General features: G+C 58.8%; 100 protein-coding genes and 1 pseudogene (2 of these 101 only partly in view). 46 read left to right on the top strand and 55 right to left on the bottom strand.

The features are described from left to right. The 4 genes from GGD40_RS27810 to GGD40_RS27795 form a co-directional block, all read right to left on the bottom strand. A protein-coding gene (locus tag GGD40_RS27810; RefSeq protein ID WP_179745833.1) for a UbiX family flavin prenyltransferase crosses the window boundary here: on the bottom strand, positions 1–334 show its 5' portion. 257 nt of this gene lie to the left of the window's left edge; the window shows 334 of its 591 coding nt (coding positions 1–334); the start codon lies at positions 332–334; its stop codon lies beyond the left edge, outside the window. Then, positions 331–1,725 carry a UbiD family decarboxylase gene (locus GGD40_RS27805; RefSeq protein WP_179745832.1) on the bottom strand — a complete coding sequence of 465 codons (1,395 nt, stop codon included), beginning with the start codon at positions 1,723–1,725 and terminating at the stop codon, positions 331–333. The genes GGD40_RS27810 and GGD40_RS27805 overlap by 4 nt, the downstream gene beginning before the upstream one ends. A gap of 122 nt (positions 1,726–1,847) precedes the next feature. Beyond that, on the bottom strand, positions 1,848–2,774 hold the full coding sequence (locus GGD40_RS27800) for an amidohydrolase family protein (RefSeq protein WP_012428924.1): 927 nt from the start codon (positions 2,772–2,774) through the stop codon (positions 1,848–1,850). Then, positions 2,774–3,730 carry an amidohydrolase family protein gene (locus GGD40_RS27795; RefSeq protein WP_179713931.1) on the bottom strand — a complete coding sequence of 319 codons (957 nt, stop codon included), beginning with the start codon at positions 3,728–3,730 and terminating at the stop codon, positions 2,774–2,776. Before GGD40_RS27795 ends, GGD40_RS27800 begins: the two co-directional genes overlap by 1 nt. A gap of 239 nt (positions 3,731–3,969) precedes the next feature. Between GGD40_RS27795 and GGD40_RS27790 the strand changes: the two genes are divergently transcribed. Beyond that, positions 3,970–4,857 carry a LysR substrate-binding domain-containing protein gene (locus tag GGD40_RS27790; RefSeq protein ID WP_179745831.1) on the top strand — a complete coding sequence of 296 codons (888 nt, stop codon included), beginning with the start codon at positions 3,970–3,972 and terminating at the stop codon, positions 4,855–4,857. On the opposite strand, the gene GGD40_RS27785 is transcribed toward GGD40_RS27790, so the two are convergent. Beyond that, positions 4,844–5,740 carry a LysR substrate-binding domain-containing protein gene (locus GGD40_RS27785; protein WP_179745830.1) on the bottom strand — a complete coding sequence of 299 codons (897 nt, stop codon included), beginning with the start codon at positions 5,738–5,740 and terminating at the stop codon, positions 4,844–4,846. The two genes, GGD40_RS27790 and GGD40_RS27785, sit on opposite strands and share 14 nt — an antisense overlap. Before the next feature lie 139 nt (positions 5,741–5,879). On the opposite strand from GGD40_RS27785, the gene GGD40_RS27780 reads away from it, so the two are divergent. From GGD40_RS27780 to GGD40_RS27755, 6 genes are all read left to right on the top strand, one after another. Further along, on the top strand, positions 5,880–6,407 hold the full coding sequence (locus tag GGD40_RS27780; RefSeq protein ID WP_179745829.1) for a (2Fe-2S)-binding protein: 528 nt from the start codon (positions 5,880–5,882) through the stop codon (positions 6,405–6,407). Then, a complete protein-coding gene (locus tag GGD40_RS27775; protein WP_179745828.1) occupies positions 6,408–8,681 on the top strand; it encodes a xanthine dehydrogenase family protein molybdopterin-binding subunit in 2,274 nt (757 codons plus the stop codon). 97 nt (positions 8,682–8,778) lie between these two features. Next, positions 8,779–9,345: a TetR/AcrR family transcriptional regulator gene (locus GGD40_RS27770; RefSeq protein WP_179745827.1), complete on the top strand. Its 567-nt coding sequence runs from the start codon at positions 8,779–8,781 to the stop codon at positions 9,343–9,345. Positions 9,346–9,504: 159 nt separating this feature from the next. Further along, positions 9,505–9,930: an organic hydroperoxide resistance protein gene (locus GGD40_RS27765; protein ID WP_179745826.1), complete on the top strand. Its 426-nt coding sequence runs from the start codon at positions 9,505–9,507 to the stop codon at positions 9,928–9,930. Between the two features lie 60 nt (positions 9,931–9,990). After that, on the top strand, positions 9,991–11,013 hold the full coding sequence (locus GGD40_RS27760; RefSeq protein ID WP_179745825.1) for an alpha/beta hydrolase: 1,023 nt from the start codon (positions 9,991–9,993) through the stop codon (positions 11,011–11,013). Between the two features lie 102 nt (positions 11,014–11,115). Continuing rightward, the gene (locus GGD40_RS27755; protein WP_373565341.1) at positions 11,116–12,390 is read left to right on the top strand and encodes an IS256 family transposase; all 1,275 of its coding nucleotides are present in this window, start codon (positions 11,116–11,118) and stop codon (positions 12,388–12,390) included. An 84-nt stretch (positions 12,391–12,474) separates the two neighbouring features. On the opposite strand, the gene GGD40_RS27750 is transcribed toward GGD40_RS27755, so the two are convergent. Both GGD40_RS27750 and GGD40_RS27745 read right to left on the bottom strand, forming a co-directional pair. Next, positions 12,475–12,687, bottom strand: a complete 213-nt coding sequence (locus GGD40_RS27750) for a chemotaxis protein (RefSeq protein WP_257030609.1) — start codon at positions 12,685–12,687, stop codon at positions 12,475–12,477. Positions 12,688–12,873: 186 nt separating this feature from the next. Next, positions 12,874–13,248, bottom strand: a complete 375-nt coding sequence (locus tag GGD40_RS27745; protein WP_179745824.1) for a nuclear transport factor 2 family protein — start codon at positions 13,246–13,248, stop codon at positions 12,874–12,876. A gap of 156 nt (positions 13,249–13,404) precedes the next feature. On the opposite strand from GGD40_RS27745, the gene GGD40_RS27740 reads away from it, so the two are divergent. Further along, positions 13,405–14,100: an ArsR/SmtB family transcription factor gene (locus tag GGD40_RS27740; protein WP_179745823.1), complete on the top strand. Its 696-nt coding sequence runs from the start codon at positions 13,405–13,407 to the stop codon at positions 14,098–14,100. A 3-nt stretch (positions 14,101–14,103) separates the two neighbouring features. Here the strand turns inward: GGD40_RS27740 and GGD40_RS27735 are convergent, their stop codons facing one another. Continuing rightward, positions 14,104–15,009, bottom strand: a complete 906-nt coding sequence (locus GGD40_RS27735) for a LysR substrate-binding domain-containing protein (RefSeq protein WP_179745822.1) — start codon at positions 15,007–15,009, stop codon at positions 14,104–14,106. A 165-nt stretch (positions 15,010–15,174) separates the two neighbouring features. On the opposite strand from GGD40_RS27735, the gene GGD40_RS27730 reads away from it, so the two are divergent. Beyond that, a complete protein-coding gene (locus tag GGD40_RS27730) occupies positions 15,175–15,705 on the top strand; it encodes a sugar ABC transporter (protein ID WP_179745821.1) in 531 nt (176 codons plus the stop codon). 29 nt (positions 15,706–15,734) lie between these two features. Continuing rightward, positions 15,735–16,580 (top strand): MBL fold metallo-hydrolase, encoded by an 846-nt coding sequence (locus tag GGD40_RS27725; RefSeq protein ID WP_179745820.1) that lies wholly within the window; start codon positions 15,735–15,737, stop codon positions 16,578–16,580. 60 nt (positions 16,581–16,640) lie between these two features. Here the strand turns inward: GGD40_RS27725 and GGD40_RS37515 are convergent, their stop codons facing one another. From GGD40_RS37515 to GGD40_RS27710, 3 genes are all read right to left on the bottom strand, one after another. Continuing rightward, complete coding sequence (locus GGD40_RS37515) at positions 16,641–18,581, bottom strand: SMP-30/gluconolactonase/LRE family protein (protein WP_179745819.1); 1,941 nt, start codon at positions 18,579–18,581, stop codon at positions 16,641–16,643. 260 nt (positions 18,582–18,841) lie between these two features. Next, entirely contained in the window at positions 18,842–19,342 is a 501-nt protein-coding gene (locus GGD40_RS27715) for a GNAT family N-acetyltransferase (RefSeq protein ID WP_179745818.1), read from the bottom strand. Between the two features lie 55 nt (positions 19,343–19,397). Further along, positions 19,398–20,138 (bottom strand): DUF429 domain-containing protein, encoded by a 741-nt coding sequence (locus GGD40_RS27710; RefSeq protein WP_179745817.1) that lies wholly within the window; start codon positions 20,136–20,138, stop codon positions 19,398–19,400. Between the two features lie 91 nt (positions 20,139–20,229). Here GGD40_RS27710 and GGD40_RS27705 point away from each other — a divergent pair, with 91 nt between their 5' ends. Next, positions 20,230–22,395: an ATP-binding protein gene (locus GGD40_RS27705; protein WP_179745816.1), complete on the top strand. Its 2,166-nt coding sequence runs from the start codon at positions 20,230–20,232 to the stop codon at positions 22,393–22,395. A 19-nt stretch (positions 22,396–22,414) separates the two neighbouring features. On the opposite strand, the gene GGD40_RS27700 is transcribed toward GGD40_RS27705, so the two are convergent. The 3 genes from GGD40_RS27700 to GGD40_RS27690 form a co-directional block, all read right to left on the bottom strand. Then, the gene (locus GGD40_RS27700) at positions 22,415–23,005 is read right to left on the bottom strand and encodes a septal ring lytic transglycosylase RlpA family protein (protein ID WP_179745815.1); all 591 of its coding nucleotides are present in this window, start codon (positions 23,003–23,005) and stop codon (positions 22,415–22,417) included. Between the two features lie 68 nt (positions 23,006–23,073). Beyond that, a complete protein-coding gene (locus GGD40_RS27695) occupies positions 23,074–23,832 on the bottom strand; it encodes an SDR family oxidoreductase (RefSeq protein WP_179745814.1) in 759 nt (252 codons plus the stop codon). A 56-nt stretch (positions 23,833–23,888) separates the two neighbouring features. Next, a complete protein-coding gene (locus GGD40_RS27690) occupies positions 23,889–24,638 on the bottom strand; it encodes an SDR family oxidoreductase (RefSeq protein WP_179745813.1) in 750 nt (249 codons plus the stop codon). Between the two features lie 101 nt (positions 24,639–24,739). Here GGD40_RS27690 and GGD40_RS27685 point away from each other — a divergent pair, with 101 nt between their 5' ends. The 6 genes from GGD40_RS27685 (at position 24,740) to GGD40_RS27660 (ending at position 29,708) form a co-directional block, all read left to right on the top strand. After that, a complete protein-coding gene (locus GGD40_RS27685; protein WP_179745812.1) occupies positions 24,740–25,657 on the top strand; it encodes an AraC family transcriptional regulator in 918 nt (305 codons plus the stop codon). Between the two features lie 363 nt (positions 25,658–26,020). Continuing rightward, positions 26,021–27,136, top strand: a complete 1,116-nt coding sequence (locus GGD40_RS27680) for a SpoIIE family protein phosphatase (protein ID WP_257030608.1) — start codon at positions 26,021–26,023, stop codon at positions 27,134–27,136. A 14-nt stretch (positions 27,137–27,150) separates the two neighbouring features. After that, a complete protein-coding gene (locus GGD40_RS27675; protein WP_179713933.1) occupies positions 27,151–27,714 on the top strand; it encodes a SiaB family protein kinase in 564 nt (187 codons plus the stop codon). A 20-nt stretch (positions 27,715–27,734) separates the two neighbouring features. Next, positions 27,735–28,121 (top strand): DUF1987 domain-containing protein, encoded by a 387-nt coding sequence (locus GGD40_RS27670; RefSeq protein ID WP_179711465.1) that lies wholly within the window; start codon positions 27,735–27,737, stop codon positions 28,119–28,121. An 11-nt stretch (positions 28,122–28,132) separates the two neighbouring features. After that, on the top strand, positions 28,133–28,870 hold the full coding sequence (locus GGD40_RS27665; RefSeq protein WP_179745811.1) for a GGDEF domain-containing protein: 738 nt from the start codon (positions 28,133–28,135) through the stop codon (positions 28,868–28,870). Positions 28,871–28,943: 73 nt separating this feature from the next. Continuing rightward, positions 28,944–29,708 (top strand): ParA family protein, encoded by a 765-nt coding sequence (locus GGD40_RS27660; protein WP_179711469.1) that lies wholly within the window; start codon positions 28,944–28,946, stop codon positions 29,706–29,708. A gap of 26 nt (positions 29,709–29,734) precedes the next feature. Here GGD40_RS27660 and GGD40_RS27655 read toward each other — a convergent pair whose 3' ends face one another. The 13 genes from GGD40_RS27655 to GGD40_RS27595 all read right to left on the bottom strand — a co-directional run bounded on the left by GGD40_RS27655 (position 29,735) and on the right by GGD40_RS27595 (position 44,906). Further along, positions 29,735–30,628 (bottom strand): serine hydrolase domain-containing protein, encoded by an 894-nt coding sequence (locus GGD40_RS27655; RefSeq protein WP_257030727.1) that lies wholly within the window; start codon positions 30,626–30,628, stop codon positions 29,735–29,737. Positions 30,629–31,008: 380 nt separating this feature from the next. Next, positions 31,009–33,048, bottom strand: coding sequence for a M3 family metallopeptidase (locus GGD40_RS27650; protein ID WP_179745809.1), 2,040 nt, complete (start codon positions 33,046–33,048; stop codon positions 31,009–31,011). 109 nt (positions 33,049–33,157) lie between these two features. Next, positions 33,158–33,991, bottom strand: coding sequence for an AraC family transcriptional regulator (locus GGD40_RS27645; protein WP_179745808.1), 834 nt, complete (start codon positions 33,989–33,991; stop codon positions 33,158–33,160). A 95-nt stretch (positions 33,992–34,086) separates the two neighbouring features. After that, positions 34,087–35,580: a DHA2 family efflux MFS transporter permease subunit gene (locus tag GGD40_RS27640; protein WP_179745807.1), complete on the bottom strand. Its 1,494-nt coding sequence runs from the start codon at positions 35,578–35,580 to the stop codon at positions 34,087–34,089. Positions 35,581–35,766: 186 nt separating this feature from the next. After that, positions 35,767–36,444, bottom strand: a complete 678-nt coding sequence (locus tag GGD40_RS27635) for a glutathione S-transferase (protein WP_179711478.1) — start codon at positions 36,442–36,444, stop codon at positions 35,767–35,769. A 102-nt stretch (positions 36,445–36,546) separates the two neighbouring features. Next, positions 36,547–38,187 carry an AMP-binding protein gene (locus GGD40_RS27630; protein WP_179713934.1) on the bottom strand — a complete coding sequence of 547 codons (1,641 nt, stop codon included), beginning with the start codon at positions 38,185–38,187 and terminating at the stop codon, positions 36,547–36,549. 92 nt (positions 38,188–38,279) lie between these two features. Further along, positions 38,280–38,675, bottom strand: coding sequence for a RidA family protein (locus tag GGD40_RS27625; RefSeq protein WP_179711480.1), 396 nt, complete (start codon positions 38,673–38,675; stop codon positions 38,280–38,282). Next, positions 38,672–39,115, bottom strand: coding sequence for an acyl-CoA thioesterase (locus GGD40_RS27620; RefSeq protein ID WP_179711482.1), 444 nt, complete (start codon positions 39,113–39,115; stop codon positions 38,672–38,674). The genes GGD40_RS27625 and GGD40_RS27620 overlap by 4 nt, the downstream gene beginning before the upstream one ends. Continuing rightward, a complete protein-coding gene (locus GGD40_RS27615) occupies positions 39,112–40,320 on the bottom strand; it encodes an acyl-CoA dehydrogenase family protein (protein WP_179745806.1) in 1,209 nt (402 codons plus the stop codon). The genes GGD40_RS27620 and GGD40_RS27615 overlap by 4 nt, the downstream gene beginning before the upstream one ends. A 1-nt stretch (position 40,321) precedes the next feature. After that, positions 40,322–41,173 (bottom strand): enoyl-CoA hydratase family protein, encoded by an 852-nt coding sequence (locus GGD40_RS27610; RefSeq protein ID WP_179745805.1) that lies wholly within the window; start codon positions 41,171–41,173, stop codon positions 40,322–40,324. Positions 41,174–41,200: 27 nt separating this feature from the next. Beyond that, the gene (locus GGD40_RS27605; protein WP_179745804.1) at positions 41,201–41,758 is read right to left on the bottom strand and encodes a MarR family winged helix-turn-helix transcriptional regulator; all 558 of its coding nucleotides are present in this window, start codon (positions 41,756–41,758) and stop codon (positions 41,201–41,203) included. Then, positions 41,755–42,537, bottom strand: coding sequence for an SDR family NAD(P)-dependent oxidoreductase (locus tag GGD40_RS27600; RefSeq protein WP_179745803.1), 783 nt, complete (start codon positions 42,535–42,537; stop codon positions 41,755–41,757). Before GGD40_RS27600 ends, GGD40_RS27605 begins: the two co-directional genes overlap by 4 nt. Next, entirely contained in the window at positions 42,534–44,906 is a 2,373-nt protein-coding gene (locus tag GGD40_RS27595; RefSeq protein ID WP_179745802.1) for a bifunctional salicylyl-CoA 5-hydroxylase/oxidoreductase, read from the bottom strand. Before GGD40_RS27595 ends, GGD40_RS27600 begins: the two co-directional genes overlap by 4 nt. 1,198 nt (positions 44,907–46,104) lie before the next feature. Here GGD40_RS27595 and GGD40_RS27590 point away from each other — a divergent pair. Both GGD40_RS27590 and GGD40_RS27585 read left to right on the top strand, forming a co-directional pair. Further along, positions 46,105–46,314 carry a hypothetical protein gene (locus tag GGD40_RS27590; protein ID WP_179745801.1) on the top strand — a complete coding sequence of 70 codons (210 nt, stop codon included), beginning with the start codon at positions 46,105–46,107 and terminating at the stop codon, positions 46,312–46,314. Then, a complete protein-coding gene (locus tag GGD40_RS27585) occupies positions 46,305–47,582 on the top strand; it encodes a hypothetical protein (RefSeq protein ID WP_179745800.1) in 1,278 nt (425 codons plus the stop codon). The genes GGD40_RS27590 and GGD40_RS27585 overlap by 10 nt, the downstream gene beginning before the upstream one ends. 55 nt (positions 47,583–47,637) lie before the next feature. Here GGD40_RS27585 and GGD40_RS27580 read toward each other — a convergent pair whose 3' ends face one another. From GGD40_RS27580 to GGD40_RS27550, 7 genes are all read right to left on the bottom strand, one after another. Next, entirely contained in the window at positions 47,638–48,018 is a 381-nt protein-coding gene (locus GGD40_RS27580; RefSeq protein WP_179745799.1) for a hypothetical protein, read from the bottom strand. Beyond that, entirely contained in the window at positions 48,015–48,350 is a 336-nt protein-coding gene (locus tag GGD40_RS27575; RefSeq protein WP_179745798.1) for a hypothetical protein, read from the bottom strand. The genes GGD40_RS27580 and GGD40_RS27575 overlap by 4 nt, the downstream gene beginning before the upstream one ends. A 63-nt stretch (positions 48,351–48,413) precedes the next feature. Beyond that, complete coding sequence (locus tag GGD40_RS27570) at positions 48,414–50,276, bottom strand: AAA family ATPase (protein ID WP_179745797.1); 1,863 nt, start codon at positions 50,274–50,276, stop codon at positions 48,414–48,416. 2 nt (positions 50,277–50,278) lie between these two features. Further along, positions 50,279–50,743, bottom strand: coding sequence for an ABC-three component system middle component 2 (locus GGD40_RS27565; RefSeq protein ID WP_179745796.1), 465 nt, complete (start codon positions 50,741–50,743; stop codon positions 50,279–50,281). A 1-nt stretch (position 50,744) separates the two neighbouring features. Beyond that, the gene (locus GGD40_RS37455) at positions 50,745–51,830 is read right to left on the bottom strand and encodes an ABC-three component system protein (protein ID WP_179745795.1); all 1,086 of its coding nucleotides are present in this window, start codon (positions 51,828–51,830) and stop codon (positions 50,745–50,747) included. A 68-nt stretch (positions 51,831–51,898) separates the two neighbouring features. Next, the gene (locus tag GGD40_RS27555; protein ID WP_179745794.1) at positions 51,899–54,211 is read right to left on the bottom strand and encodes a UvrD-helicase domain-containing protein; all 2,313 of its coding nucleotides are present in this window, start codon (positions 54,209–54,211) and stop codon (positions 51,899–51,901) included. Positions 54,212–54,214: 3 nt separating this feature from the next. Next, complete coding sequence (locus GGD40_RS27550; RefSeq protein WP_179745793.1) at positions 54,215–55,063, bottom strand: hypothetical protein; 849 nt, start codon at positions 55,061–55,063, stop codon at positions 54,215–54,217. Between the two features lie 856 nt (positions 55,064–55,919). On the opposite strand from GGD40_RS27550, the gene GGD40_RS27545 reads away from it, so the two are divergent. The 5 genes from GGD40_RS27545 to GGD40_RS27525 all read left to right on the top strand — a co-directional run bounded on the left by GGD40_RS27545 (position 55,920) and on the right by GGD40_RS27525 (position 69,683). Next, a complete protein-coding gene (locus tag GGD40_RS27545; RefSeq protein ID WP_179745792.1) occupies positions 55,920–60,242 on the top strand; it encodes an NACHT domain-containing protein in 4,323 nt (1,440 codons plus the stop codon). A 600-nt stretch (positions 60,243–60,842) separates the two neighbouring features. Beyond that, positions 60,843–62,576: a hypothetical protein gene (locus GGD40_RS27540; protein WP_179745791.1), complete on the top strand. Its 1,734-nt coding sequence runs from the start codon at positions 60,843–60,845 to the stop codon at positions 62,574–62,576. Between the two features lie 448 nt (positions 62,577–63,024). Continuing rightward, entirely contained in the window at positions 63,025–67,572 is a 4,548-nt protein-coding gene (locus tag GGD40_RS27535; RefSeq protein WP_179745790.1) for an AAA domain-containing protein, read from the top strand. A gap of 1,074 nt (positions 67,573–68,646) precedes the next feature. Continuing rightward, positions 68,647–69,033, top strand: coding sequence for a hypothetical protein (locus GGD40_RS27530; protein ID WP_257030606.1), 387 nt, complete (start codon positions 68,647–68,649; stop codon positions 69,031–69,033). A gap of 83 nt (positions 69,034–69,116) precedes the next feature. Next, complete coding sequence (locus GGD40_RS27525; protein WP_179745789.1) at positions 69,117–69,683, top strand: hypothetical protein; 567 nt, start codon at positions 69,117–69,119, stop codon at positions 69,681–69,683. 150 nt (positions 69,684–69,833) lie between these two features. On the opposite strand, the gene GGD40_RS27520 is transcribed toward GGD40_RS27525, so the two are convergent. Next, positions 69,834–70,643 carry an H-NS family nucleoid-associated regulatory protein gene (locus GGD40_RS27520; RefSeq protein WP_179745788.1) on the bottom strand — a complete coding sequence of 270 codons (810 nt, stop codon included), beginning with the start codon at positions 70,641–70,643 and terminating at the stop codon, positions 69,834–69,836. A 320-nt stretch (positions 70,644–70,963) separates the two neighbouring features. Between GGD40_RS27520 and GGD40_RS27515 the strand changes: the two genes are divergently transcribed. After that, positions 70,964–71,998 carry a hypothetical protein gene (locus tag GGD40_RS27515; RefSeq protein WP_179745787.1) on the top strand — a complete coding sequence of 345 codons (1,035 nt, stop codon included), beginning with the start codon at positions 70,964–70,966 and terminating at the stop codon, positions 71,996–71,998. Between the two features lie 289 nt (positions 71,999–72,287). Here GGD40_RS27515 and GGD40_RS27510 read toward each other — a convergent pair whose 3' ends face one another. Further along, complete coding sequence (locus GGD40_RS27510; protein WP_218901325.1) at positions 72,288–73,196, bottom strand: hypothetical protein; 909 nt, start codon at positions 73,194–73,196, stop codon at positions 72,288–72,290. Between the two features lie 368 nt (positions 73,197–73,564). Here GGD40_RS27510 and GGD40_RS27505 point away from each other — a divergent pair, with 368 nt between their 5' ends. Genes GGD40_RS27505 through GGD40_RS27495 form a run of 3 tightly spaced genes read left to right on the top strand, consistent with a single transcriptional unit; the run spans position 73,565 to position 79,035 of the window. Further along, the gene (locus tag GGD40_RS27505) at positions 73,565–76,510 is read left to right on the top strand and encodes a type VI secretion system Vgr family protein (RefSeq protein ID WP_179745785.1); all 2,946 of its coding nucleotides are present in this window, start codon (positions 73,565–73,567) and stop codon (positions 76,508–76,510) included. After that, positions 76,507–78,006: a hypothetical protein gene (locus tag GGD40_RS27500; RefSeq protein ID WP_179745784.1), complete on the top strand. Its 1,500-nt coding sequence runs from the start codon at positions 76,507–76,509 to the stop codon at positions 78,004–78,006. The genes GGD40_RS27505 and GGD40_RS27500 overlap by 4 nt, the downstream gene beginning before the upstream one ends. Positions 78,007–78,030: 24 nt before the next feature. After that, positions 78,031–79,035 (top strand): PoNe immunity protein domain-containing protein, encoded by a 1,005-nt coding sequence (locus GGD40_RS27495; RefSeq protein WP_179745783.1) that lies wholly within the window; start codon positions 78,031–78,033, stop codon positions 79,033–79,035. On the opposite strand, the gene GGD40_RS27490 is transcribed toward GGD40_RS27495, so the two are convergent. Next, positions 79,032–79,325: a hypothetical protein gene (locus tag GGD40_RS27490; protein ID WP_179745782.1), complete on the bottom strand. Its 294-nt coding sequence runs from the start codon at positions 79,323–79,325 to the stop codon at positions 79,032–79,034. The genes GGD40_RS27495 and GGD40_RS27490 overlap by 4 nt on opposite strands. 324 nt (positions 79,326–79,649) lie before the next feature. Here GGD40_RS27490 and GGD40_RS27485 point away from each other — a divergent pair, with 324 nt between their 5' ends. Then, a complete protein-coding gene (locus GGD40_RS27485; protein ID WP_179745781.1) occupies positions 79,650–79,847 on the top strand; it encodes a hypothetical protein in 198 nt (65 codons plus the stop codon). A 676-nt stretch (positions 79,848–80,523) separates the two neighbouring features. Here GGD40_RS27485 and GGD40_RS27480 read toward each other — a convergent pair. The 3 genes from GGD40_RS27480 to GGD40_RS27470 form a co-directional block, all read right to left on the bottom strand. Next, positions 80,524–81,105, bottom strand: a complete 582-nt coding sequence (locus GGD40_RS27480; protein WP_179745780.1) for a hypothetical protein — start codon at positions 81,103–81,105, stop codon at positions 80,524–80,526. Continuing rightward, a complete protein-coding gene (locus GGD40_RS27475) occupies positions 81,102–81,725 on the bottom strand; it encodes a hypothetical protein (protein WP_218901323.1) in 624 nt (207 codons plus the stop codon). The genes GGD40_RS27480 and GGD40_RS27475 overlap by 4 nt, the downstream gene beginning before the upstream one ends. Positions 81,726–82,190: 465 nt before the next feature. Continuing rightward, positions 82,191–82,556: a hypothetical protein gene (locus GGD40_RS27470; RefSeq protein WP_179745778.1), complete on the bottom strand. Its 366-nt coding sequence runs from the start codon at positions 82,554–82,556 to the stop codon at positions 82,191–82,193. 424 nt (positions 82,557–82,980) lie between these two features. Here GGD40_RS27470 and GGD40_RS27465 point away from each other — a divergent pair, with 424 nt between their 5' ends. Continuing rightward, complete coding sequence (locus GGD40_RS27465) at positions 82,981–83,394, top strand: helix-turn-helix domain-containing protein (RefSeq protein WP_373565368.1); 414 nt, start codon at positions 82,981–82,983, stop codon at positions 83,392–83,394. Between the two features lie 142 nt (positions 83,395–83,536). Here GGD40_RS27465 and GGD40_RS27460 read toward each other — a convergent pair whose 3' ends face one another. From GGD40_RS27460 to imuA, 4 genes are all read right to left on the bottom strand, one after another. Then, the gene (locus tag GGD40_RS27460) at positions 83,537–84,499 is read right to left on the bottom strand and encodes an SOS response-associated peptidase family protein (RefSeq protein WP_179745777.1); all 963 of its coding nucleotides are present in this window, start codon (positions 84,497–84,499) and stop codon (positions 83,537–83,539) included. A 128-nt stretch (positions 84,500–84,627) separates the two neighbouring features. After that, positions 84,628–87,777, bottom strand: a complete 3,150-nt coding sequence (locus tag GGD40_RS27455) for an error-prone DNA polymerase (protein WP_179745776.1) — start codon at positions 87,775–87,777, stop codon at positions 84,628–84,630. A gap of 6 nt (positions 87,778–87,783) precedes the next feature. Further along, a complete protein-coding gene (locus GGD40_RS27450; protein WP_179745775.1) occupies positions 87,784–89,253 on the bottom strand; it encodes a Y-family DNA polymerase in 1,470 nt (489 codons plus the stop codon). After that, positions 89,183–89,890 carry a translesion DNA synthesis-associated protein ImuA gene (imuA, locus tag GGD40_RS27445; protein ID WP_179745774.1) on the bottom strand — a complete coding sequence of 236 codons (708 nt, stop codon included), beginning with the start codon at positions 89,888–89,890 and terminating at the stop codon, positions 89,183–89,185. The genes GGD40_RS27450 and imuA overlap by 71 nt, the downstream gene beginning before the upstream one ends. 182 nt (positions 89,891–90,072) lie before the next feature. Here imuA and GGD40_RS27440 point away from each other — a divergent pair, with 182 nt between their 5' ends. Further along, complete coding sequence (locus GGD40_RS27440; RefSeq protein ID WP_179745773.1) at positions 90,073–90,282, top strand: hypothetical protein; 210 nt, start codon at positions 90,073–90,075, stop codon at positions 90,280–90,282. A gap of 511 nt (positions 90,283–90,793) precedes the next feature. Further along, complete coding sequence (locus GGD40_RS27435; RefSeq protein WP_179745772.1) at positions 90,794–91,012, top strand: hypothetical protein; 219 nt, start codon at positions 90,794–90,796, stop codon at positions 91,010–91,012. A gap of 55 nt (positions 91,013–91,067) precedes the next feature. On the opposite strand, the pseudogene GGD40_RS27430 reads toward GGD40_RS27435, so the two are convergent. The 4 genes and pseudogenes from GGD40_RS27430 to GGD40_RS27415 form a co-directional block, all read right to left on the bottom strand. After that, a pseudogene (locus tag GGD40_RS27430) lies at positions 91,068–91,446 on the bottom strand (YciE/YciF ferroxidase family protein); the annotation flags it as partial. A gap of 245 nt (positions 91,447–91,691) precedes the next feature. Beyond that, on the bottom strand, positions 91,692–91,859 hold the full coding sequence (locus GGD40_RS27425; RefSeq protein WP_179745771.1) for a DUF2934 domain-containing protein: 168 nt from the start codon (positions 91,857–91,859) through the stop codon (positions 91,692–91,694). 67 nt (positions 91,860–91,926) lie between these two features. Then, positions 91,927–92,202: a GlsB/YeaQ/YmgE family stress response membrane protein gene (locus GGD40_RS27420; protein ID WP_179745770.1), complete on the bottom strand. Its 276-nt coding sequence runs from the start codon at positions 92,200–92,202 to the stop codon at positions 91,927–91,929. Positions 92,203–92,382: 180 nt separating this feature from the next. Beyond that, positions 92,383–92,766, bottom strand: coding sequence for a hypothetical protein (locus GGD40_RS27415; RefSeq protein ID WP_179745769.1), 384 nt, complete (start codon positions 92,764–92,766; stop codon positions 92,383–92,385). Positions 92,767–93,008: 242 nt separating this feature from the next. Between GGD40_RS27415 and GGD40_RS27410 the strand changes: the two genes are divergently transcribed. Together GGD40_RS27410 and GGD40_RS27405 are read left to right on the top strand one after the other, a co-directional pair. Continuing rightward, on the top strand, positions 93,009–93,449 hold the full coding sequence (locus GGD40_RS27410; protein ID WP_179745768.1) for an Hsp20/alpha crystallin family protein: 441 nt from the start codon (positions 93,009–93,011) through the stop codon (positions 93,447–93,449). Between the two features lie 13 nt (positions 93,450–93,462). Beyond that, positions 93,463–93,870 carry an Hsp20/alpha crystallin family protein gene (locus GGD40_RS27405; RefSeq protein ID WP_179745767.1) on the top strand — a complete coding sequence of 136 codons (408 nt, stop codon included), beginning with the start codon at positions 93,463–93,465 and terminating at the stop codon, positions 93,868–93,870. A 97-nt stretch (positions 93,871–93,967) separates the two neighbouring features. Here GGD40_RS27405 and GGD40_RS27400 read toward each other — a convergent pair whose 3' ends face one another. Then, positions 93,968–94,258, bottom strand: coding sequence for a hypothetical protein (locus GGD40_RS27400; protein WP_257030604.1), 291 nt, complete (start codon positions 94,256–94,258; stop codon positions 93,968–93,970). Between the two features lie 729 nt (positions 94,259–94,987). On the opposite strand from GGD40_RS27400, the gene GGD40_RS27395 reads away from it, so the two are divergent. From GGD40_RS27395 to GGD40_RS27375, 5 genes are all read left to right on the top strand, one after another. Further along, entirely contained in the window at positions 94,988–95,425 is a 438-nt protein-coding gene (locus tag GGD40_RS27395; protein ID WP_179745766.1) for a response regulator, read from the top strand. 1,013 nt (positions 95,426–96,438) lie between these two features. Next, the gene (locus GGD40_RS27390; protein WP_179745765.1) at positions 96,439–96,849 is read left to right on the top strand and encodes a response regulator; all 411 of its coding nucleotides are present in this window, start codon (positions 96,439–96,441) and stop codon (positions 96,847–96,849) included. A gap of 254 nt (positions 96,850–97,103) precedes the next feature. Beyond that, entirely contained in the window at positions 97,104–97,421 is a 318-nt protein-coding gene (locus tag GGD40_RS37450; RefSeq protein WP_218901321.1) for a transposase, read from the top strand. A 383-nt stretch (positions 97,422–97,804) separates the two neighbouring features. Then, positions 97,805–99,349 (top strand): ATP-binding response regulator, encoded by a 1,545-nt coding sequence (locus GGD40_RS27380; protein ID WP_179745764.1) that lies wholly within the window; start codon positions 97,805–97,807, stop codon positions 99,347–99,349. A 148-nt stretch (positions 99,350–99,497) separates the two neighbouring features. Then, positions 99,498–99,863 (top strand): response regulator, encoded by a 366-nt coding sequence (locus GGD40_RS27375; protein ID WP_179745763.1) that lies wholly within the window; start codon positions 99,498–99,500, stop codon positions 99,861–99,863. A gap of 828 nt (positions 99,864–100,691) precedes the next feature. On the opposite strand, the gene GGD40_RS27370 is transcribed toward GGD40_RS27375, so the two are convergent. From GGD40_RS27370 to GGD40_RS27350, 5 genes are all read right to left on the bottom strand, one after another. Beyond that, a complete protein-coding gene (locus GGD40_RS27370; RefSeq protein WP_179745762.1) occupies positions 100,692–100,895 on the bottom strand; it encodes a hypothetical protein in 204 nt (67 codons plus the stop codon). A 127-nt stretch (positions 100,896–101,022) separates the two neighbouring features. Continuing rightward, on the bottom strand, positions 101,023–101,175 hold the full coding sequence (locus GGD40_RS27365; protein WP_179745761.1) for a hypothetical protein: 153 nt from the start codon (positions 101,173–101,175) through the stop codon (positions 101,023–101,025). Between the two features lie 137 nt (positions 101,176–101,312). Beyond that, complete coding sequence (locus GGD40_RS27360) at positions 101,313–101,558, bottom strand: hypothetical protein (RefSeq protein ID WP_179745760.1); 246 nt, start codon at positions 101,556–101,558, stop codon at positions 101,313–101,315. Between the two features lie 264 nt (positions 101,559–101,822). Continuing rightward, the gene (locus GGD40_RS37065) at positions 101,823–102,140 is read right to left on the bottom strand and encodes a BPSL0761 family protein (protein ID WP_257030603.1); all 318 of its coding nucleotides are present in this window, start codon (positions 102,138–102,140) and stop codon (positions 101,823–101,825) included. A gap of 485 nt (positions 102,141–102,625) precedes the next feature. Continuing rightward, positions 102,626–103,243 carry a DUF6471 domain-containing protein gene (locus GGD40_RS27350; RefSeq protein ID WP_179745759.1) on the bottom strand — a complete coding sequence of 206 codons (618 nt, stop codon included), beginning with the start codon at positions 103,241–103,243 and terminating at the stop codon, positions 102,626–102,628. 1,081 nt (positions 103,244–104,324) lie between these two features. Between GGD40_RS27350 and GGD40_RS27345 the strand changes: the two genes are divergently transcribed. From GGD40_RS27345 to GGD40_RS27325, 5 genes are read left to right on the top strand one after another with little or no spacing between them, the layout of a single operon-like run. Continuing rightward, positions 104,325–105,587, top strand: coding sequence for a hypothetical protein (locus tag GGD40_RS27345; protein ID WP_179745758.1), 1,263 nt, complete (start codon positions 104,325–104,327; stop codon positions 105,585–105,587). Then, positions 105,562–107,337 carry a TnsD family Tn7-like transposition protein gene (locus GGD40_RS37445; RefSeq protein ID WP_373565367.1) on the top strand — a complete coding sequence of 592 codons (1,776 nt, stop codon included), beginning with the start codon at positions 105,562–105,564 and terminating at the stop codon, positions 107,335–107,337. The genes GGD40_RS27345 and GGD40_RS37445 overlap by 26 nt, the downstream gene beginning before the upstream one ends. Before the next feature lie 22 nt (positions 107,338–107,359). Next, the gene (locus GGD40_RS27335) at positions 107,360–108,871 is read left to right on the top strand and encodes a TniQ family protein (protein WP_179745756.1); all 1,512 of its coding nucleotides are present in this window, start codon (positions 107,360–107,362) and stop codon (positions 108,869–108,871) included. Next, positions 108,871–109,698 (top strand): hypothetical protein, encoded by an 828-nt coding sequence (locus GGD40_RS27330; RefSeq protein WP_179745755.1) that lies wholly within the window; start codon positions 108,871–108,873, stop codon positions 109,696–109,698. Before GGD40_RS27335 ends, GGD40_RS27330 begins: the two co-directional genes overlap by 1 nt. A 1-nt stretch (position 109,699) precedes the next feature. After that, positions 109,700–111,931 (top strand): hypothetical protein, encoded by a 2,232-nt coding sequence (locus tag GGD40_RS27325; RefSeq protein WP_179745754.1) that lies wholly within the window; start codon positions 109,700–109,702, stop codon positions 111,929–111,931. 540 nt (positions 111,932–112,471) lie between these two features. Here GGD40_RS27325 and GGD40_RS27320 read toward each other — a convergent pair. Next, positions 112,472–112,834, bottom strand: a complete 363-nt coding sequence (locus tag GGD40_RS27320) for a hypothetical protein (protein ID WP_179745753.1) — start codon at positions 112,832–112,834, stop codon at positions 112,472–112,474. Between the two features lie 350 nt (positions 112,835–113,184). Between GGD40_RS27320 and GGD40_RS27315 the strand changes: the two genes are divergently transcribed. After that, the gene (locus GGD40_RS27315) at positions 113,185–114,051 is read left to right on the top strand and encodes an HNH endonuclease (protein WP_179745752.1); all 867 of its coding nucleotides are present in this window, start codon (positions 113,185–113,187) and stop codon (positions 114,049–114,051) included. A gap of 660 nt (positions 114,052–114,711) precedes the next feature. Next, positions 114,712–115,343: the beginning of a reverse transcriptase domain-containing protein gene (locus GGD40_RS27310; RefSeq protein ID WP_179745751.1), read on the top strand. The gene runs 673 nt beyond the window's last position; only the first 632 of its 1,305 coding nucleotides appear in the window; it begins with the start codon at positions 114,712–114,714; its stop codon lies off the right edge, out of view.

The raw sequence follows: 115,343 nt of genomic DNA, 5'->3' as shown, positions 1-115,343 counted from the left end.
TGACGTCGGCGGCGCGCGAGATCAGTGTCGATGACATGCCGCTGGCGATTTCGGCGAGCGTCTTCATCGAACATGGCGCGACGATCATGCCCATTGAGCGGAATGAGCCGCTGGAGATGGCCGCGGCCATGTCGTCGCAACGGTAGGTGGCGCTGGCGAGTGCGCTCACGTCGGCGAGCTTGTAGTCGGTTTCGTGCGTCATGGTGAGTAACGCGCTACGCGAGACTGTCAGATGCGTTTCGATATCGAGTTCACGCAGCAATTGCAGCAGGCGCACGCCGTAGACAAACCCGGAGGCACCACTAATGCCGACTACCAGCCGCCGCGTGCTCATCGTTGTGCTCCGGCGGCGCGAGCCAGAATGTCGACGGCGCGTTGCGACGCGTGTTCGCTGATCTGCGCGCGGATGCCGTCGAACTGCGAGCCGCGCGTTGCGTCGATCCCCATGCGCGACGTCGTGCCCGCCGCCGACGACGAAGGGTCGAGCGGACTGCCCGGCAAGCCATCGACGATAAACACGTCCTGGTGCGGCTGGAAATGTGTCGCGACGGCCCACAGCACCTGCGAGTCGTTGGTGATGTCGATATCGCTGTCCACCGCGACGACGTTCTTCAGGTACGGGTCCCAGCCGAGCAGCGCGAGCATGATCTGACGCGCTTCGCCGTCGCGTGTTTGATTCAGTGCGACGTAGCAGTGAAAGTGCGTGCCCGAGTTCGGATAGTGCAGCGCGGTGACGGAGGGAAAGCGCGCTTTGAGCTTTTCGCTCATCTCCGCTTCGCGCGGAAGGCGGGCAAGCGTTAGATGCTCTGCGTAAGGGCCGCCGACGACATCGACGAGCCACGCGTCGTTGCGTCTCATCATCGTGTCGACGCGCAACACATTGTTGGTCGAGCGATCCGACGAATAGCCGGTGAATTCGCCGAACGGGCCTTCTTCGGCGTGTGCGTCGGGATCGATCGTGCCTTCCAGCACGAACTCGGCCGATGCAGGCACGCCGATGCCGTAGCGCGGCGTGCGCACCAGCTCCAGCGGTGCGCCGAACAGACCGCCTGCAATGGCACGCTCATCGGTGCCGAACGGAACGCGTGCGGCGGCGGCCAGCATGAACAGCGGATGCGCGCCGATCACCATCGCGACCTTCAACGTGTCGCCGCGTGCTTTGGCGGTTTGCAACATGCGCCAGAGGTGGCCGCGCGAATGCAGGCTGGTGGCGAGTGCATTGCGCGCGTGCCGCATTGAGCGGTGATAGCTGAGATTGGCCACGCCTGTTACTGGGTCTTCGGCGACGATCACCGCGTTGGTGATGTACGGGCCACGGTCGGTGTCGAAGTGACGGATCATCGGCAACTGCGCGAGATCGACTGCGTCGCCTTCTATGACCTGATCGAGAACGGGGCCGCTGGAAACAATCACCGGTGTAATCGGCGCATTCGCACGCTGCTGATACGCGTCGAACAAGCCGGCTGCGTCGACATCGAACAGCCGTCCAATACGTGTGCGTGAGGCGAAGAAATTGGTGACCAGTGGTGTTGCGATGCCATTGACGTGGTCGCAGATCAGCATCGGATGCTGTCCGCGCGCCGCGAGTTCCGCGACGACGGCGGTCACGTCCTGATCGGCCGAAAGCGGCTGCGTGAGCGTCAATACATCGTCGGGATAGTGCTCGCGATACGCAAGCGCAAAGCGATGGAAATCCTGCGTGGCGCGGAAGAGGTTATCCGCCATAGTGAACTCCGTCCAAAGCGAAAGCTAAAACTCAAGCGATAACGAAAGCGAAAGCGGACACGTTGTGCGAGGCAGGCGCGGCGTAAACCGCGCCTCGCCTCGCCTCGCAGCGTCGACGAGCCTTAAGCCGGCTGCGTGACGTCGTTCACATACGTCGCTTTCAAACGTTTTTCCGCTTCGGCGAGATCCTTCGGCGGCTTGGTCGGTTCGATGCCGACCAGACGGGCGATGTTGTTGCCCATGTAGTCTTCGAGACCGTCTTCATCCAGATTCATGCCTTGCGGCGCGGGACCGCACAGCATTTCCAGTTCGCGCAGCCACATGCCCGGCTCATTCGGCGGCGAGTCCGTACCGAACACGATCTTGTTACGCGGCAACTCGCGTGCAAACTCGACGATGCGCGACTGATAGCACCAGCCGGATTCGCAATACACGTTCGGCGTATCCATCGCCATCCAGAAGGCTTCGAACGAATAGTTGCCACCGGTCTGAATCCCGAAGTGACCGATGATGAAATTCACCATCGGGAATTCGCGGATGATCGGGTAGAACTGCGTCGGGATCGTGTACGGTCCGTCGCCGGTATGAATCAACACCACCACGCCGAGCTCCGCGCATTTCTTCATAGCCGGACGCAGCCAGTCGAGCGCGCGATCCGGCCGGTAGCCGTGCATGTTCGCGTGCAGCTTGAGCATCTTGAAGCCGTACTCCTTCACGTGGAATTCGAGTTCGGCCGCGCCGTTTTCCGGACCCCAACGCGGGTTGTACGTGAAGTTGCCGATAAAACGATCGGGGTACTTCTGCGTGAGTTCGGCGATATACGACATGTAGTCGCGAATGCCTTCGCGGCCGCGCCGATTGCCGTCGCGGTAGCCGGTGTTGCCCGGCGGCGGCTGAATGAAACCCATGTCGATACGGCGCGGCTTGCCGTTGATGATGTACGGACCGTCCATCATCTTCAGCAGACGTTCGCCGGTGAACGGCTCGCCGGTATGGCGCCATGCTTCGTCCACGAGATTGGTGGGGTGCAGATGGGTATCGATGATCATCAGCGGGCTCCTGCGTAGTCGGCCTGGCCGGCGTGTTGCTTCGCGGCGCCGGCATGTTGTTTCAGATAGGCTTGCGCTTCCTCGACGCTTCGCGGCGGCGCGCTCGGTTCAAGTCCGATCATGCGGGCGAGGTTGTTGCCGAGGTAATCCTCGAGCGTGTCTTCGTCGAGGTTGAGGCCTTGCGGCGGCTCGTGGCACAGCACTTCGAGCAGGCGCAACCACATGCCCGGCTCGTTCGGCGGCGTGTCGGAGCCGTAGAGAATCTTGTGCGTGGGCAGTACTTTCGCGAATTCGACGATTCGCGACTGCAGGCACCAACTCGATTCGCAATACACGTTCGGCGTATCGAGCGCCATCTGATACGGCTCGAAGCAATACACGCCGCCCGTCTGCACACCAAAGTGCGCCATGATGAAATTCACCGACGGGAATTCGCGAATCAGCGGATACCATTCGCTCGGAATGCTGTACGGGCCGTCGCCGGTATGCAGCTTCACCAGCAGGCCGAGATCCGCGCATTTACGCAGTGCAGGGCGCAACCAGTCGAGCGCGCGGTCGGGGCGGTATGCATGCATGTTGGCCTGCAACTGCACCATCTTGAAGCCGTGTTCTTTCGCGTAGAACTCGATCGCTTCCGCGCCGTTCTCGGGACCGCAACGCGGGTTGTAGACGAAACAACCAATAAGACGGTCCGGGTACTTCTGCGTCATTTCGACCGTGTACGCCATGTAGTCGTCGATCGACTCGCGGCCCGAGCGTTCGCCATCGGTCCACGTATAAATGGTGTTGCCTTGCGGCGGTTGAATGAAAGCCTTGTCGATGCGACGAGGTTTGCCGTTGATGAAGTACGGCCCGTCCATCACCTCGATCAGACGCTCGCCGGAAAATGGCTCGCCGTCATGGCGCCACGCGAGGTCGACCAGGTTGGTCGGATAACAGCTGGTGTCGATGATCATGTACTCGATCTCCTTGAGAGGAACTGGTGTATCCAGTTGCCGGATCGCGGGCAGGCGCATCGATGGACTCAGCCCATTGGGCTGACCCATGCGGCCCTTTGCAAGGCGCATTTTTGTGCGCCTTCCCCTCGCCGGCATCGAGTGTCACACTGACGTGCACTGCTGCTTGCGATGCAGTCTCACAAGAGAAAAACGCTCTGTACAATATTTTTTAACCACGATCTTGATACGTTTGCGATATGGACATCCGGCTGTTGCGTTACTTCGCGGTGCTTGCCGACGAACTGCATTTCGGCCGGGCAGCCGCACGCCTGCACATTTCGCAGCCGCCTCTCAGTCAGCAGATTCGCATCCTCGAAGAGGAGATGGGCACCGCGTTGTTTACGCGTTCGCAACACCGCGTTGAACTCACCGATGCAGGGAAAACACTTAAGGAGCAGGTGCCGTTGATCTTCGCGCAGTTCGAACGCGCGATCGATCTGACGCGTTGCGCGGGGCGTGGCGAAGTGGGCAGTCTCGAGATCGGCATCATCAGTTCGGCGATGGTCGAACCGATTCCGCGCGCGCTGCGGGTTTTCGCGGAGAAACATCCGCAAGTGCAATGGACGCTGCATGAGATGACGCCGGCCGCGCAGATTCTGGCGCTGAAGGAGCGGCGGCTCGACGTGTGTTTCTTCCGCGTCTCACATGAAGAGGCGGAGATTCGCAGCGAAGTGGTGATGCGCGAGACGGCAGTGGTGGCGCTGCCATTGGGTCACCGGCTCGCCACGCGTGACGAACTGGCGTTGCGCGAGTTGGAGGCGGAGCGCTTCGTGTCGTTCGGGTTGCGGCAGTCGCAGCTTGCGCGCTTCTTACAGGACTGCTGCGTCGAAGCAGGGTTTACGCCGCGGATCGAACAGGAGGTGGTCGAGGTGCATACGCTGTTGTGCCTCGTGCGCGAAGGGCTCGGCGTGGCATTGCTGCCTTCGTCCGCGCGGCAATTGTCCACCGGCGGTGTGGTGTTCGTGCCAGTGGCCGCACCGCGTCCGGAAGTGTCGCTGCATGCGCGTTATCGCGCCGAGGCGCCGTCGCCGGTGCTGGCGCTGTTTCTTGAGACGGTGCGGGAGGTGGCGGCTAGCGTGAGCTGACCGTTTGCGCGACCAACTCGCGTATCGCGTCGATCAACGGCGCGACCCGTTCCGCTTTGTCGCGCGGCCAGACGGCGTACAGGTTGTAGTGCGTCGGGATTTCCACTTGCGTGAGTTCGATCAGCGTGCCGTTGCGGATCGCGTCGGCGGCGAGCAGGCCGCGCGCGAGACCCGCGCCCACACCGGCGCTGGCCGCCGCGATCAATCCCGCAGCGTTATCGAAGACGGCGACCGCATCCGGCTCGACGGCGGGCATGCCGGCCGCGGCGAGCCAGGGAATCCATGAACGTTTCGTGTAGCCGAGCAACGGCAACTCCAGCAATTGCTCCGGCGTGAGCGGCGTGTCGAGGCCGCGCGCCGGCAGCAACGAAGGCGAGCCGACCGCCGTCAACCGGTCGGTGCAGATCAGCGCGTTTTCGAAACCGTCCCATTCTCCATACCCGTACCGCAGCGCGATATCCACACGCTCGAACGCACTGCGTTCGTGACGCGGTGTGGACAGCACCGTCAACGACGTGCCGCTCAGCGTGCCGAGCAAGGCGGGCAAACGCGCCACCAGCCAGCTTTGCGCGAGTTCGGGGTCGACGTCGAGCGTGATCGACTGCTTGACCGTGCGCTCCTTGACCGACGACAACGCGCGATCGATCTGCTCGAAGCCATCCGCCAGTTGATTCGCAAACAGCACACCCGCGTCTGTCAACACCACGCGGCCGCTTTCGCGCACGAACAGCGGTTGGCCGACGAACTCTTCGAGCGTGCGGATCTGCTGGCTGATCGCGCTATGCGTGAGCGACAACTGCCGCGCCGCGCTCGAAAAACTGCCGACGCGGGCGGCCTGCAGGAATGCCTGCATCGACTGAAGGGACGGGTAGCGCTTCAACATGGTGTTAGCCGGACTTACGGGTGATGGAAGAAATCGTCGCTGGCGCTGGGCTTAACGGCTTTCAATAATGACCGCAAGCACGCGGCCCGTGCGGCCCTCGCACGCACCGCGTCGCACAACGACATTCAGGAGACAGCGCATGATCGAGATCGTGGTCAACGATACGCGGCACTCGCTCGACAATGTACCGGAAGACATGCCCCTGTTGTGGGTGCTGCGCGACCGGCTCAAGTTGACCGGCACGAAGTTCGGCTGCGGTGGTGGCTTTTGTGGCGCGTGTACCGTGCATCTGGAAGGTGAGGCGGTGCGCTCGTGTTTGCTGCCGGCGGTCGCGGTGGCCGGCAAGAACATTACGACGATAGAGGGGTTGTCGAAGGACGGCCGGCATCCGCTGCAACTGGCCTGGGTCGCGGAAGATGTGCCGCAATGCGGCTACTGTCAGTCTGGCCAGTTGATGCAGGCGGCCGCGTTTCTCAAGGATAAGCCGACCGTCAACGACGAAACCATCTCGACGGCGATGTCGGGGAACATCTGTCGCTGCGGTACGTACTCGCGGATTCGCAAGGCGATCAAGCGGGCGGCGTCGGGCGATCCGGCGCTGGCCGAGGTGGTGATGCCTGCGTGTATAGCGGCGTGCGCGTCTCACGCATCGGCTGAGGAGGTTTGAATGCGCCACGATAACGAAGCGCTGACAAGCGCGCGCGGCGCAGCACGACGCCGGTTTATCAAGCAGAGTTCGGCGTTGCTGGCCTCGGGACTCGCGATTGGTTTTCAATTGCCCGAAGCGCTTGCTAAGGGCGAGAACGCAAGCGGCGACCCGCAGCCGTTACCTGGCGAATTCGAACCGAATGCGTGGGTCCGGGTTCTGTCCGACGATACGATCAAACTGGTGGTCCATAAGCATGACTCCGGCACCGGCACGCGCACCGCATTGGCTGCGGTGGTGGCGGAAGAATTGGATGTCGATCCGTTTCGTGTGGATGTGATCACGCCGGAGAATCCGTTTTTTGGTGAGTACATTCATCCGCTGTGGAAAGTGTTTTCGACGGGCGGTAGCACGAGCGTGTCGCTCGAATACGATCGCTTGCGACGTGCGGGCGCGACCGCGCGGGCGATGTTGATTGCGTCGGCCGCGAAACAGTGGAATGTGGCGCCGTCGGCGTTGACGACGGACAACGGCTTCGTGGTCGATCCGGCGAGCGGCAAGCGCGCGAGTTATGGTTCGCTGGCGAGTGTCGCGGCGCAATTGCCGGCGCCTAAAGACGTCGCGTTGAAAGATCCGTCCCAGTTCAAATACATCGGCAAATTGCAGAAGAAACGCGGCGCCGCGCAGAAGGCGATGGGCGCGTTTCCGTACAGCATCGACGTGTCGTTGCCGGGCTTGCTCGTGGCGACGGTCACGCGCGCGCCGGTGATCAATGCGCGTGTGCGAAGCGTGGATGCGAAAGACGCGCTGGCCGTGCCGGGCGTGCGGCAGATCGTGCAGATTCCTGGGCGGCCGGATATTCTCGGCGGTAATCAGGCGGGCGTTGCCGTGTTGGCCGATGACTACTGGTCGGCGCATAAGGGGCAAGCTGCGTTGCGGGTGGAGTGGGACGACAGTCCGCTCGAGACTTTCGACAGCAGTACGCTCGCCGCGCAGCAGGCCAGGTGGCTCGACGATCCCGCCGCGCGTGTTGTGCCGACTATTCAGCACGGCGACGCGGGGACCGCATGGCCGCATGGCGCGCACGTGATCGAGGCGGCGTATTCGATGCCGTATAAAGCGCAGAATCCTCTGGAACCGATCAATGTTACCGCGTGGGCGAAAGACGGTGGCATTGAGTACTGGGGAGGATTGCAAGTGCCGTCGACGGTGCAGGAGGCGGCTGAGGTGATCGGCTCTATTCCTGCGGATCGCGTTGTATTGCATGAGCTCGTGTCGGGCGGAAGCTTCGGGTCGCGCGAATCGAAGTACTGGCTCTTCGAAGTGACGTGGCTCGCGCTGAAGGTCGGTAAGCCGGTCAAGCTGATGAATAGCCGTGAAGATGAAATGCGCGCGCTTTACTATCACTCGGCGAGTTATCACCGTGGGAAAGCCGTGCTCGATACACACGGCAATCTGAGCACTCTGCAATTGCGCGCGGTGATGCCTGCTTCGCCGGAACAATGGGAGCCGGGTTATTTCGATCGTCCTGATCGGATGGATTACAGCACCACTGAAGCGATCAGCAAGTATGAGTTCGCCTATGACGCGCCGCATGTCGATATTGGTTGGGTGCGCCATGAAACTGGTGTGCCGACGGGGTGGTATCGCGCGGTGAGCTATATCCCGAACGTGTTCGCGGTTGAGTCGTTCATGGATGAGGCCGCTCATGCGGGCAAGCGCGATCCGGTTGATTTTCGGCTCGCGCATATGAAGGATCCGCGTCATCAGGCTGTTTTGCGTGAGGCCGCCGCGCGAGCGGGTTGGGGTAAGCCATTGCCGCCTGGTACAGCGCTCGGTGTTGCGACGAATCAGGCGTACAGCAGCTATGTGGCCGTGGTCGCGCGAGTGAGGCGTAACGGGGATGGCGTCGTGATCGACAAGCTCACCTGTATCGCGGATTGTGGGTTGGCGGTGTCGCCGGGTGGCGTCGAGGAACAGTTGTACGGCGGGCTGATGTGGGGCTTGGGACATGCTATTGGCGATCGCATCGATATTCGTCACGGGCAGGTCGAGCAGAAGAACTTCGATACCTATCGCGTGATGCGCATGACCGATATGCCGGAGATCGATATTCAGATCGTGCAGGGTGATCCGGCGAAACCGGGTGGGGTGGGAGAGTTGTCGAGTCCTTCGGTTGCGCCGGCGGTGGCGAATGCGGTGTTCAGGTTGACGGGGCAGCGGTTGAGGGACACGCCGTTTGATTTGGGCAAGGTGGGCGCCCACGCCGGGGCCAAAGTAAAAGTTAGCGCGTAGGTCGACCCAGACCGCGTCGAACCCACGAGCGCCCGTGTCACGCATGGGCGCAAAAAAATCCTTGACTATCTATCTACAGGTAGATAAAGTTAGATCCATGAACACGCCATCGCCCGTACGCTCGCAGATTCTGGACCACGCAGTCACGCTCATCATGCTGCGCGGCTACAACGGTTTCAGCTACCGTGACTTGTCCAACCTGGTTGGAATCAAGACGGCGAGCATCCACTACTACTTTCCGTCGAAAGACGATCTGGTATTGGAAGCGGTCAGTTCGTACAGCGACGAGGTGCTGAGTTCAATGAACGCGATTGGCGACACATTGCCCGCGGACGCCAAGCTCAGCAAGTACACCAAGCTGTTCGGCAAGACCTTGGGCGACGGCGATCAGATCTGCCTGTGCGGCATGCTCGCAGCGGACATCGAATCGCTGCCGGACGACATCAGGCAGGCAGTACAGGCTTTTTTCAAGGCTAACGAGCGGTGGCTCACCAAGGTGCTGATGCAAGGCGTTGAAGAAGGAACGCTGGCGATCAACGGTAAGCCCGAGAACGCCGCACGGGCGCTTTTCGCCGCCTATCAGGGCAGTGTGTTGGCGAGCCGGTTGTTCAAGACCAAGGCCCGGCTTGAAGACGTCGAGACCACGGTCAAAGTTGTCAGGTAATTGCAACGGAAGGAGGTGGCGAGCCACCTCTTTATCTGGCCCACTTGTCTATCTACATGTAGATAAGTGGTGTAAAAGAAGGGATAGATTTCGGGTTTTTGTGTCATCTCCAATCTATCTAGTAGTAGATTGATAAATCAAACTTTTAGGAGTCTCATCATGTCGATTGAAACCGTTCTCTACCGCGCTCACGCTCACGCCACCGGAGGCCGTGACGGCCGTGCGGTCGTCCCCGAAGGCAAGCTCGACTTCAAGCTCGTCACGCCCCGTGAACTGGGCGGTGCCGGCGGTGAGGGCGCAAATCCCGAGCAGTTGTTCGCCGCTGGTTACAGCGCGTGTTTTCTCGGCGCAATGAAGTTCGTCGCGGCACGCGACAAGATCGCCATTCCGAAGGATGTCGCGATCGACGGCAGCGTCGGCATCGGCGCGATTCCGAACGGCTTCGGTATCGAGGTCGAACTGAAGATTGCGTTGCCGGGCATGGAGCGAGACGCAGCTCAGACACTCGTCGACAAGGCCCATGTGGTCTGCCCGTACTCGAACGCTACCCGCGGAAATATCGACGTCACACTCACGCTCGTTTGAGTGGCTTCATCCCGTCTTTCCTTTAAACGAACTCAACTAATCAACTGGAAGTAGCGAACCATGAAGATCCTCAAGCCCCTCATTCTTGCCGCCGCCGTTCTCGCCGCCAACACGAGTTTCGCCGCTACAACGAGCCCGGCAACGCCCGACGCCGTCACCAGCCAGTTCCTCGCCGCGCTCAACAGCGGCAAGGGGCCGGCAATCAACACGCTCTCGCCGGCAAAAGCGCGTGAGGTACTGGTCGGTGCGCAGAGCGGCGTGAAAGTCGACCTCTCCGGTATCGACGTATCCAACAAGACGATCGAGCAGGACGGCATCAGCGTGCCCATTACCATCGTCAGGCCGCAGGGTGCGACGGGCACGCTGCCGGTCTTCATGTTTTTCCACGGCGGCGGCTGGATTCTCGGTGACTTCCCGACGCACGAGCGTCTGGTGCGTGATCTCGTGGTGCAGTCGGGCGCGGTCGCGGTCTTCGTGAACTACACGCCTTCGCCCGAGGCACGCTATCCGGTTGCAATTAACCAGGCCTACGCCGCTACGAAGTGGGTGGCGGCGCACGGCAGTGAAATTGGTGTGGACGGTAATCGGCTCGCGGTGGTCGGTAACAGCGTGGGCGGCAACATGGCGGCGGTGGTCAGCTTGATGGCGAAAGACAAGCACGGTCCGGACATTCGTTTCCAGGGATTGATGTGGCCCGTCACGGATAACAACTTCAACGATGGATCGTATAACGCCTTTCCGGAAGGGCACTTCCTGACGCGTCCGATGATGAAGTGGTTCTGGGACGCGTACACGAAGGATCAGAATCAGCGTAACGAAATCTATGCGTCGCCGTTGCGCGCGTCGGTCGATCAGTTGAAGGGACTGCCGCCCGCGCTGATTCAGGTTGCGCAGAACGATGTCTTGCGTGATGAGGGCGAGGCTTACGGTCGCAAACTCGATGCGGCCGGTGATGAAGCGACGACCGTGCGGTATGACGGCACGATTCATGATTTTGGTTTGCTGAATGCGCTGGCGAATGATGCGCCGACGAAGGCCGCTACTCGTCAGCTCGCGAATGAGTTGAAGGCGCGGTTGCAATAAGTGTGTGCCGCGGCCTGATGGGGGGATGCGATCGGGCCGCGGTTGGGGACCTATCCGTGATTTTGTGGGCGAGGCATATCATGAAGGATGAAAATCATGGATATGCCGATCATGAAAAAGAAACGTACTGTCGCCTCTCAGGCAGCGGCCCGAGGGCCGCTGCCTGCCCTGCCTGAAGGTCTGCTTGATGAACTGGTGAAGGGTCCGATGACGCCTGTCCAGGTCCAGGACCTGATGCTGGCGTTCAACAAGGCCATCATCGAGCGCGCGATGGGCGCCGAGATGAACATGCATCTGGGCTACCCGGCGGGCCAGCCCAAGCCCGACGGCCAGGCCAACGAACGCAACGGCGCGAGCGGCAAGACGATCATCACCGAGCGCGGCCCGGTGCGGCTCGATCTGCCGCGGGACCGTGAGGGCAGTTTCGCGCCGATCCTGATTCCCAAACACGAGCGCCGTTTCACGGGCTTCGATGAGCGCATCATCGCCATGTACGCACGCGGCATGAGCGTGCGCGAGATTCAGGCGTTTCTGGCTGAAAGCTATGGCACCGAGGTCTCACCCGACTTCATCAGTTCGGTCACCGATGAGGTGATGGCCGAAACGCTGGCCTGGCAAAACCGCCCGCTCGAGCCGATGTACCCGGTGGTGTTCTTCGACGCGCTACGCGTGAAGATCCGTGGCGACGGTGTGGTGAGCAACAAGGCCGTCTATCTGGCGCTGGGTATCCAGGCCGACGGCCAGCGCGATGTGCTCGGCCTGTGGATTGAACAGACCGAGGGCGCGAAGTTCTGGCTCAAGGTGTTCAATGACCTCAAGACCCGCGGTTGCCAGGACATCCTGATCGCGGTGGTGGACGGTCTGAAAGGACTGGCCGAGGCGATCGGGACGGCGTACCCCCGCACAGCGGTGCAGACCTGCATCGTGCATCTGATCCGAAACAGTCTGGAGTACGCCAGCCACAAGGACCGCAAGGCGGTCGCCACGGCGCTGCGTCCGATCTATGCAGCCGCGAGCGAACAGGCTGCACAGCAGGCCTTGCAGGACTTCACTGAAGGACCGTGGGGGACGAAGTATCCGACCATCGTGCAATCCTGGCAGCGCGCCTGGGAACACGTCACACCGTTCTTCGTGTTTCCCCCGGAGATACGCCGGGTCGTGTACACAACAAACGCCATTGAGAGTCTGAACATGCAACTGCGCAAGATCATCAAGACCCGCGGACACTTCCCCAACGACGAGGCCGCCATCAAGCTGCTGTGGCTGGCGCTACGCAACGTGCTGGCAAAGTCCGTGAGAGCGGCATTCGACTGGAAAGCGGCGATGAACCAGTTTGCTATTCTGTTTGGCGAGCGCTTCACGCTCGCACGTGGCTAGAAATCTTTAAACCGCCTCGCACACAAAAACGCGGACAGGTTCCTGGTTGGCTTTTTTTGGGGACCTACGGGTGGTTGATTGGGCCTATGCCGTTGCAGGCGACTGCACGATGACGCCATACCATCCGAGGCCACGATAGCTCTCGTAGCCGAGCGTCGCGGCAAACGAAACAGTGCGCTCGTCGGACATTTGATAGAAGCCGGCTGAACGTCCATCTGTATTCAGGCGGAACTGCTCGTCGAGCACACCTTTGTCGTCCGAACTGGCGATCACGCGATGCGACGCGTTGACGATCATGCAGCGTGTGCGTCGCCATTCTTCCTCGGTCAGACGCACGCCTTTGACAACCGCCGATGCTTGCGGCGCCCAATCGAAAAAGATTACGAACGCGCCGAGCGGCTTCCCAGTTCGACCCGAAGCCCACCTGCAAAAGCTCGTTCAACTCGTAGGCACTTACCTGCTGCCCACTCCCTCGTCCCATTCCTACGTCGCTATCGTCTCAGCATGGTGAAAAATCTTCGCGACAATCATCCAGCGCCCTTCGAACTTCAGCAGGTTGAGGTTATCCACAAAGATCTTCTCGAAGATGCGAACGCGAACCTGCGCAAACGCAATCTCGGGAGATAGCACACCGATCTGCAGAATTTCATCAACGCGCGGTTGTGACACGCTCTTCGGCGGTGTCCGGGTAGCAATCTCCGCGCGATATTGGGCAAATGGACGCAGGTTGAACCCACCGTTTTTCATCGTGAAGAGCGAACTGGTCGGGTGAAATACCCAATCAAATTTTTCCAGATCGCATTCGTACATGACGTCGAAGTAGATTTGCAAGGCTTTCTGAATGTTGTCAATTTCCATATCGCGTGCCTTCCTGCATGAGTAAAGTGTTGTTGTCGTCTGCTGCGACGAGCCCAATCCAGCGCCGGCTCGACTCAACCACAGGGCAATTCCGCATGGGGCGGCAGTGCTAGTATCGGCGAACAAACTCGAGAACGTTTCATCGGACGGTGAACTATGGTCGATATGCCAGATATTCCACGGGTTGCCAGGCTGCTGGCTGACGTGGCACGCACCAGGATCGTGTGGGCATTGATCGACGGATCGGCCCGGCCGGCAGGCGAGTTGGCTTTTCACGCGGGCATCTCGGCGCAATCGGCCAGTGCACATTTGATGAAGCTGGTCGGAGGCGGCTTGCTGGCCGCTGAGGCGCAGGGGCGCCATCGCTATTTTCGGATCGCCAACGCCGAGGTGGCCTGCATGATCGAGAGCATGGCCGCGCTCGCTTCGGGAATGGAGCTAGGCTTGCCACAGTGCCTTCCGTCAACGGGATCGTCGACCCAGGCATTCATGCACGCTAGAACCTGCTATGACCACCTGGCGGGGGAGATTGCGGTGAGCGTACTTGCCTCGATGATTAAGGCACGCTGGTTGCGACGGAAGGATACAGAACTGGTCGCCACCCGGCTCGGCGCGCAGCAGTTGCGTGCGCTTGGCATTGATCTGGATTCGGCGCAAGGTGAACGGCGCGTGTTCGCACGCCCATGTGCCGATCTGACGCAACGGCACCCGCATTTGGGCGGCGCACTCGGCACGCACATGCTCAAACTTTATATCGATCAAAGCTGGATCGAACGCATGCCCAAGTCTCGTCTCGTCAGCGTCACGCCGAAGGGGAACGAGATGTTTCGGAAGCTTCTGGCACTCGGATGATCGTTACGCGTCACGACAAATCGCAAAACCCCCGGCTTCCTGAAGAATCCAATTCGCAAACACCTGCAGTGGTTCTTCACTCAACTCAATCGCGTCAGGAAGAACGAGGCAAAAGGTTTTAGCAATCGTTTTGCTCTCCGGCCAAGGCGCGACCAAACGGCCCTGTTCAAGCTCTGCTCCGATGTAAAGACGCGGCACCAACGCAACACCCAAACCCGCTAGCGCTGCCTCTATGAGCATGGAATGAAGGTCGTAACGTGCGCCAACCGCCGAATTGGTCAGCACGATGCCGACCTCTTCTGCATAAAGCTGCCACGCGTCCGGATTTTGTCTTCTATGAAGGCGCGGTAATTCATCAAGCGAAACATTCGCATCGGTACCGGCGAGGAGTGCCGGACTACAGACGGGTACAAGCACCTCCTCCAGCAGATGATGCAACCGCATACCCGCCCATGCTGGATGCTCAAAATGAATTGCCGCGTCGAAACCGCTACCAGCAAGAATGAACGGTTCCATACGTTCCGCGATATGCACGGTAATGTTCGGATGCTGACTCTGAAAGCGTTTCAGACGAGGGATAAGCCAGCGGGTGGCAAAGGTCGGAATCGCGGCGATATCAATGCTCGCGCCGTCGATGGACTGACCCATCAGATAAAGGCTGTCCCGTTCCAACCGATCCAGCGACTCGCGAATCTGCACGGCGTATCGCGTGCCGTTGGGCGCAAGCCGCACGCGATTTCCGACGCGCTCGAACAGCGCGACACCTAGAAACGCCTCCAATCGAGCAATCTGACGACTGATAGCACCCTCGGTCAGCGCTAATTCCTCAGCCGCGCGCGCGAAGCTGCCATGTCGAGCCGCGGCCTCAAAAGCCAGGAGCGCGGAATTGCTTGGAATCTTACGTCGCATTGAATCTCGCCGGTGGGAATGCATTCAACGTCAGCTTGAGTGAATGTCACTGAAGGCTGACTTTATATCGCTATATACAGGGGAAAGCTCAGATTAGCATGACGTTACTGCAATGAACATAAACCGTTTGATGCAACACGCTCATCCGTCGCGAAGGACAATCTGATGATCTACACCGTGGAATGCAGTTTCTCCGATCCCACCAGCGAAGCCGAGTGGAACGACTTCTACAGCCTCGAAAAACTGCCCGCCCTCATTTCAGTGAGTGGCTTTCACACGTCGCAGCGCTTCAAGTCGTTAAGCGATGGTTGCCCGCTCTACCTGGCCGTCCACACGATAGACGGACTCGATGTTCTAACGGGAGAGGAATATCGTCAGAAAGGCGGCGGCAATTTTGCAAGGTGGCAGCAACACATCACCGACTGGCACCGGAATCTCTATAGCGATATCGGCCTTGCTCCGGCGGTAAATGCGGACGAACTTCTCGTGCTGTGCGCAAGCGGTCCCGAACCGCTAATCCAGATGGGTCTCACACCGTTGGCCATGCAAGCGGTTGCGTTGGAGAAGGCTCCGGAACGCCGCTGGCTCGCAAGACTACCTCGACGAAACGCTCAGCTTGCCGAGAGCCTGTCTGGACGCGTCGACCTCTATTCACCGATGACGGAACAACTGACAAGCTCCCGCAGGTTCACGTAAGAAATTAGAAAGTCTTCTGGAGAAGAACTGTGTCCACCTGTACCTTTCCAAGTCAGCGAGTCGGGGATTTCATGATCACCGCAATCAGCGACGGTTACCTCACCGCCAGCCTGGACTTCCTCTCGAACATTGACTCGTCCGAGGCCTCCAGAATACAAACTGATGCAGGGCAGAAGGAGCCTGCCTCCGTGCATATCAACTGCTACCTGGTACGCGGGGCGGGCCGCACAATTCTCATCGACGGTGGGGCGGGAGGCATCAAGCAATGGGGCGGCCGCCTGAGAACTAATCTATCGCTTGCTGGTGTCGAGCCATCCGAGATCGACACCATCCTGCTCACACACGCCCATCCCGACCATATTGGAGGACTGGTCGACACAGCCGGACACATTACCTTTCCGAATGCGGAGCTGGTTGCTCATCAACGAGAAGTCGAATTCTGGCAGGACGACGGCAATCTCAGTCGTGCCAGCGAACGTGCTCGCGGTAACTTTCTGATTGCGCGTCAAGTGTTCGACGGCTACCGCGACAAGCTTCGCACTTTCAATGAAGGAGAAGTACTTCCCGGAATCAGCGCGATGTCGCTACCGGGACACACAGAGGGACATTCCGGATATCTTCTCGAATCCCGAGATCAGGGTCTGCTTGTCTGGGGAGATATTGTTCATTTCCCTCACATCCAGATTAAACGGCCGGACGTATCGATTGCATTCGATCAAGACCCGACCCTGGCCGCCACCACACGATCACGGCTTCTGGACCGGGTCAGTTCGGAGGGACTGTTGATCGCAGGTATGCATTTGGGGGAACTCGGCTTCGCGCGAATCAAGCTAGCGAGCGGGAGCTACGGTCTGCTCTACGAGACCGTAGCCTGAAGCCGTGCGCAGAAGTAACGACGAACACCGCAATACCGTGACAATCAACGACTCTCCCGCTCAAGGGGTCCAGCGATACACCGTAATGCTGGACCCGTTGACGTTGTTCTTCGTGACCACATACTCGCCCGTCGATCGAAGATATGCCTTGACGCCATAGATCGAATCGATGGCGCTGCTGGCGTCGACGGTACCGGTACTGGTGTTGACCAGCGTGGTGTCCAGGTTGCCTGTACCAAGATTGAAGGCGTCGATGTTCGGCAAAGCTTCTCCGCTACCGAACCAGTAGCCGACAAATAGATAGCTGCCGGCTGCGTCAATCGACTTGGCGCCGACGTGGGGGAGGTTAATCACTGGATTGGGTTTCGTCGTGTTGCCCGCACTCCAGCCGTGATACACCTCGATTCGTGTGCCTATCGCTGTCCAGTCCGTGCCCCCCACAACACCTTGCCCGAGAATCATCGTGTCGCTGTCCGCGAGGTAGACCATGCGCGTCAACGGCTTGGCGCTCTCGGGAATAGGAATGGCGATACCGGGTCCCCACGTCGGCTTGCCGCTGGCGTCGAAGCCGATCAGCGGATAGTGGTAGATATTCCCAGTCTTATCGAGACCGGCCCACACGCCGCCCTTGCTGTCGATGCAGAACCCGTCCCTGACGGATGCCGTTGCCTTGAACACCGGACCGGGAAGCGTGGCATCCGGTATCGCAATGTAGCCATTCGCCGCATTGAAGTGGAAGAAGTAGTAGGTATCGGGATTCTGGCCGGTCGCCACGAGGATCCGGTTTGCGCCGACGCTGGCGAGCATACCGAAGTGCTCGTCCCGCGATCGATCGTTGATGTCGATACGCGGATCGGACGGATAGGCGATCGGATCGACCGTGTTCGCTACGAAGGTTCCTCCAGCCGTGCCGCTGTAGATGTTGGTGCCGCCATAGAAGTAGAGGCCGTCGGTACCCGGGTCCGGCGCGGCGATCCCTTCGAAGTTGAGAGACTGAAGCTTCCATTGCAGGCGGCCGGCACTGTTGTACGAGTGAATGTCGGTGCCGCCGTCGCGGCCGAGATCCCAGCTTCCGCCCCACGGGTTGTTGAGTACATAAAGGTTGCCGGCAGTGTCTTTGCCGATGCCGACTACGCGAGTGAAGCGCTTGTCGCCGACCTGTCCTTTGATTCCCGTCGTGGTGTCGAGATAGCCGCCCTGAATGCCGAATGTACTGGCCAGCACCGGCGTGCCTGAGAGGTTGTAGCGCTTGATGTTCATGTCAGGACCCTGGTCCCCGACCACGAGTTGCCCCGACGATGCATCGAAATACAGCGCTGAGGGCTGCGACCCGGCTGGCATCCGGATCGTGTTCAGCAGCGCGCCGGGTGAACTGAACTCGACGATCGAGCCTTCACTCTTCTGGGCGACCCAGACGTTGCCTGCGGCATCCACGGCGAGGGCGCCCGGCCCCGTGATGTTGATGTCCCGCTGCCAGACACCGGCAGTAGTGAAGATCCGAACGCGATTGCCGTAGAAGTCGCTGGCATAGAGGAGCGAGCCCGCCGTGGCCAGTCCGGTCACGACGTCGACTCGCGGCAGGTTGTTGAACGCGCTTACCTGAATCAACAGATCGCGAGCCTTGGTGGCGCGGTTGTATCGTCCCACCGCACCGGTTCCGTAAGTTCCGCCGGGCTGCAGTGCCACAAAGATCGACGTCGCATTACCCGTGATCGCGCTGCCCTGAAACTCGCCGTGCGCGCCGATCGAGCCGAGGCTCTTGCCGGCCTGGTAGAACGCGACGCCTCCCTCGTACTCGTCCCACATGGACGCCGTATAAATGATGCCTTCTGGCGCGACCCACATGGAGCGCGCGGTGTTACCCACGTGGGCAGCGAGAGTGCCGTAGGTGTTCGCCAGCCAGTCGGTGGTGTTCTCCGCCGCACACGCAGGTGCAATCGTGGCGATCGCTGCGGTCGCCACGATGAGGAACGCGGCATGAATCCGTTTTTTACCGACCATGATGGATGCTCTCCGGAATGTGGCGATCGTTCACGAGAATAGTCGGCCAACCAGATTTCAAATTCGTGATTGGCAACCCACGTAGGAACATAGGCAACTCGTTGTTCCTTTACAAGCTCGCATTTCGACTTCGCGTACGGACGACCGTTGCGGTCATGCGCGAAGCGCGATCGTTTCCTGTGGGGCGCCCATTGCGTCATGCATGAGGCATTGTTTCGCGTGGTGCCCAATGCGGTGATCGGCACTCACGTCCCAGACAATCAATTGTCCAGTGCCCGAGGCATAGCCGCCGTCGCAGTGCCAGCCGCCCGCCGAATAGCAGGTCGCTCGCCGAGTTTCGATACCGACGTGAAGAACTCGAAAGCCTTCTCGTTCTCACGCGTAATCTGAAAACCAAGTTTGCGATGGAAAGCGACGGACAGGCGGTTGGTCTTATAGACATGGCTTTTGAGCTCGGCGATTCCTCGTTCGTGTGCGAGCCTGGCGACTTTCGCAAGCAGCTCAGAGACAACCGCAGAGGTTCGGTGCAAAGGGTGGGTACTAAACGCGCCCACGAACCAGCAATTCTCCGACTCCGGTCGAAGCATTGCATAAGCGACCAACTCTCCTTCGCGTCGCACTGAGCACACCTCGCTGTCGTTCAAGGAAAGTTGCAAGCGCAAGCGTTGCTGATCCACATCGAAGATATCGCCAGCCAGTTCTGTGTGTTCACGTAGCGTGAGCAAATCAAGCGCAAGGAGTTCGTCGATGGTTGGCTGCATGTCAGGGTTCCAAGCCGTTAGATGGTGAGAGACGACTCAATAAAAGACACAATCGTTAGTAGTGGATGACCATAGGCAAACCCGTTGCGTCCATCACGCTTATTTCCGGCACCTTGCAAGCCTTCCCCTCGGCAATGCGTTTCGCGCTCCACAGCGCCGCGAATGCATCGACGATATCGTCCAGGCTTGCATCACGGGCTACGCGTGCGGCTAACGCTGCATTCAGCTCCACGCCAAATTCTGCATCGAGTAGCGCTTTTCGTATCTGATGACCTTCCGGCTTGCTCTTCGACTCGCTTATCCCACCCGGCGATCCACCTTGCTCCATGCGGAGTTGCATAAAGGTCAGCTCCGGATGTACCTCAAAGACCCGTGCAGCGTCGACGCTCGAATTTTGCAACTCGGTATCGACCTCCGAGATCTTTTTAAGGATGTGGAACGCCTGCTTTGAAATTCCCTGACCCGTAACCGCACGATGTCGCTGGCAAGCCTCTTCGTAGCAACCCGTGCCGAGCGTTTGCCGCACGGGCGTATGGAATACCGACGCACTACGCGGCCATTTCAGCGCCGCCTTGGCGGCCACGTCGCATTGCCGTTTGCCATCGGATGAGAGCCCGACGGGAATATCAATTGCTACGACCGCCGGAGCAGGTGCCCAGCTAAGCAGTTCTTTGAACGAGGCGCACACGCGAGTGTGAATCTTCCCCGTCTTGTGATCTCGCTTGGCGGCATACCACCCGCCCTTGCAACCGTCCACGCCGACTGTGTCCAGCGCCAGCCTATTGTCTCTTGTCATTCACCCATCCTGGTTGTGCGCAAAACGCGCAAGCAATCCCACCGCATAGCCGACCTATAATGCATCAACGAAACCAACGCCTCCAAGCCGAATGACGCCACTCCCAGGAATCGTAAAGCCGATCGAATCCCGGCTGCGCGGCGACCCAAGCGTACGCGACGATAACCGCGGCGACAACGACAACAACAGCGCCGAGCCGTTAGGCTCGTTGCCCGCCGATCTCAACGACAGCCGTCTGCTGCATGAACTCTCGCTTTCCCTGCTCGAACGTCACGATTTGCCGTCGCTCTACGCAAAGGTCGTCGAGACAGCCCGTGTGCTGATGAACGCGGACTTTGCCAGCCTCCAGATGCTCGACATGTCAGCGGGCGAGCACGAACCCCATCTGCATCTTCTCGCGCACAGCGGCTTTACCGCTCACGCGGCCGACCACTGGCGCACGGTCCTGATCGAATCGACGACCAGTTGCGGCGAGTCGTGGGCCTCCGGCGAACGCGTCGTGGTCTCCGACATTGAGCACCACGCGCCGTTTTGCGACACGGTCGACCTCGACGTGTTTCGCGAGACCGGCATCAAGGCCATGCAGTCTACGCCGCTGCGTTCTCGCGACGGCGCCTTCATCGGCATGATCTCCACCCACTGGAGCCGCTTTCACGAACCCGACGAACGACAGTTGAGCCTGATCGACATTATGGCGCGGCTGACCGCGGATCTGATCGAACGTGCGAGGTCGGAAGACGCCCTGCGCCTCAGCGAGGCACGTCTGCGTGCATTGGTCACCGCGACGTCGTACTCGCTTTACCGCATGAGTTCCGACTGGAAACTGATGCGTGCGCTAGACGGCCGTGGTTTTCTGCGCGATACGACCGACGTCAGCGAGGATTGGGTGCGCAACTACATTCACGCCGACGATCAACCCAAGCTGCTCGCCGCGATCCAGTTGGCGCTCGACTCACGCTCGATGTTCGAGCTCGAGCACCGCGTCGCGAAGGTCGATGGCACGTGGGGCTGGGCGCACTCGCGAGCGGTGCCGCTGTTCGATGCGGACGGCAAGATCGTCGAGTGGTTCGGCGCGGCCAGCGACGTCACCGCTCGCGTGGAAGCGGAGCACGCGCTCCGTGAGAGCCGTGAAAAGCTGCTCGACGCCGACCGTATGAAAGATCAGTTTCTCGCCACGCTCGCGCATGAGTTGCGCAATCCGCTCGCGCCGGTTCGACACGGCCTGCAGATCCTGCGATGTGCGGACGCGCCCGAAGCATCTTTGCCGATCCTGGACATGCTCGACCGGCAAGTCGATCACATGGTTCGACTGGTCGATGATCTGATGGAAGTGGCGCGCATCAGCAGTGGCGCGTTGCAGTTGTCGCGAACGGAGATCGACGTCGAAGACACGGTGCGATCGGCGCTCGATCTGAGCCGGCCGTTGCTCGATCGAGGCGGCCATGCATTGCATGTGCGTTATCCGCCGGAGCGGTTGTACGTCCACGCCGATCAGGTGCGGCTCACGCAGGTGCTGTCGAATCTGCTGAACAACGCCGCGCGGTACACGCCGTCGGGCGGTCGCATCGAACTGGAAATCGGCCGCGACGAGAACCGTGTGGTGATTCGCGTATCCGACAACGGCAACGGACTCGCGGCGACAGACTTGCCGAAGTTGTTCCGATTGTTCGAGCGACTGGACGCGCCTCAAGCTAGCGGCGAGGGATTGGGCGTCGGCCTGGCGCTCGCGAAACGATTGATGGAACTACAGGGCGGCGATATTGCCGTCGAAAGCCCCGGCCGAGGTCTGGGGAGCACATTCACCGTTCATCTGCCGATTGTGGAGAAACCCGTACACGTGAAATCGTCCGCCCGAGTGACGGAGCCGATGCGCTTCGATGGTCTTCGCGTTCTTATCGTCGACGACAACGTCGATTCCGCGATGAGCCTCGGCATGCTGCTCGACATAAGCGGCTGCACGACCCGCGTGGTTCATAGCGGCGCTGAAGCGCTCGAGGCAGTGAAGCTTTTCGAACCACGCGTCGCGGTGTTGGACATCGGCATGCCGGATATGGACGGAATAGAGCTCGCTCGCGAGTTGCGCGCACGCACGCAGCTCGCACAAACGTCATTGGTTGCGCTGACGGGGTGGGGCCAGGCGGACGACCGCGTTAAAACGCGTGAGGCGGGATTCGAGTGTCATCTGGTGAAACCCGTTTCTTTCGAGCAGCTTTGCGAGGTGCTGCAGCAGTGTGTCGGCAACCAGCCGGCTCAGTGAGTTCCAAACAGCCGGGCGTCTACTTCCCGCCCGGCGTTTGCACTGCGCCCACGCCCGGCTTCACGCTACCGTCCGACTGCGGCACTTCAACCGGCTTCACTTCGACGGGCGCGGTGCCGTTCTCTTTCAGGCCGAGCTTATCGGCGGTCTTGGGCGATACATCGACGATCCGGTCTTTGACATAGGGGCCGCGATCCTTGATCACCACCACCGCGCTGGCGCCGGTGGCCAGATTCGTGACCTTGGCCTGGGTGCCGATCGGCAGCGTCTTGCTCGCGGCGACATTGGACTGAGGATTCATCCGCGTGCCGTCGGCCATTTCTTTCTTGTAAAACTTCTTTCCGTAGTAAGAGGCTGTGCCTTTGCGGGCTTTGCCGGACCGATCGAGCGGGGCGTTGTTGGCGGCCTTATGGTTCGCATGCGTGGTGTCGATGGGGGCCGCCTGTTGCTGCGCAAGCGCGGTATTTAATCCATAGAAGAGCGCAAGAATCAGAAACAGCAACAGAAGCGCGCGAATCTTTGCTCGTCTGCTGTGTTGTAGACGATTTAAGTCGGCGTCGACGAAAGGCGTCGATAGCCGCCTCGCAGTGGTATGAAGATTCGTTTCCATTGCTACTCCTCCTCTGCCAGACGAAAGCAGCCATTACCTGAGTAGCAAAAGTGACGCCTGAAGCCTGCTCACCACGGAATCGTCTGGTTCTCCCATCGCGTGAATGTCCCCGTTGGACCGTCCGCGCCCAGCAGCGCGACGCGCACCGCTTCGCGAGCGCCTTCCTCGACCGTCTCCGTACCCGCATAGCCATTGAGGTTCGTTTTGGTGAAACCCGGAGAGACGGCGTTGACCTTGATCCCTTCCGGCTCCAGTTCGAGCGCCATGGCTAAGGTCAACGCGTTGAGCGCTGTCTTGGACGCCGGATAGACCGGCCCAAAAATCGCGCGGTACGGGAAGGCGGGGTCCGAGTTCGTCGTCAGCGAGCCGACGCCGCTCGACACGTTGACGATCCGTGCAGCCGACGCCCGCCGCAGAAGCGGCAGCATCGCCTGATAGACAGCCAGAACACCGAATACATTGGTGTCCCACACCGCGCGCATTTCATCGAGCGATACGTTGCTCGGGCGGGTCGTCTTCGCGTACTCCTCGACGGACTGACCGGGCTGCTTGTTCGTATTCGAAATGGCGGCGTTGTTGATGAGCACGTCGAGCCGGCCCAACTCCGTACGAATACGTTCCGCCGCAGCCGTAATCGAAGCCTGATCCGTCACGTCGAGTTGAAGCGCTCGAGCGTCCGCGCCGACTTCCCTGGCTGCTACTGCGCCGCGCTCGACATCGCGCGATCCGACCAGCACCGTGAAGCCGTGCGCCGCGAGATCCTTGGCGATCTGAAGACCGATGCCTTGATTAGCCCCGGTAACGAGGGCGATAGGTTTGTCCTGCATGAGAATCTCCTTGTCGTTTTGCGCGTCTCGAAGCCGCCGAGCCGCGCGTCATTCGGTTAGCGAGCCTCAGCCGCCCACTGTTCGGCATCCGCGCCGGCCGGAATACGCATTGGCGAAGACGGATCGGTCGCCGCGCGCCACACTGCTTCCGCGACGTCCTGGGCGTGGGTGATCGGAGCGGACGCATCTTGCAGTTGTGCGAAGACGCTCTTGACGAGTCCCGCATAAGCCTCATGGTCGAAACCATGCATATGGGCACGCGCGTTGTCGCCGAAACGTGTGTCGGGCGCACGTCCCGGCAATACCAGTCGAACCCGCACGCCGAACTGTTCGAGTTCCAGCGCCATCGACTCGGTGAAAGCGTTCACCGCCACCTTGCTCGCGCGATACGCGCCGAGCAGCGGCAGCGCCTTCAGCGTCACGCTCGACGTGACATTCACGACAACGCCCGCCCGGCGTTCGCGAAACTGAGGCAGCACCGCTTGCGTCAACGCAATCGTGCCGAAGGTGTTGGTCTCGAAGACCTCGCGCACCGTCGCGAGCGGGACGAGTTCGGCCGGGGACGCCGCGCCGAAACCCGCGTTGTTGACCAGCACGTCGATCGGACCCGCGGCCTCGACCGCCTCGCGAATACTGTCCGGGTTCGTGACGTCGAGCGCCAGCACGCGCAGGCGCTCCGAAGGCGGCAGCACGTCGGCGCGCGGCGTGCGCATCGTGGCGATGACTTGCCAGTCGCGCGCCAGAAAGTAGCGGGCGATCTCGAGCCCGAAGCCGGAAGAGCAGCCGGTAATCAGCACGGTTTTCATGAAAACTCCGATGAATGGGTTGGGGTGTGCTCATACGATAGATCGCCAGCGTCGTACTCGCTACAATCAAGAATCCGAATTTCATTTGCAGGAGTCCGGCGATGATCGATCCCTTGGCCGAAGTCGTGACGTTGCTGCAGCCCAGTGCACGGTTCTCCAAACTCGTCCACAGCGCGAGCCCCTGGCGCATCAGTCGTTCGGATGCGGGCCAGCCGTTCTACTGCGCGATTCTCGAAGGCGGTTGCCGTATTACGATCGACGGACACGCGCCGCTCGAACTGCTATCCGGCGATTTCGTGCTGATTCCCGCGGCGTATGGCGTCGCGATCTCCAGCCTCGAGGCGCCGCCGCCGGGCGTCGAGACGTCGGACCCGGTCGCGCTCGGCAACGGCGAATACCGAATCGGCGCGCCGGACCGCCCGATCGACACGCGCATGATGGCGGGCCACTGCCGCTTCGGCTCACCGGATGCGTCGTTGCTAGTTTCGCTGCTGCCGCAAATCGTGCATGTCCGCGGCGAACATCGGCTGGCCACGCTGGTGCAACTGGTGCGCGAGGAATCGCACGAGCAGCGGCCCGCGCGCGAGGTCGTGCTGTCGCGGCTGCTGGAAGTGCTGTTGATCGAGGCGCTGCGTTCAACGGCGGGAACGAATGCGTCGCCGGGCCTGGTGCGCGGACTCGCCGACAGCCGACTCGCGGCAGCGATCCGTGGAATGCACGAACGCCCCACTCACGCGTGGACGGTGGCGGAACTCGCGAAAGAAGCCGCGCTGTCGCGGTCGACTTTTTTCGAACGCTTCAGCCGCGCGGTCGGCGTCGCGCCGATGGAATATCTGCTCGCGTGGCGCATGGCGCTCGCGAAAGACCTGCTGCGTCGCAACGAAGGCCGCGTCGCCGAAGTGGCGCAGCGCGTCGGCTACAGCTCGGCCAGCACCTTCAGCGTTGCGTTCACGCGGCATGTCGGCCGGCCGCCTGCGCAGTACGCGCGTGAGGAACAGGCGGTCGCGAACGGCGCATAAGCGGGCGGCTGGCTCGGCTCGACCGCAACTTGCGAAGCCCCGCCGGCCAGTAGTCGTCGAGACGCAACGCACGCTCAAATAATCGAAAAAAGTTAATAACAAAGAGGAAAACGTTTGCAACAGGCCTTTCAGCGGATCGGCCTCCCGTTTCATTTTCGAGGATGCTTTCTTTAATGATTGGCCGTAACGAAACTGACATATAGACGCATTAGCGTGCTCATTTCTTGTTCAACGGGTAGTCTCGAAATGCATCCCGCGCTTGCGCAGTTTCGTCGCCCCGGAGTCACCGCAAGCCCGCGTTGCGCCGGCGATTTGTGTCAGGAATTTCCCGCTGTCGATGCCGCCGATTCAAATTCCCTCGCCATGGAGATTTTCTATGCACGGCGTGACATGGGGAGTTTGGCCGTCGTGGAAGGCGATCGTCCGATCGGACTGATTAACCGCGATATTTTCCTGTCGCAAATGAGCAAGCCGTTTCACCGCGAGCTCTACGACAAGAAAAGCTGTATCGCGTTCATGGACAAGGAGCCGCTCATCGTCGACGCCGACATGAGCATCGAGGCGCTGACGTTCAAGACGGTCGAGGCGGGCAACAAGGCGTTGTCCGACGGCTTCATCGTGACGCGGCAGGGCCGCTTCGTTGGACTGGCGAGCGGCTTCCAGCTATTGGGCGCCGTGGCCGAAGTGCAGGCGGAAAAGAATCGCCAGATCATGCAGAGCATCGAATATGCGAGCGTGATCCAGCAAGCCATGCTGCGTGCTTCGCGCGACGCGCTGTCGTCCATGCTGGCGGACGCCGCGCTGGTATGGGAGCCGCGCGACGTGGTGGGCGGCGACTTCTATCACTTCGCGTCGTTTCCCGATGGATGGTTTTGCGCCGTCGCCGACTGCACCGGCCACGGCGTGCCCGGCGCTTTCATGACGCTGCTTGCATCGGCTTCGCTGTCGCAGGCGCTCGAACGGATCGGGCCGCGCGACCCGGCCGCGCTGCTGGCGGCGGTCAACCGCAACGTCAAGGGCCTGCTTGGCCAGGAACATGGGGCGGGCGAGTCGCCGCAGTCGAACGACGGCCTCGACGCCGCGTTCTTCTGGTTCGACGCGCAATCGCGGCAACTGCATTTTTCCGGCGCACGCATTGCGTTGCATGTTTTGCGGCCGGATGCGGAGGCGTTCGACAGCATGGCCGGCGAACGGATGGGCGTGGGTTACGTTGACAGTCAGGCGGACTACGCGTGGGCGCTGCACACCGTTGAGCTTCCGCCAGGCAGCCTGCTGTTCGTATCAACCGACGGACTGATCGATCAGATCGGCGGTCCGCGAAAAATCGCTTTTGGGAAGCGTCGGGCACTCGGCCTCATTGTCGAGAACCGTGTTCAACCGTTATCCGCCATCTGCGAAGGTCTGCAGCGCGCTTTGGCCGACTGGCAGGGCGCCCAGGCGCGCCGCGATGACGTCACGCTATTTTTTGCTCGCGTTTAGGGTAGTCCATGAACATGTTTGAACTCCTGGAACAGGATGCCGCATTCTTCGAACTCGCTCAGCGGCGCAACCTGATTTTTTATCATAAAGGCTACTTCTCTCACAGCATCGTCGCGGCGATGAGTGAGGTCGTAAAACTGCAACTGGAAGTGGCGGGGGTCAGCGGACCGACCCGGCGCAAATTGTTTTCGTCGTTTATCGAACTTGCGCAGAATATCGTCCACTATTCGTCGGACTCGCTCGTCGAGGGCGGCGTCGAAGGTGGTGCAATTCGCGAGGGCGCGGTGTGCATCAGCACCGAGGGCGAGCGTCATCTCATGCTGTGCATGAATCCGATCGCGACGTCGGCGGTGAGTAATCTGCGCGAAAGGCTCGAGCCGTTGCGCAACATGTCGCTTGAAGAAATCAAGCAGGCTTATAAGCTGACGCTGCGCGCGGATACGCCGGAAGAAAGCAAAGGCGCGGGGCTGGGGTTCCTGACCATGGCGCGCGACGCGAGCGCGCCGCTGGAGTTTGCTTTTTATCCGCGTGGGGATGCCCCGGAAACCACGCTGTTTTGCCTCAAGACCATCATCTGACCCAGTGACGAGTACGCGCCATGGATAATCTTTATATTGCGGCCACGACGACGTCGCCGGAAGTCGATTTTCAATTCGATCAGAACAGGCTGACGTTTCGGGGCGAGTCGTATCCCGAGAATGCGGCCGCGTTTTATGCCCCGATCATCGAGCAGCTTCGCGCCTACCTGGCGGGTTGTCACGACGCCGTGATCACGGTCGAGGTCACGCTCACGTACTTCAACAGTTCGAGCACGAAAATGCTGTTCAGCGTGTTCGATGCGCTGGATCAGGCGGCTTCGGCGGGCAATCAGGTACTCGTGCGGTGGTTCCGCGACGCCGAAGACGAAACCATTCTCGAATTCGGTGAAGAATTGCAGGCCGATTTCACGGCGATCCAGTTTACCGATTGCCCGGTTGCGACATAAGGACGGTTACGGTGGTGTCAACTTCCTCTTCGGACACACCTTCGAACGACGCTCCGGACCTGTTCCGGAACGAGAGCGAGGCGCTGGAGAAGGCCCGCGCGATTCATGCGAATGCCGACGCGGACGCCGTGCAGTCGCGCCTGGCGCTGGCTGAATTGATCGGGCATTTCGAGCGCCTGATGCGCGAAACGCGCCGCCTGATTGGACGCAGCGACCGCGCCGAGCGCGAGATGCACGCGCTGACCCAGCAACTGCAATATCGCGCGACTCACGACGCGTTGACCGATGTGCTGAACCGCAGCGCGGTGATCGAACGGACCATCAAGGCGTTGCGAGTGGATCGCGCCGTGATGATCCTGCTCGACATCGACGAGTTCAAGAAGGTCAACGACGATTTCGGACACCCGGTTGGCGACGCGGTGATTCTTGGTATCGTCGATTGCTTGCGGCGTATTGTCGGTGATCGCGGGGTGATCGGCCGTGTCGGCGGCGAAGAGTTTACCGTGCTGTTGCCGGGGCACAATCTCGCCGACGCCCTGCAATTAGCCGAGAAAATGCGTGCGGCGATCGGGAATCATGTGTTCGCGGCGCCCGTGAATCGTCGCATTACGGCCAGCTTTGGCGTCAGCGCCAATGCGGCGCGGACTGATTTCGACACCGCATACGGCTTAGCGGATTCCGCTTTGTATAAAGCGAAACGCGGAGGGCGCAATTGCGTGGAGTTTGCCGATCAGCAACTGGCCTGCTGACAGTGCCGCGTCCGGAGACACACGACTCAGGTATGCTGGGGTCTTCGGGTTAGCTTCCGTGCAAGGGGAGAATATGCGGCGCGTCGTATTCAATCAGAAAGGTGGCGTAGGTAAATCGACGATCGTGTGCAACCTGGCGGCCATCAGCGCCAGCGAAGGTTTGCGTACGCTGGTGATCGACCTCGATGCGCAGGCGAATTCAAGTCAATACCTGCTCGGCGCCAAGACCAGCGAGGCGCATCCCACCGTTGCCGGCTTCTTTGAAACCGCGCTGACGTTCAGCTTCAAACCCGTGGAAATCACGTCGTTCATTCATCCGACGCCATTCGAGAATCTGGACATCATGCCCGCTCATGCGGACCTGGACGCGTTGCACGGCAAGCTGGAATCGCGCTACAAGATCTACAAGCTGCGCGATGCGCTCAACGAGCTCGATAGGTACGACGCGGTTTATATCGACACGCCGCCGGCGCTGAACTTCTATACCCGCTCCGCGCTGATCGCCGTCGAGCGGTGTCTGATTCCGTTCGACTGTGACGACTTCTCCCGTCGCGCGCTGTACACGTTGCTGGAAAACGTGAAGGAGATCCAGCAGGATCACAACGACGCGCTGGAGGTGGAAGGCATCGTCATCAACCAGTTTCAACCGCGCGCGAGCCTGCCGCAGCAACTGGTCGACGAGCTCGTCGCCGAGGGCCTGCCGGTGCTGGCTTCGCGGCTGTCTTCGTCGGTGAAGATTCGCGAATCGCATCAGCAGGCGAAGCCCGTCATTCACCTCGATCCGGGGCATAAGCTTTCGCAGGAATATCGCGCGTTGCATCGTGAGCTGAGCGAATAGCGGGACGCTTTCGCTTTACTTGAGGTTTAGTTGGCGGGCTCAGGTCCGATCCCGCTCGCGTTTTGCGCGGACTCGGCCAACCACACCAGCTTCTCCATTTTCAGTTGCCCCATGCGCTTCGACGTGAGCCGCGCATCGATCCGGTTCACCACCACCAGATCGAGCGACGGCACGACGACGGCATATTGACCCAAGTGACCATCGGCCCAGAAAGTAGGCCTCAGCAGCGCCGCTTTCGGGCCGCGAGGCCGGCTTGCCGGTACGCTGGTCCACCACATGTAGCCGTAACCGCCGGTCGTCGTGTCCGAATACGATTGCGTCGATTCGGCGACCCATTCAGCCGGCACGATCTGCCGGTCGCGCCAACGGCCATCGTGCAGATACAGCAGCGCGAAACGGGCAAGATCGCGGGCGCTCATGTCGATCAGATAGGCGGGATACCGCGTGGCGAGGCCGCCGGACACATAGTGGCCGTCCGACGGCCGGTAATCCTGCATGCCGATGGGGTTCGCGATCTCCGTCTGAAGCGCCTGGAAAATGTCCTGGCCGGTGGCCTTTGCGTAGATCGCGCCGACTGTGTTGAAGTCCCAGTTGTTGTAATACCAGAACGTACCCGGCGGATGGCTGTAGCGCGGCGGCTTGGTAGCTTGCATCTCCGCCGTTTCGTACACGGACGGGTGATAGACGCCGGAGCGCGCCTCTAGCAGCATGCGCACGGTTGCCTGCTTTTCGGTCGGCGAAAGCGCGGGTTCGTTGTCGTCGACGCCGAGCTGCGCGAGCGTATCGTCGAGGTGCATCTGACCACGTCCGACCGCGATGCCGATTAGTGCGCTTATGAAGCTCTTGCGCGCAGAATAGAGATTGGATCTTCTCGATACGTCACCCCATTCGGCAACGACTACGCCGCTGTGGACGATCATGCCGGACGTCGAACCTTGCTGCTTCGCGTAGGAGACAGCGCGGTCGATACCCTCTTGCGAGAAACCCTGCGTGGCTGGCGGCGCTTGCGTCCAGTCGGCGCTGGGAAATGTGGATTGCGGGTTGGACGCGTCGGGTGAAGGCGCGGATGCTGATACCGACGCCGATGGTTGCTCCGATGCACATGCGCCGAGCATCGATACGAATCCCGCGGTGACAAGCACGCGAGGGATTCCCCATTGCCGAGTCGTTTTGCGCAGGGCTGACGTATTCCCCATCTCTGACATGGTTTGGCTCGCTGTCGGTTCTATGCCTTTTCTTCAACGTCGCCCGATTAAAAATCCGTCGCGGACTAGCGACGGATTTCACCTGGTAGCTTGAACTAACAAGCCAGCAATCCCCGTTTGCGCAACATCGGCGCGGCCTTCGGATCGCGGCCAAGGAACGCGCGGAACGCAGCACGCTGTTCGCGGCTATCCCCGGCGCTATAGACATAACGTTGCAGCTTGTCGGCTAACACCGGTTCAAAGGCGTCGCCGGCTTCTTCGAATGCGTCGAACGCCTCGGCTTCCAGCACTTCCGCCCACATGTAGACGTAGTAGCCCGCGGCATAGTACGCACCGCCAAAAACATGGCCGAAGTGAGGTAAGCGGTGACGCATCCCCACTTCGGGCGGCACGCCGAGACGCTCGCACTCGCGCGCTTCGAAATCGGCAATGTCGATACTCGCGGGGTCTTCGTGCAGATGCAGCGCCATATCGACCAGAGCCGACGACGTATAGGCCACCGTCGTAAACCCCTGATTGAAAGTCTGCGAAGCACGAATGCGCTCGATCAGCGCGGCGGGAATCGGCGCACCGGTCGTCGCGTGGCGTGCGTGCTTTGCCAGCACTTCCGGCACCGTGGCCCAGTTTTCCATGAGCTGCGACGGCAGTTCGACATAGTCTCGTGGCACGCTAGTGCAGGCCAGACGTCCATAAGTCACATCGGACAACAAGCCATGCAGACCATGACCGAATTCATGGAACAGCGTACGGACATCGTCGAAACTGAGCAGCGTGGGGCCGTTGCCCCCGCGCGCGAAATTGTTGTTGTTCACCACGAGCGGAATCGCCTTGCCGCCGTTGCGCGTCTGAGTCCGATAGACGCTCATCCATGCACCGCCCTGCTTGTTCGGCCGCGCAAAGTTATCGCCGAGGAATACGCCGACCAGCTCGTCGCCGCGCCGCACTTCCCACAGGCGTATGTCCGGGTGATACAGCGGCACGCCGGTCTGCTCGACGAAGCGAACCCCGAACAGGCGGCTGGCGCAATCGAACATGGCGTTCAGCATGGCATCGAGGCTGAAGTACGGCTTTACTTCCGCGTCGTCCAGCGCGTAGCGGGCCACGCGCACTTTCTCGGCCAGGTAGTACCAGTCCCACGGTTCGATGTCGGTGGGTTCGCCGAGCGCGGCGGCCTGCGCGACCAGCGCCTGCCGTTCCTGCTCGGCGCTCGCTTTGGCCGGTTCCCAGACCTGGCTGAACAGGTCGTACACGGCGGCGGGTTCGCCGGCCATGCGGTCGGTCAGCGCGTACGTCGCGTAGTTGTCGTAGCCGAGCAGACGTGCCTGTTCCGCGCGCAATATCAGGATTTCGCGTGCCAGCGGGCGGTTGTCCCGCTCGGGCGTTTCGCCACGGCCGGTCCATGCGCGCCATGCGGCTTCGCGCAAATCGCGACGCGTGGACCACGTGAGAAACGGCTGCACCAGTGAACGCGAAAGCGTGATGACGTAGCCTTCGACGCCGCGTTCCTGAGCCGCACTCCGCGCCGACTGGCGAAGAAAATCGGGCAGACCGGCGAGGTCGGCTTCGGTAGTCAGCGGCAATTGGTAACTGGATTCATCGGCTAGGACGTTTTGCGCGAAGTGGGTGTATAGCTCGGCCAGCCGCTCCGCGATTGCAGCGAAGCGCTCACGGGCGGCGCCTTCCAGCGTAGCGCCCGTGCGGACGAAATCGGTATGCAGTCGTTGCAGCAGGCGTTGCTGTTCTTCGTTCAATTCCAGCGTTGCGGCTTGCTGGTGCACCGCGTTCAGTCTGGCAAAGAAGCCGGCATGCATCGAGACCTGGCTGTCATGCGCGGCGAGCAGCGGCGCCATGTCGCGCTCTACTGCCTGCAACGCGGGCGACGATTCCGACGAGCACAGATTTTCAAAGGCCAGACGCACGCGATTCAGCCCTGCGCCGGCGGCGTCGAACGCGACTGCGGTGTTGTCGAATGTCGGGGCGGCCGGATGGGTGGCCAGCGCGTCGATTTCCGCGAGATGCGCCGCGAATACGACGGCGAAAGCCGGCGCAAAATGCTCCGGCTTGATCTGCGCGAAGGGCGGCAGTTGGTAAGGGGTTTGCCAGTCTTGCAACAGCGGGTTGCTGTGGTCGGTCATCGCGATCTGCCTTGTGGGCGTCAGGGTCCAGGAGCTGACATGATAAGACATTGCCGTCGACGGTGAGCGCAAGGAAAGCGATGCTGAAGTGTTTCACTACCGCTACGAATCAGCCCTTCAACGGCAACCAGATTTCCAACCCACCCATGCCGCTGATTGGATCGAATTTCTCGTCATAGCGCTCGAAATGCGGCGCATCCGCCGGTGTGTGTCCCGACGCCGGCAGCCATTGATTCCAGATCGTATTCATGGTTCGACGAATCGTCGACACATGCTCGCGATGGCTAAACACCGCATACCGTTGCGCGGGAATCCGCACGCGGCTGAACTCCGCCGGCAAGGCCGAAAAGTCACTGACCTCGACGCCGCACAGGTAGTCGAAATTGCCGGCTTCGTCGGCGTTGTAGCCGACGCCGTAGGCGACGCCGCCCACCTGTCCCGGCACCTTGCCGAAATAAGCGTTGAAGCGCTGCCACTGCGACGGAATCGCGGTGCTGGTATCGCACGTATAGCGCTCGCCCAAACCGGCGACGAGTAGCGGCTCGCCGTCCACAAAGCGCGGCGGTTCCAGATGCGTGAGAAGAGTTTCGTCCATTTTGATCGGCTCCACGAGTGCAAGGTTGTCGAGATGACCTCGCGCGCGCAACGCTTCGGGCGCGAGCCCGAATTGCTCGCGAAACGCACGCGTGAATGCTTCGTGGGAGCCGTAACCGGCGTCGATCGCGACCGCCAGTATCTCGGGCGCTCCGCCGGCAAGACGCCGTGCGGCTTCGCTCAGACGACGTGCGCGAACGTAGCGCATGACCGAAAGCCCGGTGGCCGCTTCGAAAGCGCGCGCCATGTGAAAGCGCGATACGCAGCCGCAGTCGGCAATGTCGTCGAGCGTCAACGCGTCGGCAAAGTGACTTTCGATAAACCAGAGCGCTTTTCCAACCGGGTCCATATCGGCTCTCACATCAGCATGAAGCCAGCTTAGCTAACCGCGGACGGATCCATTTGATCGGGATTGCGCTTTTGCAACCGTTCAGACGATAGAACTCACGAGTTCTGCGCCGCCGCTTTGCTCTCCGGGACAGATGAATGCGCCGACGGCGCGGCATCGTGTCCCGGTGTTGCGTTCGCGGCAGCTTGCTGCCCCGGACGCAGCAGCAAACCACCCAGCACGCCCGCCGACGCCGCGAAAATCGCGCCGAATAGAAACGCCAGGTGATAGCCGCTGTTGAGCGCCGCCACGGCACCCTGTGATGCCTGCATCGCGTCGCTGCGCGCGGCGGCGAGACTCGCCAGCACCGCGAGACCGAGCGCGCCGCCCATCATGAACGACGTATTGACGATACCGGACGCGAGACCCGAATCGCTCGGGTCGACGTCGCTCATGGCAGCGAGCAGCATGGGATTGAACGCGATGCCGGCGCCGAAGCCGAGCAGGATCATGCCCGGCATCACGTCGACTACGAAACTGCCGCCCACCGGCGCGCGCGCGAACAACGCAAGGCCGCACGCGGCGACCAGCAGGCCGACGGCTAGCGGAATACGCAGACCGAAGCGCATCACCACCCGCGCCGACAGGCCCAGCGAAAAGAAGGCCATGATCAGATTGGCGGGCAGAAAGGCGAGCCCGACCTGCAACGGCCGATAGCCGAGCACACGTTGCAGATACAGCGCCGAGATGAAGAACCACGCGAACATCGCGGCAGCCCACAACACGCCGACAACGTTCGCGGTCGCGACATTGCGCAAGCGGAACAGTCCGAGCGGCATCAACGGATGCTGGACTCGCGCCTCAATCACGAGGAACACGGCGAGCAACGCCAGCGCCGCGAACAGCAACCCGAGCGTCTGCAGGGAGGTCCAGCCGGCCTCGTTGCCGTTCACCACGGCATAGACGGCGAGCATTAGCGACGCCGTAACAGACACGGCGCCCGCCACGTCGAGCCGTTCGCCGTGAGCATGACCGCGCGCGGACGGCAGCAACGCGACGCACAGCGCGTAAACGGCAATGCCGATCGGCAGATTGACGAGAAAGATCCAGTGCCAACTCAGCAGATTGGTCAGCAGTCCGCCGAGCAACACGCCGATACTGCCGCCGCCCGCGCACACGAAGCCGTACACGCCCATGGCTTTGGCGCGCTCGCCGGGTTCGGTGAACAGATTCATGATGAGCGACAGCGACACCGCCGACACGATCGCGCCACCCAAACCCTGCACGGCACGCGCGCAGACCAGCAGCCCCTGCGAGTTCGCCAGGCCGCAAGCGAGCGACGCCAGCGTGAACAGCGTAATGCCGCCGAGAAACAGCTTGCGATGGCCGTATAGATCGCCGAGCCGCCCGCCGAGCAGCAGGCAACCGCCGAAGGTCAGCATGTACGCATTGACCACCCAGACGAGCGACGTTTCGGTAAAGCCGAGATCCGCCGCGATGGACGGCAACGCGACGTTCACGATCGTCGTGTCGAGTACGATCATCAGCACGCCGAGGCACAGAACGATCAGCGCCAGCCAGCGTTGCCTGCCGTGGAGGGAATGGGTCATGCGGGGAACTCCTGTGCCGCTCTCGACCGACTTTTCGGGGGATGCAACCCGGCCGGTTCGCGCGGATAACGGATCGGCCGCCGCTTAACGCAAGAAACGCCGGCAACCCGTTGATGGCAATAGGAATTTCAGTCTAGCACCGGCCACTTTCGCGCCACAACTACGAGTTTCTGGGTGCTGCGCGGATCAGTCGCCGCCGATGATTTCGTACTTGCCGCCGCGTTCCAGCGCACGCTGATAAGCCGGCCGCGCGTGAATGCGCTTGAGGAAGCCGGTGATCGCGGGAATCTGGCCTTCCATGCCGCCGCGCGCGGTGGCAGCTTCGAGCGGAAAGCTCATCTGCACGTCGGCGGCGGTGAAGTCGTTGCCGACGAACCAGCCGGTCGCGCTCAACTCCTTATCGATGTAGCCGAGATGTAACTTCAACTGCGGGTCGATAAAGGTCGATTGCAGCGTCGCGGCGATCTTGCGGGCAATCGGCTTCGCGAAGAATGGCATCGGCGCACCGGCAATGCGCAGCGCCACCAGCTTCAACAGCAGCGGCGGCATGACCGAGCCTTCCGCATAGTGCAGCCAGTACGTGTAGCGCAGATGCTCGGGCGTACCCGGCGCCGGCGCAAAGCGGCCCTGGCCATATTTGCCGATCAGATATTCGATGATCGCGCCCGATTCGGCGACGGTCTGGCCGTCGTCGGTAATAACGGGCGACTTGCCGAGCGGATGCACCGCGCGCAACTCCGGCGGCGCCAGCATGGTTTTCGGGTCGCGCTGGTACCGCTTGATCTCGTACGGAACGCCGAGTTCTTCGAGCAGCCACAACACGCGTTGCGAGCGGGAGTTGTTCAGATGATGGACAGTCAGCATGGGTCGAGGGACGGTAGCCAGTGGAGTGTCACATCATAGGGGTGTTGCGCAGAGGCGGGGCTCTAGTTACGCCTCTGGGTTCGACGACTTGCTGCGTGAGACTTAGGCCATCGAGCGCAACTCGAAGCGTTTGAGCTTGCCGGTTTCGGTGCGCGGCAGCGCGCCGACGAAACTGATCACGCGCGGATATTTATACGGCGCCACGCTGTTTTTCACGAAATCCTGTAACAGAGCGACCAGCTTGTCGTCCGGCTCATAGCCGGAATTGAGCACCACGAACGCCTTGACGATCTGCCCGCGCGTTTCATCGGGCACGCCGATCACGCCGCATTCCGCCACGGCTTCGTGTTGCAACAGCACGCTCTCCACTTCAGGACCGGAGATGTTGTAACCGGCGGAGACGATCATGTCGTCGGCGCGCGCCTGGTAGAACACGTAGCCGTCTTCGTCGAGATAGACCGAATCGCCCGGCAGATTCCAGCCGTCGCGCACGAACTTCTGTTGCCGGTCGTCGGCGAGATAGCGGCAGCCGGTCGGGCCGCGCACCGCGAGTTTGCCGATCGTGCCGGGCGCGACCGGCTGCATGTCGTCGTCGACGGCTTGCACGACGTAACCCGGCACCGCGCGGCCGATCGCATGCGGGCGGATCGTGTCGCCCTGCGCGGAAATGAAAATGTGGATCAGTTCGGTGCCGCCAATGCCGTCGATCATCTCGATGCCGGTCGCGTCGTGCCACAGGCGCCGCGTCGAATCGGGCAAGGCCTCACCCGCCGACACGGTTTTCTTGAGCGTTGAAATGTCGTGATGCGCGACGAGCGGCGCCATCTGCCGATAGAACGTCGGCGCGGTGAACATCACGGTCGCATGAAAACGTTCGACGGTTTGCAGCAGCGTTTCCGGCGTCAGCTTCTCGATCAGCACCGTGGATGCACCCACGCGCAGCGGAAAGCACAACAGCCCGCCGAGCCCGAATGTGAACGCCAGCGGCGGCGTGCCGCAGAAGATATCGCTCGACGTCGGCTTGAGCACATGACGCGGAAACAGATCGCACATGGCCACGACGTCGCGATGAAAGTGCATGCAGCCCTTCGGCGCGCCAGTCGTGCCGCTGGTGAAGGCGATCAGGCAGACGTCGTCGGCGGCGGTATCGCAGGCGGTGAAATCGTCGGGCTTGTTGACCGCCAGCGTGTCGAGCGAATCGGCGGCGTCGTCGTGAAAGAGGCGCGTTTGCTTCAGTCCTGCGCAGTAGAACTCGTCCTGCGGATCGGTGCAGCGCGCCAGTTCCTGGGTGAGGCGCGCGTCGCACAACGCCGCGCCGACCTGCGCTTTCTCGATGATCTGCTTCAGTTCCTTGGCACGCAGCAGCGGCATGGTCGGCACCACGACCAGCCCGGCCTTCAGCGCCGCGAGCGCGGTGACCGCCATATGCAACGTGTTGGGGCCGCGTAGCAGCACCCGGTTGCCGGGCTGCAAACCCATTTCATCGACCAGCACGTGTGCGCTGCGATTCACCAGCGCCAGCAATTCGCCGTACGTCGTGGCGTGCGGCTTGCCGTCCACCTCCGACCAGATTGCCGGATGGTCGGCATGGCCCGCTTCGATGCTTCGGTCGAGCAACTCGGTCGCGCAGTTCAGCCGCGCGGGGTAGGCCACGTCCGGGTTGTCCAGCAGAAAGACAGGCCATTGATCCTGCGGCGGAAGATTGTCGCGCGCGAAGGTGTCGATGTGTGCTGACGGTTCCATCATGGTCTCCGGGGCGGTGTGCCGGCTGAATGCGCTTCGGTGGGCTTTCTCGTGCTGCGTTTGCGTGTTGCTTCCGTATGCGGCGTACGGCGTTACTGCGGAATCACCGCGGTCGCTTCAATCTCGACCTTGGCTTCGTCTTCGATCAGCGCGACGACCTGCACCGCGCTCATCGCGATGTCGTAGTCGCCGATCAGCTCGCGAAACGCACGGCCAATGTCTTTCAGCGCCGCGAGATACTCGCGTTTGTCCGTGACGTACCACGTCATTCGCACCAGGTGCGCCGGTGTGCCGCCCGCTTCGTGCAGCACGGCCACCACGTTCTTGAGCGCCTGGATGGCTTGCGCCGCGAAGTCGCTGGTCTGGAAACGCGCCTGTTCGTCCCAGCCGATCTGGCCGGCAATGAACACCTGCGTGCCGGTGGCCGCGACGCCGTTCGCGTAGCCACGCGGTTTGATCCAACCGGCGGGGAGAAGAGCTTTTTTCATGAGCGATGCGCCTCGATGGAGTCGGGCTGAGGGGCGAACGCCGCGAGCGCGCTCGCGATGTCCGGGGGAATGTCGATAGAGACGCCGCGGTCGAGCGAGGTCGTCACCAGCACCTGTTTCGCGCGGAAACGGGTTTCACCGTTGCAATGGCCGACAATCTCGATGGAGATCGAACGCTGGCCGATTGCCGCGACGTTCAGCGTGAGCGTGATTGTTTCGCCCATCTGGCTCGGCCGCGAAAACTCGCAGTCGAGTTTGACGATGGGCAGACCGACGCGCCGCTGACTGATCATCTGCGCGTAGTCGACGTGCAAGCCTTCGTTGAACCAGTCCTCGACCAGCGCGTTGGTCATCACCAGGTACTGCGGAAAGAACACGATGCCCGCCGGGTCGCAGTGCGAGAAGCGGATACGCACGGGCCTTTCGAAGGACGCGTTCATTTCGTGTCGCCCCGGCCGGCTTCAGCGGCATGCGCTTTCAACAGATCGCGGCCGATAATCAACTGCTGCACCTCGGTCGCGCCTTCGTAAATGCGCAGCGCACGAATCTCGCGATACAGCATCTCGACCGCGGTGCCGCTCTGCACGCCCATGCCGCCGAACAGTTGCACGGCCGCGTCGATCACCTGCTGCGCGCCTTCGCTTGCCTGCCACTTCGCCATGGCGGCTTCGCGCGTGACGTTTGCGCCCTGATCGCGCAACCAGGCGGCGCGGTAGACGAGCAGCGCGCTGCTGTCGATCGTCAACGCCATCTGCGCGAGCTTGGCTTGCGTCAGCTGAAAATCGCCGAGCGTCTGCCCGAACATCTTGCGCGACGAAGCGCGAGCGAGGCCTTCCGCCATGGCATGACGCGCGAATCCCAGCGACGCGGCCGCCACCGACGTGCGGAAAATATCCAGCGTGCGCATCGCGAGTTTGAAACCCTCGCCAGGCGCGCCGAGCATCTGGCTGCGCGGCACGCGTGCACCCGCGAAATGCAGACGCGCGAGCGGATGCGGCGCGATCACGTCGATACGTTCGGCGATTTCAAGCCCCGGCGTGTCCGCGTCGACGATAAACGCGGTGATGCCGCGCGCGCCCGGCGCTTCGCCGGTTCTGGCGAACACCACGTAGAAATTGGCGATGCCGCCGTTCGAGATCCACGTCTTGTCGCCGTCGAGCACGTAAGCGTCGCCGTCTTCGCGAGCGGAGAGCGCCATTGCGGCGACGTCCGAGCCGGCCTCGGGCTCCGACAACGCGAACGCGGCGAGCGCCGTGCCGTTGGCTACGCGCGGCAAGTAGCGGGTTTTTTGTTCATGCGTGCCGCCAAGCGAAATGGCGCCCGAACCGAGGCCTTGCATTGCCAACGCGAAGTCCGCGAGACCCGAATGTTTGGCGAGCGTTTCGCGCAGCAGACAGACGGCGCGCGTGTCGATCGTATCGCCGTGGCCGCCGTAGGCCACGCCGCCCACGCCGTATTTCAGCCAGCCGGCCGCGCCGAGTTCACGCACCAGGTGGCGGCAGGTGGCGTCGACGTCGTCGTGCGATTCATGGCCGAGATTCGCCCGGCACCATGTTTCGATACCCGTGGCCAATTCGCGGTGACGCGGCTCGAAGAACGGCCACGCCAACGCGCTATGCAGATCCGTATGGTTATCGGCGCTCAATTCAATCTCCTTCGAACACCGGACGCGATTTCGCGGCAAACGCGCTGTACGCGCGTTCGAAGTCGCGCGTGCTCATGCAGATCGCCTGCGCTTGCGCTTCCGATTCGATTGCTTCGTCGATGCTCATGCTCCATTCCTGGTGCAGCATCTTCTTCGTGATGCCGTGCGCGAAGGTTGGGCCGGCGACCAGATCGGCGGCGAGCTTCTGCGCGTCTTCAAGCAGCGCGGCGGGTTCGCACAGGCGGTTGTAGAAACCCCATGCGTGACCTTCGTCACCGCTTGCCGAGCGACCGGTGAACAGCAATTCGGCGGCGCGGCCTTGACCGATGATGCGCGGCAGCATCGCGCAAGCGCCCATATCGCAGCCGGCCAGGCCGACGCGCGAGAACAGAAACGCGAGCTTGCTGCGCGCGGTGCCCAGGCGCATATCGGACGACATCGCGAGGATCGCGCCCGCGCCGGCGCAGATACCATCGACGGCGGCGATGATCGGTTGCGGGCAATGGCGCATGGCTTTGACGAGGTCGCCGGTCATGCGCGTGAAGAGCAGCAATTCCGGCATCGGCAGATCGATCAGCGGCGCGATGATGTCGTGTACGTCGCCACCGGAGCAGAAATTGTCGCCTGCGCCGTGAATCACCACGGCCTTGATGTCGGTCGCGTAGCTCAGTTGGCGGAACAGGTCGCGCAACTCCGCATACGACTCGAAGGTCAGCGGGTTCTTGCGTTCGGGACGGTTCAGCGTGATCGTCGCGACCTTATCGGCGACGTGCCAGCCGAAGTGCTGAGCTTCGTAACCGGCGAGCGTCAAACGGTTGCCGGCTAGCAGCGCGTCGGCGTTGGATCGTGTCATGGGTGTCTCCAGGGTCGGCGGTGCGGTTCAGTCTTTCAGCGTGTCGAGCAAATGTTGCTTGAGCTTGCCGAGACGTTCATGGGTCCGCGATTTTTCGTCGAGGCTCAGGCCGCCGAACAGTTCGACCACCCACTGTTCGTGCGCGACCGCCATCCGGTCGAACGCTTTTCGGCCGGCGGGCGTCAGGCACACGCTGATCGAACGGCGATCGTTCGGATCGTTGTCGCGCGAAACGAGCCCTTCTTTTTCGAGCTGGTCCGTAATGCCGGTGACGTTGCCGCCCGTCACCATCAAACGGCGCGACAGCTCGGTCATCTTCAGGCCTTCGGGATGACGCTCGAGTTGCGCCATCAGATCGAAACGCGGCAACGTGGTGTCGAATTCGGTACGCAAGCGCTTGCGCAGTTCGGCCTGCACGAGGTTGGTGGTGGTCAGCATGCGCAGCCACAAACGCAAACCCATGTGGCTATCGGCGCCCGTACTCATTTCGAGGTCCACGACGTTCTCCGCGGGTTTGGCGACGCCTTTGCGCGGCGGTTTCGACTCGCTCGCCGCGGTTTTCTTGAGGTTCGTTGACTTGGTCACATGACTTCTCCACCGGAGATGGACAGGGATTGCCCCGTGATCGCGTCCGAGCCCGGCTGACACAGCCAGAGCACGGCGTCGGCGACTTGTTGCGGACTCACGAAGCGACGTTGCGGATTCGAACGCAGCAAGGTGTCGCGCGCCTGCTGTTCGGTGCGCGAGGTCTTGCTGGTGATCTGTTCGAGCGATGCGTGCAGCAGTTCGGTTTCCGTGTAGCCGGGGCAGACGGCGTTGACGGTGATGCCTTTGGTCGCGACTTCGAGCGCGAGCGAGCGGGTCAGGCCGATCACGCCGTGTTTGGCGGCGCAATACGCGGCCACGTAGGCGTAGCCGATTTGTCCCGCCGTACTCGCGACGTTGACGATGCGCCCATGGCCACGTTCGAGCATGCCGGGCAGCACCGCGCGCGTGCCGAGAAACACGCCGGTGAGGTTCACGTCGAGCATGCGCTGCCACAGCGCCATGTCGGTATGCGTGAACGGCGCGGCTTGTGCCTGACCGGCGTTGTTGACGAGGATGTCCACCGCGCCCGCTTGAGCGAACGCATTCGCGACAGACTCTTCCTGCGTGACATCCACGCTGATGCAGGTCACGTCGCCGAGCGCCTGGCATTGTTCCCGCTGTGCCGCTAGCCGTTCCGCGTTGCGGCCCATCAGGGTGACACGCGCACCGGCGCGCAGCAGCGTTTGCGCTACAGCCGCGCCGATGCCGCTGCCGCCGCCGGTCACCACCGCATGTTGTCCTGCGAGCGTTGTCGAGTTGTGAGTTGCCGTATTCACGTGGTGCCCTCCGCGCGTTGCGCGCGTTCTTGCGGCGAAAGACCGGCGTTCGCCGCCGCTTGAGCGCGCTCGCGTTCCAGATTGCGTTCGAGTTGGGACTTCGCCGCCGTGTAGGGCTTCGGCCACATCACATCGAAATAGCCTATTTTTGCGGCCTCGTTCAGCGTCCACGCCGGATTCGCCAAGTGCGGGCGCGCTATCGCGCACAGATCCGCACGGCCCGCCGCGATGATGCTGTTGACGTGATCCGCTTCGGAGATCGCGCCGACCGCGATCGTCGCGATGCCGGCTTCGTTACGCACGCGGTCGGCGAACGGCGTCTGGAACATGCGGCCGTAGACCGGCTTTTCCGCTTTGCTGACCTGACCCGACGAGACGTCGATCATGTCGGCGCCGGCGGCTTTGAAGGCGCGGGCGATTTGCACGGCGTCGTCGGGTGTCGTGCCGCCTTCGACCCAGTCGTTCGCGGAAATCCGTACGGAAATCGGCTTGTCTTGCGGCCACACCGCGCGGATCGCTTTGAAGATTTGCAGCGGATAGCGCAGGCGGTTTTCAAGCGAGCCGCCGTATTCGTCGGTACGCTGGTTGGTGAGCGGCGACAGGAAGCTCGACAGGAAATAGCCGTGCGCGCAGTGCAATTCGAGCCAATCGAAACCGGCTTCGGCGGACATTTGCGTAGCGCGGACGAATTGCGCTTCGATCTCGCGCAGTTCGTCAGGTGTGGCTTCGTGCGAATGCTGGCTGACTCCCGGCAGATACTGTTGCGGCGACGCCGAGACCAGCGGCCAGTTGCCGTCGGCAAGCGGTTGATCGATGCCTTCCCACGCAATACGTGTCGAGCCTTTCGCGCCGGAATGGCCGAGCTGAATGCCGATCTTCGCATCCGACTGACCATGCACAAGGTCGACAATGCGCTTCCACGCGCTCAGATGTTCCTGCGCATACATGCCGGGACAGGCGGGCGTGATACGCGCTTCGGGCGACACGCAGGTCATTTCCGTCATGACGAGCGCAGCGCCGCCCATGGCGCGCGCGCCGAGGTGCATCAGGTGATAGTCGCCGGCAATACCGTCGACGGCCGAGTATTGCGCCATCGGCGATACGACAACACGGTTCTTCAGCGTCACGCCGCGCAGTCTGAAAGGCGTGAACATCGGCGGAACGGAATGTTTTTCGGGCGCGCGTTGAACGCCGGAACGCTCGGCGAGCCAGTCTTCGAATCCCGACAGATAGCTCGCGTCGCGTTCGCGCAGATTTTCGTGCGAGATGCGCTGCGAGCGCGTGAGCAGCGAATACGCGAACTGTTCCGGCTCGAACGCCGTGTAACGGTCGACGTGCTCGAACCATTCGGTCGAATTGCGCGCGGCGTTCTGAATCCGCAGGACGTCGATGCTGCGTACGTCGGTGTAGTGCTGCAACGCGGCGGGCAAGTCACCCGGATGTGCGCCGATGCTGTTGGCGAGTTCGATCGAATCTTCAAGCGCGAGCTTGGTGCCCGAGCCGATCGAGAAATGCGCAGTGTGCGCGGCGTCGCCCATCAGCACGACCGGCGTTTGCGAGCCGTCTGCGTTGTCGCGCCAGTGAACCCATTCTTCGTTGACGACGCGCGGAAAGCGGATCCATTGCGACGACCCGCGCAAATGCGCGGCGTTCGACAGCAGCGGGTTGCCGTCCAGATACTTGGCGAACAGTTTTTCGCAGAAGACGATGCTGTCTTCCTTGCTCATTTCGTCGAGACCGGCGGCGCGCCACACGCGCTCCGGCGTTTCGACAATGAACGTGGAGGTCTCATCGTCGAAGCGATACGCGTGGGCCTGGAACCAGCCGAATTCGGTTTCTTCGAACGCGAAGGTGAAGGCGTCGAACAGCTTTTTGGTGCCGAGCCAGACGAAGCGGCAATCGCGCGTGTCGATGGTGGGCTGGTAGGTGGTGGTGTACTTCTGGCGGACCGCGCTGTTGGCGCCGTCGCAGGCGACGATCAGGTCGGCTTCGTAGACGGTGTCGTCCGTGACCTGGGTTTCGAACACCAGTTTGACGCCGAGCGCTTCACAGCGCGCCTGCAGGATATTCAACAGACGCTTACGGCCGATACCGCAGAAGCCGTGGCCCGACGAGCGGACCTGCTCGCCGCGGAAATTGATCTCGATGTCGTCCCAGTGGTTGAACGCGTCGAGGATCGCGTCGGCGCTGGGCGCGTCTGCCGCGCGCAGGTTGCCGAGCGTCTGGTCGGAGAACACCACGCCCCAGCCGAAGGTGTCGTACGGGCGGTTGCGCTCCACGACGGTGACTTCGTACGCCGGGTTCCGGCCCTTCATCAACAGGCCAAAGTACAACCCGGCCGGGCCGCCGCCAATACAGACGATGCGCATGCTTGTTCTCCAAGAAGGATTCCGCTTGGAGATAATTTAGGCCTAGATAGTTTAGATGTCAAGTAAATGTCGGTGGGCGAGGCTCGTGGTCTGAACTTTGTTGATCGGAAGAAATAAAGTCGGTCGGGGTGAAATATAGACGGTCGAAGTGATCCGAGAGAACGAAGTCAGGCATGGCAGCCTCGCTGCCCGACGCGGAAGGGGGACGCTGACTGGATGAAGTGGAGAATCGGCGGAATCTGGCGAAGTCGGTGACGGTGGAGGTTATCGAGCACCTAACGGTCTGCGTGTTGGGGAGCACTATTAGTTTTGATTAATGTGCGCTATCAGTTTCGGTTAGCGGTCACAGAAATTCACCCCGAAACGCCCGCGTGGCAACGGTTAACCGAAACTAATAGGTCGAGAAATCGTGGAATCTGGCGAAGTCGGTGACGGTGGACGTTGCCGAGCACTTGGCAGTCTGATTTGCAAAGGTGGATTAGTTTTATTTACGCTGCCGTGAAAAAGTTTTATTTACGGGGTAGCTGAACCCTTGGAAGCCTTAGCCGGCGGGGCGTATAACAAACTAATCGACGAAAGGCGCTGGAGCGATTCCAGCGCCTTTTTCTTTGCTAGGAGCACATCAAAAACCGTCGGCGTTGTTGTATTCGGTGCCCGAGGTGAGGCCCACTGTTACATTCGGCTAGGGGGAACTTTCAGTTTCAGTTAGTAGTGGCTCCCTGCAGTCTCTAAGCCCTTGATGGGGAGGGTTAGCCGGAAGAAGTGACCTATTCCCATGATGGCTCACTAAAGCGCTCGCTTGACTCCACAAGGCTGCAGCAACAGCCACTCCACCGCCCCGGCCGGATAATCCTCCGGCCACCCCCCCTTGCCAGCAATTCGACCGCCGCTCGCATCTCCGCGACGGCATCCACAGCATCCCGCATCGCCGTCTGTCTCATTCCCGGCCCGTCGCCTTTCGGCCCGACACCGCTCGTCCTTACGCTCTCCACTCTCATTGTTTCCAGCACCGACTGCGCGCAAGAAAGCCGGTCAAGCGCGCGCTGAATCCATTAGACCATCTCGTCGCTAAGCCCAAGTTCACGGCGGACGACGTTGACGTCGGTGACCATATCGGCTAGCAACTACCGGGCGAGTTCTCCAAGGTTTATGCGGAAAAGACTCTTTAGTGAACAGAGTTTGGGCCGTTATCTAGGACATGGCTGATTCTTTTCTGCCGCCGAATTTTGGTTCCAAAGCTAAAAAAACGAACCTCGCGTATCTTATTGCCGCGCTTGCAACGGCTGAATATGTCTGCCAGTTATTGTCGCGCGGTCAGGGCACGCCGCTGGATGATGTCGCAGGCGGCACGAGTCAGATAGGAAGCCACTTCGCACTGAACGTTACTGGGAAGAAACGATGGCAGTAGAACATCCTTGGGCATATGTGAACAAAACGGGTCCAGCCTACGTGAGCGCCACTCATGAACGCACCGCGCGCATTCCCCACGGAGGCAAGTCGCTCGAGAAGACCTACTGGAGCGCACATAAGTCGGGCTCAAGGTGGCCAATGGAGCATGTGGTCCTCAAGACCGGCACGACCTTCTTTAAGTACAAGAACAAAGCTGACGCAACAAAGGGCGGCCCGGGGGAGTCGCTGTCACACCGCCTGTTTAAGGAAGCGATTTCGAGAATAACTGGGACCCAACTAAAGCTCAAAAACTTCGGGGAACATCAAATCCAAATACAGGCCGGTGCAACCGAAAAGGAAATTGTGTTTGACGATGGCAAGTACTTCGCGGACGCATACCTTCGTTTCACGTCAGCGACGAACCTCGCACTTCGGTGGGAGGGTGAGGTGTACGTTGAGGTTCACCACAAGCACGCGGTACCCGTCGAAAAGCAACGGCAACTGCGGGAGCTTGGCATACCCGTCGTTGAGGTCAAGCTGCCCGAATTTTTCGAATATCGCCATGAAAGTGACAGCACGGCGAAGCACGAAGAGGAGCATGTGGCTTGGATTTGCAGAACGCTACAGCAAGGGGGCTTCTTGGCAGGAACAGTCATCAGTGACAGGCGTTCAAAAGAGCTTCTCGAGGAGATGGTTCGAGAGCTTGAACAGCAGCTGCTCGCGGCAAACGCCGACCGAAAAGAAATGCAAGATGCCTATAAAAAGCGTCTTGAGAAAGCCGAGGAGGAGGTCGCGCGTTTGACGCAGGACACTGTCAACCAACGAACAAGAGCGAATCAGTTGGTGACAAGAGTTGCTAACCAGGAGGGCGAGCTGACCGATGCGCGCGAAAGCCTGAAGGCGACGAAGGACAATTTGGCGGCAGCAAAGTCTGGAGCGGCTAAAGCGAGCGAGCTCGCGGCGGCCGCCAGCGCTGAGCTTACGGCGTTGCGAAAGAAGCTGAGGTTTCGCCTGCTGGTAGGGGGCGTAGTTTTCGCTGGCGTAGCGTGTGCATTCATCGCATTCTATTTTTTTGGTAGCGGTTCTTCCCAAGCGCAAGCAACGACGCCTCCCCAAGCGGCCGCGCCCACGCTGGCTCCGGTGCCATCGTCGCCTCGAGTTGCTCTAGTCAAGTCCCAAAAGAGGCCCGCGCGTCACACGGCGAGGCGCGCCACAAACGAGCAAAGTCTCGGCGGCCAATCGTTCGACGGTTCATCTGAATCACACGGTTCGGACGACGGGGAGTGAAGTCCTCATGGGCGGGACACCATCATCTTTAAGAATGGGCGAGAGTCTGTAGCCCTCAGTAAATCGGTCGTAGCATACTATAGGCCTCATCGAAGGAGAGGCCATTCGTTGTGAGAAGGTCCAGCGCCTGGTGGCGCTTGGCCCGCTCTTCAACATGTTCCTTCAAAAATTTAGTGACGAGTCGGCGCCGGATGGTCATCTCGTCGACGACTTGAACTCTGTCCATGTTGACGAGAACAATCTTTTCATCGTGCAACGCCTGGAGAAAGGCCTCGACGATGCGCTCCCATCGCTTGAATTGCGGGAGGTCTCGAACGTTGATGTCGTCTTCTTCGCACCCTGACCATGTGTTGAATGTCTTGAAGACGTGATTGTCGCTGGTTGTCCAGTGCTGGTGGCGGCCCACTTCGCAGGCCAAGATGGGCTTGTGAGTCATGTTGTCGATGTTTTGTCGTCAAAGATGCGACATATAGCGACACCTGCAATTGCCACTTCATTCGATTCCCGCGTCGCTTCCGCGCCGTCCTCCGCACCCGTGCTCTCCGCCCTCAGTGTTTCCAAAATCGGTTGCGCGCAAGAAAGCCGGTCCATTGCCCGCCGCAACCGGACGAAGTTGGGGTCCGAAATCTGCAGGTCTCGTGCTGCCACTTCGATGTCGGTGACCACGTCAGCAAGAACGCAGCCGAGCAGGCCTACGAGACATTTCCCGATGTGAGGGAGCGCCAACTTTCGGCCGAATTCATCGTCGTTAGTATTGAATGTTTCCATGGCCCATACAGCGATGTCGTTTATCTCCCTTCCCGCTAGCGTAAATCTTGCGCCTGACGACCGTCAGGGGAAAAAGCCGCGGCGCCCGACGCCTTGCATTTTTGTGAACTCCAGTGGCAGCAAGACTGGCTTGAGTTCGGCCGGTGGTTCTTCGTTTTCGAGAACGACAACCTGTCCGGGGCCGGCCCAGTCTGCGAGCCAGCTGTAGAACCGCATGTTTACAGTGGTCATAGGCACGTCCGGGTCTCCCTGCTTCCTGTCTGAGAAAGGTTTCAAGGGCGAGTCGATGACCACAAAGCCGGGATGGGGATGTCCAACCTTTTCGGCATACCGCAGCAGTGCGACATAGTAGGCGGCTAGGAACAAGGCCCGTACTCCCTGTCCAAACGAAGTACGTCTCCTGCCGTCAACCTTTATGTCAAATGCTGTGGCATCAAACGTAACCTGCCTAATCGACTCGAAGCCCCAAGCATGAATGAGCTGTAGCACGAGGTCGCATAGCTCTAATCCATCTTGCGTCAACTGTCGCTCGATGCGCGAGTTTTTTCCGACGCTGACCGCCTCCAGCTTTGCGGCCTCGACCGTCAAACGAGCAATTTCCTCGAAAGCACGTGCCTGCGTATAGAGTTCAGTCCGTCGTCTGGCGAGTTCGGTTGCCGACACCTTAAATTCGTCAATGCCAGAGTCAATCATGCGCCGCTCGCGAGCGCTCTGCGATTGCAAGGCAGCCTGTAGTTCTTCGCGTTTTGCCACAAAAGAACGGAGTTGCTCTGTCTCGTAGCTCAATGCGGCGGCGAGCCCGCTTCGCTGCTTATCGATTTTGGCTGCTTCGGCAGCAATGGCACGTCGTTGCTTGTCCGCAACGTCTGGGGAAGCTAACGACGTTTTCGTCTGGTTCGGTAGAGTTGTGCCGCATAGTGGGCATGGCACGTCATCAAGCAGGAAATAGACGGCGGAACCTTCATCGAGCGATACCAGCCGTTCAAAGTCGCTATCGTATTTCTGCTGAAGGAGCTTGAAACGGTTAACAAGGCCGGCGCTCTGTGCCAGCCCTGTCTCGCAGCTGCGCAGTTCCGCGCTCGTTTGCGCCAACTCGCCACGGACCGTTTCGAGAGCTTGAGCCCGAGATTTTTGCTGCTGGGACAAGGCTTGGAGCGTTTCGTCGACTCGCGCCAACGCTTCCTCAACGTCCTTTTTCGGGGTATCGGGCGGTAAGTCTGCGCGCAGCGATTCAATCATTCCACGCATCGCGTCTGCTCCGCCTCCTGCTGCACGCCGGGCATCGGTGCTGATTCCAATCTCAATAGCTGTATCGTCGACGCCGCTAAGCATCAGCGCGAGGGCCGCGCTTCTCTCCATACGAGCATTAGAGTCTCCGAGGACGCTCTCCTTGGCGACGATAGATGTCTGCGAGAGCATTGACCAATGTCGCAAGGGTCCCGCGGAAATCACACCTTTCTTTCCTGCCTTTTTCAAGACAACGCTCTCGCTGACGCCAATCAGGCGCTTCAAAAGCTCGTTGCAGTCAATCTTGAGCTTTCGAGCGGTTGCGATGCCCTCGATACGTGTCCGATAGACTGCTTCGGCGCCTCCCTCTACGCCGCGCACGATGGTGAATATGTCGCCGTCCTGTGGTTTCGGCGGCAAGTCACCTAGGTCTAGGGCTGCTTGATGTTCCGTCTCATCGAGGAAGCTCTCAGAGCCACGACCAGCTTCAATCTCGAGATAAACGGATTGGTACCCCTTCGCCTCTGGAATCTCCTCCGGCGCTGTGTCGCCGCCAAGGCAGTAACCAATGCACTGAAAAACGTAGGACTTGCCGGTCTCGCTGGGCCCATAGATTGTTGTGGTTGGCCGCGACAGGTCGAAGGTAGCTGGTTCCTTCGCGGGTCCGGTGACCACAAGCCGTAGTAGTTTGAAAGCCATGGTCAGTTCAGCAGGTCGCCAATTTCTGCGCCCCAAAACCGCCCCTCAGTGTCGAACCGTTGAGCCAAGGAGTCCGACGACACGTCTCCGAACGTGCCGGCGACCCAGCCGGCGCGCAACTCAAGCTCGCGTGCATACCGGGAGGTGAAGGCGTTTACGAGCTGTCGGCAGCGTGGGCCTGCCAGATAGATGATGCCGTCGTCGTTGAAGTCGGCAGTCACAACGCCCTTCGCGCTCATTAGATAAAGTCCCTCTTCAATGCGGTCTCTCCGGGCGTAAACCTCGCTGCTCCGTTGCGGCACCGGCGTGTGGAGACTCGGCGGCCCCTTCAGGTCGGCAGAATAGACGAGCGCGTAGTCTAGAAGGACGAGCTTCTGGAGGTCGGCGACGCGCGGCCGCAGCGCGTGCAGGATAAACGCCATCCTGATGCCGAGTTCAAATGCTGAATTGAATGGAGCCGGGTTCATATTATTTGACCCACTTAAGTTTGCCAGCATTAGCCAGGTGATGGCATGCCCCTGGCATATCGGGGGACCGTAAACTCTCGCTGAGTGGACTGTCAGCCATTTTCAACCGGTAAGAACGCTCCGTGGCCGCGCAAAGTCGCTCAAGCCCGGTTTTATGGGTCGGCAAGCTTACTGTGCTCTTTACCGTCGTTAGCATTGTCGCGAGGAACGCATCGAATTCGCCGGGGAAGATGTCCCGGCTGAATCGCTTTAGACCTTCCGCACTGTAGAACTCTGAGCGGCACGCCGAAAAATGCTCTTCATAGTCACTGCCGGTCAGTCCGTTGTGGTCGACAGAATGTGCAGCGTGCTCGCTATACACGGCGAGAAGAGCCTCGACGAACTTCTGTTCACGCTTTGTCGGCGACTTCGGGACCACTGGGTCATCGAGACGCTTCGGCTTGATTCCGAATCGCCTGAAATGCGCAGACTGGTTCTTCGCATGCATCTCAACCAAAGTCCGCGCGGACATTTCTTTAAAGCGTGAAAAATCGAAGGATTCAACCACAGCCTTGATTTCGGGTGTCAGGTTCTTTTTCAATCCTCGATTGCCGTTAACCCATGCCTGCAAGAAAACCGCTTTGAAGTCCTCGGGCTCGGAAACCAGCAGGTCATAAAGGTCGACACCGCAGTCATGCGGAGCACATATAAAGTATGTGCTGGGCTCGGGATAGCTCTTGCGCGCGAGGTGGCTGAAGAAACCGGCCATCTCGGGAAAGAAGTCGGACGGTGCCACCGGGCTCTTGTAGTATTTACACTGGTAAAGGTCCCAGCCGTGTTGCCTTCGCGGAAGCGTAACGATTGCCTCCACGTCTCGCCCCTTGTCACCGGGCATCCCCAGCCGCTTCACGGTTTGATACGTGTTGCCCACCAGCGGCAGGCAACATTCCTCGACGAATATCTCCCACGACGTAGAGTCCATCAACCTTAGCTGGGCGACGGGAGCGTGGGCTCCAGCTTGAATCACATAGCCTGCCGCTCTGGTGTCGGTCGAAGCTTTCCGCCTTTTAGGAGCAACATTGCCAACATCAGGTTTGTTCTCTGCCACGGCAGTCTGCCCCCGAGTAGGTTTTGTCGTCGTTTGTATGAACTAACGTCCGCTCGGCCTCCACCCTCTCAGGCGTCGCGGACTGTCAGTAACTCTGCCTGCACTGCGTTGATAAGAATGGAGCTTATCCCGCGAGCCTTTTCCCCAAGAAGCTCGACACGAAAGCGCGCCCTCGTCAGAGCTACGTAAACGCGTTGATGGGAGGAGTAACTCAAATAGTTTTGACTGTCTTCGTAAGAACTCCCGCCCTTCGGTGGCACCCGGCCGCCGTCAACGCCCACCAGTATCGCCGCGGAAAATTCCAGTCCTCCCACAAACTCGGGCGCGGTTAGGACAAAGCGTCCAGACTGCCGTGCCCGGTTGACAGCCTCAAGGTCTCCACGGCTCTTAATTACCTCGACCGGCTTTTTCGACGCCTGCGCACGCAGTTGAAGTTCTTTAAAGATGTCGTCACCAAAGGCAATGATTACGACGTCCGCCTTCGAGCCGTCCATCTCCCTCGCGAGCAAGTCCGCACGTGTGAACGCGCCGTTCAGCATTGCTTCGCTCGAAGCATATTGCAGCATCAGAGGAGGCTCGGTTTTACGCTCCTCCTCGGAAGTGAAAACACTCACGGCCGCAGTCAATGGGTCATGAAAGTTGGTAAAAAGCGTAGCACCCGAGGACGTGACGGAGAACGCCAGATTCACGATATCAGGCGAACACCTAAATATCGACTTTACCGGCGTTCGAGCCGAGTTTTCGACATTTTCCGCAGGGTCGAAAACCAGGTCAAACGCGTCATCGGTCCAACCCCGGTCGCCCAGTGCCTGGGAGCGGTCAACTGAGTAAGCGATTGGCTGTGCCGCGTCGTCGCGCGTCAATCGATGGAACACCGACAGTTCATTCAGATTGAACAGGTGCGTTTCATCGATGAAGATGCTGTCGTATCCCTCGCGACTGCGTCTGCGCCGCCAAATGGGTGTGTTGAGCTGCGAAATTGCGCTCAGAACGACATCGTCAGTATCGAACTGGGCTGACGAGACAAGTTCACGTTGATACCTGTCGTACATTAGAAATGTGAAGGACCTGTCACCCTCCGATGCAACAGGCATCCCCACCTTCAAACGCTGAAGCTTCTTATACTTGTCGAGGTCTTGGTCAGCTCGCCCCTTTATCTGAACGCTGATTTCATGTCGCAGCATGTCCGCAAGAACCCACCGGTCTGTCTGCAGCAGAAATTCAATAAATTCCGTCGTCATAAAAGGACGGTGAGACTCAAGTTCTTCGCCAAGCACACTGTCCACGGCCTCCCGCGCATACAACATTTGCACCTGTTTGGACTCGTAAGCGTCGCGGTCGACCAGCTCGGATTCGGAAATCTCCTGATGCAATAAGTCCGCGCAGAGGGCTTGAAGCGTGGTGACCCGGAGCGTCTGCGCTGCGCCTAGAACAGGTTTTTCCGACGTGTAGAACCCGTCGAGGTCGTTGATAGCGAACAGACTTTCAATGGCCCGCTTTGTCGCCTCGCTGTGTGCAATGAATAATGCTCGATGGTCCGTTTGCCCGAGTTTCGAGTCGTTTAGCGTTTTCAAGCATTTCAGAACGAGACAAAGGGTCTTGCCAGTTCCAGCAGGTCCCTCGATTCGGTGGGGAACGTCTAGGTGCCTGTTCACGAATTCCAACTGCCCGGTGGTCAATATCGTGCGCCATCCGTCCAATCCAGCCTGAAATGCAGGTCGTTCGTGATTGGACGCATCCAGCTGCGTCACAGCGAGCACTTGGTTACCCGGCCGCATCTGCGGGTTCAAACGTGTAATCACTTCGCCAGCAGCAGCGATGGCGTCCGTCTTTCCCTCGACTGCCTTGCGGAAGTTCGTGACACGAGGAACCTCGGCAACCCCTTCCCCTTCTTCACTTGAGAATTTATAAACTAACAGTGCCGAACCTGCTTCGCGCCTGCTTCGCCTTCTTTCGTCAGGTTGCCTTTCTATTACAGCTCGCAAGTCGGTCTGCATTCCAATCGGATATGGAAAGACCACGGCCTTTCCGTTTTGCAGAACACGCTCGTGTGAGCTTGGTTTTAAGTCATTCCAGAGCTTGATGCCAAAACGCAATGTCTTCTGGATGACAAGGAGCAAGCCGTTGTCGTCAAGGCTGAGAAGCCTAGGCGCTTCCTCGAGGTCAAAGACGATATAGTTGAGACACTTCGATTGCGGTGCGAGGATGTATGCCCCCTCTCCGGAGGCCACCGCCGCAATCTTCGTGCTAAGCGCCATCGACTTCACCTCCGAACGGATGAAGCTGGCGAAAATTTTCCCCGTCTCAAATTCAGCAGATTGGAGCATCCGCTCCGCGACTAACTCCTGAGCGGCATCTTGGCATATGTATAGATATTTCACGCACTAAGCTCCAATACCGATGGTCTGCAATGACTTCCTGACGTCCGCCACATCGTTGTCGCGCACGCCGATGCGTGAGAACAGCAAAGCGAAGTTTTGCATCAGATGCTCTATCCAGGGGGAAGTTAATTTGGCCATTGGAAGAGCATAGTCATCAGTTCCGGTGAATTTTGGACAAACAACGTTCTTATTCTGCGCTACGTCCCACTGGTCTTTGGATATGCCATTAGTGATGCTTTTGGCAACGCTACTTGGTATGTGGTGGACCTCGCGCAGCAATGCTACAAAGTCCTGCGCCTCACCAGAGTCGAGCGCCTCCAACCCTCTAAGAAGGTAATAGCCTGAAAGCCTATGTCCTGCCAGTTCTTTTACCACCGAGTCGACATGTGACTTGCAAACTGTCAAATGCGCCCTTAGTCGCTCTCGATTAGTTTTGTCTATCTGAAGTGTCCGCGTTTCCGCAACTTGAGCGATGACATTTCTAAGCTTTTCGCACTGAGACTTTCTGGCCTTCTCGTTCTCAATTTTTTTGTAGTGTGCGTCGTAGATTGCGGCTAGCGAGTGGGTCGAGAGCAGCGATTCTGATAGACCATCCTTCTCTAGTCGGTCAGAGATTGTGTTCATGTAGTCGGCTTCGGCGCGGTCAAGAACCGTAGAAGCGCCGTCAACGTAAATCCACGAACTTAACGGAATCACAGGTACGTATGTAAACGCCGATACTTTCGCCTGCGCGGCGTCGCAGCGCGCCGTAATAATCAGGCCGTAGACCGATTCATCCTGGTAATTTTCCGCGTAGGCGCAAGAAAACACTGTTCCCTGCGTAAATTCATTCGCGCGAGGTGCGTCGAACATCTTGTTCCCCGGAAGTTTCTTATATTTTGTGCCAGATTATCATACAGCACCCGAAGTATCGTGCGACTGGTCCCCAAATAATTTTATGCCACCGTCCGCTTCGCCAACCGCGGACGCGCGAGTGGGTGCGTGGCGCTAGCAAAAAACTAAAGATTTTCAACAACTGACCGTTATGCCCTTTATCCCGGAGACAACGCCAATGTAAGTGGGCGCTAACGTTGTGCCGGGCATTTGCCGGTCGATGTGCGTGATTTCCATTGCCCGTAAAGCGATGTGACTTATACGCGCACGTCGTGCGGCGCATCGCGCCGTACGAGCAACCGCGGCGGCCCCGTGCCGCGCGGGACCCGATTGATTTATCCGATGACTCTTTGACTGCAACGCGCCGATGACCTTAGATGTACCTCAGGCCGCCGCTATCTCGGAGGCCCATGGGTATTGCACACGGAGGTGGATATGAGCAAAGGAAGCGGCAGCAAAGGTGGGCAGGGTGCGGGCGGCCAGTCCGCAGCTCGACGGCGGGTCGCGGTCGAGACCGCGCAGCCAACGGGTTCGTCGACGGTAATTGGCTGAGCACCACCGGAGCGAAGTCTGGCGGCAATCGCTAGAACGCCGCAGCGCCTGCTGGCAAAAAGTAACAATCCACGGGGGAAGACGTCGACGCGCAAGAGGACTCGCCCTTGAAAGAGCTAAGACAGCGGCGAACACTGCTCGCTCGCGCGATATCGGAGTCAGTGGTCCGCCAGAGTCACTTGCTTTGCGTTTCGCGCCTGTCCCAGGACGCAAGCGCGGTTGATTGGGACGCTCTGTATCATCGTAAAATCACAGGAAACAACCGAAATCGCCGAGGGCAACTTTGGACGCAAAGGCAACTTTTAGTTCAGCAGATATGGATTTACCGGAGCCCGCTCAGAAGCACACTGGTGGCTTTGTTGAACTCGGTCGAAGATTTCAGCGTTATCGCGATGAGGAGTCGATTGATGATATTACGACTCAGAGCTATGTTTCGGAATACGTTAGCCACTATTCGGCGCTCGACTGGCAGGGACTTCTTGGCCACCGCTTAGTCGTCCTGCTGGGTGAACCGGGCAGTGGGAAATCGGAAGAGCTGCGCGCTCAGCAGCGCTGTCGTCCCGATAGTTTCTTCTTGCGTCTCGAACAATTAGTCACCGAAGACATCAAGGCTATTCTGTCTGACGACGAGTTAGACCGATTCGAGTGCTGGAAGAAATCAGCCACCACTGCGCTGTTCTTGCTCGATGCAGTCGATGAGTCAAAGTTGAAGCGTGACGATGATTTCATTACCGCGCTTGACCGGCTTGGCAGAGCGCTCGGACCGGCTCGATTTCGGGCACAGCTGGTAGTCAGTTCAAGAATTAGCGAGTGGCGCCCGCAGACAGACCGCGCGGCCATAAGAGAGCGGTTTGTAGCTCCGCCTGAAAAGCCAGAAACGACGCCGGAAGAAGTTCTCGTTACCACAATCCTTCCACTCACACCGAATCAAGTTCGCATTTTTGCCCAGAGCAAAGGCATTCTGGACGCAGAGAATTTTCTCGAAGCGTTGAGTGAGCACAACGCTTGGCCTTTTGCTGGTCGTCCGCTCGATGTCGCCAGCCTGTACAGCTATTGGAAGGAAAATCGGGAGTTGAGCGGTCTGACGGCATTGACGGAGTACATGGTTCGCAAGCTGCTCGCCGAGGTATCCAACAAAGAGCGGGGTGACCCGTTGACGCCGGAACGTGCGAGGACCGGCGTTGAATATCTCGCGGCGGCGGCGCTGCTTTGCAAGAATCTTAAGTTTGCTGTCCCTGACGGCGCTCATATTTCTGACCAAAGGCACATCGCGGTCGACCTTGTCCTACCGAGCGATTGGACTTCACAGCAAAGACGAGCGTTGCTCGACCGCGCGCTATTCGATTCGGAAAGCCGTGGTGCACTTTCTTTCCACCATCGGTCACACGTAGAGTACCTCGCTGCGTCTTGGATTGAACGTTTGATGGAGCACAACTGCGCGTTTGAATCCCTGCGGGAAATATTGTTCGCTCGGTCCAATGGTGCAACAACGCTACGCGCTTCGATGAAGCCCGTTGCTGCTTGGCTGGTGAAGCCTGATGCATCTGCATGGCGTGGTCGGCTGGAGACCTTATTGCTAGAGACGGCACCGGAAATTCACCTTCAATGGGGAGACCCAGCGGCGCTGCCGATTCACTATCGCAAACGCGTCCTGGCGGCCATCGTGAAAAAGTACCGCAGCCGCGAGTACGTTCCAATCGAAGTAGACCTCGAATCTCTTGCTCGAATTGCAGACTCCGAGCTTGCAGCAGATATTTCGACCCACCTTGTTGACAACGAAATCTCAGATGGTTTGAAGGCCCGGTTGCTGATGATAGTCATGGAGGGCAAGCTCACGGAGTGCGTCGAGAGCGTCGTCACACTGTTCGAGGACTCCGCAACTTCAGAAGATATACGTCGCTACGCGGTTCTTACTATTCGCGATGCAGGGACGGCAACGCATAAACTGAGGTTGGCGAATAGTTATCGGCTTGTCGCGAACATCGATAATAAGACTCTTGGTTATCTCTTTGAGACGCTTTTCCCGACGAGCATCTCCGTCGATGACGCTCTCGAGCTTCTTCAAAGAGCTACATCCGTCAGCCGTTACGAAATAGAGTTCCTGAATTCAGTCAAATCTAAACTGGCAGAGTCTCTCGATGACACCAATGCGATGCCGTTTCTGAAAGGTATCGTCGCTATGTTGGCGCGTGAGCCAATCAGCCCGTCGCGCCGCGTGTCCGAACATTATTACTGGGTCTCAGAGCTAATCGTGCCAGCACTGGCCGCTGCTCTGGAAAAATATGCATACTCCGATACAGAAATTGACGCGATATTCGAGGCTGTCTTGCAACTCGAACATAGGATTATGTTCGAAGGCGCAGGTGACTCTGACGAGAAGCCGCACCTGGAGAAGATACGGGACGCACTGGAAAAGAATCATGGGCTGCGTCGTGCCATTTTTTGGCGACGTGTTGCTCACTTTCGCGCAACTGAGAAAAAGGAGCCACCAACGCATAGGCTCGACCCTTATCACAGCGTGCTCCCATGGAGCCGCGCCGATTTGGAGTGGATGATTTCTGACAGTCTCAATTGCACAGACGCAGATGACAGACGAGTCGCTATCGAGGCGGCGCTCTTACTGTCGTGGAGGACACATAAGCCGCTACCAGCTATTGCATGGAAGCTACGTCGGACGTTGACGCACGAGGACCTTCGTCCATTTGTATTTTCACATCTTAAGAACAGAGTGATAGCGCCATTTCATAAGCGATATGACAAGTATGTGCGTCAACGCTTTCTCGATGCTCACTGGTGGACAATGCGGGAAATGACATGGCGGCGTTGGCGAGACGAAATCCGGTGGAAGCGTTGGCTGTGGACTCATCTCTCTGGTATTCGTTCGGGAAAGTATCCAGTTGCTATCCGGAACCTGCTCGTAGTAATGCACGATAGCAGTGCGACGAGATACGGAGTGGTGGCATGGGAAAAAGTCCGCGCCAAATGGGGGGGCGCGCCTGCCGCGGCTGCTGAAGCAGGGTGCCTCAATTTCTGGCTAACCTATTCTCCAGAACTGCCATCCGAGCGGAAGGAAAAGGATTCTGTCGATATTCGGTCGACTTTCGGTCTGATTGCGCTTCAATCGGAATGGGAAGCCGCCCGTCTAACGTTTAGCGAGTTTGGGCCAGCCGATGTGACGCGCGCGGTGAGGTTTGCTTGCTGTGAACTCAACGGCCTGCCGGAATGGTTTGAAGCCCTCGCGCTAGCGTTTCCAGACGAGGTGGCTGACGCGCTGTCTCCTGCTATAGATGCCGAATTCAAATATGCTGCTGACCTGCCGCACATCCATGAGGTGACCGCCAAGCTGGCGGCAGCGAAGTTGCCAACTAGCGCGTCAGCTATTGCCGTCTGGCGTACCTTGTCGAGTGTTGACCCACTGCACAATGACGTTCTCAAGCAGGCTACAACGACACTGTTGCGAACGAGTGATTCATACTATGACGACCTTGCGAGTCTCGCGCCGACCCGAGTGCAGCAATATGTACCCTCCCACAGCCACTGGCTGACATGGATGAGTATGTGGCTCAAATTGGACGCGTTGCCGGCGATTGCACATCTCGAATCCGTTGTCGCGGGCTGTACCGCTCAGGACGAAGCCGACGACTTGGTCATTTCGCTCTGTGCGAGTCTAGGTGGACGCTTCGGCGGAGAGTTACCGGTGGGACGCGCTTCGTATCTCTCTCCAGCGTCCTTGACCCGCCTGCTTCCTTTGGTCTGCCGGCATGTTCGTCGAGAAGATGATATTGACCGGACAAACCAGGGAGCGTATTCACCTGTCGCTCGAGACGACGCACAGGACTTCCGAGCGAGGCTCTGGGAAGTGCTTCGCACATCGGATTCGCCGGAATGCGACTCAGTATTGCGAGGCTTTCTTGAGAACAAAACTTTGCCTGGCGACATTGAATGGATTTTGAGCATACAGGACGAGAGAAACGGCAAACAAACTGACCCGACGGCATGGTTCCCAGAAGACGTAGAGTCGTTCGGAACCCACTATCGGCACAAGCCTCGCTCCAACTACCAGCTATACGAGCTGGCGACCCGTCTCCTCGCGGATATTAAGGCCAATGTAGAAATTTCTGAGAATGCGACTGACCGACTGCAGGTACGCGCCGACGACAAAGAAGTGCATTTCCAGGGGTTCCTCGCGCGGCAACTCCACGACCGGTCCCTGAGCTGGTTTGCGGTTACGCAGGAATCCACGATTGACCTGAACCAGCGGCCAGACCTTCGCATCGAGATTCCTGGGCTGAGTGCTGTTCCAGTTGAAGTGAAGCTAGCAAACCTTGGTTGGACGGTCGAGCAGCTTCTGGAACGCCTGCAGGTCCAGCTTGTTGGGCAGTATTTGCGGGCCGAAGGTGTCAACTACGGTATCTACGCTGTTGGCAACACGCAACCGAGGCGCCAATGGCAACGACCGGGCGACAACAAGCTTATCGAGTTTCCAGAAGTCATCTCGCTTCTTCAGGCAAGGGCGAGCGAGTTGATTTCACTGTTTCCGGACAACATCTACGGATTGTCGGTCGTCGGTATCGACTTCTCTGACCCGCGACAAAGACGAGGATAAGTTACGTAATGAACGGCCGGTTTTCGTGCTGATGGCGGCGGTGCGTGTGTTTTTTTGCTGACGCGGTTGTGGGTTTCGTGTTCAGAAGGGGACGGGCTAGCTGTCTGGGCGGCCTATTCGGGTAACACGACTGGCGGCAACATGGCCTGGTTCGACTTTCGGGCGGGCAACGTTGTGGTCAAGAACCCGGACACAGCGATTCTGCTCAAGATGTGGCTAATTGCCCAGAAACTCGGCGCTCGAGTGCAGGGTGACGATTGCGAGATATATGGCGTCGACGGAAACATCGTTGAGTCATAGGTTACCCGTGGAAGACGTGCAGAAATTCGCAGCTGGCGTCCGAGTAAAGGTTACGTTTGACTTCTCCGAGGTCAACTACGAGTTCGTGCCCGAAGCCCGTGCAGCGATAGCCGGCGAATCGCAGTGGAGCGAAAAGGAGCTTGAGGCCCTTTGTCTTGGAGTACCGCCAACCCAGTATGACGACGACTGCGTCCCGGAGGCTGAACGGGCGCCACTCCGACAAGCCATTCTCTCAGCATGCAAGAGCGGAAAGTTAGACGCACATGAAACTGGCGCCGGTAATGCGGTGTACGGAGGGAAATGGAGCATCGAGCGGGTAAGCGCCGTGCGGTGGGCCATCACAAACCACTTCAACAGATTTCCGGAATGGCTGGCCAGGAGCTGCCACGCCGAAATCTGGAAAAGCAGGATGAGGAGCGCCGTACTGCGGGGCGTTACAGGCTTCAAGAAGCCGCCGACGCGCTAGAGCAGCACACGGGCACTTCCGCAAAGGATTGGGTGGTCAAACTCGAGCAGGCAGTGCTCAATGACCATTTGCTGGTGTACCGCCGCGGCGAGCAGGCGCGTTACCGTCCGAAAACCGTGAGGGCTTACTCTGACGAAGCCTATTGGGATGACTTGAACATGTGGTTAAAAACGAACGAACCCCGCGTTAAGTTCCAATTCGCCGAGCCCGCCACTACTGCCACATCGTCGCAGCCCGTGGCAGCGCCGGGAACGGCAAACGGACCAGCATCCGCACTGAGCACCGGCCACGTCAATTGGACAGAAGAAGCACACACGTTGAAACAGATTCAGGAACAGGCCGATTTGTGGGCACTTCGCCAGCCTGCACGCCTCTTCGGGGATGGATTCAGCGAGGAAATGCAGAAGCAGACGACCCTGAGCCGGTATTTGGACTTCGATACCTGGTCGCCCGAAGCGGCTGCAATGCTCGTCTGCGGTCTGCAAGCCCCCATCATCGACGGCCAGCTTTGCACGGAAATTCCTGAAAAAGGCGCGATGGGACTCGATAACAGTCTCATCATCGGCAACCAAGACCCGTTTCACGAGGCAAAGCGCGTGCTCGGCATCTGGCGCAGCCAGGAGAACCCGCCTCCCAAGGTACGTCCGCTTGACTTCATCCGGTGGTGTCAGGTCAGGGGCTTCGATACTGCCTGGTTGCGAAGCATCGAAGAAGACGCCTTGAACTCGGAAAGGAAGGACATGAAGGCCGCCGGTCGGCCGGAATTTCTAGAACATGGCGCTACACCCGAAGCGCATGAACTGTTGAACGAACCTGGCGACTTCACCCTGTACTGGCTCAATCGCAAGATTGAAGAAGACCCATCATTTGCTGAGCAGGCGATGGTGGCGCTCCAACGGAGGAATGAGCAGCGGCCGAAAGTTTTGCACGACACAACAACGCTGGCTTCGGCGGCCAGCGCACTGGTCAACGAGTGGCTGGTCAACCGGGAATTGCCTTGCTACATGCGAGGCCGGCCGGTTGACGACTTTGCCGCGCTGACGCTCGAGCCCGGAAGCTGTAGCCTGTCCGACACGATGGACATCCTGGAGGATTCCATCCGCCTCCGCCGGGATGACGTGGTAAGGCTCCTGGAGCGAGAAGGCATGTCCGTGCCGCACTTCTTAAGATGTGAAAATCCGCCCGAGGGTCCAGCAAAGCATCCCGCCACAGTGATTGTTGCGCCCTTGGCAGGCGACGTGACCGAATTACCGGCGCTTGAAGCAGGGAATGGCGCGGCAGCCATCGCCGCTCCACTTCGCGTGACCTCGCATACCCTGAAGGGTCGTCGCGACAACCTGCTGACGCCGGTGATACAACAGGTTGTCACAGCCACGGGGAGCTACAACAGCAACATTGTCTTTCCGGCCCTTCGAGAAATTGCCATACGCGAGGACGTACCATTCAATGGCATGGCCGACGACGGTGCGCTGTTGTGGACCGATGCGAGCGGTTCAAAGAAGAAGCTGAACAAGAAGGCACTGGGGGAACGCCTGCGCACGATGCGCACGCGGGGGAAGGCTGGCTAAGGCCACCGGGTGAAGAGCACCGTGAAGCGTGGCCCCGCGTCGCTGTCGTTAACAGCGCTGGGTCGACGACCGTCGATAGGACGTCAAGGCACTGTAACCCGCTCGAAATGCTTCTGAAGGGCCGTCGCTCGCAGAATGCCCCGGCCGGATTCTTCGGCCTATGGAGCACGCGCGACCTGCGCTTCAGGTGGCAATCGCGATTGCCGTAAACCAAGTGATTGTGTAACGTAGTCTGCGTTACAAAATTGCCGGGGAAATTATGCCCGCGGGTAAAACCGAGACCATCAATGTGCGCGTTCGGCCGGACCTAAAACGACTGCTCCAAGAAGCCGCGGAATACGAAAACCGCAGTCAGACGAACCTGCTCGAGACGCTTATCCTCGACCACTGTCGAAAGCTCGGGCTCGTCGTGCAGGCGCGCGTGACCCGCACCGAATCCGAGGGATAAATGAGTTCTTCCAGCTTGCTTACCAAGTTGCTTGACTACGTCGTCGAGCAATCAAAGGATATCGACCCGCGGGGGTTCAGGCTTTCTGGCACCGACGGGTTCCTTCGCACGAGTGGCGACCTGCGAGGGCTGCCGGGCGTAGACCTTGACATCAAGGTCGAAGGCGACCATATCTGGCTCCGTGTTGAGCGACTTGAGGCCCAGAATCCGCCAGCGGTTCCGCCCGAACAGAAGGAACTGTTTGTCGTCGACTCCAACCCGACTGGAAAGCTTCCACGTATCAATGAAGCGGCGCTGGAGCGGCGCATTGCCGCCTTGACCGAAGGCAAGCCTGAGCTGGAGTCGCAGCAGCTTGCAGACAGCGAGAAAGGGGCTGTTCAGGCGGAGCTGGAGCGTTACACCAGACTCTGGCAGACGTGGGCCGAAGTGGAAAAGCCGCGGTGGCAGGCTATCCGACTTTACGGTGAGTTGTTCTCGCTCAAGCAGCAGCTGGAGCTTGAAGACACGGCCAAGCCGCAGGAGCTCGTGTGCGGCATTGGTGTCGCGTCCTGGAAGATGAGCTTCGAGGAACGCACGAAGAAGGTCGACTTCGACTACCAGTATCCGGTGCTCACGCAGTCGCTCGAACTGGCCATCGACGACCGTACCCTCGCCATTGAGGTCCGGCCACGCGCGGTCAGCCCGCGCATCGAGTTCGACGCGTTTTCCGCTTGTCAGCTGCAAAGTGCCGCAGCAGTCGAGCGTGCGGTCAAGGAGGAACTCGAGCGGTCGGCGGAGCGCCCGCCCAATCCGTTCGACCCGGGTACCTACGAGCATGCCCTGAGAAGCGTTGCAGGCAACATCGACCGCAACGGCAAATACATTGAAGGGCAGGTGGGGCTCCCTCCTGCTGGTCCGTCGCTGCTCGTCACGGACCTGTGGGTGCTCCACTCGAGGCCCCGTTCGAACAACTTCCTGCACGAGGACATCGAGCGGCTCAAGGCGCGCCTGAAAGAAGGTGCAGAGATTCCGGAAGGCCCGCTCGCGCTGGTCACACTGCCCGCCGATGAGAAGCTCAGCTATGAGGCCGTCTCGTTCCGCGGCCTCGCGGGTACGCCATCCAGTGATTCGGGCAAGACGCGAGAACTGTATTTTCCGCTGCCCTACAACCACGAGCAGGTCACCATCGTCGAGCAACTCGAGCGCTCCGACGGCGTGGCGGTGCAGGGCCCGCCCGGGACCGGGAAGACACACACCATCGCCAATATCATCTGCCACTACCTGGCGAACGGAAAGAAGATTCTGGTGACGTCGAAGGGCGAGAAAGCCCTCGAACTTCTGCAGGAGAAGATTCCCGAGGAAGTGCGACCGCTGACCGTGGCATTGCTTTCGGGCGACCGGCAGGGCATGCAGCAGTTTCAGGCCAGTATCGAGGCCATCATCCACCAGGTTAGCCAGATGAACCCGGACGTGGTCGCCACCCAGATTCAGGCGGACCTCTCCGCCATCGACCGCGCGCATACCACCATGCAGCGCATCGACCGCCGCATCGATGAAATCGCGATGACGCAACTATCTGACGTGGAGGTGGATGGCGTCGTGATGCGTGCTCAGAAGATGGCCGAGTTCGCCATCGAAGGCGGGAAGACGTTCTCCTGGTTTGACGATTCGCTCTCGCTTGCTCCCGAGAATGCGCCGCCGCTGGTCGCCGAGGAAGTCAGTGCGTTGCGCGAGGCGCGGCGCAACATCGGCTCCGACATTGGATACGTTTCGTCGCATCTGCCGTCGAGTGCCGCGCTCCTGACCGTGGATGATGTCCGCCGGCTGCATACGGTCATGGTGAATATCGTGAGCCTCAAGGAGGCGGAGGCCAAGGGCACGCTCATTCCGTTGAGGGCGACAACTGACGATGTTTACGAGCATGCGCGCGACATGCTCGCCAAGGTCGACGCGGCCGTAACACTCGCCATCGAGATTGAAGAAACCGAAGAGACATGGCCGTTTGACCTACGGCGCAAATGCCGCCGCGCCGACCACGCGACTGAACGCATGGCGCTGGAAGCGCTTTTTGGGGAATCCGACCAGCTGATGGAGGCGCGCTCGGCATTCATGCAGCGCCCGGTAAAAATCGACGAGGCCGCGCTTGGCTCACCGAAGATGAAAGAGGCGCTTGAGCGCGCGGCAAAGACCGGCAAGCCCTTCGGCATGTTCGCAATGGGCGCGGGCGATGCCAAGGAAATGGTGGCAGCAATTCGTATCGCCGAAATCGCGCCGAAGAACGAAGCCGACTGGCAGCATGTGCTCTCATATGTGAACCTTCACGAGAAGGTTGCATCCTTTTGCGCGCGCTGGAACGAGTTCGCCGATGTCCTGGTCGTCCCGAGACTCACACCGAGCGTCACGCAGTTGCGTCATATTGAGCGGGTCACCATCGCTGCGCGCAAGGCACATGCTTTCGCGACGAACCACGACGTCCATCTGACCGCGGTCGCCGACAAGGTGTTTGCAGTGCCGCCCGTGGACGACCTTCGGGGTGGTTCACAGCAGCTTTCGCGCGTTCGGGAGTATCTGCGCCAGCACCTGAGCCGCGTTGACCTGGCGCAGGCGATGACGAACCTAAGCATCCTGCGCGAGAAGCTCGCGGGCACCCGCGGTCCGGTGGCGGAGCGACTGCGCGATTTTGCGGGGAACCGTCTGGGTGAGCCAGCGTTGCCGGCCGAGAAAGCGGCGGCCGACTACGCCGAGCTGGTTGCAGAACTGCGGCGCATCGAAGGACTCTTCAACGAGCTGGAAGCGGTCCGCACGCTCAGCAAGAAGATTGAGACTGCTGGTGCAGTGCGCCTTGCCGCGCGTCTCCGCGGCGTCCCGGTGCCTGCCGCGGGTGAAGACGTCACGTGGCCCGCAAGCTGGCGCGAAGCGTGGAACTGGGCGCGTGTGCGCGACTACCTGGAAAGCATCGAAGCGCGGCAGGAACTGCTTGAACTCGCGGCCCAGCGCCGGGATGTCGAGTCGGGGCTCTCCCGCCTGTACTCGAGCATGGTGTCAAAGTCGGCATGGCTGTCCACCAAAATGAACGCGACGCCCAAGGTGCTGTCGGCGCTCGAGACATACCGTACTGCAATTCGCCGCATCGGCGCCGGCACTGGCCCCAATGCAGTCCGGCACCGCCGCGACGCGCAGAAGGCGATGCACGACGCACAAGACGCCGTGCCGTGCTGGGTGATGAGCCACGCCAAGGTGTCGGAAACGCTCCCGGCCAACCTCGGCGCTTTCGACCTCGTCATCGTCGACGAGGCGTCGCAGTCTGACCTGTGGGCGTTGCCGGCAGTCTTGCGCGGCAAGAAGATTCTGGTGGTTGGCGACGACCGGCAGGTGTCGCCGGATGGCAGCTTCATCTCTGCCGTGCGAATTCAGGAGCTGAAGGACCGATTCCTCGCTGACCAGCCCCATGCGCCCGTGCTGACGCCGGAAAAGTCGCTCTACGATATCGCGTCGACGGTGTTCGCCGCGCAGAAGGTCATGCTGCGTGAGCACTTCCGGTGCGTTCCGCCCATCATCGCGTACAGCAACAAGCACTTCTACAAGGATTTCATCCAGCCACTGCGCATTCCCAAGATGTCACAGAGGATTGACCCGCCGCTGGTCGACATCTACGTGCCGCATGGCTTGCGCGACAAGAGGGATATCAACCGCGCGGAGGCAGAGGCGATTGCGGCCGAAATTCAGGCCATCATCGCCAACCCGCAGTTCGAGCATCGCACGCTGGGCGTGGTCACGCTGCTCGGGCCAGAGCAAGGGAAGTACATCGACACGCTCGTGCGCGAGCGTTGCGACGCGGGTGAACTGCACCGGCGCAAGTTCGCCTGCGGCGATGCCCGGACATTCCAGGGTGCCGAGCGCCATATCATCTTCCTGTCGCTTGTCATCGACTCATCCGGTACGCGCGCGCTTTCGGACCAGTCGTCAGAGCAGAGGTTCAACGTAGCGGCGAGTCGCGCGCAGGACCGCATGTATCTCGTGCGCTCGGTGAAACTCTCGGAGCTATCGGCATCAGGGAAGGACCTGCGTGCAGGCCTGTTACAGCATTTCTCGATGCCAATCGACCAGCAGGGCAACGGCGAGGAGGAAAAAAGCCTCATCGACTTATGCGAGTCGGGCTTTGAGCGGCAGGTGTACACGGAGCTGGTGAACCGGGGCTACCGTGTCATTCCACAGGTGAAGGCGGGCGCGTTTCGCATCGACATGGTGGTTGAGGGCGCGAACGACGCGCGGCTTGCCATCGAACTGGATGGCGATGAGTTTCATGGCCCCGACCGATGGCAAGCGGATATGAATCGGCAGCGGGTGCTTGAGCGCGCCGGTTGGGTCTTCTGGCGCTGCTTTGCTTCGACCTGGTCGATGCGCAGGGAGGAAGTGTTCAACGACCTGCTGGCCCGCATGTATGCGCTTGGCATTGAGCCCTTGGGAGCTATTGAGCGGGTGCCGGCGCTAGTTGAGTACCGGGAATGGAAGGGAGACCGCGAAGACTTGGTCGACGAAGAGCCGTCGCTTGCACAGTCAGTGGCCTGAATCTGAGCCGTCGGTTTCTGGAATACCGTCGGATGGAAACGCATCGATGTCTGTGCTGAGGCTGCTCCTGGGAGCGAGGACGGCCAGCAAAATCCACGCAACAATTCTGACGGAGGGACCGATGAAAGAGCGTTGTGAGAGATGCGGCTGCACTCCCCATTCGCCTCGGCACCGCTGTTCACTTTGCGGGAAACTGGTGTGCAAAACAAATTGCTGGTCGGCATCGGCGAAAACCTGCAATCACTGCGCACCGCAACCGCAACCGCAACCGCAACCGCAACCGCAACCGCAACCGCAAAATAAGGCTAGTCAAGCTGCACCGGTCAACGCATCCCGACCAACGCTGACCGGGCGTATATCGTTTGAGGGCGACCCCGTCTACACGTGCAGCTTCTGCAATGGCTCCCTCGAACGAAGTGCCTCGCACTGCTCTACGTGCGGGAAACCTGTCCGTTGGGCGTAGCTTCGACGATTTCGCTCGCGTTACTCCAGACACCATACCCTGAGAATCTGTCATCACCATGCGCCCTAAGGCAGGCTAAGGCAGGGCTGCGCCGGACAAGGCAGGGTAAGGCGGGCGTCTATCGGAAAACGCCGCGGCCTGTAAAAGAATCCGTACACCTTCAATGAGCGCCGAACGGCGGGATGGTGATACGAGATGAGCGAGCAGCAACCGACGGGTGGTTCAGTAAAAGCGGTACAGCGCGCGCGGCCGGCACGACGGCGGACAGTAGGGGTCGTAGGATGCGCCGCGCTCATCGACGCGTGTAGCAACTTCGTTGAGCGGCTCGATGCGCACCCGGCCGGCGCCGCTATCGTCTTCGGCATCATCGCCCTGGCGGCCGTCTGCGTGGCAGTCGTTGCATTAGCGGTGACTCTGCACGCCGCGCTGACTTCGCGCGCGTGCTAGTCGACCGGAAGCACGCGTGGTCGGCGCGTCGGCCATGGCTGTCAAAAAGTTTCCGCGGGAACGCGCCGCGGGCGACAGTAGACTGGCATCTCCACATCCGTCCCGGGAGCTGCATATGACCGCGCAAACCTGCAACCGCGTCGACCTCGCGCGAGCAGCTGGAGATGGCCCTCGTCGCGTTCCTGGAGCGCCAGCGCTTCGCCTCGGCCATCACTCTGGCCAGCGCCGCCGAACTGGTGCTCGGCCAAGCATTACGACGCGCCGGCAAGCAGGCGGTCCTTGACTGGCAGTTTGAGGCGACCGACCTGGTGCACACTCAACTGCACGGCCGGTCGCTGAACTACAAAACCTTCCATGACACGGAGAACCGGGTGGGTAGGGCGCTGCGGCACTTTGACAAAACCGATGCTCCGGACTTCGACGCCGACCTCGAGGAAGCTGCGTGCTGGATGCTGGTGCGGGCCTGCGAGAATGCGCATCGGCTCGGGCTGACCGTACAGGGCTTCGATGCGTTCAACGACTGGTTCTACGAGCACGTCGTCGGCGTCTGAGCGCGCGGACTGCAGGGTGACGAACGACGCGCAACGCGCGTGCCGGACCCAACCGGGCGTCGCACAATGAGAAGAGGACCGAGATGCTCGCGAACCCCGCCTTACAAGCCTTCTCGATGTTCTTGGTTGGCACGGCGCTGACACTAGGCGACGTGCACAGCCACGTTTGGGCCCGGGCCTGCTGGTGTCTGACAGACGTGCTCTTCCTTATGGCCTTTGTCCAGTGGCTGCGCTGGCCGGGCAGCTACGGTCGCAAGTTGGAAAGTATCTGGTACCTGCGCTGGGGAGGGCGCGTATCGCTGCGAAAAGCCGCCGAAATCGTCTACAGCGAGGCTCGTGCGCAAGAGTCGGTTTGGGCGCACGCGGCTGAGCGCATGAGCTTGGATAAGTCGCCTGACGGCATCCTTTGTTACATCGCTGAGGTGATTAAGCAGGACACCACCATCTATGGCAAACGTCCGCCGTCAACGCACGTCGAGAAGCTGGACCCATTGCAGTTGAAGTACGGTACGGTGACAAATGGCGCACGCGAGGTGCGCATGCGCGATAACGCGAAAACTGTTTTTACGGACCTCCAAGTCGACGCGAAAGAGCTCCGCCGCGCCTTGCACGAAGTACGGGAGAGCCTGAGGACGACGATGCCCATCTGACGAGAGAGCAGCGCAGACGTTGTATGCGAGAGCACGTGTGGGAGCTCGCAGACGACGAATTCCGCAGTTTGGCGGCGTCCGTATCCCCGCGAGGCAATCCTGTCTCGCGGTCCTTCATCTGCAGCGAATTTCGTCGACGCACGAACTCAGTTAAGCGCTCGTTTCCGCGACCGTAGTTTCCGGTGCAACAACGACGGCATCAACTTTCGCAACAACCTTCTTGGAAGCAACTGCCTTTTTCACCGGAGCTTTCTTTGCCGGTGCCTTCTTGTTGGCGACTACCTTCTTCGCTGCCGGAGCTTTCTTAGCGTCCACCTCCTTCGCTACGGCTTTCTTCGCGGCGGCTTTCGGCTTGCTCGTCTTGGCCACCGCAACCTCAGCGCTCGCGCCATCAATCAGAAACCGTGTCCGGTCCTTGGCACCAGCCAGCCACGCCGGCGCCGGACCACGACCGCTCCAAGTCGCACCGGACTTGGGGTCACGGTAAAGCGCCGGCTGCGGACCTTTCGGCTGACCCTTGGTAGACGCCGTACCAACTCCCTTCGAGGCCTTCTTCACCGCAGTTTTCGCCTTGCTCACGGCACCCGCGGGCGTCGCGACAGTCGCTTTAGCGCCGCCTGCAATCAGGAACTTGTTCCTGTCTTTGGCTTCAACAATCCACGTCGGCGCGCGACCGTGGCCGGTCCATGTGGCTCCCGTTTTGGGGTGCTGATACTTCGGCGCAGCTTTGGCTTTTATACCACGGGCAATTCTCGTTTTGCCAGCGGCGGCGGCGCCCTTCTGTCCATTCGCTACTCGCGCTGCCGTCGCGTTGCTTTCAATGTCTGTCGTCGTTAAACCGTGCTTCAGCATCAACGCACGAATCTGGTCGACTGCTGCCTGAGCTTTCTTTGCCAGTAGGGCGTCCGCCTGCGCCTGTAGTCGTTTCAGTTTTGCCTGAATTTGCTCTAATGTTGCCATTGCGTTCCTTTGTAGAGTTGATAACTGTTCGCACTATGCCATAGGCATCGCCGTAAGCGCATAACATAAGAGAGCAAACACAGCTCTTTTCCATGGTGGCTATACTGAGGGAAATGCCACCGGGGCGCACGGGTGTCTGGTTGCGACGATTTCGAGGTGCGCTACCTCGGCGTGAATGTGGTTGCTCGCCTGAGCGCATGACCGGAGACACTGTAAATGCCGCGCAATCCAGTTCAGTTTGCGGTTTAACGTAGTTAAGATGTCTCACGCGGAAGCTTGTTAGCATGTGAGACATACACCGCTAGTTCTCTAGACCCAAGATGCGAAACAACGCGCTTTACTTTCCCTATATCTCGGTTCCCAACGAGCGCTGGACAATCAAGACCCTGCTCTATTGGGATAAGTTGTCGTCTATTGTGCCAATGGAGTACATCGACCGCCCGGAGTCGCTCGACGACTTTATGCGCCGCTTAGTCCAGGCGGGGATGGTCGAGCAGCTATTTCCGGCACAGTACCTACGACATCTTGATGAGTTTGAGAAGCTGTTTGTGGAACTCTTGGACCGGCAGATGAGGGGAAAGCATGCGTTGCATGGGAAACGTGACGTGCGACGCATGCGTATACATGTCGAAAAGCTGGGAAATATTCCAGAGTATCTGCTCGACCGGGGGCTGGCCACACGGGTGAATTATGCGTGGTACGACGTCGACGAACCCGTTGCCAATCTTTTCATGGCATACCTCGCATCGTGCCTAGGCAGCATCCCGGAAATTGATGCTGCGCCTGTGACAAACAGATTGGCGTTTGCGAATTTGTTCGGCGTACGCAATCGACCACAAACCGATAAACGCATGCTGCACCGTCAGAAAGCTCGGGAGGTCATACTGACTGCGCTACTACCGTTTCCCGACGAGCCGGTCACCTTGGACCAGTTGGTCGCGTTTAAGCAGCGTCACGGTCACTTGCTCCCAGCAGTGCGCCAGCTCGTGGAGGCGCGATGTGCATTCATTGCCGAATTGGACGATGTCGAGCATCGACTCATCGCCACTCAGCAGTTAATCCACGAGTCACGACAACAGGTAGACGAGCTAGTCGATGCCATGAGGCCGAACTGGACGAAGATAGCGTTTGGGTCGCTAATGCCATTGCTTGCAACCGGTTTAGCAATTAAGTCGGGAGATGTTGCGAGCGCCTCAGCAGCCACTGCTGCTGGCCTGCAATACGCAGCGACGGCGTACCAGTCACTGACCGCCGTACGCGGGTTGAATGGCAGCCAGCAACTACAGCCTTTGGCCTTTATCGCACACGCTCGGGCAGAACTGCATCTACCGTCGGGGCGCCAAAGCACAGAGTAATGTCGCTATCCGATAGCACCTCCGCGAGGCGCGATGCGGTACGTGACATCCAGAGACATTCGAAGGTGAGTGAGTGCTCGTGACGTTTTCTCTTTTGTAGTAATGGGACTACCACTTTCCGCATAGACCTAAAAGACGTCCGACGAGGACGCGCGAACAGGAAAATCATTGTTTTCTGTCTTGGCTTCTAATTGCGGCGCACGGCAGGTAATGGGTTGTGGCTAACTCTCAGCATTTCGAAGGCATCTTCGCTGCGCCAGCTCCATTGGAGCTGGTGGTCACCTGCGCGTCAATGAGCCGCAGACGCGGGCCTTACCTCCGAGCTTCCTGCAACGTGCGGGGCTGGGCTCGTCTTGTGACTCGAATCAATGCGCGTGCTGGCGGGTACGTTTTCCCACTCTATCTTTGACCACGTTTTGATGTCAGTCAGCGGAACCATGTGTGTGTGGACGGGGCCACCCGATGAATAGATTCCACAGAACTTTTCCGTGCACGAGATAATGACTCCTGTCACGGGGTCAGCTTTGTCCCGCGTAATCTCTACGAAGTTCAGCTTGTGCTTCTTGAGCTCATCGATGCGCCACTCACGGATGGCTGTCATCTCCGTTTGGGCGACCTTTTCTCCTCGGCTGCGCGCTGGATTGAACAGGGCCATCGGAAGGACGCTGAAATACATGAGAGAGAAAAACACGATAGCTGTCACACAAAAGAATATGATTTCCTGCGTTACGAAATTTTCTGACTTTTTCAGGGTCGTCCTAATACCCTTTTGCTCCCGGCGCTTCGACATGTGGTGGTTCATCCAGTTGCCAGCGTAGAGCACTGCGGCTATAAAGAGCATGAGGCCGACAAATAGCCCAAGCAAGTCGACCAGTAGGTCCTCCTGTGCGTAGTAACCCAGATACGCAAGGTCATCGCTACTCCACGGCATAGCGTCCGGTTGCAAGCCGAATGCGAGGAGGTACCCGCTTCTGTATGACATCCCGGCATTTTTGAGCATCCAGAGAAATATCGTCCCTGCAAGAGCGGCTCCACTGATGATGACTGCAGCGAGCGAAATCGCGGAGAAATGGACTGTAGTTGCGTCCTGTTTTTTTGTAGTGGCCCGACGAAGGGATGAGCGGGTGGGTCGGTGATTCGGTAAGCTCATAGGAGATTTGGCAAGATTGAAGTTATTTAGCAGATAGGAGTCGGCCAATCTCATCCGACAGATAGATGAGAGGGCCGAGTCCCAGTCACACGTAAAGGTGAACGAGGGAAAACCTGTGTCCACCCGTGTTGGCTGATGGCGCGTCCTGAACAGCAGTCATTCGTGAGAGCGCCATTCGTTTTATCGTTGCCCATGGCGAGCTCAGCTCAGTCGCGATGAATTTCGCCGGTAATACGTTGTCAGCGAAGACAGCCTGTCTGATTGCCGCGATTATCGACTATGCACCACGCATCATAATTTTTCATTTAGAGCAACTGCCGGCAGTGATTTAACAGTTTCCTGATAGCTAATTAAAATAGCGTTTTGTAAAATCCGTGCGCGACTTAATGCTCGAGTGACGGAAAGAGGCACGTGCAATGGAAGTACAGGAGTTTATCGGCAGGATGACCGGAGGGCTGGCGCAGCAGGACCGGCTTCTGAAATTCGACACGCCGCTGGCCGCAAATACGTTGCTGCCACAGCGTGTTTTCGGTCGTTCACGCATTGGCCGTAACTTCGACTTCACGGTCGACCTCGTTTCCACATCCGGTGACATTGAACTCAAGTCACTGATTGCACAACCGGTCACCCTCTGGATTCAACAGGCCGACCGCTCCTACGCGGCCCATCATGGCTATGTGAATACTGCACGGCGACTTGGTTCAAACGGCTCGACGACAAGCTATCAGCTCGCGTTTTCTTCCTGGATGCATTTCCTGCGCTTTCGCAAAGACGCGCGAATCTGGCAGGACAAACCCGCTGACGAGATTCTTACCGACGTATTCAATCAGCATCCGCAGGCTCAGGGCGCGTTCCGGTTTGCCCTGAAAGCGCCTTTGCCGCAGCGCTCGTTTTGCGTGCAATACGAAGACGACTGGAACTTCTGCCATCGCATCATGGAGAGCGAGGGGCTCTTTTTCTGGTTCGAGCAGGCCGACAATGGCAAGGCTCACACCCTTATTGTTACGGATGATTTGGCGTCATTGTCGCAACTCACGAGACTTGGCGGACAGCCTGTGGAGTTCTACCGTGCCGGTACAGGCAGTGAGACGAACGCGCTAGTGCAGTGGTCTGGCACGCGTACGCTTCACAGTACCTCGCTTGCCACCCGGACCTTTGACTACAAGTCGCCATCTGCCGCACATCCCAGGTCGACTAGCATTCCGACGCTCGCGACGCACGGCGACCTCCCGCCGCAGGCCGAAGTGTACGAATACACAGGTGCCTATTCCTGGAAAGAGCAGACGCGCGGCGACCGGCTTTCCACCATCCGGATGGAAGAATGGGAATCGCGCGCAAAGCGGTTTCATGGCTCTGGCGCCGTCCGTGGCATGGACGTAGGCGGCTGGTTCACGCTCGCCAATCATCCGGTGCACGACCAGGGCGACGCGCCGAGCCGCGAGTTCGCCGTGATAGAGACGACATGGTTCATTGAGAACAACCTGCCGGTTTCCAACAATGCTCCCGACTTTCCACACAGCCTGAAGTCGCAAATCGACGAAATCAGGCAGGCCAATGTCAGCACCGGCGCCGCGGACGGTCAGGTAACAAGAAGCAACGTCCAACGAGCGATGACGGCTGCGCGAAACGTGTTTTTTGTCCCGCACGCCGATGGCAGCGAAGGATTCTTCCTGGTTCAACTCGAGGCGCAGCGCCGCTCGGTGCCGTTTCGTAGCCCGTTCGAACATGCCAAACCCACGATGCACCTGCAGACCGGGACGGTAGCGGGTCCTGCCAACGAAGAGGTGTACACCGATGCCCTGAACCGTATCAAGGTCCGCATGCACTGGGACCGCCTGAATCAGGGCGACGAGCGGGCGTCCTGCTGGATGCGCGTTGCACAGTCCGACACCGGTGGCGGATACGGTGCCGTGCATGTCCCCAGGATTGGTGAGGAGGTCGTCGTCGACTGGGTGGGCGGTGATTGCGACCGGCCGATTGTCACTGGGCGCGTATACAACGGTGCGAACGCTCCGCAGTGGCATTCGAATGGCTTGCTTTCCGGATTCCGGTCCAAAGAGTACGGCGGAGGCGGATTCAACCACCTCGTGATGGACGACTCGACCGGCCAGAATCGTGTTCATCTTTATTCCTCGACTACCGGCGCGCATATTCACCTGGGCTATCTCATCGCGCAAACGGGCAACACTCGCGGCAATTACCTGGGCAGCGGCTTCGACCTGAAGAGCGATGCGTATGGTGCCGTGCGCGCCGCTCGCGGGTTGATGCTCACCACGCAGCCCGCTGCACGTGAGCCGCTGGACGCAGCATCTGCCAGCCAGCAGCTTGCAAGTGCCGAAAGCGTCCTGGATTCGCTCTCGACGGCAAGCGAGACGCATCAGGCAGCCAGTCTGAACGACGGCAGGGACGCGCTCAAGGCGTTCAACGATGCCACCCGGTCCAGCGTCGATGGAGCGCATCTGAGCCTGGAACCGGATGCGGGTGCCGAAGGCTCCGGAGGTGCGGCAAGCACCGGTTCGGGTGGTCGTACTGCTGGCGGCGGTACCGGAAAGGCGAACACATTCAAGGAACCGGTGATGCTTCTGACGAGTCCGGCTGGTATCGCGCTCTCGACGCAGAAGTCGGTGCACTTTGGAGCCGATGAGCAACTCAATATCGTGAGCGGGCAGAACACCCACGTCGCCGCGGGCAAGTCGCTTATCGCGAGCGTCGCGCAAAGCCTTAGCCTGTTTGTGCAGAACGCGGGCATGAAGCTCTTCGCTGCGAAGGGCAAGGTTGAAGTGCGCGCTCACTCAGACAATATCGAGGTAACCGCGCAGAAGACCCTCAAGCTTCTTTCTGCCACGCAAAACATTGAGGCCGCGGCCAAACAGGAGGTTCTTCTAACCTCCGGTGGCGCCTATATCCGCATCTCCGGCGGCAATATCGAGATTCATGCGCCGGGCATGATTGACATCAAGGGTAGCCAGCATTCGTTCAATGGCCCAACACAGGGCAACTACGACCTGCCTGCGCTGCCTGCCGGTGAGCTACACAACAAGCTTGAACTGAATCTCGCCGATGATTCGCTGAAACCCGTACCGAATGCGCCGTACAAGGTGATGTTTGAAAACGGTGGGGTGATGTCCGGCAAGCTCGATACGAACGGCTATGCGGTGCTGCATGATGTACCGCCCGGCCCCGTGAAAGCATTCTTCGGCGAAGATGCACGTCCCTTCACCCAGGCACCGCTTCCTGCTGCACAAGACCTTGCACCGGACGACGTTCTGAAAGAACTCCACGCGGCGGGCCATGGTGAAATTACTCAGGACAATCTCGCAAGTCTTTTTAACCGCTTCTCAGGCCGGCCGGACGTGCAATGAGCGACAACGACCAACAGGCGATTGAGGACGCGGTTGAGCAGATTGGCCTTTCGATGGCTTCGAACGCCTTTCCGCTCTTCTACGTCGCGCAGAACGTGTACGACACAAGCGAGAGTGTCTGGACGGTGTGGAATAGTCGGGACAGCACCGACGAAATGGTCAAAGTCGAGGCAGGCATTGACCTTGTGTTCGCCGTGGTTGGATGGGTGCCGGTAGTCGGCGCCGGCGTGAAGCGCACGTTTCGGCTGGTCAATCATAAGTCCGACATTTACGGCCCGCTTCTCTTCGATATTCTCCGGCTGGTACTGCAGCGCGCCGGGGTCCAGACAAGTCCCGAAGAACTCGTTGACAAGCTATTCGACGCCTCTGGCCTGAAAACCGTACTGACCGGTGCGCGCGAGCACATCGAGAAATCGTGGTTGTTCAGGGAAATGCCTACGGCGGCGCAGGCGACATTCAGACAGGCACTTATCTGGGTCGAGACCAATCTGCCCTACTGGCTTGCCCAGTTCCTGGAGCGCAAGCTTCTCCATTGGAAGAAGAAGCAACCAAACTCTTCGGCAGAGACGACGCTCGAGCGGCGGAAAGAGACGGAAAAGCCCGGCAAGGTAGGTGTCGAGGCCGAGGAGGGTCATAACCGTCCGTCCAGGTCGTCCAGTCAGGGCGTGGTCAACGCGAAGCTCGCGGTTGCCGACATCACAAACGGAATCACCGGCATCCTCGGCGAGCACATCGCCGACTACTATTGCTACGAGACGCTCGGCTGGGGAAAAGGGTGGGAAGCCCACGACCAGGGGCTGCTCGGGAAATGGTCGCATGAGCCGGGCGCTGAGGTGCCGGGGAAGCTGAATGACCACGGTAAGCTGAACAAGCTCTTCGATTTGCGACCGCGAGGTCACGGCATTGATGGCGTCTGGCGCGCGAACCCGGGAACGAACGAAGGGAAGGCGTTTGCAATCGTGGAGGCGAAGTCGTCGAAGGTCGACAAACCGATGAAGAACCCGGAGGGAAAGCGGAATATGTCGCCGAAGCTTGGCCTGGCGTCGCGCATAAAGGATACCGTTCGCCCGTCTGCGGACGAACTGCTTGAGCCGCCAGCTGCCGTGCCGGGTACTGGTCCGGCACCCGTAAACACAAGTGGTGGGAAATTAGGCGGGGGCCGACGGCAGCCCGCCAAGAGCACGCAATCGGACGCTTCCTCGGCGCAAACCGCCACTGGGCCATCGGGTAAAGTTGTGCAAATGAGCGACGAATGGATTCGCCAGAACCTGCAAGATGCGGTCGGAGCAAAAATACTGCAGAGCATCCGACGGGAAGGCTATTCGAGGCATATCTTGTACGTGCCGTTCTATCTGCCGTCGGCGGTTGAGCACGAGGCTGCGCTTATGAAGGGAGATGAGCACGGGCACAAGGACCATCAGCTTCCTCCGACACACCACTATCATGACGCGGAAGTCGAGCAAGCTGTGCAGCGAAAGAAAGCCCGGCTGCAATAGTCTGTGTACGAAGGAAAAACGCGAATGTCAGATTTCGATAGCAAAAGACGTCAACGCTTTTTGAGCGAAGAGTACCTCACGTGGCTCTCATCCATCATCAGGGAAGAGATAGAGCACTGGACCCACAACGTCCCCCCCACCGGAAATGGGGAGGACGCCAGGAAAGCGATGGGGGCATGGTACGTCGCAAATGAGACGTACCGACAGTTTCTCCTGCAATACACGGCCGGTGCAGACCTGCGTCTGTTGCGTACCGAATTGGATGCCGTGGTCACGAGTCTCGAGGCGTATACATTCGCGCAGCGAAAGGCGGAAAAGAACGACTCCTATCCGCCGTTTATGTTCGGCGAAATTCAAGATTACGAGTCTGCGGTTCAGCTCATCGGCCTGTGCCATCTGCTTCACAGGCGTGAACTGCTTCCCAGGGTGGTGGCCATGCTCGACCCGTTCTATCGGGCGAGGGACACTCTTTATGAAGATTTGCTGGCTTACGGGATGGATGGCCGGGTTGATGTCGACGTGTGGTTTCACGAACTTTATCGTGACCTTATCAATAGCATGTACAGCGACACGGATGAGCTTGGTATCTCGCTGGTGCGTTCGTATCTGGATAAATGGTATCCGGCCATGAGGGCAGCTTCGTGGCACGACAGTCACTTGAAAGCCAATATCACAGATGGAGGGGCCTACGTAGGTTATTGGGCCATTGAAGCGGCGGCCGCCGCATACCTCATCGAACTCGACGATACCTCGTTTCGTGACCATCTTCTGTATCCGAAGGATTTGGTAGACTTCGCGCGTGAATTCGACGCACGCCAGCACTCTCAGTCGGCGAAGCTGGATACCGGGTCTATGTCTGTACATACCGGACAGGTTTGCCCCGAAACCGGTATCTGGAAGGCACGCGGCCACAATGTTCCGGGTGTGCTAGTGCAGAAGGGGGACCGCATGCCTGAGGTCTTCGCGCCTGATACACGCGGCGCGCTACGACCGCAGCCTGCTCTCTGGGAATTCGAGCGGAAGGCTTAAACAACGGCCATGTCGGCGTCTAGCGATATCGTGAGATGACCGGCGATGTCGGCGTGCACGTTCGTCCAGAGACTCTGGAAATCCAGAGCGGGAGCGAGAGCACTTATGTTCTTGTCGCGGAGCAAGACGGCAATGTTGTCGACCCGCTCCTTCTGAACATATGCCACGACGTTATGTACGGTGAGCAGCCATTCGCAGTCGTCGAGAACGTCATCGTTGCGCAATCGCATCGTCGTCTTGGAGCGGAATACGTGATGTTCTCTGACGCCGAACGTATCTGAACGGAGCATGATTGCTCGAAAATAATGCTGCTAAGCTCGTCCGCCCGGCTGGAGGCACATCAGTTCTTTCTCGAACAAGGCTTTGACGGGGATACAAAAACCGGCTTTGTCAAATACCGGCTCAATTTTCAACAACCCGGCTCCAAGCGCGTATAAAAAATACGCGCTTCATTAGACATCTGTATCGTTAAGCAATCAATTTACAAGCGCCACCTCGCATCCTGGACCGAAGTACCCCCGAGGTCTTTTAGCCAAGGGCACTGCGAGAGAACGGTTCTTCGGATGATTCCTCCTGTGTATGGATGCACTGGTTCGAAAGACCGCGGCCATTCGATGACCGAGATTGCGGCGTTTGTCGCCGACGTGAAATCTGCGTTTGGCGAGCATGATGTCGATGAAACCGTGCGTCGCGGCCGAGCCGGGGAGCCGACGTTTTTTGCGTGCGAAAATGGCCGCTCGGTGGGTACCGCTAGTTCGGTGGGAAAGGATGCCTGGCGTGTTGACGGCGCCGTGCGACCGACATTACTGTGACGGTTGCGACGGGTCGTGCGTCGGTGGGGATGTACCCTGCATCGACAGATTGAATCGCTTCGCCGAGGAGAAACGATAGTGAAACAGGTTGGATGCGGGTTGCTTTTACTGGCGTGTACTTCGTCCTCCTTAGCAGGCGAGCGCTACATAGGAATCTGGAATCCGCCCGAAGCTCGCGGGGGGATTGCACCAGGGAGCAGGCGCGCCAAAGTCGCTTACGCGGAAGCGGCGTGTGCCCCATCTGATAAAAACACGTGCGCGTCGCACGCCGACCATCGCCACAAAGCTGGCTGCGAGGCAGGGAACTGCCGGTGCAGGTACGCGACGCGTTACGCCTGACGTGTCGGAAATTCCCCGTCTGATAACGCCTGAGGGAAACGTGCTGCGCGTTGACGCGCACGAATCGCATGTTGAGGTCGTGCGCTGATGGAATCGGGAAGCTACAAGGGCTACCGTATCTTCGGTCACGCCATTCTTCAACAAGAGGATATCCTTTCGCCTGAGCGATATGCAGGCAGCAGGACCATCACACGAGACACATAGATGGTTGAAGCCTCCGGGTACTCGGCGTATTCGATACGGAAGAAGAGGCCCAGTTCGCGAGGCTTCCTACGCTATCAGTCGACGATTCACGCATCGACGCGGCCTTCGTATCGACACTACTTCCTCGTATCATTCACAAACTCTTGCATGCCGGTACACTTATCGCGACCACCGGCAATCTCTCGAGACGCCCGTCAACAACTTTCAACTGCGTCACAGTTAGCTCCATCGGCTTGCCAATATCGGCACCGGTTGTGACTTCGTAGTCCGCAGATGCCTCGGGCGTGAACTGAGCAAACTTGGCCGAGCTGTACATCACGAACCCGTTACCGTGCGACCACTGTGAACCGAACTCGAGGGGAATTCCCGCCTTGACCCGAACTTCGGCGTAAGTGAGCTTCGATACGTCCGGGATATCATTGGGCATATCGAGCTTTGGCGGCGGAGATAGCGCCGAATTCAAATTCAGTGTGTTGTGCTGATACGTAATGAATGCAAGCGACCGTGTGGCCGGGTCCATCTTGAAGTGACACGTTGCTTGAGTGTATTGAAGCACGTTGTCGTTTCCGTCTCCGACGAAACGGAAGCGCACCCGGGCACTCGTGTCATTCGGACCCAGCACGATATCGGTGGGAATGCAGGCGGCAAGTAGGGTTGTGCACACCGTGACAGCTAACAATCGTTGAAGTTGCAGGGAGTGAGGGAACCAGTTCATTTTAGGATGATTGAGATATCGCCTTCGTACGCATTTGGAAGTCCGTAGAGTGAACCATTCTCCGAGCGCGCAACTAGTCGGTCGGTGTTTGCAGATGATGCGGCGTAGACCACGATGTACTTCGCCGAAGCAGGTATGGGCGTCGTTGCAAAGTAGTAGGAGCCGCGAAGGAACTTCGAATCTCGTGCCATTGGGTTGAGCTTGTCGTCGGCAACCTCTTTGAGACCCGCGTCAAGAAAAAGAACCCGCGGTCTGAAAACCGTGGCCAGTGGCAACCAATCAGAGCTGGGGTAGGTATCTACTTCCACCGTCTTCGCTTCCACCTGGGGCAGCCGGTACGCAACAAAAGTGGCCCGACCTTCAGGGAAGTCGAACGTCGGACTCCCGTTCAGACTAATGTGCGAACGGCTGACGCCGTGTGCGTCCATCTCTTCGAAGTGAACACTCTGCCATGTGGAACAGCAGTTGGCCGGAGGCGGTGGAGCAAAGGAGATGGGCGGACGAGTTGCGCATGCGCTTGAGGCAAGAATCGCAACTAAAGCGAGCGCCTTGATGAGCACAGGAATTTTGTGGGGCGCTCCAGGCATCCAGGGGATTTTCCGCAAAAATAAGATACACATGTTTACGGCGTTGCGTCAGGAAACTTGACCCCGCGCGGTCTGCTATCCGTTCCCCAAGAGTTGAACCGGAACATCCGGGTACTGGCGGCGACGCCAGCCAACGAGCGGACCGGCGATGCACGCGGCCGACAGTCGCATCCTGATTGCGCGAGCCGACTGGCCAGGATGGAAGAGAAGCCGCTCTATTGCAAGTTGGGGCCGCAGAACAGCGGCCGCGTTACGAGGACTTGGTCTACCTGGCGCTCACGGCCAGTTTCGTACGGAGCTGGATGAGAAACGAGGTGGTTGCTGCATGGCTCGAGTCACATCATCCAAGGTGCGCTATCGCGCTTGCCCGCCTGGCGAGCAAGTCGGACTTTGCCATTGAGGCGGCCCGCCCGATGAAGCTACCTTACGCTCTCTCTGGTGGTGCAGCGGGGGCCCGCAAGAAACGTGGCAAGTAGCCCGGCACGCAACCGCAATCGACTATTCAAACCAACGAGTGCTTAGCAGCAGCGTGAGACATAGGTTGTATATTTCTCGCGCCGTCGGTGACCGGAAATCGAGGCGCAGATTCTCACAAAATAACGTGCGAACCACTTGGGGCGTGACTTCCGCTACCGATATGCCTTCGAGGTGCTGGGCAACCTCGAGCGCCCGCGTCGAAAGCATGACTCGCTGCAAGACATCGGCACCACCACCGTTCTTCCTAAGCCATATCGCGGTCGATTCCACCACGTGGTCGGATGACAACCAATCGCCAGTCATCTGTCTCGCCAGGAGATGGGATGCAACGAGATACGCAAGCAGTTCGGCACGTGCCCGAAGGTCCAGGTTAAGCGGATTGTCCATCGTGCTCATTGCAAGTGACCGCTTAACTGTCCCCGAAGGGAATCCGCGACCTTCCGCAAGATGTCAGGCAGCAGCACCTGCGCATCCAGCGGGCCGACGACGGAGTAGCCGGACCCGGACTCTCCGTCAATGACAACGACGACGGCGCACCGTGCATGTGTCATATCCCGGACGTGATTACAGGCCGCATCGAGAAGCTCCGGCGATTCGCTACTGGGTACCACTTTGGAACCTGCAATATCGGTCATCGCGGCCTCGGAGTATTGCAACCAGTATCCATTCTAGATTGCGGACCGTCCTCCTGTCATAATCCGCCGAACAGCCCACGCGCAACGGATACGTAAGGCCTGTAAGGCGCGTGGGGGCAGGTAATTGCAAGCTTTCCGTGCTACCAGAGCACAGTCATTTGCAAGGAATCTAGCTCGTGAAAGAGAAAATGACTCCCCGGGACAAACTTCCAACCGTCGTGCGACGTATGACCGCAGGAAAAATGCTCGCAAAAGGAGCGCCTGTCGCCAAGGTAGCCGAAAAGATGCAGATGGGTGTCGGAACGGTTCGGCGGTACAAGGACATCATCGACGAAGGTGGTCTTGATGCGCTGAGGAGGATGAGTATCGGCGGTCGTCCATCAGCGCTGGACGAAACGGCGTTGAAATGGATTGAAAAGGCTCTTGTGGGTTCGGCCCAAATTCACGGTTTCCCGACTGATGCATGGACAAACGGGAGGGTGCGTGAACTGGTGGCGAGCCGATACGGAGTCACGTATTCGAGAGTCTACACGTGGCAACTCGTAACGAACCTGGGCTTGGGTCACCGTCTGTCTAAGTCAGCCCGCTAGCGCCGCGCCGACTACCGTGCTTAGCCAGCCATGGTGCGCCCTGCTTACCGCTGAAGCAGGCGCTTTGAAATAAACTGAAGTTGATGGATAGCACCCACTGCTGACGCAGCTTCTTCGAGAACCGGGCACAAGCTTGTCCGCGTCAGGCAGCCAATCGGTGCTCATAGAATGGCCGCTCCCGGTCATCAAGCACGGCGTACGATGCCGCGAGGTCCGATGCTTTCGGGTTCAGCCACAAGTCGACGTTTTCCGGTTTTATGGGAATGATGCATCGGTCATGGCCAACTGCCGCAACCTCTGCAGGCGGCTCATCGGTTATCGCTGCAAACGACAACAAATCGGGCTCGCCCGGCGCCAACCATCGAGACCAAAGACAGGCGACCAGCATTAGCTCACCGTTGCTTGGACGAAATTCGAGTACGACATTTTCGTCTCGCTCATGTGTCTCTGACAACGTCCCTTCCATCTTTGCCTTGCTGACATTTTCATAGAACACGTCAACAAGCATGACGCCGTGGGTGTGCCCGAAGCATGGCTTCCAAAAGCCCTCGAGATTGTCGCGACGAGCGTTGTACGTCCCGGGATACTTCACGTCATAGGTAGCGGGCTTGCCGGCGATGCGACATTGGTAGCGCATTGGTTTAACAACTCGCCGGCCATTTTCCACAATCATGACAGGCGCGTAGTGACCCGGGAATATGCGCGAGTCACGTGCGTTCGGCTCAGCTCGCTGCATGTCTTCAAGCTTGCCCAGAGTCCAGGCGATTTTGTCTGTGGCGATTCGTTGACTTTCGATAGCGGCCTTGGTGGCCTTCGTTTGAAGCGTGCGTTCTGCATCGGCCAGCCGTTTGCGTTCCTTAAACAGGTCCTGTTCGAGCTTCGAAGTCTGGACGGAATTGAACTTGTCGATAGAGGCTTTGATTTCGCGCTCGGCGTCAGTTTGCGGTTCGTCGAAGGCGTGTTCCATCGCCTTGGGTATCTTCGCCTTGCTGACACCTTCGGCGCGTTCAAAGAACAGCCGGGTGAATTCCCCGATGTCCATGATGGCGCCGAACATGCGCACGAATTTCCGGTAGTCAGCTTGAACCTGGGCCGAGTAGCACATGAATGCCTCCGTTTCGTCTCCCTATGATACGCATTACCCAAGACGAGGCGAACCGTGCGCCCACGCCGTGGCAGCGGCCAGAAGCCGGTCGCAGTGATAGACACCCTGCGTTCGGCCGTAGTATCCGTTCAGCAAAAATTCCGACTCACGGTTGATAACCCACCCAGCAGATGAGACATGTCGACAAGCCGCTGAGCGACGAGATGTCGGACCTCACCTTCACATTGCCATGTGCCGTAGACCGCCAGCAGCGATGCGCCTAAAGCTTCCTTACGTTGTCGTTCGAAAAGGGACGGCCAGACAATCACATTGACGTTGCCAGTCTCATCTTCGAGCGTCACGAACAGCACGCCTTTCGCCGTTCCGGGTCGCTGTCGCACGGTCACAAGACCGCACCCTCGTGCCAGCCGGCCGTGGCGATAAGTACGCAGTGTCGACGCCGGCATCAACCGGTTTTCGAGCAATTGCGGCCGCAGCAGCTCAAGGGGATGGCGCCCCAGCGTCAGTCCGACAGACCGATAATCCGAGACGATGTCGTGTGCTTCTGACGGCGCGCCCAACTCAGGCGTCTCGTCCTGCACCGGTGCGCTGGCAAGCATGTCCTTGTCGGGAACGGCCGCGACCGACTGCCAGAGCGCTTCCCTGCGGTTTCCCGCGAGCGAAGCCAACGCGTTAGCGTCGGCAAGAGCATGGAGGTCTTTCCGGTCGAGCTGTGCTCTGCGCGCAAGGTCGCTGACGCTTCCGAAGGCGCGAACTGCGCGCGCGTTCACGATTCTTTCTGCCGCGCCGTCCTTCATGCCGCGAAGCAGTGACAGCCCGAGACGCACGGCCGGTCTGGTCGCGTCAGCAAAACGTTCGAGCGATGAATCCCACCCGCTGATAGTCACGTCAACCGGAAGCACCGTGACGCCATGACGCTGCGCGTCCTGCACCAGTTGCGAAGGTGAGTAAAAGCCCATGGGCTGCGAGTTCAGCATCGCTGTGAGGAACGCTTCGGGTTCGTGGCACTTTAACCAGCTGCTCGCGTAGACAAGCAGCGCAAAGCTGGCGGCATGGCTTTCTGGAAAACCATACTCACCGAAGCCCTTAATCTGCTCAAAGATTGATTCTGCGAAGGCCAGGTCGTACCCGCGTTCCTGCATGCCGACCACTATGCGGTTGTAGTATTTTTCCAGACCGCCCTTGCGCTTCCATGCAGCCATTGCTCTCCGCAAGCCATCGGCCTCGCCCGGAGTAAAACCGGCTGCCAGGATGGCGACCTGCATAACCTGCTCCTGGAAAATCGGTACCCCAAGGGTCCGGCCAAGAGCAACTTTGAGGGCATCGCTCGGATAAGTGACCGGCTCAAATCCCTGGCGGCGTTGGAGGTAGGGATGAACGGCGCCGCCCTGAATCGGACCGGGTCGCACGATGGCGACCTCGATAACCAGGTCGTAAAAAGTGCGCGGCTGCATTCGCGGCAACATGCTCATCTGCGCTCGCGATTCAATCTGAAACACTCCGACCGTGTCCGCAACTGAAATCATTTTGTACGTGGCAGGGTCTTCGGCAGGTATGTCCTGCATCTCGAAACGTTCGCCGCGCTGCTCCGACACCAAGTCGAGCGTGCGGCGAATCGCGGACAGCATCCCGAGTGCGAGGACATCAATCTTCAGCAAGCCCAGTGACTCAAGGTCGTCTTTGTCCCATTCAATCACACTGCGGTCTGCCATCGCGGCGTTTTCAACGGGGACGAGGCGCGTGAGCTTGCCGCGACTGATGACAAAGCCACCCGAGTGCTGCGACAGGTGCCGTGGAAAGCCGAGCAGTTGGGAGGCAAGTCTTGCCCACGCCTGGATAAGCGGCTTCTCCGGGTCAAGGCCGGATTCCGCGAAGCGCTTCAACAGGTCTTCACTGGTATCGAACCAGTGATGCGACTTCGCCACCAGGTCGACAATCTGCGGGTCAACGCCGAGTGCCTTTCCCGTTTCGCGCAACGCTCCGCGTGGCCGATACGTCGACACCGCGGCCGCAATCGCTGCGCGGTCGCGGCCATATTTCTGGTAGATGTATTGAATGACTTCTTCGCGTCGCTGGTGCTCGAAATCGACGTCAATGTCAGGCGGCTCCCCACGTTCCTTCGAGATAAATCGCTCGAACAGCATGTTGCCGCGGGCGGGGTCCACCTCCGTCACCCCAAGGCAATAGCAGACGGCAGAGTTTGCGGCAGAGCCTCGGCCTTGACACAGAATGTGCTGGCTACGAGCGAAGCGCACGATGTCGTAGACCGTGAGAAAGTACGGTTCGTACCCGAGGTCGGCTATCAGCTCCAGTTCGTGTTCAATCTGCTCCTGCACTCTGTGCGGGATGCCCGAGGGAAAACGTCGCTGTGCGCCTATATACGTTTCCTGCCGGAGATATGAGACTGGCGTTGTGCCGGCGGGCACCAGTTCGTCGGGATATTCGTAGCGCAACTCATCGAGCGAAAACGTGCAGCGATTCGCAATGTCAACAGTCGCGGCGAGCGCATCATCCGGATAGAGGTTCGCAAGTCGCAACCGCGAGCGCAAGTGCTGCTCGGCATTCGGCGCGAGGTCATAGCCGCATTCGTGAACAGGCCTGCCGACGCGGATAGCCGTCATTGTGTCTTGCAGAGGCTTCCTGGAGCGCACATGCATCACAACGTCGCCGAGCGCCACCACAGGCACGTCGAAGTTGCGAGCAACAAATTCGACCGCACCTCGGTGAATGTCGTCCATCGCCCTCTGGTGAAGCACGAGACCGACCCACGCGCGACCGATGAACGTGTCATCGAGCCACTCGACCTGCGCTTCCAGAGCATCCTCTTTCGCAGGGAAATCTGGCACAAGAATCGCAAGACAATCGGGTACTCCCAGCAGATGACGATACTCTTTGTCTGGTCGCGAAAGGTCCTGCGGAGTCAGTCGATATTCGCCCTTCGGCGCGCGCGTCCGGGCGAGCGTGATGAGTTCGGAAAGGTTACCGTATCCCTCACGGTTCCTTGCGAGCAGAATCAGTCCGAACGCTGGCGACCCGTCGGCATTCACCAGACGGAAGTACGAGCCAACGATAAACGGTAGCCCGACTTTCTTTGCGGCCACGTGAGCCCGGACGACGCCGGCGAGTGAGCACTCATCCGTTACGGCGAGCGCAGCGTAGCCCAGTTGCGCCGCGCGCTCCGCAAGCTCCTCTGCATGCGAAGCACCTCGCAAAAACGAAAAGTTTGAACGGCAAAAAAGCTCGGCGTACGCCGGAAGGATATTGAAGGTCGTGTCCACAGCACGTCACCCGAAGAGGCCGTGGAGGAACCAGCGCTGCTCTTCTTCGGCGTCACGACTGCTGACGCGCTCCCGGTAAATCCAGTAGCAGCTCGTGTCTTCTCCCTGCGCGACAAAATAATCGCGCGTGACGAGCTCGCCATCGAACCAGCCGGCCTCAATGCGCTCACCGGGCGACACCATCCGCAGCGGCGAACCATAAAACGGTCGGTGCTTGCGCATCAACAGGCGGACAGGGGTATCGAGCATCCACGTAGGCCTTGGCAGACCTTCTGGAAGCGTGTCTGATTTTCGTTTTTGCGAAACTGGAATCCAGTGGTTTGCAACTTCGGGACGATGGTCGGCCGTGGGCGCCGGCCGCAGGACGTTATCTTCTCCGAGCCGTGCGACAAGCAGTTCGAGCAGTTTCTGGTGGTCTTCTTTAGAGCCACCAGGTTCAGGGAACAGCGTGTCAGACGCTGGCGCCGCAGACTCGACGTTCGTGGCGTCAAGGCACAGGGCAATCATCGGCGCGGCAAGTTCAATCCGATGCAACCGTTCTTTCAATAGTCTGACCAGGTGCTCCTCGCGCCAAGTCGGCTCGCCCAGCGCGATGTCGACGATGGTTGGCTCAATGGCATCACGCCCACGCTCATGCTCGAGCGAAAGGCGCACGCCTGTGACAGCAAGTTGTTTGGCGCAGAGCCATCCGCATAGCTGGACTATGAGTCTGTGCGCAGCGAAGACCGCTCCGTCCGCGTGCTCGAGTCGGTCCGGCATCTCGATGCGCGCGGAAAATGTCGGTGGCAACTCAAGCCAATCGAACAGCTCTGGGGCACTACCGAAGGCACGGTCGAGGGAGTCCAGCAGGTGCTCGCCACATCGACGCTGAAGTCCTGCACGCGGCAGGCGTCGTATGTCTGCGATAGTCTCGCAGCCAAGGCCATTGAACCAGTCAAAAAATGGACGGACCTCGGGGACCGCTGTCATTGGCAATGCGGACAGACGATGCTCGAGCGAGGCAAGCTTCAACACTCTCCGATTCCCATACTTTGCGAGCAACCAGGCGCCTTGGCCAGTCGGCGCTGCGCTGATGCGTGCGGTGAAGCCGAGGGCACCCAGGACAGCCTTCGCCTCACGACTCAGCACAAGCAGGCCGCCGAAAAGACGCAAGCTCGCACCGACTTCGACGACGACCGTTGCTTCGTCGAGCAGCGCGACTTCGGGCGAGAAGCGCATCAGCGCGATTCCAACCTCGCGCTGCGCTGCGCCTTCGCGACCTATTTCGCGTTCATGCATCTCAGTCTCGGGCGACAACGTCAGCACTCCGCCGCGCTTCATTCCGAGCCGCACACCGGCCAGACGCGCCGTGGCATCTGCAATGACCACTTTGTCTTTCTCGAGCACGGCGCTGCCGTGCGCAGGCTCAGGTGACCACTTCGGTCTGAAGACCTCGAGCGGCAACTTCGGCAGGTGAACGGCGAGAAAAACGCGCATGTCGGGAAAGCAGAACAGGGGTTGGTTGGAGAGGAATCGACAAGGGCTCTGCGCGAGAGGGCCCTCGTCGTTTCACGATGTCCACGGTCAGACCGTCAGATGATGGTCTGAGCGCAAGCCGCAGCAGCGCCGGTGATGCATCCTGCGCGGAAGCCAGTGGCCGCACCATCACGAACAACGTCTCGGATGACTGGGCAGCCAAGTGCAATCGCCGAAGCGACGAAGCCTGCGCGTACTGCGTCCAGAAAATCACCGCTCCGCAACTGCCTGCGCGAAGAATCTGCTCCGTCGACCAGAGCGCATCCGCAGTTTTCTGCGCGTTCACGCGAAGCACCTGGTCCAGAGACAGCCCGATGTAGCTAAGCCCCAAGCCGTCTGGAGTATGCGGTGGCTGCACGAACGCGACCGGCCGATTTCCTGCGGCGGTGAGCGCTGGACGCAGCAGGCGCAGTTCGCCTACGCCCGCCTGCTGGACCAGCAGGTCCACCAACGCCCCAACGGGCCACCCGCCGCCCGGCAGTTCCGCCGACAGTGCCGGATACCCAGTCTCGACAACCCTTCCGCGGCTGCGTGCGAGCTGCGACGCCCGCCAGAGGGACGGATGTATCTCTTCAGCAAGGACGTTGGCGACGGACATTGGCGGCTCAAAAAGCTGTATATTTATACAGTATCGTACACGCAAATCTACGCAAGAGAACTGGCACTTTTTAATGCGGGTTGGTTCACGGGTGTGGTCGGAAGCAGCCCGTGCAATGCCGACGATGCGTTCGCACGGGCGTTGATGTGGACGGCGTGCTTCATCCAGAGGGAGACTTCATCATGAGAGCGGGCGAGTGGGTTCGGGAATCGGAACGGGAATCAAAGCTTGTGGACGCATTGTTTAAGGCGCGCCTCCTAATCTCGATGCATAACGGCATGACAGTGCGCTGTGACGGCGAAGAATGGGCACTTGATTTCGGCACGGAACTGACGCAGATTGACGCTGCGCTAAAGAAAGCCGGCATCGATACGCAACGTCTTAAGCAGTAGGGACAGTCGATGCCACACGCGGGGGGAAGACCGCGAAAAGGTGTGACTATGCAATCCGTTTGCGCAACAATCGCGCCGACGGGTCCGGTTCCACGTCGGTTGCCTAGCCAACGTCTTGGCTGCTAAGAGTGGCTGAACCGAGCTATATGCAAGGAGAAACTGTGAAGAGAATTGGACTTGCTTTACTTGTAGCCACTGCTACGCCGAGTGCGTTCGCGGTCGGGACGTGTACGGAAATCTGGAATCCGCCAGAGGCACGTGCGACTATGCCCCGGCACATAAAGGCTGAACACAAGTTTGCGAGTCACCGACATACGGTTCCGCACGCGGTCAAGGTGCATGCCCGGCGCATGCCGACATTCGCGCCAAGTCTCGTGGCAAAGCAACGCCGCATGCAAGATGTCGCGCCGGCGAAAGAACCGGACATGTCTGAGATTCCTCGTCAGATAACTCCCGAAGGCAATGTATTTCGGGTGACCGGGCGCGGCGCATCTGCCGAAGTCGCTCGCTGATGGAGCCGCAGTTCTACCATGGCTACAGCGTTTGGGGGCACGCCATCCTGCAGCAGGATGGCATTCTCGAACCGGAGCGTTATGCGGCCAGCGGGACGATAACCTTGAGCGGCAAGATGGTCGAATCTTCCGGCATCCTCGACTACTTCGATTCCGAAGAGGAAGCGCGGCATGCGGGCCTGGAGTGGGCGCGAGCGTGGATTGATAGCCACAGGTAGACGTTTTGGACTCGAGCCGAACACGAATTCATTCCAGTTGCGCCGTCAAACACCGGCCAAGCTGCTTTGCCTGCGCTATCAATGAGCCGTACGCTGCGATTTCGTAGTGCTCCACCTTCTGTGCAGCAGCGATTAGCGCGGTGTTCAGTACTGGCCCTTTTCGATTTCTTCAATCTACTCCTGGCCCTTCTCAACCAAGCTTTCTATGGCGACGCACAACCCCGCTTGAGTTTGATTGCGCAAGTTTCGACAACCTGGTCAATTCTTTCAATCTGGCCTTGCGTTTCTTAAAGGTAAGTTTCGAACGCCGTTCGGAGTTCCGGCGTGGTCGCCGCCCGTGCCATCTTGGGAAGCGACTTTGTCATCTGCCTCCCGGCGCTATAAATGTCGGACAGCGAATGAATAAACGAAGCATTGAATGTCTTCGTTGGCATCTCCCTCCTTCGCTCTATGATGAACCGCAATCGCAATCGCAAGCAAAAGCGGCGTGCGCGCAGCTCCGCAAGCAGTGTTTCCGTCTTGGTACATGCCCGTCTTTCAACGGCGCCGGCGCTGGAACTCCGGGGCGCCTGGTTGGGTCACGGGTGTTGCAAAGTTACCGGAGCTAATGATGCGATGTTCGCGGCTCGGTAGTCACGTGCTCGTCCGCATCGATGACTATGTCTGCGACGGTTGGGTTCTACAAACCCGCTTCTGTCTGTTGCAAGGTCGACTCTGCGTCCTGCCCGTCCAACTGCTGCCGGGCTTTCTGCCAGTACTCCTCGGCGCGCCCGTCGGGACTTCCGTCCTGTTCCCAAAGGTAAAACGCAAGTGTGCGAATCTGCTCCTCGGTAACCGGCATATCCATTTCCGAACTCCAATAGGTTGTCCAACGTGTTTGGGGTGTTGCTGTCAGGACGTTTTCCCGCGAGAGGTTAGAGCGAACGCGCCCGCCCTCCGCTAAACAGGCGCAGGACCGCAAGCAGGATGACGGCTCCGATAAGCGCGGTCACCAGTGAGCCGATGACGCCACTCCCTATATGCAAGCCGAGGAATCCGCCAAGCCATCCTCCGATAAACGCGCCAACAATCCCTACGATGATGTCGACCAGGATGCCGAAGCCTCCACCGTCAACAATGCGGCCGGCCAAAGCGCCAGCGATGCCACCAATAATCAGCCAGAAAATGATTCCATGCGAAACGGGGTCCATATTCTTCTCCTCAGTTTAGTCTGCGGGTGGTCGGCAATAAGCGGCCGGCGGGTGACTACGCGAAGGATTTAAGCAAACGCCGTTCCTGTACGTGCCCCATCGACGCCGACCGCAAATACGTCCGCGCGGTTCCAGATTGTCTTGCGACGCCGCGTGAAGCGTCGAAGATGTCGAAGGAGCTTATTGAATCGGCGGCACAACCCCTAACTTCTCCGCGAGCATCCGCTCGTACACGCCGAAGTGGAGGTCCACCTCTTCCTGGGTTACCGTCTGAACAAAAATGTTCACCTGTTCGGGATGCAAACCCATCACCGTTGTGACCGCCGCTTCAAGTTGCGGCGCACAGATGCGGTCCTCCGCCAGCGTCGTGCCAATCGTGATGTCGTAGCTCTTCTCCTGTCTGAGGACAATCTCCACGATGCGTGCGCGGGCGCTCATGTTGTTGTCAACAGCAAGGCGAACAATCTCAGCCATCTGTCGTATCGTTTTGGTCGGGAACCCTTGGGTCGAGCGTAGTCTGACCCGATGCCGGCCGATGGTTTTCCAGTCTGTATCGAATTCCATAGTGCCCTCCAGATTGAAGCGGGTGTCGGCATTTTATGGGCGTCAGCGTGCTTTTCAAGGGCCAAAATTTTTCGTCGTCGAGCCCTTGAAAATCTTGAGCGACCTACTATTTTGGAATCGCTCAGGCAGCAAGCCGTGGATACGCGGGCGCTGCATGTTTCAACTTTTTTTCTGCGGCGATGGCAAGCGAACTGGACCGCGTAAGCCAGTTCGTCTCATTGCCGCGTTAGGAGAATGCGACCATGAGTGACCTTTACTTTGGGACCGACCTCTTCCGCGAACTGGACCGGCTACAGCGACAGATGTCCGGCGTGTTTGGAAGTTTCCCCTCGAGCCTGCGCTCGAGCGCATCAGGGGCTTTTCCACCTGTCAACATCGGCACGACCGATGAGTCGATAGAGATTGTCGCGTTTGCGCCCGGCCTTGATGCTTCAAAGTTCGACGTGTCCATCGACAAGGGGCTACTTACGATAGCCGGCGAGCGCGAGCCTTCACAGCGCGCGTCGGCCGAGGCGGGGCGCCAGTACGCCCAGGAGCGATTTAGCGGTTCATTCCGCCGCGTTATCGAGCTTCCGCAGCACGCCGACCCCGACAGCGTACAGGCGCGTTACGTTGACGGTTGCCTGCTGGTTTCCGTTGGGAAGCGCGAAGCGTCGCGTCCGCGTTCCGTTACTGTTCAATGATGGGGGTGACACCATGAGCGATACAAATCAGATTGCCCAACGCGAGCAAGAAAACGTGGGCCGTCAGGAGACAGAGGAGGCATCGCGGCGGCAGATGCTGAGGCCTGCGGTTGACGTGTTTGAAGACAATCATGCCGTCACGCTGTGGGCCGACCTCCCGGGCGTATCGCGGGATAAGCTCGATATCAAGGTGCATGACGGCAATCTGTCCATCGAGGCTGAATCGGTCATCAGGACGGCGCCTAACCTCCGGCTGTCTCACGCCGAGGTGCGTGCACCGTATTTTCAGAGACGGTTCACAATTAGCGATGACTTCGATACCTCGCGCATTGAGGCAAACCTGAAGGACGGCGTCCTGAAACTGACTATCCCTCGGCGTGAAGAATCTAAACCACGCCGGATTGAGGTCAGTGCAGAGTAGGCACCAATCCTCCTGGAAGGGTAAACAGGGTGGGCGGCTTGCCGCCCACCCACGCCCGGATTTACGCTAGCTCGCCGTCTGCCGACGCCCGCGCGTATCAGGCGAAGTCTGCCGCCTCCAGGACAACTCGTCGGCCGTCCGCCGGCAATGCCTTTGTCCTGATGGCGCGGGCAATCCTCGGGTGATTCAGCTGAAAAGCGAGCAGGACTTGCTCACGCTCCTGATTGCGTGCGCCTAGATGCTCGCAAGCAGCTTCATATGACAAAGCAAATGCGTGGTAACCGAAGCTTGTGTCGTACGCCGAGAACAGCACGCCGTCGTCTTCGGAATAGATGGCAGGCGTGAACTGGATTTGTTCGCCTGTTACGCTGTCAACTGTCGAGTCCATCTGAGTGTTCCTGAAGTCGTCGGAGTGGGGCGACCGCAGCCCATGGCGTGAGGTCACGATTGGGGTGCGAGCGCAGAAAACGTATTGCAGTTGAGCCGTCATCGAACGCGAGACATTCTATCTCCCTGGCGTCGCCCGTTACGCCTGAGGACTCGTGCACTACGCCTTGGGTACGCATGAACCGCAACCCGCCTTCATGCAGCAGCTCCAGAACCGATGCGGCCCGATGAGGCCCGGCAGTCGCCTGCTCCCAGCGGTTCATCAGCGTGATTGCTACGTCAGCGTCGTGCATGGTGCCTCCAACCATTTAGCCTGGATGTGCAGCGCGAGCGCTATCGCCACACCTGTAGGGTAGCAAAAAATGGTGCAATTCATCACGCCTCCGCTAGTGTTCGATTGCCGAACTTTCGGCGAGGTGCACATGCGTTGAGTGGCCGCTTGCAACTGCGACGGCACGCATTGGTAGAGTGCATTCAGGCCAGCACTCGGGCCTTTTGAGCGGCTCGGACGTTGTCCTTCCGGCGGCCGGTTTCTATCGACTCACGCACAACCTTTTGCCCCGCAAGGACGTCGCCAAGTTCGAGTTGAATCAGAATACCCTTCAAGGCGATGACGTTTAGGCGAAGTTTCTGACGAGGCGTTCTTCGGGAACTGGGTCGCTTCGGCTAGCTGCCGCCGGCATCGGTACACTTATTGCGCAATCGTTGAAAAAATTCATGGACGTATGCCATGCGGACGGTTTTGCTGGTTGAGGATGTGGCTGAAATCCGGGCGGTATTCCAACTCTTACTGGAGGAGCTTGGGCATCGCGTACTGACGGCAGAGAACGGAGTGGAGGGTTTCCTAACAGCCGCGAAACGATTACCTGATTTGATTGTCACCGATTGGACTATGCCGGAATTGGACGGAGTTGGTCTCTGTGAACGACTGAAAAAATATCCGGCGCTCGCCCTCATACCGGTCGTGATGGTTTCGGCTCTTCCCCTCCCCGTCGTAGAAACGAAGCTTTGGGATGCCTATTTGCGCAAACCGGTGACCCCACTCACCTTGAAGTCGAAGGTTAAAAGGCTGCTGGCGAGACGGTTTAAGGGCACAGTCACAAATTCGCTCACGCCGCTTGACGCCGAAGCACGTTTGGCTCCGGTGCCATCAAAATGCTGGCCCTAATTAGCTGCAGCGTAACCGGAAGCCCATCAGATACAACAGGTCCGAGTAAATCACCGCACGCCGGTCCTTGCAGTGCGGGACAACGAACACTACCGGTAGGCCAGCTACGCTTTAAATCGAACGTGCGCCAGACAAAAGTAAGTTTGACAGAATTCCTTTCAATATGTAGTCCAAACGATTCAACATCCGGAATTATATGCGGCGGCCTCACCTTCTCCATCTGTAATACCTGTAGCGGCCACACGGCGACGCCCTCATCCCTCGCGAAAATGCGACCAGGCACTCTGTAGTGAGGGACCCAACCTGCCGACATATCCCAAACCTGCTTCCTGACGGGCGTCGCAATCACGTCGGCAATATTTTGTGTCCGATACTTTCGCGGTAGCATCTTCCAACGTCTCCTCCATGTCCCCGCCGATATGGTTCAGCCCGCCCCGTGCGGGCTATTTTTTGTCCATTCGCTGGCAGAGCTATCTTCCAGGCGCGTGAGCAGTTGAAAGCTTGATTCCGTCGCCCCAAAATCAAGCGGGCACTCTTGATAAATCAATGGACATGACGACGACAGCGTGAGTCGGCTTTGTCGAGCCTCCCGCCGGTTCGAGCGATAGTTGCCCGTTGTTAGGTATCAACTTTTCGGTATTCGTCGCACCAAAGATGATGGCTTGTGACGCTGCGAAATATCCCGTCAAGCGCAAACGCGAGCTGACCTACGGTGAGGAGCGAACCAATGATGCTAGCGCACTTGCGCCGCTGCCATCTCGTCGGTCTCGCTTACCGGTACGATAAATGCTAAAGCCATCTTGGATTTTTTTGACAAAAAATTCCCCGCGCCGGCTGGCAAGCAGGCTCACCACGCGAGGAAACACTTTTACAGTAAGAAATTACATTGATTGCAATAATGCCCTGAGGTGGCCGGCAACCGGCTGACCTGAAGGGTTCGGGGGCTGAACCGCTTGCGGAACCAAGCTGTTCAGCCGATAAAAGATGCGTCGGGTTAGTTAAAAATTTTCGAAATGTACTCGATACTTCTGGTAGACGATGAGCCTGATGTCAGCACTGCCTGGTCGCTTATCCTGGAGTCTGAGGGATACGACGTCAGATGTGCGCACAACGGTCGCGCAGCGCTTGCAAGTCTCGCAGAGCATCTCCCGCACCTTGTGATTACTGACTGGACAATGCCTGTTATGGGCGGAGCAGAGTTGTGTCGTCAGATGCGACTGCAGCCCCGCCTGGCAAGCCTTCCAATCGTCGTTCACAGTTCTGTCCATGCGCTGCCCGACGACGCTCTCTGGAACGCTTTTCTTCGGAAGCCGTGCTCGCTCGAACTCTTTCTGACCACAGCAAGACAGCTTTGCGAAGACGAGCAGAACGCCCGCCGCATAAGGCTTCAGCTCATCAACAGTAAGCGTCGCCAAGGCGGGTAGCCAACGCCGCGTTGAGGCTTCCGGCACGCACACTGATGTCCGGCAAACTGTTGACGGCTGCCGCAGCAGACGGCTCTTCCGTGGCGTCCATCAAGTAGCCGTGACCGGCCTGTGCAAAATTTATGCGCATCCGTTTTCGATGCCCCTGCGTATCTCCTGACAAGTAGGCCATCCCGTTCCAGGCGCTATGCAATCGAGTTAAACGGGAGGGAGGGCGCTCCGTAAACTCTGCAATATGACCTCAGACTACGGCTATGAACGTTCCTTTAAGCGATGAAGACTGGTCCCGGGTTGCTCACCTGTTCCCGGAAGATGCAATTCCCCGATTTGGACGTCCTGCCCGGCCGGCCAGGCAAATTCTTGACGCAGTGCTCTGGGTCCACGTCAACGGTGAAAAATGGCACCATCTGCCGGCGTCCTTTCCGCCGGAGCAGACGTGTTATATCAAGCAACTGCAATGGAAGCGCGCCGGCGTCCTTGACCAGGTTCTAAAAATCTACGGACTGGAAGCCAAGACTGCAGAGTCACGCTCTCAAAAGCCGGCGACCCCGGGCGGATGCCCGACCGCATAGCATTTTGGTCATATGAGTCACCAATGCCTGCATACACGCCAGTGCTGACCGTCGGTCTAGCGGAAGCGCACGGGGCCTCATGCAGACATCAGGCGCCGACGTGACGTCACCAGAGTCGCGGCAGCTTGTAAATATCGAGCGTGTGCATCATTCTTCCCGAAATGGAGGAATGTTTACCTTAAACGCAACGAGCACTACGGACCCAGCCTCGTCGTGTTGGCCGCGCCTGGCTTGCGTCACGTCTCGCGGCATCGACGTCTGCGGGAGGTGGTCGAGACGAGCGCCAGGCTAACAAACACACGCTTCAGCGGAGCAAGCCAGACTGAGCGAGCCTACCCTCAAGGAGTAGAAAAGAAATGCCAGCGCCGGGTATAGATTCGTCATTGGAATTAGCAACGGAGCTCAACGAGCGACTGGCGCTTGCCATTGAAGCCGCGGAGATTGGTACGTTCTACGTGCCCGTTCCGATGGAGAGAATTTACTGGAACGCGAAATGCGCCGAACATTTCTGGGTGCATCCGGACGCTGAGGTCGATTTTGAACTCTTCTATTCAAGGCTGCATCCGGATGACCGTGAACGCACGCGCGCGGCCGTAGAAGCTGCCGTTTTCGACGGTACCGGTTACGACATCGAGTACCGGGCACTTTCACCAGCGGGTGAAATCCGGTGGATAAGAGCCAAAGGTCGCCCCCGCTACGACGACGCGGGCCAGCCGGTTCGCTTCGACGGCATCACTATCGACATTTCGGCCCAGAAACGCCTTGAGCGGGAGCGTAACCGGCTGCTCGAGCACGAGCAGTTGCTGCGACGCGATGCCGAACTTGCCAATGCGTTGAAGGACACGTTCATTGCAACTGTGTCTCATGAACTCCGCACCCCCTTAACCGCTATGCAGATGCGGACAGAGCTGCTCGAACGGCGCATCGGTGAGCCCGCTTTCGTCAACCATTGCATCGCGGTTATCCGGCGCAACATTGCATCGCAGACACGCCTGGTCGACGATTTACTTGACACTGGCCGCATCGCCGCCGGCAAGCTCGAGATAGACCGGGAAGACGTGTTGCCGGCGGACACTCTGGAAGCCGAACTGCAGGCAATCGAGCCACTCGCCGCACACAGGAACATAAACATTGTTCGCCGCCTGGGCCCGACGGCTTTTGTCTCGGGTGACAGGCAGCGCCTGCGTCAGGTATTTGGCAACATCCTCAGCAACGCCCTGAGGTACACAGCCCCGAGCGGCACAGTCACAGCATCAGTCTGGGAAGAAAACAACGAGGTCAAGGTCTGTGTAGCGGATACCGGAGAAGGAATCCCTACGCCTTTTCTCGACAGGATATTCACCGCGTTCGAACAGGTCGATGGGTCCACGACACGCAGGCATGGCGGCCTGGGGCTCGGACTAGCGATTGCTCGCAAGTTGGTTGTGATGCACGGAGGCACTATCATTGCAGAAAGCGACGGCCTTGGGCTCGGTTCCAGATTCACGGTCACGTTGCCAACAATCGTATCTGCGATGCCGCCGGATGACGCATCTGTCGGCACAGACAGCGTTAGCGTGTCCTCAGGCAACTTGTCAGTCCTTCTGGTTGACGATGACGTAGATTCACTGGAGGCACTTTCTCTAATCCTCCGGCATGAGAATCTTACGGTTTATGCGGCTGCGTCAGCCCAGGATGCACGTGAGATTCTTGCGCGCCACACGGTCGATGCAATTTTCTCTGACATCAGCATGCCTGATGAAGACGGATACCAGTTTGTTGCCTCACTCCGCAACAACGGCATAAAGACACCGGCGTTTGCACTGACTGCATTCGCTCGCGAAGAGGACCGACTTCGCGCCCACGCGGCGGGCTTTGACGGCCATATTGCAAAGCCGGTTGAGTCGAATAAGCTGGTTACTTTGCTCGCAAGCGCTGTATTCCGATAATTTGCATGAACGTAGTCATTGTCGTGGCGTCGATTGCCCGGTCCAGGTTGGCTCATACAAGGCATCCGGACACCTTGGCAAACCGCGAAACCGTACCGTTGTCAACTGCACCAGAATCAATCCATGTCCTCCGGTTCGAAAAGTCACCATGTCTATTCAGAAAAGAATCCTGCTCGTTGACGACCAGTTGGATGTCGTCGAAGCTTTGTCGATGTTACTGGAACTCGAAGGTTACGAAGTCCGCCTCGCCTGCGACGGTGCCACAGCGCTGAAGGTTGTTGAGTCATTTATCCCGGACGTCGCTTTGATTGATGAACGCATGCCAAAAATGAGCGGCCTACAACTGGCGACGAAATTGAGAGAAAACCCGTCGCTTGCAAGAACCCGATTGATTGCGTTAAGCGGCTCGGGCAGCGCATCAGATGTTCAACAGGCAAAAGCCGCAGGTTTTGCCTTGCACGTAACGAAGCCGGTCACACTGGAAGACGTCATCCGGGTGATTGAAGACCGGTGACAGCGAAATTAGCTAGCGAGCAGGCTCCGCTTGTTGGCCGCAGCGTAGTCAGTACTAACAGCTGAGTAGACGACAGTCTGATTTTAACGAGTTGGTCGGCCGGATACCACGTGATGCATGGGTCAATGCGCAATCGGCAGAGGTCTTGCAAGGCCTCCTGGACGCGACCGAGCAGTTGCGCGTCAACGTATCTGCCCAGTTCTCGCCGGAGGCCATGAGCGCAATCAATGAGGCGGCGGAGGACCTTGGTGCAGCACGCTGGGCCGCAGACTAGAATCGCGCAGGTGCTATTAAAGGCCTTGACGCGGCGGCTCACTTCGTTGATGCCGAAGAGTTTCTCGCCTAATTGCAAGACGTTGAGCGCGTCGTGCGGGCTGGAGTTAAACCCTTCTTCACCCCGATACCCGACCATGACCTTCCCGCTGTAGGCAAACGGCTCGTAATCGTTATCTTGCCGGCAGACACCGTCGCTCAGTGACGGTGGTGCAGCGCTCGGTGGCGCTGCACCACGTTACCGCTGCGTGAGGTAAAACCTGCGAACATGGACAGTCTTTCGCCTCCTCACGAGATACAGGTAACAGGGAAGCAAGTCGCTAGCGAACCCTTGGCGCCACGACATCAGGGGCCATCCTATGCTGCTTCTTGTAGGTTACAACGGGCTCAGGTTCAGTCAACGCACTGGCTGTCGTTGGCTACGAAGGACAGTGCGCGCGCGATACCTAGTGTGATGACGCATCGGAAATTTCCCGCGTCAATCAAGAACCATATGGCAATAACGGGGCTACGCGTCCATGCATCCGCACCTAAGTCCGGCGTGGCACCTGAGCTTCAACCAGTGGCACGAACAAGCATCGCGCGACATCCCTCCAGCTCCTTTGCAAGCGAATCTATTTCGGCTTGCATGCCCGCTGCGCGCTGTAGAAGCTGGCCGACGTCGCGCCAGTATGCATACCCTAAATCGCCGTCCGCCATAGACAGTTCGTGAATCTTCCGAAGCGCAATCTCAAGGTCCAGATTATTTTCCGAAAGCATGTGTCGCTCCTCCGTTCCCGACAGGCAATGGTTGCACGGTTAGCGGCCGGACGTCGCTGGCGGGCCTGCCTGTTCGCAAAGACATTTTGGGAAGCCGTCGGCGCCCAATGTCTTTCCCTGGCATAGCTCATCTGCGCAGCAGCATGACAACAACAGCGACGGTAAATGTCGCGGCCAGAACCGAGACACCGCCACCGAACCACATCGCGACCCGGTCGATGTTCTTCTGTGATGAAGCGAAGTGGAGTAGCCATTCAGCAAAAGGGTTAAGCCGCTTCATGTCTTACCTCCCTGTGGTTCGGATGGCGGTCGGATACCTCAACCATGGTGCGGCGCTCGTAGTCGCTTTGACCATGCGGTGAGCCGCCTGATGTCGCTAGGGCCAGATAGCGGCAGTGGCGATATGCGAGCCAGGAATCATTCGGGCGGAGGTCGGCGGAGAGCCTGGGACCCGACCGGGTCGTTATCTTCGGTCTGCGCATCCAGCCATGCCCGCTGCGCGGCGTCTATCCGCGCCCGGTAAGCCTGTACCGAAGCCATTTCGATTTCGACCTCGCCGAACGGGTTTCTCGGCAAAACTTCGAGCAGCTTCTCCGACGCGAGAAGAGCGCGGATATGAGAGCGACCGACGAAGAGATATTTCGCTGCTTCTTCAACGGTCATGATGAACACCTCCACCGCTGGTCGCCGCCGACCTTCGCTTTCAGACCCTTCTAGACTCGCCCAGGTGCGTCGTCCCGCGACAGGCCAGACATCTTTCGCGACGCGTACTTCGCGAGCTCAACGGCCAAGTCTTCGCACGCGTCATAACGGGTCCATAGCTCTTTTTTGTAAGACCGGTGTGGCACCGCCCGTTCATCTCGCGGACGAGAAGCTTGGGCTGTGCACCGGGCAGAAGTCCAAAGCGCCGGCTCCCTTGGGAAATCGTCAGGAACCACACGCCGGCTGGTCATCATCTTCTCCTTGATTGCGAATATCGCCGGCATCGCCCCGGCTTGGAGTGCCTCTTAGACATTCTGAGGCTGCTGGTGAGCAAGACAGCTTGTGTTTCGGTGGGTCCCAGATTCCGGGCAATGCCAAGGCCGACACGTCGAGGTCGATTTCGAGCGGGTAGTGCCTGAGCAGGCCAAGCGCCACCGATTGGACGAGACCGCCGATGGTTATCTCGTCGGCAGACGCGAACATCTGCAACAGCTCTCGGGTATCAGTTACGGATTTCGTGCACTCATGCGGGGTCGTCATCATCAGCTCCGTCAAGCAGGGGTGATGTCGGTGTACGACGTGACCTCGTACAGTTCGCACCACCTCATCCAGACGTACTCGGCATTCAACGATGAGCCTTTCCTGCCGGCCAGCTCATAAATTCGGCCCGTCTGAGTTGTGCCCCGCATCGTGACCGGGTCAAACGTCACTATCGGGGAGCTGACGCGTCCTGACGAGTCGAACATGTCGACACCGACGAAATGCTGGCTGCCATCCTCAGTCTCGAATATGCGCCAACGTGACAGCAGAACCTTCGGAAATTCGGAAGTTGGGCATGGTCTCCAAATTGGCATCGCTTTCCCCCGATGGCTTTGGCCAGCGATGTGTACTCTGGCGCAGCAGACAATCAGTGACGGCGTAAGGTTATCCGCCTCCCAGGTTGGGAGGTGCAATTGGCGATAAAAATCGCTGAATACAAGTCTAGTTCTCGTTGAGAAATTGGCAAGGTACTTCTGAGGGAAGGTCGGTCATCGCCGGTCTATGGCAACGGCCAGAACAAGGTCTTCGTAATCCACGTAGCTGTCTAAGCTTGAGCTGCCGAGTGCGACGATGCACTGGAGAAAAGCGGGTAGTGAAAGGGCTCCGGTCGACAGATGGGAGGCAAGTGTCTTCTCAGTGAGGTCGGCGCCTAGCAAAACTAGTCTGTGCGCCAACTCCGAAACAGTCACAGTAGGGTGGCGAGTCAGTTCCGCCAAAATGACAGCGGCGGCACGCTCTTCCCACGTACCTTCGGCAATAACTGCTTGGCCCCACAAGCGGGGCGTTTTGGCGCGAGTCACATATAAAATTTGTAATAGCAACGCGAGCTTAATTCGCCCGCGCGAGACCCGAGAGGCGAGCGAACGCTCGCTTTCTGCGATGCCAAGGGCGGCAAGAGCATCGGACAGGGCTGCATAACTGAAATCCTTGCGTGCGAGCGCAACGCGGACAACACGGGAGGCCAGATTAGTCCAATGCGTATCTTCTTCGCTCACAAAACCCCTTGCATTTGGAGAAAAACGAGCTACCGTAAACGACATAAAAGTCGCCAAAAATATTTTTGCCTGGACGGTCGCAGATGCTAGCGAACGGGTACTTCTGTTCACTGCTCTCGATTGTATTGAGTGTGGTGTAAATCGCCTAGCTACCGCGTGACGACGGCTTCACGCGCCAAGCCACCTTAACGAAATTCGCCCGGTATGCGTCATAAACGGACTGGACGATAAGGTGTGGCGACATAGCTTGCTAAGGTAGGTCGAATAGGAGGGGATACAACCGAGGGTACGCTGGCAGGGCGGCAAGCACATCCGGCGTGAAGACGGACTTGCGAAACGGGCGGCGAATACGGTAACATCCGCCCTGACGGAGATTTGACCCTATTATACTTCATAGACATGTTTTGTCAAGCGCGAAGTTCTCCTGTTGGAGAGCTTGCGTGCGGCACACGGAGTTCGCGTACAGAAAAAGCCAAATCACTAACTGACCGTGCAAAAGACAAAGCGGAGGTCGGGCTGTCACCCGAGCCTCCGCTTTTATGGCACACCTCTATGAGGCACACCAAACGTGGTCGCGCGCGTAGGTTCTCATATGGGGCGAGCCGCGTCAACCCCTGCCCGTTTCCTTTTGGTAGCACCGGGCCAAAGCAGAGAACTACATGCCGACTATAATCCACTGCCCCTTGGGCAAACATCGCACGTCCCGCAATGTCACGCCTTTCGGCGTTTCCCTACCGCGCGTCCCACAGCGTTATTTTGCAGTACGGATTCATCAACCTATCGGTGCGAGCTGCCGCGTCCTTATGCGTCTTCGCCCTTCCCGCTCACGGCTGAACGACGAAGGCGAAGCGCGTCACCAGAGGTATCTCGCAGCGGAGACCGACAGCCTGGGGACGTCCTTTCGGCCCGAGCGTTCGCCCCTTTATATGCACGCTGCGCAGCGCATTGTGCCGTGCAAAAACCCATTGGCGGGCAAGCTGCAGGTTGCTCTGTCCGATGCGATGCAGGGTAGATGTCAAGACGGCAAGGCGTCTGTCGAAAGACATTTGCGCAACTCGGGCACAAATCACCCGCAACATGCGCTCGATTCGAGAGAACAAAAGCATAGTCCTAGCTGCGTAACGTGTGCATTTTCTAACTTCGCGGACGCGATGGCTTGGGTGCTTGAAGCGTCCTGCAATCGGGGAGTGCGATGAGCAATCTCACATCCCCCAACCCGGTAAGCGCTATTCAGAGCTATTCTGGCGCAATCGCTAGGAGCAATCCGTTGGTCGAGGCCTATGCGGAGCGACCGAAGGGCACGCGAGCCGGAGAACTGCTGCGGACGGCCGGAGTGGTGCCGACCGCAGAAGCGTACGCGAAGTCACCGACAGAAAAACTGAGCCTGCTTCACCAAATCGACTCCAGCTTTTACTCGACCAAGATGGAGGAGTCGTTGTTCGGTGACTTCCATGATGCCATTCGAACCAGCTGGTTACATGCTGACCCGCTCAGCCCTGCTGCGGCGATGCGATACGCGGGATTTGCAAAAGCGGTTCAGTCGGCAAATCTCGTCGCAATGCCAAAAGCTAAGTATCCTGGAAGAGGGTTCTTGCTCTGCTGCGCGTCAGGTTCAGCGGGACTTCGATTCGTCGAGCGCGCGGCGGAGGTCCTCGGCCCTTCTCTGAACTACGTTAGAGATATCCCCTATTGGCCGGTGATGACCGTCCAGTGGCCATCGTGCGGGACTGTCGACCAGTTCTACGCAAATTTCGTCGCAACTTTCGATGGAAATCTGCAACGTGCGTCGTATTTTAAAACGTTGTTTCGCCCGACAGCGAAGAAGACGTCAAGGCCAATCTTTGTTATGGCGCTGGCCAGCATTGTCAATGTTGGCATCCTGATTGTGAGCGGTGCGTTCTCTCGCAATTTCCATCCTGCGAAGTCGGAGACACTGTTGCTTTTCTTGCAGGAATTTATGGGCTTCACGGGGATACCCGTCATCTTTACCTGCACCGCGCCCGTCTACGAACAGGTAGTTCATATGGGTCCAGTATTCGGAAGCCTCACCAGCGGTGGATATGAGGAAATTCAATGGCTGGATATCTCGAGCGGCTTCCACGGCAACGTGAACTTGCACTTATTCAATCAAAGCCTCACGTGGCAACCGGCAAATCGGGTCCCCGATGCGGTTCTGGACTGTGCCGTCATGTGCACGCATGGCAGTCGTGAGGCGCTGAACCACTTCTATCGTCTCCTGCATGTCGCAGCGGTCCGCCAACCGCAGGCAACGCCAGAGCAACTGCTGCCCGACGTCGCAAAAACAATGAGGAAGCAAACGGACCAGTTGCAGCGCGTAGCGTCCTATCTTTGCACGACTTTGTCTGCGAAGTCACGAGCGGAAGGAAAGAAGCAAGACGGGGCGGCGTGGTCGGATTTCCTATCGTTAGATGTCTATCGCGAAATGGGAGTCTGATATGTCTGTAAGACCCGGCAAGACGAAACACCCGGCATTTGAGGAGTTCGCTCGTCTGCGGACGGCGACGCTCATAGCCGGCGAGACGGTGCCGAGCTTTTTGCGGCGCGCTGCAGTTGACGCTGGGTACCGCACCGAGTTCTGGTCGCATCAAGCGCAGATGGGTCGACAAGGTCGCCCACTGGAAGCCATGCCTTCGCCTCTCATAAAGCTGTCTGAAGTGCTGCGGTCAACTGGAGCGACACCGGACGCTCTTCTACAACAAGGCCACACGCTGTATGGCTATTGGACCTGCTGCGCAAAAGCCGCCACACGAAGACGCGTTCGCTCACGCCTTATTTATGGCCACCCGGGCCCGATTCGGCCGTGCCGGCTACCCATCAACCTAGAGCCAAGTCCCTACGAAGTATTGCATTGCCCAGCGTGTGACGAGATGCATCTCACGCTGATGGGTTGCACGCCGGCGTTAGTGGTCCACCACGCGCCTTTTATATCAGTCTGCCCAGAACATGGCTGTCTGCTGAACGAATCGTCAAATCGAGCCTTGTTCAGACAAAAATGCATATACGCGGCGGCCGCTGGCAGTCACCGCAAAACCGCGGAGTTTGCTCTGCGGACACGGCGGCTCGTTGAAAGCAGCAGTAGCGATGATTTGGTCCACGACTTCAGAGCGCTGATGCTCGAACGCGGATTTGTCACAGAGCGTGGGCGAGTTCGGTGGCAGGAATTCATGAAGGCTCATCATAGCTTTCAGACAGAGTCGTTCTTAGATACGCGGCTCGACACTGTCTGCCATGATGAGGAATTGCTTCGTCGAACCATGAACTGCCTGATGAACGACGCTGGCTGTGCACATCCGGTCCTCTATTGCCTATTGAATTGGTCGTTGAATGGCGTGGCCTGCTCGTCGAGGAATACAGAGGCCGCAACCGCAAAGGGGCGAAAGCCGATACCCGAAGCGTTCATGCGACACTGTCACGAAGCGAGCGCGTCGGCTACGGCTGCAGCCAGATTAGTTGGAGTATCGGTCAACACCTTCATCACGCGCGCGCAAGAACTCGGGCTGACGGTTCGACTGAAGCCATCACTGCTCACCGAATCTGTGAGAGCCGAAATAGAGACCCTTTATAGGTCGGGAAAATCGGTCGGTGCAATTGCGACGGCACTCGGAATGTCAGCCTCCAGCATTTATCGAACTTTGCGAGTAACTGGTCTTAGTAAGTCCACCGCTGAGATGAGGAAAGCAGAAAACATTGCCAATGTGCGTAAATCACTGGCAGCCGCTGTTTCAGAGTGCGGCCCTCTCACTGTCTCAGAACTGCGGCGACAGAATCCTGCGCTTTATGCGCGAGCATATCGCGCTGACAGAAATTTTATACGTCAGTACACAAGTGAAGGCAGCCGTGTAGCGACGAAGAAAGCAATATCGCCACGCCCGAGGATGATGGAATCAGAGGCTCAAGCCGCAATCCGGGAGTTATCTACCAAGACCGAGAGCCGTCACTCCCCCAGACTTTCCGCCCGGCGGATTGTCACTGAAACGGGGCTGTCGGACTTCTACCTCAATGTATGCGGCCCCGAAACGAAGGCTCTCTTGGATGTCGTCGTCGAGACGGAGTTGCAATTCGTTCGGCGGAGAGTCGCCGAAGCTACAGCCGAACTCATGGAAACGGAAGGAAATTGTGCGCCATGGAAAGCCTTACACCGTGCAGGGCTGAGAATTACACGGTCAAGATTGGACCAGAGCTGAAATCCCGGAAAGTTCAGAACGCATGAATGGTTTGCATCTTAGCGCAAGAATCTTCCCCATACTTCAAGACGAAACGTTTTCGAGCTACCTCCACAACATGTTAATCCTTGCAGGCGGGGAAGAAGCGCGCACCCTGATTGAGCGGGTGCGCTTCGATGTGCGAAGAACGTCGCCGTTGCTCCCATCACGCCTTGAGACCATTCGAGCCGCTATCGGCGGCGCGTTGCCTTCGACGCAACAACTTATTAAGCAAAACACCATACTTCCTACCCTGAAGTTGACCCTTCCCACCGCCGACTATGAAGAGGTTCATCGCCATACGGCTTTGAGCCCCGTTTCCGCCGTCGCGATGAAAGCTGGACTGTCCTGCAAGGTCCAGCGGAGATACGGCTCGCAAGCTTCAGAGCTGTTCTGGAGTGTAGGAATTTGTCCTGCGTGTCTGCGGGATGATGAAAACGTGCAGCGCAGGGCGTTCGTGAGACGAGCTTGGATGTTTTCGAGGCTCGCGGCCTGTTCCAAGCACAAGGCGCCATTGTTGACTACGTGCCTGAATTGCCGCCGCCAGGATATGCCGGCCGATACTTTCGAAGCTCTCAGCATGTTCTGCCGATGCGGTGGAAGCCTCGTGACACGAATGGACGTTGGGAACGACAGTGTTGCGGGGACTGAAATTCGTGTGTCTGAGGCGCTTTCAGCATTTTTTGATTGTTCCGACGAGTTGTCCCTCGACGCTAGGCACACACAATTCGTGCTCAGACGAAAAGCAGAGACGCTCGGTCTGGTCACCGACAGCTTCGTACGCAAAAAGCGCCTGGAAGAACTGTTGCACCAGCGGCTTGACCCTGGCGTACTGAAAAGACACAGATTGGAGGTCCATACAATCGCGTTGCCTGACTTCTTGCGAGGCAAACGCCCACTCCGAAACCCGATACACAATGCGGTGCTCACTGCAGCGCTGTATGACTCACTAGAAGAGTTCAAAAGCGAAATGCACGATGCGCAAACTTTCACCGCCGAGAAATTGATAGCCACAACAGAAAAACAAGTGAGGAAGCCCGAGAGCGTTGTCAATGACGAGCTCGTGGGACGTCACATGCGAAAACTCAGGTCGTTTTTCGAGCAGCATCCTGATGCAACGAGGAAGCAAGCGCGTATCTCAGTCGCACACTCTATCAATACCTTGAACCGCTTTATCCCCGACATCGTTGAGGAGATTCTGCCCGCTCGCCAGAAGAGTTGTCGCAACCTCGCGCGCGTTCGCGAGGAAATCGCGAGGCGGGACGCATTTTTTGCGGACGAAATTCGAAGGAGGCGTGCTGAGTTCAACCGCAACCCGCCGCCGTTTAAAATCACGCAGGCGCGCCTGATTGATGGATTGAAAAACCATCGTAGCATCTTTGTGTACCCGCAAGAAATGCCGTTCACTTTGGCTGCAATTAAAGAGTGTAAAGAAACAAGTCAGCAGTACATGATGCGGAAGAAAATGAGCTGGGTGTCAGGTCAATCGATGTGTCAACGGGAGGTTCTTGACTGATGAGATTCTTTGAACAACCCCAGATTGCACCATATTTGACAGGCGTTTCAATGCCGGAAGTAGATAGCCGGGGATTCCCTTACCGGTTGCCTGAGACGAAGAGACCAACCGACAGCAAGACGGGGGAATCGGGTATTTACGTCGGCATAAAAGGGACATGCGTATACCACTCACAAACGGAGCGTATCGCTCTGCATTTCGCAGACTTCAATACGAGGGTAAGAGCAATTCGCACGCATTTGCCGTTCTATGATGCGGCGCGCTTCATTGAACTGTACACGGCGGGAGAGCCCATCTGGGCGCACTTCGCTGCGACAATCGATATCGACGTCGTCTATCTGTCGGACTGTGGTTCAGCGTTCTTGCAGCATGGCGTCTCCTGCAAGGCTACGCTCGATGACTTTCAAAAGCCCGATGTGATTAGACGCTCGGCACGAGAGACGGCGTTTTACGAAAGCATCAATGGTACGTGGGAATGTATATCGAAAGACTATTTCCATTTTGTCGAGTACGACAACTACGAGTACATCCTGAAACACATCAGGAGAAGCGACGTTTTCAGTCTTTCCCATGATGCGGAGAGTGTCGCCTCATTCTGGAAATCTCAGAGACGGGAGAAACCGTTGAACGAGATACTAGGGACGCTCGCGAAAAAGCTGGGCGCTGACGAACACCACGCCTTCAGGTTAACTTGCGCAGCGATATATCTTGGATATCTTCGGATAGACCATCGCCACTCGTTTGAGCTTCGCGCACCGCTGCGCCTTACAGCGGACGGCCAGTACCGATTTCGTAACGAGCCTGAAAAGGCGCCGTGGGGATTTTGATATGACGTTAGCCTCCACATTTGCTTACGAGCCGTTTCGACAGGCCGCGCTTATCCGCGAAAACGATGCGAAGAATGGGGAACTCTTGAGGTATCTTGGGTGGGACCCAGACACGGACATGGTTGCATTTTTACGGGTCAGCACTAGCGAAAAGGTTCCTTCGTCGCGCTTGCCAGAGACCAGAGGTCGAAAGAGCTTCTTCGAACACCGGAACGATTGGTCGATTGTCGATGAATGCGTTTGTCCCGAATGGATGCGTAAGTGGAACGAAGATGCAACGACAAAGCAGATGCAGCAGCAGATGGCCGAGCGCGATGCTAGGTTAGCCAAAATAGGAGTGATGCTAGCGATTGGGGGGAAGCGGATGTTGTTCGACGCAGAATTGCGAACCAGCTTAATTAAACAAGCAGCGAAAGAGAGCAACGTTAGCGAACAGCGAATTCGACGTCTCCTCACTACCTTCTATTGGTATGGAGCGGAGCCAAACTCGCTGCTTACCCTGCGGCCTAACCAGGGCGTAACCGTACGAAGACGCCTTTACCTAAATACTCGAAAACCCGGTCCAAGGTTGTCTACGTGGAAAGAAAATCCGAACACCCGTCTTCGCGGTTGCAGAATGACGCCAAAGCTTTATGAGCAATGGCGAGACTTCCTGCTTGAGCGCGCGCGTGCAATCCATGACCTGAAGGGAAAGGTGGGGCTTGCGGGTCAGTACCGCCTTTCGACGCTGTGGATTGAGTTTAGGGACGAGGTCCTTGTGAAAAAGAAAATAGTCAACGGTGTTGAGTCAATCGTTCCCATCCCTCTGGAAAGGCTCCCACGCAAACGCCGGTTCCTGGAGATTGGCCGTGAGATTTTTCGCGAGCACATACTCAAGAAATACTTCGATAGCGAGTACGATTGGGACGCAGCGAAGGCGAGAGTGGGGCATAGTTCGGACCACACGCGTGGTCGAATTGATATCTATGAGTTCGATGGGCTGCTTTTCAACGCGCAGTTGCTATGGGGAACTCACGTATTGAATCCGATGGGAAAGGCATGCGTAATCATTGGGGTGTGCGTAGAGTCTTCTGCAATCGTCGGCGTTCACATCACAACGAAGAATGAATCGGCCAATGGATATCGCAACTGCCTCTTTAATGCCTTCGTGCCAAAGGATGAACTGCTACGCACTTTCGGATTAGAAGCTCTCGCCGGTGGGTTTGTGAATGGTTGCTGCGACGAAGCAAGATTCGACCGTGGCCCCGGCATCGCCCAAGCTCTCCGTGGTCCGCTAGCGAATGAAATGAAAATCGGTGTCAGAATCGCGCGTTCCCGCAAGGGGAGAGATAAAGGCCTGGTCGAGGCATTCAATCGCGCGATTCAAGATGCACTCGCGGAACTACCGGGCTTCTACAAGCGGACGGCTTCGTCGCATGACAAGGACGGGAAGTCGCACGCCGAACGATGGGCGCAAGTGGAATTCAAGAAATTCGTAGAGCTGGTCCTGACTTATATCCACGACTGGAACACTCAACGAAATATCTTCGACCGCTTGCCTGAGAGATTGGCACAGAAGATGACCAGCTACAGTCCTAAGGCTTACTTTGACGAACTCCGCAAGGAACGTATTGCCGACGCGGCGATAGAATGGTCTGCACGTGAGACGTACTCGAAGCTTCTACCGTCAAAGCCAGTCAAAGTTGCTTCCAAGGGAACGGTTAAATGGGAAGGCGCAATGTACACTAATTCTGTACTTCAGCGGTTGTGGGAGATGAACGTCTCGACACCTTCGGGCAAAGCCAACAGGATGGAAATCGTGGTAAAGCCCCATCCAGATACCAACCGGTTTCTCATCTGGGTAGACGACGACGGACGGCAGCGGCTATTGAACATGATGCCGAAATATCGGCGCCACTTTGGAACGAACATCTGGTTAGTACATCAGCGGAATCGCTTACGCGGGCGAGCTGCAGCATATGAGACTGAAGTAAGGGCACGCGAAGGCAAGTTGCCCGGACGGATGAAGGCGGTCATGGCCAACGCGCACGGGTTGAAGCCCCGTCACGCGGCTAAAGGGGTGAAAGCCAATACGCGTAAAGCCAAGGTCGATGCCGAGAACCGAGATGCAGAACTTGCAGCGCATGCGATGTTCGGGGCGAAGCGCGACTGGAACGTCGGTGAGTCCGTCGGAGAGCAACGGGTTGGCGTATATAACCCTGACGATGACGCACGCTTCGCCGGAGACGTCTGAGCTGGCGTAACAGCCAGCCATTAACGGATACTGATAGTGTTGCAGCGCTGGCCGACAACTCGCCCTTCCCGTCATCTACCGATGGCTCGAAGTCGTCGGACTGCCGCCGACGTCGCGGGAGGATAAGGTGCTGAAATCGCTGAAATTTTCCGGACCACCGTCTCGAACTAATCGAAACTAAAAGGCCGGATTAACTGAAACTGATAGTGCTGTCCACGTGTGCAAAGGTGGATTAGTTTTATTTACGCTGCCGTGAAAAAGTTTTATTTACGGGGTAGCTAAACCCTTGGAAGCCCTAGCCGGCGGGGCGTATAACAAACTAATCGACGAAGGGCGCTGGAGCGATTACAGCGCCTTTTTCTTTGCTAGGAGCACATCAAAAACCGCCGGCGTTGTTGTATTCGGTGCCCGAGGTGAGGCCCACTGTTACATTCGGCTAGCGGGAACTTTCAGTTTCAGTTAGTAGTGGCCCCCGGCGGTCTCGAAACGCTTGAGGGGAAGGGTCAGCCGGAAGAAGGGACCAATTGCCATGATGGCTCACTAAAGCGCTCGCTTGGCTCCACAAGGCTGCAGCAACAGCCACTCCACCGCCCCGGCCGGATAATCTTCCGGCCACTCCTTTGCCAGCAATTCCACCGCTTCCCGCATCCGCAGCGCCGCCTCGTCGCTTTTCGCCTCCGCGCTCTCCGCCCTCATTGCTTCCAAAATCGACTGCGCGCAAGAAAGCCGGTCCAACGCCCGCCGACAACGAATGAAGCTGGCGTCAGAAATCCCTGCGTCTCGTGCTGCCACTTCGATGTCGCTGGCGACATCTACCAGCAGGATTGAAAGCAGCTCGGCCGCTTCGTGCTCAACGTAAGTGGGCGCTAACTTTGTTTTGGGCATCTGCAGGCCGAGGTTCATGGAATCCATTGCCCGTAAAGCGATGTGAGTTAAACGTGCAAGTTGCCTGGCGCGTCGGGTCGGAACGAGCAATCGCCGACGGGCAACCCGACCAGTCCTGCGGCGGTCGAGTCGATTCCTTTGATACCGCGCGGTCTTTGACTGCACGGCGCAGATGAGCGCTTCTAGTTACCTCCACCTGGCCGGGGCGTCCCAGCGGACAAGCGTTTCCGGCACCGACCGCGCTGGATACGAACTTCCCCTGCGTTTGCCTGTACTTCGACGCACTTAATGGGCTCTCGCTAGCTCATAATCGACTGACGCCGCTGTTGAGCGAACAGACGCGGCCTCTTTCGCATTGGAGACCTGTGGTGAACATTGATAACAAGCTATTTGCGAAGCGCTACATGGATGGCAAGCAGGCCGTCATGATTCAGTTAACAGTTCTTCAGCGACCGGACCAATTCTCGTTCGACGCGAAGACGAAGACTTTGTCTTCGGGCTACTGGCCAGCCCCTCAGTTTGAGTACGAAAGAGTCATCGTCTATCAGAAAGTGGAAGCCGGAGGTTTCGCGCAGGTTTGGATAGGTGAGGATGCCGGGCTCATTCAGGACGAGGGAAGCAAGAACTGGCACTATCGCGCGCGCAACGTGAGCCTGTTCACGACCAGCGAGGATTTCAAAACGTTGTTCGGATTGCACCCGCCTCAAAGCGTCCGCTATCTGTACGCGCCACAGAAGAAGTCGAAAAGAATCCAATCGTTTTTGCGCGGGAATGTGGTCGACAGCGACGACGTGCTAAAGCTTCCGCTAGGCGCTGCGACGACGGTCAAGCGATTGCAGCAGGCGCGCCTGCACCAGCAGAAGTTTAGAAACGCACTGTTGCTGCGATGGAAGGGAGCCTGCGCGGTTACCGGAATCGAAGAACCGGAGCTTTTGCGAGCGTCGCACATCAAGCCATATAAGGACTCGACGGCGCATGAGTGCCGCTCTCCTCACAACGGACTATTGCTGGCGGCCGGATTGGATGTCCTGTTTGACAAGGGTTTCATTACGTTCGACCAGCAGGGAGCGCTGGAAAGGTCGGGACTGCTCTCGCATGAGGCCGCTTCCGCCTTCGGACTCACGCCCCGCATGCGGTTGACCGATACACTGTCGGAAGACGCGCAAAAATTCTTGCTTCACCATCGCAAGAAGGTGTTCCTGCGGCCCAAGCCGGCACGCCGGGCTCAGACCTGAGAGCGAGCCTATGGAATTTCAAACCCAAAGGGGGTGCCGCTCCAGTTTCACTAGCTGCTCCTTCCTCTTGGCGGCAAGAATGCAACGTCGTTGTAAGCGCAATCAAATTCTGGTATCAATGCTGTAGTTCTTCTGTGCCTCGTGCTGAGTGGTCCGGCCTCCGGAACCGCAAATTCGCACGGAGCGCCCGGCGTGCAGCAATGTCTCGCCGGACGGGTCAGCCATAGCATCGGCGCGCCCGCAGGAAACAGCCCAAGCCTCGCAGTCAGCCGGAACACCGTAGCTTCAGCCGTTTTGAGGTCGCATTGGACGGTCGGTAGACTTTATTTTCAGGCTTGGGCGGCCTTGACGCTTCGCGGCGCTTGCCAGCTCGGGCAAAAACCCTAGTATTGGAGGCAAAAGTGACGTTTCAGGCCGAAAGCAAAAACGTGCCAGCGGTTGGCGCGTCGGCGGCCGCGTGTCGGCTTGCGCTTTGTTCTTGTGCCTCGTGCTGAGTGGTCCGGCCTCCGGAACCGCAAATTCGCACGGAGCGCCCGGCGTGCAGCAATGTCTCGCCGGACGGGTCAGCCATAGCATCGGCGCGCCCGCAGGAAAGTGACTCTTCGGGCTTGGGGCAAGCGTACCAATGCGGCCCCGTACCCAACATAAGAAGCGAAAAGAATGGGTATCCTGTACAGGAAGGTTTGCCGCAAACCCAATCTCCGCAAAGCAGCGCGTTCAGTGCTCGCTAACGCTCTGATTTCCACCTCTGAAAGCACCCGGGACGAAGCTAAGCAGTTTCAGTTGCGGCTCGAGCAGAACATCAGCGACCTTCGCAAACAACTCGTCGCCGGGACCTTCGAGTTTCCGCCAGCTCGCGGCGTCGCCGCCAGGAAGCCCGGCAAGACCGCCAGGCGGCCTATTGTGATTGCACCGATTGCGTCGCGTGTCGTACAACGAGCGATTCTTGATGTGCTGACTGGCTTGCCTTTCGTTCAAAGCATCCAGAAAAAGGCGTGGAATCATGGTGGTGTAGAGGATGGCGGGGTCGCGAAGGCTATCGCCCAAACCTACGAAGGCACCATTCAATACCATTACTACGTCAGAACCGACATCAAGGACTTTTTTACGCAGGTTCCCAAAGAAGACTTGCTGGCAATCGTCACAAAGCATACGGACGACCCGGAGTTCGACGCGCTGTTGACGCGGGCAGTCAAAGTTGAACTCGCTAACCTTTCCGAGCTGCGCGAGCACCAAGATATTTTTCCGCTGGCGTCTCGCGGCGTCGCGCAGGGCTCTTGTTTGTCGCCGCT

This window comes from Paraburkholderia bryophila (genome assembly GCF_013409255.1).
Lineage (GTDB): Bacteria > Pseudomonadota > Gammaproteobacteria > Burkholderiales > Burkholderiaceae > Paraburkholderia.
Note: the sequence above shows the minus strand (reverse complement) of the source record. Positions and strands in the feature narration are given on the sequence as shown.

Bases quoted from the DNA above. Each gene is read 5' to 3' on its own strand.
- GGD40_RS27770 (WP_179745827.1), top strand. From the start codon at position 8,779: ATGAACACGCCATCGCCCGTACGCTCGCAGATTCTGGACCACGCAGTC.
- GGD40_RS27715 (WP_179745818.1), bottom strand. From the start codon at position 19,342: ATGCAGCCAACCATCGACGAACTCCTTGCGCTTGATTTGCTCACGCTA.
- GGD40_RS27585 (WP_179745800.1), top strand. From the start codon at position 46,305: ATGGCAGTAGAACATCCTTGGGCATATGTGAACAAAACGGGTCCAGCC.
- GGD40_RS27805 (WP_179745832.1), bottom strand. From the start codon at position 1,725: ATGGCGGATAACCTCTTCCGCGCCACGCAGGATTTCCATCGCTTTGCG.
- GGD40_RS27785 (WP_179745830.1), bottom strand. From the start codon at position 5,740: ATGTTGAAGCGCTACCCGTCCCTTCAGTCGATGCAGGCATTCCTGCAG.
- GGD40_RS27375 (WP_179745763.1), top strand. From the start codon at position 99,498: ATGTCTATTCAGAAAAGAATCCTGCTCGTTGACGACCAGTTGGATGTC.
- GGD40_RS27435 (WP_179745772.1), top strand. From the start codon at position 90,794: ATGGAGCCGCAGTTCTACCATGGCTACAGCGTTTGGGGGCACGCCATC.
- GGD40_RS27675 (WP_179713933.1), top strand. From the start codon at position 27,151: ATGTTTGAACTCCTGGAACAGGATGCCGCATTCTTCGAACTCGCTCAG.
- GGD40_RS27345 (WP_179745758.1), top strand. From the start codon at position 104,325: ATGAGCAATCTCACATCCCCCAACCCGGTAAGCGCTATTCAGAGCTAT.
- GGD40_RS27460 (WP_179745777.1), bottom strand. From the start codon at position 84,499: ATGTGCTACTCGGCCCAGGTTCAAGCTGACTACCGGAAATTCGTGCGC.
- GGD40_RS27525 (WP_179745789.1), top strand. From the start codon at position 69,117: ATGCTCGCGAACCCCGCCTTACAAGCCTTCTCGATGTTCTTGGTTGGC.
- GGD40_RS27630 (WP_179713934.1), bottom strand. From the start codon at position 38,187: ATGGAACCGTCAGCACACATCGACACCTTCGCGCGCGACAATCTTCCG.
- GGD40_RS27565 (WP_179745796.1), bottom strand. From the start codon at position 50,743: ATGAACCCGGCTCCATTCAATTCAGCATTTGAACTCGGCATCAGGATG.
- GGD40_RS27685 (WP_179745812.1), top strand. From the start codon at position 24,740: ATGATCGATCCCTTGGCCGAAGTCGTGACGTTGCTGCAGCCCAGTGCA.
- GGD40_RS27590 (WP_179745801.1), top strand. From the start codon at position 46,105: ATGGCTGATTCTTTTCTGCCGCCGAATTTTGGTTCCAAAGCTAAAAAA.
- GGD40_RS27640 (WP_179745807.1), bottom strand. From the start codon at position 35,580: ATGACCCATTCCCTCCACGGCAGGCAACGCTGGCTGGCGCTGATCGTT.
- GGD40_RS27735 (WP_179745822.1), bottom strand. From the start codon at position 15,009: ATGCGACGTAAGATTCCAAGCAATTCCGCGCTCCTGGCTTTTGAGGCC.
- GGD40_RS27795 (WP_179713931.1), bottom strand. From the start codon at position 3,730: ATGATCATCGACACCAGCTGTTATCCGACCAACCTGGTCGACCTCGCG.
- GGD40_RS27420 (WP_179745770.1), bottom strand. From the start codon at position 92,202: ATGGACCCCGTTTCGCATGGAATCATTTTCTGGCTGATTATTGGTGGC.
- GGD40_RS27500 (WP_179745784.1), top strand. From the start codon at position 76,507: ATGAGCGACAACGACCAACAGGCGATTGAGGACGCGGTTGAGCAGATT.
- GGD40_RS27405 (WP_179745767.1), top strand. From the start codon at position 93,463: ATGAGCGATACAAATCAGATTGCCCAACGCGAGCAAGAAAACGTGGGC.
- GGD40_RS27320 (WP_179745753.1), bottom strand. From the start codon at position 112,834: ATGAACCTCGGCCTGCAGATGCCCAAAACAAAGTTAGCGCCCACTTAC.
- GGD40_RS27705 (WP_179745816.1), top strand. From the start codon at position 20,230: ATGACGCCACTCCCAGGAATCGTAAAGCCGATCGAATCCCGGCTGCGC.
- GGD40_RS27775 (WP_179745828.1), top strand. From the start codon at position 6,408: ATGCGCCACGATAACGAAGCGCTGACAAGCGCGCGCGGCGCAGCACGA.
- GGD40_RS27570 (WP_179745797.1), bottom strand. From the start codon at position 50,276: ATGGCTTTCAAACTACTACGGCTTGTGGTCACCGGACCCGCGAAGGAA.
- GGD40_RS27540 (WP_179745791.1), top strand. From the start codon at position 60,843: ATGGAGCATCGAGCGGGTAAGCGCCGTGCGGTGGGCCATCACAAACCA.
- GGD40_RS27635 (WP_179711478.1), bottom strand. From the start codon at position 36,444: ATGCTGACTGTCCATCATCTGAACAACTCCCGCTCGCAACGCGTGTTG.
- GGD40_RS27505 (WP_179745785.1), top strand. From the start codon at position 73,565: ATGGAAGTACAGGAGTTTATCGGCAGGATGACCGGAGGGCTGGCGCAG.
- GGD40_RS27580 (WP_179745799.1), bottom strand. From the start codon at position 48,018: ATGACTCACAAGCCCATCTTGGCCTGCGAAGTGGGCCGCCACCAGCAC.
- GGD40_RS27535 (WP_179745790.1), top strand. From the start codon at position 63,025: ATGAGTTCTTCCAGCTTGCTTACCAAGTTGCTTGACTACGTCGTCGAG.
- GGD40_RS27475 (WP_218901323.1), bottom strand. From the start codon at position 81,725: ATGTGTATCTTATTTTTGCGGAAAATCCCCTGGATGCCTGGAGCGCCC.
- GGD40_RS27730 (WP_179745821.1), top strand. From the start codon at position 15,175: ATGATCTACACCGTGGAATGCAGTTTCTCCGATCCCACCAGCGAAGCC.
- GGD40_RS27360 (WP_179745760.1), bottom strand. From the start codon at position 101,558: ATGACCGTTGAAGAAGCAGCGAAATATCTCTTCGTCGGTCGCTCTCAT.
- GGD40_RS27480 (WP_179745780.1), bottom strand. From the start codon at position 81,105: ATGAACTGGTTCCCTCACTCCCTGCAACTTCAACGATTGTTAGCTGTC.
- GGD40_RS27745 (WP_179745824.1), bottom strand. From the start codon at position 13,248: ATGGAAATTGACAACATTCAGAAAGCCTTGCAAATCTACTTCGACGTC.
- GGD40_RS27680 (WP_257030608.1), top strand. From the start codon at position 26,021: ATGGAGATTTTCTATGCACGGCGTGACATGGGGAGTTTGGCCGTCGTG.
- GGD40_RS27515 (WP_179745787.1), top strand. From the start codon at position 70,964: ATGCGAAACAACGCGCTTTACTTTCCCTATATCTCGGTTCCCAACGAG.
- GGD40_RS27645 (WP_179745808.1), bottom strand. From the start codon at position 33,991: ATGGACCCGGTTGGAAAAGCGCTCTGGTTTATCGAAAGTCACTTTGCC.
- GGD40_RS27750 (WP_257030609.1), bottom strand. From the start codon at position 12,687: ATGATCGTCAACGCGTCGCATCGCGTGATCGCCAGTTCGGACGACAAA.
- GGD40_RS27325 (WP_179745754.1), top strand. From the start codon at position 109,700: ATGACGTTAGCCTCCACATTTGCTTACGAGCCGTTTCGACAGGCCGCG.
- GGD40_RS27440 (WP_179745773.1), top strand. From the start codon at position 90,073: ATGAGAGCGGGCGAGTGGGTTCGGGAATCGGAACGGGAATCAAAGCTT.
- GGD40_RS27415 (WP_179745769.1), bottom strand. From the start codon at position 92,766: ATGGAATTCGATACAGACTGGAAAACCATCGGCCGGCATCGGGTCAGA.
- GGD40_RS27800 (WP_012428924.1), bottom strand. From the start codon at position 2,774: ATGATCATCGATACCCATCTGCACCCCACCAATCTCGTGGACGAAGCA.
- GGD40_RS27575 (WP_179745798.1), bottom strand. From the start codon at position 48,350: ATGGAAACATTCAATACTAACGACGATGAATTCGGCCGAAAGTTGGCG.
- GGD40_RS27400 (WP_257030604.1), bottom strand. From the start codon at position 94,258: ATGGACTCGACAGTTGACAGCGTAACAGGCGAACAAATCCAGTTCACG.
- GGD40_RS27450 (WP_179745775.1), bottom strand. From the start codon at position 89,253: ATGCGCGTTTTTCTCGCCGTTCACCTGCCGAAGTTGCCGCTCGAGGTC.
- GGD40_RS27395 (WP_179745766.1), top strand. From the start codon at position 94,988: ATGCGGACGGTTTTGCTGGTTGAGGATGTGGCTGAAATCCGGGCGGTA.
- GGD40_RS27690 (WP_179745813.1), bottom strand. From the start codon at position 24,638: ATGAAAACCGTGCTGATTACCGGCTGCTCTTCCGGCTTCGGGCTCGAG.
- GGD40_RS27765 (WP_179745826.1), top strand. From the start codon at position 9,505: ATGTCGATTGAAACCGTTCTCTACCGCGCTCACGCTCACGCCACCGGA.
- GGD40_RS27485 (WP_179745781.1), top strand. From the start codon at position 79,650: ATGACCGAGATTGCGGCGTTTGTCGCCGACGTGAAATCTGCGTTTGGC.
- GGD40_RS27425 (WP_179745771.1), bottom strand. From the start codon at position 91,859: ATGGATATGCCGGTTACCGAGGAGCAGATTCGCACACTTGCGTTTTAC.
- GGD40_RS27755 (WP_373565341.1), top strand. From the start codon at position 11,116: ATGCCGATCATGAAAAAGAAACGTACTGTCGCCTCTCAGGCAGCGGCC.
- GGD40_RS27780 (WP_179745829.1), top strand. From the start codon at position 5,880: ATGATCGAGATCGTGGTCAACGATACGCGGCACTCGCTCGACAATGTA.
- GGD40_RS27650 (WP_179745809.1), bottom strand. From the start codon at position 33,048: ATGACCGACCACAGCAACCCGCTGTTGCAAGACTGGCAAACCCCTTAC.
- GGD40_RS27700 (WP_179745815.1), bottom strand. From the start codon at position 23,005: ATGGAAACGAATCTTCATACCACTGCGAGGCGGCTATCGACGCCTTTC.
- GGD40_RS27670 (WP_179711465.1), top strand. From the start codon at position 27,735: ATGGATAATCTTTATATTGCGGCCACGACGACGTCGCCGGAAGTCGAT.
- GGD40_RS27695 (WP_179745814.1), bottom strand. From the start codon at position 23,832: ATGCAGGACAAACCTATCGCCCTCGTTACCGGGGCTAATCAAGGCATC.
- GGD40_RS27740 (WP_179745823.1), top strand. From the start codon at position 13,405: ATGGTCGATATGCCAGATATTCCACGGGTTGCCAGGCTGCTGGCTGAC.
- GGD40_RS27710 (WP_179745817.1), bottom strand. From the start codon at position 20,138: ATGACAAGAGACAATAGGCTGGCGCTGGACACAGTCGGCGTGGACGGT.
- GGD40_RS27390 (WP_179745765.1), top strand. From the start codon at position 96,439: ATGTACTCGATACTTCTGGTAGACGATGAGCCTGATGTCAGCACTGCC.
- GGD40_RS27490 (WP_179745782.1), bottom strand. From the start codon at position 79,325: ATGCTCCGTTCAGATACGTTCGGCGTCAGAGAACATCACGTATTCCGC.
- GGD40_RS37515 (WP_179745819.1), bottom strand. From the start codon at position 18,581: ATGGTCGGTAAAAAACGGATTCATGCCGCGTTCCTCATCGTGGCGACC.
- GGD40_RS27330 (WP_179745755.1), top strand. From the start codon at position 108,871: ATGAGATTCTTTGAACAACCCCAGATTGCACCATATTTGACAGGCGTT.
- GGD40_RS27610 (WP_179745805.1), bottom strand. From the start codon at position 41,173: ATGACACGATCCAACGCCGACGCGCTGCTAGCCGGCAACCGTTTGACG.
- GGD40_RS27495 (WP_179745783.1), top strand. From the start codon at position 78,031: ATGTCAGATTTCGATAGCAAAAGACGTCAACGCTTTTTGAGCGAAGAG.
- GGD40_RS27620 (WP_179711482.1), bottom strand. From the start codon at position 39,115: ATGAACGCGTCCTTCGAAAGGCCCGTGCGTATCCGCTTCTCGCACTGC.
- GGD40_RS37450 (WP_218901321.1), top strand. From the start codon at position 97,104: ATGAACGTTCCTTTAAGCGATGAAGACTGGTCCCGGGTTGCTCACCTG.
- GGD40_RS27595 (WP_179745802.1), bottom strand. From the start codon at position 44,906: ATGCGCATCGTCTGTATTGGCGGCGGCCCGGCCGGGTTGTACTTTGGC.
- imuA (WP_179745774.1), bottom strand. From the start codon at position 89,890: ATGTCCGTCGCCAACGTCCTTGCTGAAGAGATACATCCGTCCCTCTGG.
- GGD40_RS27335 (WP_179745756.1), top strand. From the start codon at position 107,360: ATGAATGGTTTGCATCTTAGCGCAAGAATCTTCCCCATACTTCAAGAC.
- GGD40_RS27370 (WP_179745762.1), bottom strand. From the start codon at position 100,895: ATGCTTTCGGAAAATAATCTGGACCTTGAGATTGCGCTTCGGAAGATT.
- GGD40_RS37065 (WP_257030603.1), bottom strand. From the start codon at position 102,140: ATGATGACGACCCCGCATGAGTGCACGAAATCCGTAACTGATACCCGA.
- GGD40_RS27410 (WP_179745768.1), top strand. From the start codon at position 93,009: ATGAGTGACCTTTACTTTGGGACCGACCTCTTCCGCGAACTGGACCGG.
- GGD40_RS27790 (WP_179745831.1), top strand. From the start codon at position 3,970: ATGGACATCCGGCTGTTGCGTTACTTCGCGGTGCTTGCCGACGAACTG.
- GGD40_RS27660 (WP_179711469.1), top strand. From the start codon at position 28,944: ATGCGGCGCGTCGTATTCAATCAGAAAGGTGGCGTAGGTAAATCGACG.
- GGD40_RS27760 (WP_179745825.1), top strand. From the start codon at position 9,991: ATGAAGATCCTCAAGCCCCTCATTCTTGCCGCCGCCGTTCTCGCCGCC.
- GGD40_RS27470 (WP_179745778.1), bottom strand. From the start codon at position 82,556: ATGGACAATCCGCTTAACCTGGACCTTCGGGCACGTGCCGAACTGCTT.
- GGD40_RS27655 (WP_257030727.1), bottom strand. From the start codon at position 30,628: ATGATCGTCCACAGCGGCGTAGTCGTTGCCGAATGGGGTGACGTATCG.
- GGD40_RS37445 (WP_373565367.1), top strand. From the start codon at position 105,562: ATGTCTATCGCGAAATGGGAGTCTGATATGTCTGTAAGACCCGGCAAG.
- GGD40_RS27550 (WP_179745793.1), bottom strand. From the start codon at position 55,063: ATGTTCGACGCACCTCGCGCGAATGAATTTACGCAGGGAACAGTGTTT.
- GGD40_RS27625 (WP_179711480.1), bottom strand. From the start codon at position 38,675: ATGAAAAAAGCTCTTCTCCCCGCCGGTTGGATCAAACCGCGTGGCTAC.
- GGD40_RS27520 (WP_179745788.1), bottom strand. From the start codon at position 70,643: ATGGCAACATTAGAGCAAATTCAGGCAAAACTGAAACGACTACAGGCG.
- GGD40_RS27365 (WP_179745761.1), bottom strand. From the start codon at position 101,175: ATGAAGCGGCTTAACCCTTTTGCTGAATGGCTACTCCACTTCGCTTCA.
- GGD40_RS27530 (WP_257030606.1), top strand. From the start codon at position 68,647: ATGGCCCTCGTCGCGTTCCTGGAGCGCCAGCGCTTCGCCTCGGCCATC.